The organism is Puerhibacterium sp. TATVAM-FAB25, assembly GCF_046535855.1.
Classification (GTDB): domain Bacteria; phylum Actinomycetota; class Actinomycetes; order Actinomycetales; family Cellulomonadaceae; genus Puerhibacterium; species Puerhibacterium variabilis_A.
The window spans coordinates 56,967-169,833 of record NZ_JAXUAK010000004.1; the positions used below are offsets into that span (position 1 = coordinate 56,967).

Genomic DNA, 112,867 nt, shown 5'->3' on the forward strand with positions numbered 1-112,867 from the left:
GCGTTCGCGCTGCCCACGACGATCATCATCCTGGTGCCCTTCCTGCGGGCCATCCCCAAGGAGCTCGAGGAGGCGGCCAGCATCGACGGCGCCAGCCGTCTGGGCTTCTTCTGGCGGATGGTCATCCCGCTGTCGCTGCCCGGCGTGATCACCACGGGCATCCTCGCGTTCATCGCGGCCTGGAACGGCTACATGCTGCCGCTGTTCATCCTCAGCGACCCGAACACGTTCACCCTGCCGCTGGGGGTGGCCAACTTCGCCTCCCAGTACTCGGTGGACACCGCGAAGGTCCTCGCCTTCACGTCGCTGTCGATGATCCCGGCGCTGATCTTCTTCTCGCTGTTCGAGAAGCGGATCGTCGGCGGCCTGACGGGCGCGATCAAGGGCTGACGCCCCTGCCCGGTCCGCTCGGCCGGGAGCGCGGAGCGACGGGCCGGCGACGGTGGTGACCCACCGCCGCCGCCGGCCCGCCGCCGTCGGGCCCCCGCGCTGCCGCGCCCGACCGGCGACGTGCCCCCGGGCACGAGCGCCGACCCTGACTCGTGGAGGTGAACTGCGCATGGCCCTCGTCCGCAACCCGGTCCTTCCCGGGTGCTACCCCGACCCCAGCGTCTGTCGCGTGGGGGACTGGTACTACCTGGTCTGCTCGACCTTCGAGTACCTGCCCGGGCTGCCCGTGATGCGCTCCCGGGACCTGGCCTCCTGGGAGACGGTCGGCCACGTGATCGACCGCGAGGGCATGCTCGACCTCGGCGGCATCCGCTCCTCCGGCGGCCTCTACGCCCCCACGATCCGCCACGACGGCGAGCGGTTCTGGGTCGTGTGCACGCTCGTCGACCAGAACGACGACGAGCGCGGCGGCAACTTCCTCTGCTTCGCCGACGACCCCGCCGGCCCGTGGTCGGACCCGGTCTGGCTCGACGAGCGCGGCATCGACCCGTCCCTCTTCTTCGACGACGACGGACGCGTCTGGGCGCACGGCACCCGCCTGGTCGAGAAGGAGCGTGCCGGCTGGCACGACCAGACCGAGGTGTGGATCCGCGAGCTCGACCGCGCGTCGCTGAAGCTCACGGGCCCGGAGCACGTGGTCTGGAACGGCGCCGTGACGAACGCCGTCTGGGCCGAGGGCCCGCACCTCTACAAGGTGGACGGCACCTACCACCTGCTCGCGGCCGAGGCCGGCACGGAGTTCCATCACGCGATCTCGGTCGCCCGCGCCGACACGGTGACCGGACCGTACGTCGGGAACAAGGGCAACCCGGTGCTCACGCACCGGCACCTGGGACGCGCGCACCCCGTGGTGGGCGTCGGCCACGCCGACCTCGTGCAGACACCGGGCGGCGAGTGGTTCGCGGTCCTGCTGGCGATGCGCACGTACGGCGGGTACCACTACCCGCTCGGCCGGGAGACGTTCCTCGTGCCCGTGGTGTGGGAGGACGGGTGGCCCGTCTTCGCGCCGGGCGCCGGGATGGTCCCGGACGCGGTCGAGGTGCCGGACGCGGTCGAGGTGCCGGGCGCCCCGGCCGCCCACGGCCCGGCCGACACCTGGAACCCGGCGGCCCGCGCCGGCGTCGTGCCTGCCGGGGACGCGCGGTGGACGGCGCTGCGTGCGCTGCCCGCCACCGTCGCCCAGGCCGACGGCGACGCCTGGCGCCTGCCGGTCCGGCCGGTCTCGCTCGCCGAGCCCGGTGTCCCGGCCTTCGTCGGGCTCCGCCAGCAGCACCGCGACGTCGACGTGCGCGTGCGCCTGGACGTCGACGACCTCCGGCCGGGCGAGCGCGCCGGCCTCGTGCTGCGGCAGTCGGAGAAGGACCACGTGACGCTCGACGTGACGCGGACCGCGGACGGCTGCACCGTGCGGGCCGTGCGGCGCTCCGGTGGCGAGGACGGCACCCGGTCGGCCGGCCGGGCCGACGGCGAGTCCCGCGCCGTCCCCGGCACGGAGCAGCTGCTGGGCGAGGCGACGCTGCCCGCCACGGACGGGACGGTCGTCCTGGGTCTCAGCGGCCGCGGGGTCGACTACGCGCTGTCCGCGGAGCCGGGCGGCGGGGGCCCCGAGGCCCGCCGGGACGGCACGCGCCGGGTCCCCGTGGCGTCGGCCGACGCGCGCTGGCTCGACACCGTGACGACGGGAGGCTTCCTCGGCCTCTGGATCGGGGTGTTCGCCACGAGCGACGGCGGCCCCGCGTCGGGCAGCGTGCGGGCTGAGCTGGAGTACCGGCCGGCCTGACGCACCACCAACAGACCCCGAGCCGTGGGACGTCCCAGGCACCACCCGCGGCCGCACGAGCGCCGCGGCCACCACCAAGAACAGTCTGATCCCGTAGCGTCAGGTCGCTGCGGGCAAGCACCGCAAAGTGTGTCCGTCGAAGGAGATGACCCGTGACCGTAGCCGCGAACCAGGCCGCCGTGCCGGCGATGCCCGAGGTGTCGGAGCGCGTGCGCGCGCTGCACGCCGAGATGACCCTCGAGGAGAAGCTCGCCCAGATCGTGGGCTACTGGCTGGACCAGGGCGGCAACGTCGTCGCCCCCATGCAGGGCGAGATGGCCCAGCAGGGCTCCGACTCCCTCGCGGACATCACGCGCCACGGCATCGGGCACTACACCCGCGTGTACGGCACCCGCCCGGTCGAGCCGACCGAGCGCGCCGCGTGGCTGTGGGCGGAGCAGCGCCGCCTCAAGCGCGAGACGCGCCTGGGCATCCCGGCGCTGGTGCACGAGGAGGTCCTCACGGGCGTCGCCGCCTGGAAGGCCGCGACGTTCCCGACGCCGCTGGCCTGGGGCGCGTCGTTCGACCCCGCCCTCGTCGCGGAGGTCGGCCGGGCGATCGGCGACTCGATGCGCGAGCTCGGCGCCCACCAGGGCCTCGCCCCCGTCCTCGACGTGGTCCGCGACCCGCGCTGGGGCCGCGTCGACGAGTGCATCGGCGAGGACCCGTACCTCGTCGGCACGGTCGGCACCGCGTTCGTGCGCGGCCTGCAGGACGCCGGCGTGCACGCCACGCTCAAGCACTTCCTCGGCTACTCCGGCTCGCGCGCCGGCCGCAACCACGCCCCGGTCTCCGCCGGCCCGCGCGAGGTGGCCGACGTCTTCCTCCCGCCGTTCGAGATGGCGATCCTCGACGGCGACGTGCGCTCGGTGATGAACTCCTACGCCGAGATCGACGGCGTGCCCATGGCCGCGAGCCCGGAGTACCTCACCGAGGTGCTGCGCGAGCGGCTCGGCTTCACCGGCACGGTGGTGGCCGACTACTTCGCCGTGGCGTTCCTCGAGGTGATGCACGGGATCGCCAAGGACCGCGGCGAGGCCGCGGCGCTGGCGCTCACCGCCGGCATCGACGTCGAGCTGCCGGGCGGCGACGCCTACCTCGAGCCGCTGGCCGCCAAGGTGCGCGCCGGCGAGCTGGACGAGGCCTACGTCGACCGCGCCGTGCTGCGCGCCCTGGCGCAGAAGGAGGAGCTCGGCCTGCTCGAGCCCGACGCCTTCGAGGACGAGCCGCCCGCCACGGTGGACCTCGACTCGCCGCGCCACCAGGACATCGCCCGCCGCCTGGCCACCGAGTCGGTGGTGCTGCTGTCGAACGACGACCTGCTGCCGCTGTCCCGGTGGACGGCGCCGCTGCGCCGCGTCGCCGTCGTCGGCCCGAACGCCGACCGCGCCGAGGCGCTGCAGGGCTGCTACTCCTTCGCCAACCACGTGCTGGCGCACTACCCGGACCACGAGCTCGGGTTCGCCATCCCCACCGTGCGCGAGGCGCTCGGCACCGTGCTCGGCGAGGTCGCGGCGGACGCCGGCACCCCGGCGCCCGAGCTGGTCTTCGCCGAGGGCTGCACGGTCGAGGGCGACGACACCTCCGGGTTCGCCGCGGCCGTGGAGGCGGCGGCCGGCGCCGACGTCGCCGTCGTCGTCGTGGGCGACCAGGCGGGCCTGTTCGGCCGCGGCACCGTGGGCGAGGGCAACGACTCCGAGTCGCTCGAGCTGCCCGGCGTGCAGCGCGCGCTGGTGGAGGCCGTGGTCGCCTCGGGCACGCCCGTGGTGATGGTGCTGCTCACCGGCCGTCCGTACGCGATCGACTGGGCGCTCGACGGCGAGGGCGCGCGCCCCGGCGCCGTGCTCCAGGCGTTCTTCCCGGGCGAGGGCGGCGGCCTGGCCGTCGCCGACCTGGTCGCCGGGCGGGCCAACCCGTCGGGCCGCCTGCCGGTGTCGCTGCCGCGCTCCAGCGGCGCGCAGCCGTACTCCTACCTGCACCCGATCCTCGGCGGCCCGTCCGACGTCACCTCGACGGACTCCACCCCGCTGCGGCCCTTCGGGTTCGGCCTGTCCTACTCGTCGTTCGAGTACGGCGACCTCGCGGTGGACGCCTCGGCGCCCACGGGCGGCGCCTTCACGGCCGCCGTCACGGTGACCAACACCGGCGACCTGGCGGGCACCGACGTCGTGCAGCTGTACGGCCACGACGTGCACGCCACGGTCACCCGCCCCGTCGTGCAGCTGCTGGGCTACGCCCGCGTCGAGCTGCAGCCGGGCGAGTCGCGCCGCGTCACCTTCGCGGTGCCCACCACGCGCTTCGCGTTCAGCGACCGCCGGATGGTCAAGGTCGTCGAGCCCGGCGACGTCGAGGTGTGGGTCGGCTCGCACGCGTCGGCCTCGAGCGCCGGCAACCTCGTCCAGGAGACCACCGGCGGCGTCATCACCAACGAGCGCCAGGCGGCGAAGCGCGAGATCGCCGGCACGGCCACGCCGCGCGCCGTCGTCGCCCTCACCGGCGACGTCCACGAGGTGACCGTGGCCGACGCCCGGGTCGTCGGGGTCACCGTCGACTGACCCGCGTTGTGGGTACAGAACACGCCGTGCGGACCGTCGTCCGCACGGCGTGTTCTGTACCCACAACGTCTGGGCCCACGACGTCCGGGCCCACGTCCGGGCCCGCGACGTCGGGGCGCGCGGCGGCCTAGGCTGGCAGGCGTGCGCGTGGACGTCTGGCTGTGGGCGGTGCGGCTGTTCAAGAGCCGCTCGGCCTCGGCGACCCTGCTGCGCAACGGGCGGGTGCGGGTCAACGGCGTCGTGGCCAAGCCCTCCACCGCGGTGAAGGTGGGCGACCGCGTCACCTGGCGCGACACGCTGCGCGAGCGCGACGTCGAGGTGCGCGAGCTGCTGCCCAAGCGCGTCGCCGCGCCGCTGGCCGTGCAGGCCTACGCCGACCACAGCCCGCCCGTGCCGCCGCGCGAGGAGCGCCTCGCCGTCGGCGTCCGCGACCGGGGCACCGGCCGGCCCACCAAGCGCGAGCGGCGCGAGATCGACCGCCTGCGCGGCCTGCGCCGGGACTGAGCCGGGACTGACCGCCGCCCCTCGCCGGGGCGGGACGCCGCCCGGCGGCGCCCTCCGGGGCGGCGTCTAGGCTCGCGGCATGACCGACGCCGCCCCCTCCGCCGACGCGCGCGCCCGCGTCGCCGCCGTCCTCGCCGAGCACCCCGTCTGGGACGGCCACAACGACCTGCCGTGGGAGGCGCGCGACCTGGTCGCGTCCGACTGGTCCGCGCTCGACGTCGGGGCCGGCACCGAGGGCCGCACGCACACGGACGTGCCCCGGCTGCGCGCCGGCGGCGTGGGGGCGCAGTTCTGGTCCGTGTACGTGCCCTCCAACCTGCCGGGCAGCAGCGCGGTCACCGCGACGCTCGAGCAGGTCGACGCGGTGCACCGGATGGTCGAGCGCTGGCCCGAGCACTTCCGGCTGGCGCTGACGGCCGACGACGTCGAGGCCGCGTGGCGCGAGGGCCGCATCGCCTCGCTGCTGGGCGCCGAGGGCGGGCAGTCGATCGACTCCTCGCTGGGCGCGCTGCGCGCCCTGCACGCGCTGGGCGTGCGGTACATGACCCTCACGCACAACCACAGCACCCCGTGGGCCGAGTCGGCCACGGACGCCCCGTCGCCGCACGGCGGGCTGTCGGCGTTCGGGCGCGAGGTGGTGCGGGAGATGAACCGCCTCGGCATGCTCGTGGACCTGTCGCACGTCTCGGCGGGCACGATGCGCGCGGCCCTCGACGTCGCCGAGGCGCCGGTGATCTTCTCCCACAGCTCCGCGCGCGCCGTCTGCGACGTGCCGCGCAACGTGCCCGACGACGTGCTGGCCCGGCTCGCCGGCAACGGCGGCGTGTGCATGGTGACGTTCGTGCCGAGCTTCGTCACGCCGGCGATCGGGCGGTGGCGCGCCGCGGCCGGCGAGGCCGCCCGGGCCGCCGGCATCGCGCCCAACGACTACGCCGACTTCGCCGCGTTCAGCGCGGAGTGGGCCAAGGAGCACCCGGTGCCGCCGACGACGCTCGACGACGTCGTCGCCCACGTCGAGCACGTGCGCGAGGTCGCCGGGATCGACCACGTCGGGCTGGGCGGCGACTACGACGGCTCGGCCGGCTTCGCGCCCGGCCTCGAGGACGTCTCCGGCTACCCGAACCTGCTCGTGGCGCTGGCCGAGCGCGGCTGGTCGGACGCCGACCTCGGCCGGCTCACCAGCGGCAACGTGATGCGGGTGCTGCGCGACGCCGAGGCGGTGGCGCGGCGGCTGCAGGCCGTCCGCGCGCCGGGCGTCGCGCGGGTCGCGGACCTCGACGGCTGACGCTCTCGGCGGGAGCTGCCGGCGAACGGGCGGGTCAGACGCCCAGGCGGCGGCGGGTCCAGTCCATGCCGAGCGTCTGCAGCACGTCCGAGCGGTCCCGCTTCGCCGCCTCGGTGAAGGCCCGCAGGGACACCACCGACGCCGTGAGCATGGTGGTGAGGACGGCGCGCGCGGTGTGCGGGTCGGCGGTCGCCTCGTCGAGCAGCTGCTGGACCACCTCGGACCGGATGCCGGGCCCGTCGGGGTCCGAGCACGCCGTCAGCAGGGCGATCGTCATCGATCCGGCGTCGACGTCGCTCATGGTGACCCCTCAGTTCCTCGGTGGACCCCCACTGTTACCCCAGGTGGCGGCGTCGCGCATGCGGGAGCGCGGGTGAGTCAGGGGTGAACTCGCCGGTCAGGCGGCCTCCTCGCGCGCCAGGCGGGGCTCGGTGCGCAGCGCCGGGTGGAACCCCGCCTTGTCCGCGTAGAACGCCCGGACGGTGTCCATGTCGGCGCGCACGTCGCCGGTCAGCTCGATCGTCGGCCCGAGTCCCACGGTCATCGTCGTGCGGTCGACGTAGCCGAGGGTGACCGGCAGGCCGGCCTCGCGGGCGATGCGGTAGAACCCCGACTTCCAGCCGCTGCCCGAGCGCGTGCCCTCAGGGGTGACGACCAGGTGCACCACCTCGCCCGAGCGGACCATCGCCAGCACGTCGTCGACGACGCCCGCCGGGTCGCGCCGGTCCACCGGGATGCCGCCGAGCCGGCGCATGAGGGGCCCGCGCCAGCCGCGGAACAGGGTGTGCTTGCCGAGCCAGCGGATCTTCGCGCCGGCCTCGCCGGCGATGGCGAGCATGAACACGAAGTCCCAGTTGGACGTGTGGGGCGCGCCGACCAGCAGGCCCGACCGGTCGGGGAACGGCTCGGTGCGCAGCTCCCAGCGGCTCAGGCGCCAGTAGGTGCGGGCGAGGGTGCGGCTGACGGACATGCGGTGACGGTAGCGGCCGCGGGCGGTGCTCGCGCCCGCCGTCCGGGTCACGCGGCGGGCCGCAGACCCTTGACCAGCAGCCACAGCCCCAGCGAGAGCTCCCAGCAGAAGATCGGTGCCACCGCGACGGCCGACCAGGCGGACAGCTGGTCGTTCACGCCGAACAGCGTGGCGATCCCGGAGGCCAGCAGCAGGGGAGCCCCGACGAGGCCGAGCAGCGGGATGACGCGCGGCACGCGCCGCGACCGGTACACCAGCGTGCCGAGCAGCAGGGCGTTGACCGCGGCCATGACGCCCGGGCCGAGCAGGAAGGTCCAGTCGCGCACGGCGACGAGCGCGCCGCCGACGGCGACGAGCGCGCCGGGGTCCGCCGCGCCCGCGCCCTGCTGCCGCAGCGTCACGACGGCGAGCAGGCTGACGACGCCGACGAGGATGACCGCCGCCTCGACCAGCCGGGAGGCCACGAAGCCCAGGGCCAGCGACTCGCCGTGCCGCCGCAGCAGCGGGAACAGCACGACGGCGGTGCCGACGCAGGCGAGCGCGTTGACGACGTCGAGCAGCGTCCCGGCGACGACCTGGGCGTCCGCGCCGGGCCCGAGCACGTACCCCGGGTCACCCAGCACCGGGCCGAGCAGCGCGACGGCGGGGATCGAGGCGAGGAACGTCAGGAGGTACAGCGCGCCGGCGAGGCGCGCGGCACGGCGCTCGCCGGACGCCCGTCCGCCGGCGCTCGCGGCCGGGGTGGCGGACGACGGGGCCGCGGCGGCCGGCGCGGCGGTGGCGGTGGCGGTGGCGGGGCGACTGGTGAACATGTCGACGACGCTACGGAGGCGCGGCCGCGGGCGGATCCCCAGGTGTGGGGATCCGGGTGGGGATCCTCGTGGGGGTCCTCGTGGGGATCCTCGTGGGGGTCCTCGTGGGAGCCGTTCGGTGGGCGCGGGGCGGTCTACCGGGCGTCGTCCGGGCCCAGGAGGCCCAGCTCGATGGCCCGCCGGACCGCCTCGCGGCGGCCATGGGCGCCGAGCTTGGCGTACAGGCTCTTGGTGTGGCTGCGCACGGTGTGCAGCGACACCACCAGCCGCGCGGCGATGCCCGGGCCGTCGAGGTCGGTGGCGAGCAGTCGCAGCACCTCCAGCTCGCGGGCGCTCAGCGGGTCGACGAGCGGGGCGGCGAGCGCGTCGACGACGGGATGGCCCGCCGCCGTCGTCCGGCCGCGCGCACCCTCGCCGCGCCCGCCCTCGCGGCCGGAGCCCGCGGCACCGCCGCCCGGGGCGAGCCGCGTCAGCAGGTGCCGGGCCGCCGACCGGTCGGCACCGCTGCGGGCGAGCGCCCGCAGCAGCGCGGCGACGGGCTCGCCCTCGTCCGCGAAGACCCCCACGACTCCCTGCGGCGCGGCCCGCCGCACCGCCTGCGCGAGCGCCGCCAGCGCCGCCTCGCCGTCCCCTGCGGCCTGGTGGGCGCGGGCCTGCAGGACGAGGACCTCGAGCAGCGTGCCGCCGCGCCCGCCGGCTCCGGCGGCACGCTCGAGCCGCGCCAGCAGCCGGGCGGCGTCGCGCAGCGCGCCGTCGTCGCCGTCGGCCGCGTGCCGGGCGAGCAGCACCCGCGCGAGCGTCACGAGCTCGTGCTCGCGCAGGAACGGCACCTCGGCGTCGCCGGCATCGACGGCCTCGGCGAGGTCGGCGTCCAGCCCGCGCCCCAGCACCCACGCCCACGCGCCGTCGACGTCGCCCGCCGCGACGAGCGCACGGGCCCGCTCGGACGCGACCGGCCGCACGTCGGGGAAGTAGTCGGCGACGTAGCGCCGCTCCGCCTCCTCGAGCAGGGCGACCGCGCCGACGGCGTCGCCCTCGGCGAGCCGCAGGCGGGCGGCGACGACGCGGGAGCGGTGGGCGTTCTGCGGCAGGCCGGCGTCGTCGCCGAGGCCCTCGGCGACCCGCAGGTGCTCGCGGGCGCCGGCGAGGTCGCCCGCCTCGCGCAGCGTGTCGGCGAGCCCGACGTGCATGTCCGCCAGCCCGCGCAGCGGCGGCCCGCCGGCGGCGGCGTGCGCCGCGGCGGCGTCGATCGCGTCGCGGTAGGCCCGTCGCGCGTCGCGCAGCCGGCCCTGGGCGAGCCGGATGTCGGCGAGCGCGATCACGGCGCCGAGCGCGTCGGCACGGTGCCCGGCGCGCCGGAGGTCGGCGTGGGCGCGCGACCAGCACTCGAGCGCCTCGTCGAGGTCGCCGGCCGACCAGCGCGCCAGGCCGAGCATCCCGGAAGCCGCCCCGCGCGCGAGGTGGTCGTCGTCGGCGGTCACGTGCAGCGCCCGCTCGGCGTGCGCCACCGTGCCGTCGAGGTCGCCGCGCGCCCGCGCCTCCGCGGCGCGGTACAGCGCGACCTGGGCGAGCGTCGCGCGCACCCCGGCGCCTGCGCCCCCGGTCGGGCCGCCGCCTGCGCCGTCGCCCGCGCCGCCGACCGCGCGCTCGGCGGCCGCGAGCAGCGCGTCGACCTCGTCCGTCCGCCCGGTCGCCAGCAGCGTGCCCGCGTACGCCACGGCCAGCTCTGGCCGGTCCGCCAGCACCGGCCGCGGCAGCGCCGCGAGCCAGCGTCCGAGCGTCGCCTCGCGGCGCTCGCGGCGCAGGGCGGGCGCGGCCGCCGCGACGAGGTCGGCTGCGCGGTCCCACGCCTCGGCGGCGAGCGCGTGCTCGACCGCCTCGGCGGAGTCTCCCCGCGCGGCGAACCAGTCGCTCGCCCGCAGGTGCAGTCCGCGAGCGGTCCCGGGCGCCTCGGCCGCGAGCCGCGCCCGCAGCACGTCGGCGAACAGGTGGTGGTAGCGGTACCAGGTGCGCCGGTCGTCCAGCGGCACCAGGAACAGGTCGGCGCGGTCCAGCGCCGCGAGCGTCGCGGCGCCGTCGGACCCACCGGTGACGGCGTCGCACAGGCCGCCCTCGAGGCGGTCCAGCACGCTCGTGCGCAGCAGGAAGTCGCGGACCGGCGCGGGCTGGGCGTCCAGGACCTCGGCGGCGAGGTAGTCGAGCACGAACCGGTCGGTGCCGCCGACCCGTGCCGCGGCGGCACCCGGGTCGGGCCGCCCGCGCAGCGAGAGGGCGGCCAGCTGCAGCGCGGCGGCCCAGCCCTCGGTGCGGCCGTGCAGCGCGGCCGCGGCGTCGGCGTCCAGCGGGACGCCCATGACGTCGCCGAGGAACGCGAGGGCCTCGGCGGCGGTGAAGCGCAGGTCGGCCGCGCGCAGCTCCACGAGCCGGCCGCGCGCCCGCAGCCGGGCCAGCGGCAGGTCCGGCTCCGTGCGCCCGGCGAGCACCAGGTGCAGCGTCGGCGGCGCGTGCTCCACGAGGAACGCCAGGCCGTCGCGGACCTCCGCCGAGGTGATCGCGTGGTGGTCGTCGATGACCAGGACCACGTCGTCGGGCGCGTCGGCGAGGTCGTTGACCAGCGTCGTGAGCACCTCCGTGGCGGGCGCGGCGGCGTCCGCCCGCTCGCGCGCCGACGCGGCGGCGTCCGGGGCGGCGGTGGCGAGGGCGGCCAGGACGTAGCGCCAGAAGACCGCCGGGTCGTCGTCGCGCGGGTCGGCGGCGAACCAGGCCACGGGCCCGGTCCCGGGCCGCGCCAGCCACTGCGCCAGGAGGGTGGTCTTGCCGAAGCCGGCGGGCGCGACGACGACCGTGAGCGTGGCGGTGGTCGCGTCGGCGAGACGGTCGACCAGGCGGTCGCGCGGCACCGCCGCGGCGCGGGGCCGCGGGGCGCGCAGCTTCGTGCGGACCAGCGTCATGCCGGCCTCCCTCCCTGGCGCACGGCCGCCGTCAGTCGTGCAGGATCCGCTGGAAGAGCACGTGGTCCTGCCAGCGCCCGGCGATCTTCAGGTACCGCGGCGCCGTCCCGATGCGCTCGAACCCGGTGCGCCCCAGCACCGCCTGGGACGCGGCGTTGTGCACGAGCGTGGCGGCCTGCAGGCGGTGCAGCGCCAGCGTGTCGCGGCAGTGCGCCGCGGCGGCCTCGACGGCGGCGGTCATCAGCCCGCGCCCCGTCATCGCGGCGTCGACCCAGTAGCCGAGGTGCGCGCTGCGGAACGCGCCGCGCACGACGTCGTCGACGTTGAGCCGGCCCACCACGCGCTCGCCCTGCACCAGCACCAGCGGCACGCTGCGGCCGGCCGCGTGCCCCGCCAGGGCGCCGGCGACCTGCTGCTCGTGCCAGCCCGCCGTCCAGAAGACGTCGGTGCGCTCCGGCTCCCACGGGGCCAGGTGCTCGCGGTTGCGCTCGTAGGCGGCGAGCAGGGGCTCGCCGTCGCCGGGCCGGAGCAGGCGCAGGACGACGTCGTCGGACAGCGGGACGGGGTGCACGCCGCACAGCGTAAGGGCCGGGACGTCGCACGGGACCCCCTGCAACCCGACGCCCCGGCGTCCTGGGCGGGCGGCGTCAGCCGACGATGCCGAGCGTGCTCGCCGCCCGGAGCGCCAGGACGGCTCCGACGATGCCGAGGATCCAGCCGGTCGTCTCCTCGCCGTTCTTCGCGAACCACGCGTCGATGCGCCGCAGCAGCGGGTCGACGAGGCGCGACGCGGTCAGGCGGCCGGCCAGCAGCAGCAGCGCCGGCAGCACCATGACCAGGCAGTACGCGGCCAGCACGGCGACGTTCGTGGCGGTCGGCAGCCCCGACGCCGACAGGATCCCGATGGCGCCCAGGTAGGGCAGCATCGAGGCGACCTCGACCGCCCCGGCGCCCAGCGCCAGGCCCACCAGCGGCAGCACCGACGGCCGGGCGCGCACCAGCACCGGGCGCCCCTCGGCGCCGGGTCGCGTGCCCGGCCCCGGGGCGGGAGCCCCGCCGGCCGCGGCCGCGTCGAGCCCCAGCGCCCGCTCCCGCCACCGCTGCAGCCGCCCCGGCCGCGGCGTGGTCCCCGCGGCCTCCTGCGCGGCCCGGCGGCGGGCGGCGCGCTTGCCGTCGAACCGGAAGCTGAGCGCGAACAGCGCCACGCCGAGCACCAGCTGCACCCAGGTGAACCCGCGCGTGGCGAGGACGTCCTGGTACCGCTCCAGCAGGGCCCCGGCGCCGAGCAGCACGGCGACGCCCACGGCGAGGTAGGAGCCCGCGATCGTGCCGAGGTAGACCAGGATCCGGCCCGCGCGCGGGCGGCCCGGCGCCAGGAGGAACCAGACGGGCACCGCGAGGGTGCCGAAGCTCGTGGAGTCCAGGAGGGCCAGCACCACGAGCGTCCCGGCCATCGCCGCGAGCCCCGCGCCCGCGGGGAGGTCCAGCGAGAAGATGTCCATGCCGGCGAGCCTGCCCGGGGCCGGGCGCACCTCGCGTCGGCCGGAGGAGCGATCCTCGCCGCCGCCGCGGGCGCCCCGTACACCTTTCGTCGGATCCCATCGCGCCGCCGGCGTGCTGGGATGGGTCCGTGGGCGGCGAGAGCAGGTGGCGCGGGCTGGTGGGCGAGCTGGCGCGCGCCGTCGTCGCGCCGTCGGGCGAGGACCGGCGCGGCCTGGTCGTCGATGCCGGCGGCGCGTTCGCGCTCGGCGCGCTGACGCTCGCCGTCGGGCTCGTGGGCCTCTACGGGCACGCGCCGACGGTGCCGGGGTGGTGGCACCTCGTGCTCCTCGTGCTCGGCTGCCTGCTGCTGCTCGCCAAGCGCGCCCACCCGGTCCGCGCCCTGCTCGGCGGCGCCGTGCTCGTGGCCGTCGACCTGTGGTGGGGCGGCAGCCTGGCGCTGCTCATCGTGCTGTGGGACCTGCTGTACGCCGCCGCCCTGTGGACGAGGCCGCGCGCGCGGCGGTGGCTGTGGATCACGACGACGACGCTCGCCGCCGGCGCGTCCGTGGCCGGGGCCGTCGCCGCCCGCGACCCGCGCGTGGCCGTGTCGGTGGCGCTGACGATGACGGCCGTGCTGCTCATGCCGCTGTGGTGGGCCACCAACGTGCGGCAGAAGACGGAGCTGGCCGAGCTCGAGCGCCAGCGCGCCGACCTCGCCGAGCGGCAGGTGGACCTGGAGCGCCGGCGCGCCGCCGACCTCGAGCGGATCGGCGAGCTCGACCGGCACGAGGCCGTGCGGGCCGAGCGCGCCGCCATGGCGCGCGACCTGCACGACGCCGTCGCCTCCCACCTGTCGGCCATCGCCATCCACTCCGGCGCGGCGCTCGCGGGCCCGCCCGACGCCGGGCGCGACCGGGCCGCCCTGGAGCAGGTGCGCACCAGCGCGGTGGCGTCCCTGGAGGAGATGCGCGCGATGATCCTGCTGCTGCGCTCGGACGTGCGGCGCGAGCCCGAGGTCGCGGCCCCGGCCCGGCTGACGGCGCCCGCCGCGGTCGAGGCGCTGCTCGACGGGGCGCGGGCGGCGGGGGCGGCCGTCGCGCTCGAGGACCCGGACGGCGTGCTCGGCCGCCCGGTGCCGGCCGCGGTGGACCAGGCGCTGCACCGCATCGCGCAGGAGGCGCTCACCAACGTGGTCAAGCACGCGCCGGGCAGCGCCGTCGTCGTGCGCGTGCGGCGCACGGCCGGCGCCCACGGCGCCGACGGCGCCCAGGTGGAGCTTCTGGTGGCCGACGACGGCGGGCCGGCGGCCGCCGGTCGCGACGCGCCGGGCCGCGACCACGCCGCGCTGAGCGGCGGCACCGGCCTGCTGACGATGCGCGAGCGCGCCGAGGGGCTCGGCGGCACCTTTGCCGCCGGCCCCGCGCCGGCGGGCGGCTGGCAGGTGCGCACCGCGATCCCGCTCGACCCGGGGACCGCCGCGGCCGGCGTGCCGCTGGCCGGGACACGGAGCGACGGATGACGGTACGGGTGCTGCTGGCCGACGACCACGCGGCGATCCGCGCCGGCATGCGTCTGCTGCTCGAGGCGGCGGGCGACGTCGTCGTCGTGGGCGAGGCCGCCGACGGGGCCGCGGCCGTGACGAACGCGCGGGCGCTGCGCCCGGACGTCGTGCTCATGGACGTGCGCATGCCGGGCACCGACGGCCTCGCCGCGACGCGCGCCGTCGTCGACGAGGGGCTGGCGGAGGTGCTGGTGCTCACCACCTTCGACCTCGACGAGTACGTGGACGAGGCGCTGCGCGCCGGGGCGGCCGGTTTCCTGCTCAAGTCCGCCGAGCCGGCCGCGCTGCTGGACGCCGTGCGGCGCGTGGCCGCCGGCGACGGCGTGCTGGCGCCCGAGGTGACCCGCCGGCTGCTGCGCCAGCTCGCCCGCCTGCCGGTGGGCGGCCCGGACGGCCGGCCGGCGGGCGCCCCCGACGGCGGGACGGCGGTCGGCGACCCGCGGCTCGCGGCGCTGACGCCGCGCGAGCGCGACGTGCTGGCGGCGCTCGGCCGCGGGATGGCCAACGCCGAGATCGCCACCGCGCTGGTGATCACCGAGGCGACGACCAAGACGCACGTCTCGCGCGTGCTCACGAAGCTCGGGGTCGCCTCGCGGCTGCAGGCGGCGATCGTGGCGCGGGAGGCCGGGCTGGTCTGACCCGCGCCCGCTCGCGCCGGCCCGGGACGCCCGCCGCTCGCTGCGAGCGGTCGGGCCCCGTGCCACCGTGACGCCATGCCGTCGTCGACTCTCGCCCGCCCCGCCGAGGTGGCCGCCCGCCCCGCCGGCGCGGCGGTCGCCGCGCTCTTCGGCGCCGTCGCGCGCCTCCTGCACGCCCGGCCGATCCACCTGCGCGGCGTGCTGCTCGACGCGGCGCTCGTCGTCGCCGAGGACGAGCCCGGCGCCGAGGTGCTGCCGCAGGGGCGGACCGACGCGCTCGTGCGGCTGTCCCTCGGGGCCGGGATGCCGCGCGGCTGGCCCGATGTCATCGGGCTGGCCGTGCGCTGGCACGTCGACGGCGAGCCGCAGGACCTGCTGTTCTCCTCCAGCCGCCCGGGCCGGCTCACGCGGTTCACCCCGCTGCCGCGGCGGCGGCTGAACGGCTGGTTCGGCACCCTGATGCCGCTGCGCACGGAGGCGGGCCCCGTGGTGCTCGGGGTGCGGCCCGACGTCGCGGCCACCCGCGCCACCGGCACGGTGACGTACGAGATCCTCGAGGCCACGCCGCTGGGCGCGTGGCACCGGTTCGGGGGCCTCGAGCTGCGCGGGCCGCTGCTGCCGGGCGCCGGGGTGCCGGCGCGCGACGGCGACGACCCGCAGGTGCGGTTCGACCCCACGGAGAACGCCCCGCGCGGCCTCGGCACCTACCGGTGGGAGGACCTGCTGCGGACGCAGTCGTACGCCGCCTCCCGGAGCGGCTCGCAGTCCTCGGTGCCCGCCCGCGGCCCGCGCAGCGGCCCGGCCTGAGCGCCGCCGCTCAGACCGCCGGGTCGTGGAGCCGGTCCCGCAGCCGCGGTGCCGCGTCGCGCAGCTCCGCCGGGGCGGGCGTCCGCGTGACCAGGGACAGCCGCATGGCGCCCGGCGCCGGCGCCGGCTCCGTGCGGTCGCCCGGTGCGGCGTACCACCGGGTCGCCAGCTCGGGCACGACGACGGCGCAGCGGCGCGCGCGGCCCATCCGTACCGCGGCCTCCACCGTGGCGCCTGGCCGCGGCGCGGCACCGAGGTCGGCCAGGCGGCGGGGCAGCGCGTCGCCCGCGCGGTCCACGGTGCAGTAGACGACCGTCCGCCCCGCGTACGGGCGCCGGCCCAGGCCGCGGCCCGGGGCGCCGTCGGGCAGCAGCGTCACGAGCGGCGAGCTGCCGAGGTCGGTGACGCTCACCCCGCGCGGCAGCACCGTCTGCTCGGCGATGGTCACGACGGCGGCGTCGAGCGCACCCTCGTCGAGGCGCTGCAGCAGGGTGGGGCCGTGCTCCACCTCGGGCTGCACGGTCACGCCGTCGAGCTCGAGGTCCAGCGCGGTGAAGACGACGGCCGCGAGGCTCGGGATGGTGCCTACGGCGAGGGTCCGCTCCCGTGCCGCCGCCAGCGCCCGCTCCGGCAGCGCCGCGAGGTGCGCGAGCACGTGCGTCGCCTGCTGCGCCACCTCGCGCCCGGCCGCGGTGGCGCGGGCCCCCGTGGTGTCCCGGTCGAAGAGGCGCGTGCCCAGCCGGCGCTCCAGGGCGCCGAGCCGCTGGCTCGCCGAGGGCTGGCTCACCAGCAGCTCGCGCGCCGCCGCCCCGAGCGAGCCGTGCCGCGCCACCGCCTCGACCAGGCGCAAGTCATCGACCGAGATGCGGGAGCCCATAGGCACACCCTAGGAGAGCCCGTCCGCCGCCGTCGTCTACCCGGGCCCCTGCGATGCCGCCACCATCGTCCCGTGCGCCGACACCTGCAGACCCTCACCGCCGTCACCTTCATCACCTGGGTGGGGCAGCGCGTCACGGCGGTCGCGCTGCCGCTCGTGGCGCTCGCGGAGACGGGCGACGCGTGGACGACCGGCCTCGTGGGCGGCATGGCCGGGCTCCCGCTGCTCACCTCGGCGTGGTGGGGGCGGCGGCTGCGCGGGCGGCTCGTCTCGGGCCGGGCGCTGGCGCTGGTGCTGCTGGTGCAGGCGGCGGGTCTGGCGCTGGTGCCGCTGGCCTCCGCGACGGTCGGCATGGGGGCCGTGGTGCTCAGCGCGTCAGGGCTCGTCACCGGGGCGACCGGTGCGCTGCTGGCGCCGGCGCAGCGGTCGCTCACGGCCGACCTGGCCGAGGCCGGGGACGCCGGCTCGGCCGCGCGCTGGCTCTCCTGGCAGGACCTGGCGCACCGGGTCTCGATGATCTTCGCGCCGCCGCTGGGCGCGTTCCTCGTCGGCACCTGGGGCGCCGAGCCGCTGCTGTGGTGCGAGACGGCGGCGGTGCTGCTCGGCGCGGCGGCGATGGCCGCGGTGCCCGGGGCGGCCGCGGCGGCAGGCCGTGCGCCGGGCGACGGGGCGGCTGCGGGCGGGTCCGGCGCGGGCGCGCCCGCACCGGACGACGCGGCGCACGACGTTCCCGTGCGTGCCGTGCTGCGCCGCCACCCCGACCTCGCGATCAGCATCGCGCTGGCCGGCGTCGGCGGGCTGGCGTGGTTCGCGTTCAGCCTCGGTCTGGCGTTGCTCGGCGCGGAGCTCGACCGCCCGGGGGAGCTCGTGGCGGCCGGCATGGCGGGCTACGGCACGGCGTCGGTGGCGATGTCGTTCGTGGTCCCGCTGGTCGTCGACCGCCTGCCGCGCGCCGCCACGATCGTCACCTCCTGGGCGGTCCTGGGCGGCGCCTTCGCGCTGCTGCCGCTCGCGGCGCCGGGCCTGGCCGCCATCGCCGTCGTCTCCGCCGTCGGCGGCGCGGCGATGCCGCTGGGCATCGCGGCGCTCAACGCGCTGATCAGCGAGCGCACCGCGGGCGCCGAGCGGCGCGCCGCGTTCACGGCGGAGACGGTGCTGCACAGCGGCGGCGCGTCGCTCGGGCTGCTCGCCGGCGGGGCCGTCATCGGCTGGTTCGGCGCCGGGCCGACGCTCGTCGTCGCCGGGGTGGTGCAGGCGCTGGCCGCCGTCATGGCCGGGGTGCTCCTGCGGTCGCTCACCGCCCCCCGGCGTCGTCCCCCGGCGCCGCCCACGGGTCGAGCTCGTCCGGCTGCGAGCCGTCCTGCTGTGCGCCGCCCAGCAGCGACCGGGTGATGCGCTCGGCGTCGTCCGTCATCTCGGCCACGGCCGCGCGCAGGTCGTCGTCGCCGACCGGGTGCCCGGCCTCGGCCGCGAGCAGCACCGCGCGGCGGATCACCTCCTTGACGAACGACGCGGTGACCCCCGCGGTGCGGTCGGCGGCCTCGTCGAGCGCGGCGGCGGTGAACGGCAGGTCCGCGGCGTACAGGTGGAAGAGCCGGCGGCGCGCCCCGTCGTCCGGCAGGGGGATCTCGACGGCGAGGTCCACGCGCCCGGGGCGCTGGGCGAGCGCGCGCTCGAGCAGGTCCGCGCGATTGGTGGTGAGCAGGAACGCGACGTCCGCGTCCGTGCCCAGCCCGTCCATGGCGTCGAGCACGTCGAAGAGCAGCGGCTGCGGGCCGTCGTGGAAGGAACGGTCCTCGGCGATGAGGTCGCAGTCCTCGAGCACGATCACAGCCGGCTGCATGGCGCGGGCGACGTCCGCCGCCATGCCGACGAGGCGCAGCGTGGTCCCCGCGAGCACGATGACGGTGGTGCCCTCCGCCGCGCCGACCAGGTGGCGCACGGTGTGGGTCTTGCCGGTGCCGGGCGGGCCGTAGAGCAGCACGCCGCGCTTGAGGTGCTGGCCGGCGGCAAGCAGCGCCTCGCGGTGCTGGGCCACGCCGAGCACCTGCCGGGTCACGCGGTCGAGGGTGCCCGGGGGCAGCACGACGTCGTCGGCGGGCACGGGGGTGCGCCGCAGGAACGTCACGCCGCCCGCGGCCGGCTCGTAAGGGTTGCCGGTGAACGCGACGACCTGGCCGCGCAGGACGCTGCGGTCGACCATGGCCCCGCGCAGCTCCGCGAGCAGCCGCAGCGTGACGTCCTCGTCCGCGCAGAGCACCTCCAGCACGCCCTGCATGTCGTACCGCGGCGACGGCCCGCGCTGGAGCACGGCCACAGGCACGCCGTCGACGGCGAACAGGTGCAGGCCGAACGTGACCACCCGGCGCTCGGAGTCCGGGCCGGTGGCGGTGCGGGCGTAGTCGACGGCACCGAGCGGGAACTGCCGCCACTGGCGCGACTGCTCGACGATCTCCGACAGCGAGCTGTGCATGCGCTGCTCGCCCCCGCCGACGCCGACCAGGCGGCCGCCGCCGTGCCGGGCGACGACCGCCTCGAGCGCCACGTCGGCGTCGACCAGCCGCATCGGCGAGACCTGCTCCGTCACCACCGCGAGCCCTCGCGGCTCCGTCCCGAGGTGGTCGGCGAGCACGCCGGCGACCGTGGGTCCGGGGGACGCCTCCTGCTGCTGGGCCCGCCCGGCGGCGTCGGCGAGGCGGTGGAACGCCGCCAGGAACGCCGTCAGGTCGAGGCCGGTGGGCTCGGCCGAGGGGTGAGGCTCGGTGTGGCCGGCGCGCGCGGCGCCGTCGCCGGCGGTGGCGTCGGGAAGCATGCCGGCGACGCTAGCGCCGCCGGCACGGCCCCGTACAGGACGAATGCGGCCGTCCGGCCGCACGACGGCGGTGCGGGCGTGTCCTGCGCCCGCACCGCCGTCCTCGTCAGGCGTTCGGGTCCTTGAGCGGGTCGTGACCCAGCGACATCAGCCGGTGGCGCCACGCGGCGTCGCCGGCCGTCGACTCCATGTCGGGGCCGCGCGCCGCCTGCACCTCCTCGACCACGGAGCGCATGACCACGGCGTCGTCCGGCGTGAGGTCGGTGCGCCGCTTGCCCAGGATCTCCAGCACCGCGCGGGACCGCTCGGTGCCGGCCTGGTCGGGCAGCGCGTCGGAGCCCACGGGAGAGGCGTCCGTGGCGAGCCACTCCTGCAGCTCGCGCGAGGTCATGTTGACCACGTCGTGGAAGTCCTGCCACAGCTCGTCGCTGATCTCGGCGCCCGTCATGGCCGCCTCCTCACCTACGCTCGTCACCTGCGTGCGCTCGTCACCTGCGTGCGTCGCGGCTGGCCTTGTCGTTGGCCTTCTGGATCGCGTCGACCAGCTCGTCCTTGGACATGCTCGACCGGCCGGAGACGTCGAGCTTCTTGGCGAGCTCGTACAGGTGCTCCTTCGAGGCGTTCGCGTCGACGCCGCCCGCGGTCTCGCGGTCCGTGCCCCGGCCGCCCTCGGCCTGCGCGTCCGACGGGCCCTTCTCGTCCTTGGGCTCCCAGTGGTCGCCCACCTTCTCGTGCGTGTGCTTGAGCGCGGAGTACCCCACCTGGTGCGCGCGGCGCTCGTCATCGTACGAGTCCATCGCCGAGTCGTGCGCCTTGGCGAACGTGCGCTGGGCCTTGGCGTCCGAGCGCTCGAGCGTCGAGGGCAGCTCGTCCTTGCGGGCGTCACCCTTCTTCGTGGTCTTCGGCATCGTCGGCCTCCCTTCCGCACACCACCGTGCGCCAGGCCCGCGGTGCTTGCAGGACGAGCCGCGCGGGCGCCGTCGGGGCGGGCCGCCGCACGGGGCTCGGCCCGCCTCGGCCGTGGCGTGCGCCACGACGCCGTCGCCCGCCGCTGACCGGCCCGTACGCTGGGTGGCGTGACAGACGTGGCGGCGGCCTACGGCATGGCGGGGTGGCCGTTCTGGGCCGTCGTGACCGGCCTGTTCGTCGTCGTGATGGCCCGGTCGCACCTCTTCTACTGGCTGGGGCGCGGCGTGCTGGGCGGCGCCCGGCGCATCGTCCACACCGGCGACGCCGGGAACCTGCCGCGGGCGACGGCGGAGCCCGCCGCCGGACCGACCGGCGTCGACCGCGGTCACGCGCCGCGCGCCGCGCGCCGCCGCGTCGACCGCGTCGACCGCGTCGACCGCCTGCTCGGCACGCCCCCGGCCCGGCGCGGCCTCGCCCTGGTGCACCGCTGGGGCCCGCTCGCCGTGACGGCCGCCTACCTCACCGTCGGCGTGCAGACCGCGGTGTTCGTCGCGTCCGGGCTGGTGCGCATGCCGTACGCGCGCTTCGTGGCCGCGTCCGTCCCGGGCAGCATCGCGTGGGCGTTCGTCTGGGGCACCGTGGGCCTCGGCGCCGTGTGGGCGGCGGTGCGCCTCGCGGCGGCGTCGCCGTGGGCCCTGGCCGGCGTGCTGGTGCTGGCCGTCGCGGTCGGCGTCGTGGTGGTCGCCCGACGCCGGCGCCGCGCCCGCGTCGCGGCCTGACCCGCCGGGACAGGTCGCTCAGGCGCGGTGCGCGGCAACCCGCTGCACGCCCTCGGCGACGCGCAGGACGGCGCCGACAAGGTCCTCCAGGCCGGGCTCCTCGACGGGGAAGTGCCCGCACCCGCGCAGCACCACCAGCTCGGCCGGCGCCGCGACGCGGCCGAGCCACCGGGCGCTGACCTCGAGCGGGGTCCACGCGTCCTGAGCCGGGTGCGCCAGGACGACCGGGGTGCGCATCCGCTCGGGCGGGGTGTGGGGGTAGGTCAGGTACGAGGCGAGGAAGCCGAGCGGGACCCTGGCGCCGCCGCCGCGCGGGTCGGTCGCGCAGAGCCGGGACAGGCGGGGGTCGCGGCTCATCCTCGACAGCGCGGCGACCCACGACACGGCGATGCCCCGCCGGGCGAGCCCGCGGGGGAGCAGCCGCGCCAGCGGCCCGCCCAGGACCCCCAGCGGCCCGAAGCGCGTCATCACCGCCCGGGCCCGCCGGTCGCGCGGGTCGAGCAGGCAGGTCGCGACGACGGCGGCGACGCGGTCGGTGGTCGCGGCCACCTCGTGGGCGAGCATCCCGCCGATGCTGGCCCCCAGCAGCACCAGCGGCCGGCCGTCGTCCTCCGCGGCGACGAGGTCCTGGAGCAGGGCGACCCAGTCCGCGTAGCGCACGGCTGCCGGGTCGGCGGAGGTGGTCCGGCCGTAGAGGGGCAGGTCCACGGCGGCGAGGTCGACCTGCTCCGCGGGGAGCAGGGAGGCGACCGGCCACAGCGCGGCGGCGTGCCCGCCCGCGCCGTGCACGAGCAGCACGCGCACCGGTGCCCGCCCGGCTGCCCGGCGCAGGACGTGGACCTCGTGCCCGCGCCACCGCCACCACGTGCTGGCCGGCTCCGCCTCGGCCCCGGCGCGCCGGGCCGGAGGGAGGAACGCCGCGTACTCGGCCACGCCGGGAGAGGTCACCCCGGCACGGTAGCGGCGGGCGGTCGGCCCGTGCCCGAGCTCCCGCTCGACGCGCGGGAATAGCCGCCCCCATCACAAGGTTGAGTCAGGCAGGCTCAACTTCGACGCCGCGCGCTTGCGCCTCGGGCCGCGGCGACCTAAGTTGAGCGAAGCAGACTCAACCCGATCGTCCGGAGGAACTCGCAATGGGACGTGCAGTCGGCATCGACCTCGGCACCACGAACTCGGTGGTCGCCGTCCTGGAGGGTGGGGACCCCACCGTCATCGCCAACGCGGAGGGCTCGCGCACCACGCCCTCGGTCGTGGCGTTCTTGAAGACCGGCGAGGTGCTCGTCGGTGAGGTCGCCAAGCGCCAGGCGGTCACGAACGTGGACCGCACCATCTCCTCGGTCAAGCGCCACATGGGCACCAGCTGGAGCCAGGAGATCGACGACAAGAAGTACACGCCGCAGGAGATCAGCGCCCGCATCCTGGGCAAGCTCAAGCGCGACGCCGAGGAGTACCTGGGCGAGCCCGTCACCGACGCGGTCGTCACGGTCCCGGCGTACTTCAACGACGCCGAGCGCCAGGCCACGAAGGACGCCGGCCAGATCGCCGGCCTCAACGTGCTGCGCATCGTCAACGAGCCCACCGCGGCGGCCCTGGCCTACGGCCTCGACCGCGGCAAGGAGGACGAGCTCATCCTCGTCTTCGACCTCGGTGGCGGCACGTTCGACGTCTCCCTGCTCGAGGTGGGCAAGGACGAGGACGACTTCTCGACCATCCAGGTGCGCGCCACCTCGGGCGACAACCGCCTCGGCGGCGACGACTGGGACAACCGGATCGTCGAGTGGCTGATCGACCGCGTGAAGAACACCGCGGGCGTCGACCTGTCCAAGGACAAGATCGCGCTGCAGCGTCTGCGCGAGGCCGCGGAGCAGGCCAAGAAGGAGCTGTCGTCGGCCACGTCGACGACCATCTCCATGCAGTACCTGTCGATGTCCGAGAACGGGCCCGTCCACCTGGACGAGAAGCTCACGCGCGCCCAGTTCCAGCAGATGACGCAGGACCTGCTCGACCGCACCAAGGAGCCGTTCCACAACGTCATCCGCGACGCCGGCATCTCCGTGGCCGACATCGACCACGTGGTCCTGGTCGGCGGCTCGACCCGCATGCCCGCCGTGGCCGACGTCGTGCGCGAGCTGACCGGCGGCAAGGAGCCCAACAAGGGCGTCAACCCGGACGAGGTCGTGGCCGTCGGCGCCGCGCTGCAGGCCGGCGTCATCAAGGGCGACCGCAAGGACGTCCTGCTCATCGACGTCACCCCGCTGTCGCTCGGCATCGAGACCAAGGGCGGCGTGATGACCAAGCTCATCGAGCGCAACACGGCCATCCCGACCAAGCGCTCGGAGATCTTCTCGACGGCCGAGGACAACCAGCCGTCCGTCGCGATCCAGGTGTTCCAGGGCGAGCGCGAGTTCACGCGCGACAACAAGCCGCTGGGCACCTTCGAGCTGACCGGCATCGCCCCGGCCCCCCGTGGCGTGCCGCAGATCGAGGTCACCTTCGACATCGACGCCAACGGCATCGTGCACGTGTCCGCCAAGGACCGCGGCACGGGCAAGGAGCAGTCGATGACGATCACCGGCGGCTCGGCGATCCCCAAGGACGACATCGAGCGGATGATCAAGGACGCCGAGGCGCACGCCGAGGAGGACAAGAAGCGCCGCGAGGACGCCGAGACGCGCAACCAGGCGGAGGCCTTCGCGTACTCGATGGAGAAGCAGATCGCGGACAACCGCGACAAGCTCCCCGCCGACGTCGTGTCCGAGGTCGAGGCCGACGTCGCCGCCGTGAAGTCCGCCCTGGAGGGCGAGGACGCCGCCGCGGTCAAGGCCGCGTACGAGAAGCTCGGCGCCTCCTCGCAGAAGATCGGCCAGGCGCTCTACGCCTCCGCCGACCAGCAGGCCCCGGCCGGCGACGCGGGCGCGTCGGCGGGCGGCACCTCCGCCGGTGCCGCCTCCGACGACGACGTCGTCGACGCCGAGATCGTGGACGACGAGGACGACAAGAAGTGACGGACCGCGACGTCACGGGCACCCCCGAGCCCGAGGAGGGCTCGGGGGCCACCCCGTTCCACTTCACGGACAAGCGCAAGGTCGACCCCACCTCCGGCGCGCCGCGCGTGCCGGCCGAGGGGGCGTCCGACGCCGCCGGGGCGCCGCAGGGCGACCAGGGCGGCCAGGGCGACCAGGGCGGCCAGGCGGCCGACCCGCTCGAGGCGCTCGACTTCGAGCCGTCCGCCGAGACGGCCGAGCTCGAGAAGGCCAAGGCGGACGCGGCCCAGCACCTCGACGCGCTCCAGCGCGAGCGGGCGGCCTTCACCAACTACCGCAACCGGGCGCTGCGCGACCAGGAGGCCGCACGCACCCAGGGCACGCAGGACGTGCTCGCCGCCCTGCTGCCGGTGCTCGACGACCTCGAGCGCGCCAAGCAGCACGCGGAGCTGTCCGGGCCCATGGCGGCGATCGCGGAGAAGATCGACGCGACGCTCGCCCGGTTCGGCGTCGAGCGGTTCGGCGCGGTCGGCGAGGAGTTCGACCCGACCGTGCACGAGGCGCTCATGCACCGGGCCGACGCCGAGGCCACCGCCACGACGGTGGAGCTCGTCGTCGAGCCGGGCTACCGGATCGGCGAGAAGATCGTGCGCGCGGCCCGCGTGGGAGTCGTCGGGCCCGAGTGACCACCGCGCCGAGATAGAGAGGCTGGAGGTCGCGGCGGCTGGTGCCGCCGCGGCGGACAGCCTCTCTATCTCGGCGTCATCAGCAGAAGGGAGGCGTCGTGACCGGTCAGGACTGGATCGAGAAGGACTTCTACGCCGCGCTCGGCGTCCCCAAGGATGCCGACGACGCCGCGATCAAGAAGGCGTACCGCAGGCTCGCGCGGCAGCACCACCCCGACCAGAACCCGGGGGACGCGGCCGCCGAGGCGCGGTTCAAGGAGATCGGCGAGGCGTACGCCGTGCTGTCCGACGCCGAGCAGCGCAAGCAGTACGACGCCATCCGCGCCATGGCGGGCGGAGGCGCGCGGTTCGCGGCCGGACCGGGCGGCGGCGGCGCCGGCGGCTTCGAGGACATCTTCGGGGCCATGTTCGGCGGCGGGGCCCCGGGCGCCGGCGCGGCGGGCGGCGGCCCGCGGGTGCGCTACTCCGGCGGCGGCGCCGGGTTCGAGGACATCCTCGGCTCGATGTTCGGCGGCGCGGGCGCGGGCGGGTTCGGCGGCGGCCGGCGCACCGGCTTCACCGCGCCCGAGAAGGGCGCCGACCTGGCGGCCGAGACCACGCTGCCGTTCCGCACGGCGGTCGAGGGCGCCACGGTGGAGCTCACCGTCGAGGGCCGCAAGGTCACCACGCGCATCCCCGCCGGCGTCAACGACGGCCAGAAGCTGCGCATCCGCGGCAAGGGCCGCCCGGGAACGGGCGGCGGCGACGCCGGCGACCTGGTGATCACCGTGCACGTGGAGCCGCACCCCGTCTTCACGCTGGCGGGGCAGGACTTGCGCGTCACCGTGCCGGTCACCTTCGCCGAGGCGACCCTCGGCGCGCAGATCGAGGTGCCCACCCTGACCGGGGACACCGTGCGGCTCAAGATCCCGGCGGGCACGCCGTCGGGCCGCGTGCTGCGCGCCAAGGGCCGCGGCGTCCCGACGCCGAAGGGCACCGGGGACCTGCTCGTCACGGTGCAGGTGGTGGTGCCGCAGAAGCTCAGCAGGAAGGCCAGGCAGGCGCTGGAGGCGTTCGCCGCCGAGAGCGACCACGAGGACGTGCGCGCCGACCTCGTCGCGCGCGCCGCCCGGCCCTGACCCTCGCCCGCCGCGCCGCCCCGGGGAGGCGTCGCGGCGGGCCGGCCGCGGCGTCACCGAGGACCGACCAACGGCACAGGAGGTGCGCGATGAACGACGACGCTCCGCTGCTCACCGTGTCCCAGGCCGCCCAGCTGGCGGGGATGCACCCGCAGACCCTGCGCCAGTACGACCGGCTGGGGCTCGTCACGCCGCGCCGCACCGTGGGGCGCGGGCGGCGGTACTCCTACAACGACGTCGAGCGGCTGCGCGAGGTGCAGCGGCTCGCCCAGGGCGAGGGCGTCAACCTCGCCGGCATCAAGCGGATCCTCGACCTCGAGCAGCACGTGGCGCTGCTGGAGCGCCGGCTCGCCGAGCTGCTCGCCTTCCAGGCCGAGACGGTCGAGGCCGAGCGCCGCGTCTTCGCCGCCGGCACGACCGGCGACGTCGTCGTGGTGCCCCGTGGCCAGCGCGTGCGGCGCACGGAGCTGCGGGTCGACGTCGACCGTGCCAGCAGCGGGGCGCTCGTGCTGTGGCGCCCGTCCCCGCGGCGCTGAGGCCGCCGGGCTTTTCGCAACACGATTCTTGCGTATCTCTTATTGCCTCGGTCGCGCATTCTTTCGTCGAGGAAAATGCATGAGAAGCGTGCGTGAATTGCCTTTTCCCTCTTATCGTGGGTAGCACGGCGACCCGGGGCCGGCGTCGTCGCAGCCACGAGGCGAGGAGCGAGCATGAGCACGCTGATGGAGATGCCCGAGGTCGCCGAGTGCTCGGTGGAGGGCTGCGGGTACAACCACGACCACGGCTGTCACGCCGGTGCCATCACGGTGGCCGGCCACACCGGTGACGCGGCCTGCGCCACGTTCATCCCGCTCAGCACCAAGGGCGGGCTGGAGAAGGTCATCGCCCACGTGGGGGCCTGCCAGCGCGGCGACTGCCGGTTCAACCACGACCTCGAGTGCGGCGCCTCGTCGATCCGGGTCGGTGCCGGGCCGGACGACCCGAGCCACGCCGACTGCCTCACCTACACGGCGACCCGCTGACCGGTCGGGCCGGGGCCGGGGCCGGGACCGCAGGAGCCGGGTCGGTGCCGACGCGCCGGCCGTGCTCAGCGGGCGAGCTGCTCCAGCAGCGAGACCGCCGCGGGGTGCGAGTCCGGCAGCGTCTCGACCCACACGCGGGTGGGGCGGCGCATCACCTCGGCCAGCCCGAGGATCGCCGCGTTCTTCTCCACGACGCGCCGCAGCGTCTGGGCGAGCTGCGCGGTGTGGTCCCGGCGCGGGCACAGCACGACGAAGACGCCGTCGCTGAGCGCGGCCATGGGGTGGCCCTCGCCGAAGACCTGGTCGAGCGTGCGGCCCACGGTGGCCGCCCGGGCGGACCGGCGCCACGCGTCGAGGTCCTCGAGCGCGACGTCGAGGACGACCAGGCAGTGGGTGTCGCCGGCGTGGGCGCCCTGGCGCACGGCGGCGCCGTACGTCTCACGCAGGCGCTCGCCGAGGTACTCGCCGCTGGGCAGGCCGCTCGCCGGGTCGCGCACCGTGGAGCGCATCGGGAGCGACTCGTAGCCCTGGGCCCAGCCGATCGCCAGGGAGCGCAGCACGACGGGGTCCGCCGGCCGCTCGAGCGCGCCGAAGAGGCACGCGACGTCGTCCATGGCCTCCGTCATGCCGACGCCCGCCTCGCCGCGCGCGCTGCCGAGGCGCTGGGCGGCGGCAGCGGGGCAGCGGTCCTCGCCTACCGCCTCGACGAGGGCGTCGACCGCGGGGTGGTACCAGTCGCCGGGCCGCAACCACACCCCGGCCAGGCTGGCGGCGCGCCACCGGTCGCGCAGGCCGGCGGCGTCGGACGCCCCGGTCTGCGGTCGCGCAGCCCTCGCATCGAACCCCATGGGCCACCATCTTTGCGCAGTCCTTGCAAGGGGTGCACCCGCTCCCGGGGTTCTCGGAAAGGTTTCACCCGGGTGGACTGCGCGCGATATGGTGACCCGAGCCTCATGGGGGGACTGGGGCGCTGGCGTGAGAGAACGGCGAACGTGTGACAGACGTCGAGATCGGCTGGGGCGATCCCGCGCCCAGCGACGCTGAGCTCATCCTTGGTGTGCGCGGGGGTGACCTCGACGCCTACGGGGCCCTGTACGAGCGCCATGCCGCGGCCGCCCGCCGGCTCGCCCGGCAGTTCCTGTCCTCGCCCAACGACGCCGAGGACGTCGTCGCCGACGCGTTCGCCCGCGTGCTGGCCGTCCTGCGCGGCGGCGGCGGCCCCGACTCCATGTTCCGCGCCTACCTGTTCACCGTGGTGCGCAACGTCGCCGCCGAGGTCGGGCGACGGGACCGGCGCCTGCAGGTGACCGACGACGACGCGTGCTTCGAGGCCGCGATGGTGGCCGCCGCGTCCCCCGAGGACCCGGCCCTCGACGGCTTCGAGCAGACGGTCGTGGCGCAGGCCTACCGGTCGCTGCCGGAGCGCTGGCAGGCCGTGCTCTGGTACACCGAGGTCGAGCGGATCCCGCCGGCCCAGGTGGCGCCCATCCTCGGCCTGACCGCGAACGGCGTCTCCGCCCTCGCCTACCGCGCCCGCGAGGCGCTGCGCGTGGGCTACCTGCAGCAGCACCTGTCGCACGCGCCCACGGACAGCTGCCGGGACGTCAACGCCCTGCTCGGCGGCTACGTGCGCGGCAGCCTCGCCAAGCGAGAGGTCGGCAAGGTCGAGGCGCACCTCGAGACGTGCGGTGACTGCCGGTCCCTGGTCCTGGAGCTGTCCGACGTCGCCCACGGCATGCGCGGCGTCATCGCCCCGCTGGTGCTCGGCGTCGCGGGGCTCGGCGTGCTCGGCGCGCTGCCGGTGGGCCTCCTCGCCGGCGCCGGGGCGGGTGCCGCCGCCGGTGCTGCGGGCGGCTCGGTCACCGTCGGCGCCGCCGCCGGGGCGGGCACGGCGGCCGCGAGCACGGCTACCGCGAGCACGGCCGCCGCGGGCACGGCGGCCGGGTCGGCCGCCGCCGCGAGCACCGCCGTGGCCGCCGTCGTCGGGGGCTCCAGCGTGGCCGCCGCCGGTGCGGTCGCCGTGGCCGCCGTGGGCGTCGGCGTCGCGCTCTCGATGGGCTCCGGCGCGGAGCTGCCGCACCCGGCGGTGCCGTCCGCCGTCGTCGTGGACCGCCTGGGCGACGGCGTCGAGGACGGCCGGCTCGGCACGGTGCCGGCCGGCCTCGAGCTCGACGCGACGTCGCCGGTCAACCTGCTGCCCGCCACGGACGACAACCCGTTCGTCGACCCGCCGGACCTCGAGGTCACGCCCGTCGCCACCGGCGTGATGGAGCCGCGCGAGCCCGAGCCGATGTCCTTCCACGTGCGCAACGTCGGCGGGTCCACGGCCCGCAGCACCACCGTGCGCCTGGAGCTGCCCGAGGGCCTGCGCCCCGTGCTCACCCAGTCCCCGAGCGGCAGCTCGGGCGCCCCGAACGACGGCACCCCCCTGAGCGTCGAGGCGCTGACGTGCACCGGCACGGACGCCGGCGACCAGGTCGTCGACTGCTTCGTGGGCGACGTCGAGCCCAGCGACACCGAGACGGTCACCGTCCAGGTCGAGGCCGAGGCCGGCGGCACCTACGACATCGACGCGGCCGTGTGGGCCGACGGGCTGGCGGCCGCCGAGGTGCCGCTGCCGCCCACGTCCGTCGACACGTTCGGCGCGGAGCTCACGGCCACCGTGGGCTCGGTCGAGCGGCTGACCAACCCCGGGGCCGCGTGGCTGCCCGTGACCGTCCGCAGCACGGGCGACGTCGCCGTGCCGGCCGGCTGGTCCGTGGTGGCACAGCTGCCCGAGGGCATCGTGCCGGTCGCCGTGGACGGCGGCCTCGCCTGCACCCCCGGCGCGGGAGGGCTCACCTGCGCCCCTGCCGGCGCGGGCGGTGCGCCGCTCGCGCCGGGCGACGTGGTCGAGGGGCGCCTGCAGGTCGCCGCGACCGGGACCGAGGAGGACGCCGGCGTGCAGGTCGTGTCCGTGCGGCCGGTGCTGCCCGGCTCCGACCACGTCCGGGCGGCCACCGGCACGGTCGCCGTCGCGCCCGCCTGGGCCGACGCCGCGAGCGGCGTCGGCGGCCTGCTGGCCCGCTGCGAGGCGACCGGCGGCGCGGGCACCGGGCGGGGCGCCGTCGTCGGCACCTGGACGAACACCACCGGCGGTCCGGTCGCGGTGCGCCTGGACGCGGCGGGCGCCACCAGCGCCTCGCAGCGCGTCGAGCCCGGCGAGCAGGTCACCGTGCCGGTCGACGGCGGCCTGCGGGTGCCGGCCGGCACCGGCACGTGGACCCTGGCCCGCGAGGTCGCCGGCACGACCTACACGACCACGCTGCCCGCCGGCAGCCACGAGGCGGCGGACTGCTACGCGCCCGCCTGGGACGTCGACGCCACGGTGGTGCCGCAGAACGTGGACGGCCAGGTGCGCCTGGTCGCGACCGTCAGCAACCGCACCGGCGAGGCGATGCAGGCCGGGATGGCCGCCGTCGGCCAGGTGGCGCCCGCGGTGACGCTGGACGCCGGCGAGACCGCGACGCTGGCGGTCGACACCGGGTCGGCCTCCGTGCCCGCCGGCGAGGCGGAGCTGCTGCTGACGCGGTGGACGGTCGACGCCGACGGCGACGAGCCTGCCCAGGCGGCGGCGCCCGCCGAGGTGCCGACGGTGGCGTACCGCGCCGCCGTCCTCGCGCCCGCCGCCGACGTCGCCGCGGCGGTGGCCGAGGAGTGCCGCTACGACCCGGCGAGCGAGACGTCCACCGCGGTGCTGCGCGTGCCGGTGGACAACAGCGGCTCGACGCTGCCGGTGACCTTCGCCGCGGGCGACGCGTCGCTGGTCGTGGCCGCCGGGGAGCGCGGCACGCTCGAGGTGCCGGTCGCGTGGGGCACGACGGGGGTGGACGTGCTCGCCGACGGCCGCCTGCTGGGCACCGTCCAGGCCGGGTTCACCAGCTGCGCCACCGTCGCGTGGCCGCAGGACGTGACCGTCACGGCGACGCCGCGCTGCACCCCGGGCGACAGCCCGGCGGGGCGCCCGGAGCTGGCCGTGACCCTCGCCAACGATGGCGGGTCGACGTGGAGCGCCCGCGTCGCCCGCGGCGGCACCCAGGCCTGGACCGAGGCGGTGACGCTCACGCCGGGCGAGACCCGCGAGGTCGTGGTGTCCCTCGGGCGGTGGCTGCGCGCGCCGGGCGGCTCGGTGGACGTGCAGCTCGCGCGGACCGTCGAGGGCACCGAGCACGTGGCGACCGGCAGCGCCCGGTTCGCGGGGACCTCGTGCGTGCTGGCCCGGCCGGGCGCGTCGCTCGAGGCGGGCGAGCCCGAGGCTGGCGAGGTCGACGGCGTGCCCACGTCGTCCCGGACCGTCGGCGTCGTGCTCGACAACACCGCCTCCAACGTGCCCGTGCTGTTCCGGGTGACGGACCGGGACGACGAGCCCGAGGCCGTCCGCATGGTCGCGCCCGGCGCCACCACCACGGTGGAGGTGCCCCGCGCGACCGGTGCCGAGGGCGCCGCGTACACCGTCCGGGCGGGGGAGTGGAGCACCACGCTGACGGTCGAGCCGTTCACCGCCGTCGGGTGGTGCGCGGCGCCGTGGGACGCGGCCACCGAGGCGACCGGCGGCTACGCGCCGGGTGACGTCGTCAGCCAGGACCACGAGAGCTACCGGTACCTCGGGGCCGACGGTGCCGACGGTGCCGCGACCGACGCACCGGCCGGACCCGCGACGCCCGGTGCGACGCCGGGCGGCGGGGCCAGCACGCCGGCGCCGTCGGCCACGACGCCCGCGCCGGAACCGACCGGCGGCACGACCGGCGGCACGCCGAGCAGCCCGGCCACGAGCACGACCGGCGGCACGCCGGCCGGGTCGGGGTCCGAGGCCGGGTCGCGCGCCGGCGAGCGCGCCTCGGACCGGGCCCGGGAGCGCGCCGCCGACCGGTCGCGGTTCGACCGGCCGGCCCGGGGCGGCGGTGGCGGCCGCGGCGGGCTCAGCCGCGCCGCGAGCGACCTGGCCGTGCCGGCGTTCGGCTGGTGGACGGCGAAGCCGACGGTCGGCGACGCCTGGGAGCCGCTCGGCCCGTGCGAGACGCGCTGACGCGGGTCTCTCGGCCGACGACGACTGCGGCGCCGCCCCCCGGTGGGGACGGCGCCGCAGCGTCGTTCAGGGCCGGCCCGGCCGGACCGACCGGTCAGACGATGCCGTAGAGGCGGTCCCCGGCGTCGCCGAGGCCCGGGACGATGTACTTCTTCTCGTTCAGGCGCTCGTCCACGCTGGCGACGACGACCTGCACGTCGACGCGGTCGGCCATCGCGTCCTCGACCACCTTGAGGCCCTCGGGGGCGGCGAGCAGGCAGACGCAGGTGACGTCGCGGGCGCCGCGCTGGGTGACGTAGTCGATCGCCGCGACCAGCGTGCCGCCCGTGGCGAGCATCGGGTCGAGCAGGAACACCTGGCGGCCGGTGAGGTCGTCGGGCAGGCGGTTGGCGTAGGTGACGGCCTCGTACGTCGTCTCGTCGCGCTGCAGGCCGAGGAAGCCGACCTCGGCGGTGGGCAGCAGGCGGGTCATGCCGTCGAGCATGCCCAGCCCGGCGCGCAGGATCGGGACGACGATCGGGCTCGGCGACGACAGCTTGACGCCCGTCGTCGTGGTCACCGGCGTCTCGATCTCGTGCGGCTCGGTGCGCACGTGCCGCGTGGCCTCGTAGGCGAGCAGCGTCACGAGCTCGTCCACGAGCTGTCGGAAGGTGGCGGACGGGGTGGTCCGGTCCCGCAGGACGGTGAGCTTGTGGGCGACGAGCGGGTGGTCGGCGACGTGCAGGCGCATGGGCTCACGGTACCCCGCGAGGTGTCGGGGCCCGGGAGCGCTATAGCCTTCCCTGCGTCCGGCACGTGGCCGGGCGGACGGCCTGGTGGGGGACCTCACAGGCGGGCGACGAGGAGGGCCGGGGTGCGCGACGACGGCGGGACGCGCGAGCCGCGGGGCCTGGCGCTGCCCGGGGTGAGCGGCACGTTCCCGCCGCCCACGCTCGGCGAGCGCCGGCGGGTGTGGGACGCGCTCATGGGCATGGCGCTGCACGAGGCCTCGCACGCGCCGGCCACGGGCGACGTCCCGGTCGGGGCCCTGGTGCTGGACGCGGACGGCCGGCTCCTGGGGCTCGGCCGCAACCGCCGCGAGGAGACCGGTGACCCGACGGCGCACGCCGAGGTGCTCGCCCTGCGGCAGGCCGCGGTCGGCCGCGGGGAGTGGCGGCTCGAGGGCTGCACGCTCGTGGTCACGCTCGAGCCCTGCGTCATGTGCGCCGGCGCGCTCGTCGCGGCACGGGTGCAGCGCCTCGTCCTCGGCGCGTGGGACCCCAAGGCCGGCGCGACCGGCTCCGTGTGGGACCTGGTGCGCGACCAGCGCGCCAACCACGCCGTCGAGGTGATCGGCGGCGTGCGCGAGCGGGAGTGCGCCGCCCAGCTGCGCGGGTTCTTCGAGGCGCAGCGCTGACGCCGTCCCCGGCGCGCCCCTGACGTGCGGCGTCGCGCGGGCCCGGGCGCGTGGCGTGCGGGGCGCGGTGCGCGCCGGTGCGGCACGATCGGTCCGAGCGGAGGAGGCGTGATGCGCACGAGCAACCGGATGGTGACGCGGGACGAGGTCCGGCGGGTCGTCCTCGACCCGGGGAACGTCTGGCGGATCGGCTTCGTGGTGCTCGGCATCATCGCCCTGGCCATGGTGCTGCGGTTCGTGCTCGGCCAGGGCAGCTCGCTGATCTTCATCGTGTTCGTGGCGTGGTTCGGTTCGCTGGCCATGGAGCCCGCCGTGGGCCGCCTCGCCCGGCACATGCCGCGGGGCGCGGCCACCGCGCTGGTCGCGCTGGGCGTCGTGCTGTTCCTCGCCGTCTTCTTCACGCTGTTCGGCCAGCTCATCGTCGACCAGGTCGCCAACCTCGTGCGCAGCATCCCCGACCTGGCCGAGGACCTGCTGCGGTGGGTCAACCGGCGGTTCGGCACCGACTACTCGATCGACGACCTGGTGGCGAACATCGACCTGTCGTCCGAGCGGGTCGCCGGCGTCGCCGGCCAGGTGGCGGGCGGGCTGCTGACCGTGCTCGGCTCGATCGCCGGCGGCGTGGCGAACTTCTTCATGTTCGCGCTGTTCCTGTTCTACCTGTCGGCCGACGGCCCGCGGCTGCGCCGCTGGATCGCCTCGCTGTTCCCGCCGCGCATCCAGCAGACGACGGTCGTCGTGTGGGACACCATGGCCGAGAAGACCGGCCGGTACGTCGGCGCCCGCGTGGTGCTGGCCACCGTCAACGCCACGGCGAGCGGCATCGTCTTCCTCGTCATCGGGCTGCCCTCGTGGCTGGCCCTGGCGCTGTGGACGGGCATCGTCGCGCAGTTCGTCCCCGCGATCGGCACGTACATCGCCATCGCGCTGCCCGTGCTCGTCGGGCTGCTCAGCGACAACGCCTGGCTGGGCATCATCGTGCTGGCCTGGGGCATCCTCTACCAGCAGGTGGAGAACCTCACGATCGAGCCGCGCATCAGCGCCCGCGCCGTCAACGTCCACCCCGCGGTGAGCTTCGCGTCCGTGATCCTCGGGACGTCGATGTTCGGCGTCGCGGGCGCGCTGCTCGCCATCCCGGTGGTGGCCATGCTGCTGACGCTGCTCGACCTGTACCGCACGCGCTACGACCTGCTGCCCGAGCTGGCCGCGGACGACGGCGGCCGGGGCCCGGGCGACGACGAGCCGGGCGAGGCGGGCGGCGACTCCCGTGACGCCAGGGGCGCGCCCGCCGGCAACGGCTCCGACGCCGGCTAGGCATACGGCTAGAGCGGCGCGACCCGCACGCCGAACACCTGCCGCAGCGCCCGGCGCGCGGCGTGCCAGCCGGCCATCCCGTGCACGCCCGGCCCGGGCGGCGTCGACGACGAGCAGAGGTAGGCGCCGCCGGCCCGGTACGGGTCGAGCGATGCCGTCGGGCGGGCGATCATCCGCCACATCGTCACGGAGCCGCCGGAGATGTCGCCGTCGAGGTAGGCCGGGTTGTGGTGCTCCATCTGCGCCGCCGGGGTGCACCGCGCGGCGACGACGACGTCCCGGAAGCCGGGCGCGAACCGCTCGATCTGCGCCACCACCGGCTCGGTGACGTCGACGTCGGAGCCGGCCGGCACGTGCGCGTACGTCCACAGCGGGCGCAGCCCGCCCACCTCGCGGCCCGCGTCGACGACCGTCGGGTCGCTCACCAGCACCACCGGCCGCTCCGCGTGCCGGCCGGACACCACCGCGGCGTCCGCGCGCACCATCTCGTCCCGCGTCCCGGCCACGTGCACCGTGCCGGCGCGGCGCACCTCGGGGTCGGCCCACGGCACGGGGCCGTCCAGCACGAGGTCCACCTTCGCAGCGGCGGCGCCCCGCGGGAAGCGGTCCAGCGCGCGGCGGGTGCGCTCAGGAACGGCGTCGCCGACCACCTGCAGCAGCGTGCTGGGCGGCGTGTCGAAGAGGTAGGCGCGGGCGGGCGGCAGGTCGGCGCGGCTGCGCACCGGGTGGTCGGTGACCACCGTGCCGCCGTGGGCCTCGAGGTCGGCCAGCAGCGCCGCGACGATCGCGCCGGACCCGCCGCGCGGGATCGGCCAGCCACCGTCGAACCCCCGCCCGGGCGCGCCGTCGGCACCCTCGGGGGCGGCGTGGGCGAGCGACGCCAGCAGCAGCGCGGTGCCCGCGCCCGCGAGCGACGGCAGCCGGGTGATGGTGTGCGCGGCGACGCCGGTGACGAGCGCGGCGGCCTCGTCGCCCCGGAACCGCAGGTTCCACGCCGCCGTGCCCTGCTCGAGCAGGCGCCGCCCGAACCGCACCGCCGCATCCGGCCGGAAGCCCGGCGGGAGCGATCGGTGGTCGCCGAGGGCGAGCGCGGTGGACTCGCGCCACTGCCGCGCGAGCGGGCCCAGCAGGCCGCGCCACGCGGTGGCGTCGGGGCCGAGGCGCTCCGCCGTCCGCTCCACCGAGCGGTAGGCGACGGCGGCGCGACCACCGGGCAGCGGCTGCGCGAACTGCACCTCGGGCGTCAGCAGCTCCACGCCGTGCGCCCGCAGGTCGAACGCGCCGAAGAACGGCGACGCCCAGCCCATGGGATGGACGGCGGAGCAGATGTCGTGCACCACGCCGCCGGCGAGGCCGAGGTCCAGCGTGCGGGCGCCGCCGCCCGGCGTCGGGCGCGCCTCCAGGACGGTGACGCGCAGCCCGGTCCGCGCGAGCGTGACGGCGGCGGCGAGCCCGTTGGGGCCGGAGCCGACGACGACGGCGTCGTCCACGTGCACCTCCTCGGGGGCCTCTGCGGCGGGCCGCCGCGCGCCCCTCATCCTGCCGGGGGCCGCGGGGCGTCGCGAGCGGGCCTCGCCGGTGGCCGGCGGGACCGCGCCGTCGGGCGAGCGCAGGTGGGCGAGCGCCGGTCGGCGCCGGCGGGTCGGCGCCGGCGGGTCAGCGCCGGCGGGTCAGAGGAGCTCGGCGAGGCGCGTGAGCGTCTCGGAGACGCCGGCGTCGACCTTCACGGTGGCCAGCGGGTCGCCGCGGGTCTCGCCGCGGTTGACGATGACGACCGGCTTGCCGGCCTTCGACGCGTGCCGCACGAACCGCAGCCCGCTCATCACGGTCAGCGACGTGCCGGCGACCAGCAGCGCGTCGGCCTCGTCGACCATCGCGTAGGCGCGGTCGACCCGCTCGCGCGGCACGGTCTCGCCGAAGTAGACGATCTCGGGCTTGAGGACGCCGCCGCAGAACTCGCAGGGTGCGGGCACGAAGTGGCTGGTGCGCTCGATGACGGCGTCGGCGTCGGGGGCGATCTCGACGTCCTCCACCGACAGCCCGCCGGCCAGGACCTCGTCGAGGAAGCGCGGGTTGAGCGCCTCGAGCCGCTGGGCCAGGTGCGCGCGCGAGACGACCCGGCCGCACTGCAGGCAGACGACCCGGTCGTAGCGGCCGTGCAGGTCGATGACGTGGCGGGAGCCGGCGTCCTCGTGCAGCAGGTCGACGTTCTGGGTGATGAGGCCGTGCACGACGCCGCGCTCCTCGAGCGCGGCCAGGGCGCGGTGGCCGGCGTTCGGGTAGGTGCGGTGCACGTGCTGCCAGCCGACGTGGTTGCGCGCCCAGTAGTGGCGGCGGAACGCCTCGTCGCCCACGAACTGCTGGTACGTCATGGGGTTGCGCGGCGGGGACTCGGGGGAGCGGTAGTCCGGGATGCCGGAGTCGGTGGAGACCCCTGCGCCGGTGAGGGCGGTGACCGTCAGCCCGCGCAGCACGCGGGCGGCGTCCTCGACCGTGCCGTGATGGACCACCGCGTCCTCCGGCAGCGTCCAGGTGCGCTGCTGGTAGGTGGGGGCGAGGGGCCGCGGGACGGGTTGCACGCTCTCGACCGTACTCGCGGGCCTGCGGGCTCGCCGTGAGGTGCCCCACCGTGCGCCGAGGGTGAAACGGCCCCGCGCGCTGCGGGTCCCTGGCGGTCCGAGACAGAGGGGTCTGTCTCGGACCGCCAGGGACCCGCACCGGGCTCAGGCCGACGTGCCGGCGGTGGTTCCGGTGTCCGTGTCCGTGTCCGTGCCCGTGCCCGGGGCCTGGCCCGGCCGTCCGCCGCCGCCCATGCCCCCGCCCATGCCGCCGGACAGGCCGTCCTCGGCGGCCGCCGAGGCCAGCGTCTGCCCGTCGGCCTGCACCGTGTACGTGGCGCCCGAGGTGACGTCCGGGCTGGTGAACGCGATCGAGGCGGCGTCCTGGGTGAGCGCGAAGGTCGCCAGCTCGGTGCCGTCGTCGGCCACCAGGGTCACCGACGAGCCGGCCGCGACCGTGCCGTCGAGCGTCGTGCCGACCCACGCGCTGCCGGTCACCTGCCCGGTGGCGGCGTTGCCGGTGGCCAGCACCGTGCCGCCGGAGACGGTCACCGTGCCGTTGGCGTCGATCGCGCCCTCGCCGCCGCCGGAGCCGGCGGGCACCTCCAGCAGGCTCGTGCCGCCGGAGACCTCGACGACGCCGTTGGAGTCGAGCGCGTCCGCCCCGGCCACGGCGTGCACGCTGCCGCCGGTGATCGTGAGCGACGCGCCCTCCTGGGCGGACATGTCGCCGCCGCCCCCGCCCGGGCCCTGGCCGGTATCGGCGGCGGCGTCGTCGGACGTGTCGGTCGAGGCGTCGGTCGTCGACCCGTCCGTCGACTCCTCGGCCTCCTTCACCGTGGCGTTGAAGGCGTCGTCGGTGGCGGTGACGTCCACGGTGCCGCCGGACACGGCGATGACCGCCGCCTCGACGCCCTCCTCGGACCCGGTCACGGTGAGCGTGCCGTCGACGACGGCGACGTCGGTGAACCCCTGCACGCCGTCCGACCCCGCCTGGACGGTGGCCTCTCCGCCGAGCAGCGCCACGTAGCCGGCGGTGGCGTCGTCGTCCGCGTCGGACCTCAGGCCGTCGCCGCCGGCCTCGAGCGACAGCGTGCCACCCGTGACCACCAGGTAGTCCTTGCCGCGCACGGCGTCGTCGGCGGCCGTGACGGTGATGTCGCCGGCCGCGACCACCAACCCGTCCTTGCCGGTGATGCCGTCGTCCGCGTTGCCGACCACCTCGAGCGCGCCGGTGCCGGAGATCGCCATGTCGGCGGTCGAGTACAGCGCGGCGTTCGCGGCGTTCTCCGAGGTGGTGTCGGCGTAGGTGGTGGCGTCCTCGAGCCGGTTGGTCGAGCCGTCGGCGAGGACGACGGCGACCTGGTCGGCGTCCTGCACGTCGATCGCGGCGCCGGTGGTGCTGGTGACGTCGGCGCCGTCGAGCACGAGCCGCACGACGCCGTCGGCGGTACTGGCCACGACGACCTGGCCGTCGTCGAGCGTGCCGGAGAGGCGGTAGGTGCCCGGCGCGGTGATCGTCACCGTGGAGCCGTCCACCGTGACGCCGTCACCGCCGGCGGTGGCGGAGTCGCCGGACAGCGTCACGGCCACCTCGTCGGCGGCGTCCCAGGTCTCGTCGGCGAGCGCGGCGGTCTCGGAGTAGGCGAGGTTGGCGTCGAGGACCTCCTGGGCGGTCTGGCCGACGGAGCTGGCCACGGAGGTGTTCTCGGTGCCGGTCCCAGTGCCGGTGCCGCTCGTGGCGGTGGAGCCCTGGGCGACGCTGCAGCCGGTCAGGGCGGCGACGGCGAGGGTGCCGGCGGTGGTGAGGGCGGCCATCCGGTGGGTGGTGCTGCGGGCGGTGCTGCGGGCGGTGCGGCGGGTGCGAGCGTTCATGGGACGTCCTTCGGGCTCAGGCGGGGCAGGGGACGACGTCGGCCAGGTGACGACGGCGCAGGCGGCGCCACGGGGCGTCGGGGAGGTCGGGGCGCAGCACGGCCAGGCCGGTCGCGTACTTGGAGATGCGGTCGGGGCGGTGGCCCGCGCGCCACAGCAGGCGGTCGGCGGCGGACGGGGCGGAGCCGGTCTTGGTCTCCACGACGACGAGGTCGCCGGCGGCGGCCTGCGCGGTGGGCGCGGCGTCGTCGAGCAGCGTCCACACCAGCCCGGTGTCGACGGTCATCCGCGCGTCGGGCAGCAGCAGCGTGGTGCGCCGGTAGCGGGTGCGTAGGGTCGGGACGAGCGGCGCGGCGGCGAGGTCGGGCAGGTCCGCCGCGGCGAGCCGGTCGGCGACGAAGCCGCGGCCGGCGCCGAGGGACGCGTCGTCGTCATGCGGCAGGCGCTCCTTGACGGTGACGCCGCGGGCCGCGCGGGTCTTGACCTCCACGAAGCACGCGCCGGTGTCCACGTACCGGCGGGTGCGCACCTTGAACCGGCGCCGACGGCGCGTGGCGGCCTGCCGGAAGGCCGCGAGGCTGACGGTGTCGAAGTAGGTCGACTCGTAGCCGAAGTCCCGCTCGTCGTCGATCTCCAGCACGCGGGCGGCCGGGGCGAGCGCGGCGAGCAGGCCGCGGGCCTCGTCGGCGGTGAGCACGTACTTGCGGTCGGTGCGGGTCATGAGCCCGGCGCGGGCGGTCAGCTCGTCGAGGCCGACGGCGGGCGCACCGGCGACCGGTGCGGTCACCGCGGCCGCGGGGCCGTGCGTCGGGCCTCCCGTCGGGCCGGTCACCGGGTCACCGCCCCGGCCGCGTGCTGCGGGGCCTGGACGGGCTGCGCCGCGCGGGCCTCGTAGCGGACCTCCACCCACGTGGAGTCGTTGACCAGGTCGAGGCGCTGCACGGAGAGGGAGCGCACCTGGCCGCCGAGCAGCTGCTCCAGATGGGCGACGAGCGCGGTGCGGTCGGCGATCGCGCGGTCCAGCACCACCAGCTCGGAGCGGTGCCGCGCCATCAGGCGGGGGTGGTCGGCCACCAGCATCACGGCGACCACCAGGGCGGACCCGGCGATGCCGAGCCAGCCGGCCGCCGAGCCGAGACCGCCGAGCAGGCCCAGGGCGAGCGCGGCGAAGTAGTAGGCGACCTCCGTCTGGGACAGCTCGGTGGAGCGCAGCCGGATGATCGACAGCACGCCGAACAGCCCGAGGCCGAGCCCGGCCGCGACGGCGCTCGCGGACAGCACCGAGGCCACCGCCAGCACGCCGACGTTGACGCCGAGGTAGGCGGCCACGAGGTCGCGGCGGTGGTGGCGGCGGAAGTAGACGACGGTGAGCAGGATGACGGCGACGAGGTCGACGGCGTACAGGAGGATCGGCGGCATGCGGTGCTCCGAGGGGGTCGGCCCGGGGCTCGCGCCCCGGGTGTTCATGCGGTGTTGACCCGGAGTTCATCCCACCGACCCGGTGCCGCCCTGGGGCGCGCCTCCACAGGGCCTGGGAAACCCGGTCGGGATCCGTGCAGGTCTCGGGCGCACGGCTTCGTGGAGCGCGCCGGGAAGCGCTGCTGGCCGGACCGTCCGGCGTCGCTTTTGGTTCAGAAGGGGTGACCGGGTATCCTCGGACGGCCGGTGTGACCGGCGAGGTAGCGTGTCCGAGCGGCCTAAGGAGCACGCCTCGAAAGCGTGTGTGGGTGAAAGTCCACCGTGGGTTCAAATCCCACCGCTACCGCCGATCGAAGGGTCCCGACCGCAGAATTCTGCGGATCCGGGACCCTTCGTCGTTCCCCGCACTACACATTCACTGCGCTTTGCCCTCTGCGCGAGTGTCCGTCGATGCCTGCGCAACGAGCATGTCGATGATGACGCGGAGGTCCGGAGCGATGTGGGTCCGCTTCACGTAGTGACGCACGGTGGTCGCCTCGCCGGCATGGCCGAGAAGTGCTGTCGCGTTGGCGACCGTGGTGCTGTTCGCTACCAGGGTCGCTACGGTGCGCCGGAAGTCGTGTGGCGTCACCTTGGTGCTGATTCCCGCCTGAGTCTCGCGGAGCTGATCTCGGACGCGGCCCGGAGATCGCGGCGTGCCCTTCGTGGAGGGAAGTATCAGGTCGTCCGGGCCGCCGTCGAGCCCGAGGTCGAGCGCCTCGTTGACCGCTGTCACGACGAAGTCCGGCAGCGTGATCGTGCGCCGGGAGGAGTCCGACTTGGGCTTGGGCTGGCGGATCAGCCGCCCGTTCGCCCTTACGACGGTTCCTGTCACCGTGAGTGTCGGGACCGCGGCGTCCAGATCGAGGTCTGATGCCCGCAGCGCCAGACACTCGCCAATTCGTACGCCTGTGCCGAGCATGGTGTCGGCGATCTGCGGCAGCAGCGTGATGTTGCGGCGGCCTCGACGGAGAGCTGGCCTGTTCTCCCACTGCCGCACGGCCTTGCGCAGCAGTCGATGTCCTCGAGCGCGATCGTCCGGACCTCGTCGCGCTTCGGTTTGCGGACCGTCACGGCGTCGCGGACGGGATTGGACGGCGCCGCGCCGTAACGGACGCACATCATCATGACCTGCGACATCACGTTGCGAGCCTGGCGAGCGGTATCAAACCTCTTCAGTCGGATGGTGCCTGCTCCGAGGACTTGTTCGCCGTGGTGCCCGTGTCCGGGACCATGTAGTGATGCCTGCGGCCCTGGCCGTCCCGGTGCTGCCGCAGCAGGTACCCGGGCGGTGCGGAGCTGGGCCGCCTGTTCTCGGGCAGGTTCGCCAGCCGAAAGCGCTCGCGCTCCTCAGGGGTCGCGTAAGGCGGCAACCCGGTCTGCGCCGGCCCGAACACCCGGTACATGAGGCGGTTGAACCGCTCCCAGCGCGTGTGCTTGAACGGGACGGGCGCCGAGGGCGCTGAGCTCTTGCCGCTGCTCACCCCTTGTCCTTCCTCGATTGCGGCCGAGTCCTCGCGCGGCTCGTTGACTTGGTCCGCCATGTCGGACGTCCTCTCCTCTGGTCTCTGGCTCAAGGCTCGGCCGAGTGACTGCGCCACGATCCCTGCTGCTCGCGTTACTCTTGCATCCTTGGTGCACCAAGAATTGGAGCGTATCCCATGCGGGGAAGGTCCTGACAATGAGCGACGTGAGTGACGAATCTGACCCCCTTGCGTTGGAGAGACAGGTTTGCTTCGCCTTGTCGATCGCGGCGCGCAGCGTGGTGGCGGTCTACCGCCCGGTCCTCGAGCCGCTCGGGCTGACGCACCCCCAGTACCTGGTCATGCTCGCCCTGTGGCAGCACGCCCCCCTGTCGTTGAAGGAGCTCAGCCGGCTGCTCCTGCTCGACCCCGGGACCCTGTCTCCGTTGCTCAAGCGTCTGGAGGCGATCGGCTACATCCGGCGCGAGCGGGACCGGACGGACGAACGCGCTCTCGCCGTCACCCTGACCCCCGACGGGCAGGCGCTTCGCCAGCAGGCCGAACTCGTCCCGGCCACGATCATCGACCGCCTGGGCATGAGCTTGCAGGAGTTGCAGACCCTGCACAGCGCTCTGACTGAGGTCATCGCTGCGGCCACCACACACGCAAAGGTCGAAGCAGCCGATTGATCTGGGCCACGTAGGGACCGGGAAGCGCACCAAGGGCGGCTCCGAACATCTCGGAACCGCCTCACGCTTGGTCGCCCATTACGGCATCGCCGGGAGCTCGCCCAACCACGCAGATTCGAGTTCCGCGCATCGTCTTGCCGTCCGGCCCAGCACCGATCGCCGAGCATCCGGTCGTCTCCACCCCCACGTCAAGGGCGCCTTCGGCGTCGCTACGCGATGGGCTGCGCCCACCCTGGGCCCCGGGGCTCCGACCGCCTCTCGTGCTCCGCTGTCGGTACAGCGCCTCGCAGTGTCCCCACCTCGTAGAGGTCTCCACTTACCCTCCGCTTTGGCGTCCAGACGGGTGCTTCCACAGGGAACGCCATCCAACCGATGCCACGGTTTCCCCGCAGGTCAGTGCCGAGCTCGCCCAGCCGAAGGGCCCCGCACCGCTGGTGCGGGGCCCTTCGTCGTTCACGAGTGCGCCGTCGGCTCGTTCGGCGCGTCCTCGGGGCGCCGTCGGCTCGTTCGGCGCGTCACGCCCTCGCCGGCCGCCACTCGCGACGGGTCGCGCCGATCCAGAAGACGAGGAAGAGCGCGAGCTCCCACACCTCGGTCCAGAAGACCGCGTAGGGCACGTCGCGCCAGATGCAGAGCCCGCCGACCACGAGCCCGATCCACATGGCGACGGTGATGCCGAGGAAGAACCGCCTGCCCGCGCGCGTGTCGGCAGGCCTGTCGGCGGCGGTCCGGAGCCTGCCGGGAAAGGCGTGGCTCGCCGCGGCGAACGAGAGGTTGAGCACGAGCAGCCCCGCGGCGGCGAAGTGGACGAGGTCGAAGATCGACCGGTCGAGCAGCACCTCCCTGCCCAGGACCATCGCGACGACCACGACGACGAGCAGGATCTCGGCCAGCCAGGAGATCCCGATGAGGACGTTCGCCAGGGTGGTCTGCTCGCTCAGCCGGAAGCGGGTCCACCTCATCAACGTCATGTCCATGACGACGAAGACGGCGGCGAGCAGCACGAACGTGCCCACGGCGATCCGGAGGTTCTGCAGCAGCTCCGCGCTGCTCACCGCCTGCTCCAGGCCTGCGGCCTCGGCGGCCCTGGCGGTCGCGAGCAGCTGGGGGAAGGAGTTGGGCACCAGGGCGACGAAGAAGGTGTTCGCCCCCGCGAAGTTCAGCGCGTAGTCCTCGAGCTTCGAGTCGCCCTTGTAGGCCACCATGCAGATCCCGGCGGCCATGAGCCCGCCGACGAACACGTCCCGCAGCGGACCGCCGTAGTAGTCGCTGATGGACTCGAGGACCTCGTGCCGGACGGCCCAGACGACGAAGATCGCCAGGAGGAGCCAGACGGCCGGGAGCAGGGCGATCAGCCGCACGTACCGGTAGACCGCGCTCGCACGGTCCTCGGCGGGCCCGACCGCGGTCGTCGACATGGGACCACGGTACTGAGCGGGCGTGGCCGGTGCCCCGCGCCCACGTCCGCACGAGGGCGGGGACGACGCCGAGCGTCGGAGTTTCCCGGCGAACCAGGCCCGGAAGCCGGGGAACTCCGACGCTCGAGCGGGGCGCGCCGGCCGCGGCCGCCGGCGCGGCGCCGTCAGGCGATGAGCGACTGCCCGCCGTCGACGAACACCTCGGTGCCGGTCACGTGGCTCGCCGCGTCCGACACCAGGTAGGCGATGGTGTCGGCGACCTGCGCCGCGACGCCCGGCTCCTGGCCCGTCAGCGGGATCTGCCCCTCCGGGAACTCGGCCGGCACGCCGAGGTCCTCGGTGTTCCGCTGCTCGGTGTTGTCGTCGATCTCGGTGTCGATCGCGCCGGGGCACACGGAGTTGACCCGCACGCCGCGCGGGCCGAGCTCGACGGCGGCCATGCGCGCGAACGCCACCTGGCCGGCCTTGCTCGTCGCGTAGGCGGACGCGCCGGAGTTGCTGAACGTGCGGGTGCCGTTGATCGACGCGACGACCACGACCGCGCCGCCCTGCCGCACGAGCAGCGGCAGGGCGTACCTCACGGTGAGGAACGTGCCGGTGAGGTTGGTGGAGATCGTGCTGTCCCACTCCTCCGGCTCCAGCTCCTCGAGCGGTGCCCAGACGCCGTTGACGCCGGCGTTCGCGACGACGGCGTCGAGCCGGCCGAGCTCCTGCTCGACGCGGTCGATCACGTCGCGCACCGCGGCGGCGTCCGCGACGTCCGCGGCCACCGGGAGCGCCTTGCCGCCGTCACGGCGGATCTCCTCCGCGACGTCGTCCGCGCTCTCCTGCCGGTGCCCGAGCGCGACCACCGTGGCGCCCTCGCGCGCGAGGCGCACCGCCGTGGCGCGCCCGATCCCCGACCCCGCGCCCGTGACCAGCGCGACCTTGCCCTCCATCGTCATGGTGCCCCCTCGTGCTCTCGGCGCTTCTCTCGGCGCCGTCGACGCTAACGACGGCGCCGGGGCCACGCGCGCGGAGCGGCGGTGCGGCGGTGCGAGGCGGGCGGTCTCTGGGCCGCCGACGCGTTGCCGACGCATCCCGACGCATGGTTCAATGAGTCAACACATTGATTCATTGGAGGCATGATGGCGGCACTCGCCCTGTTGGTCGTGGCACTGGTCGTCGCCCTGGTGGCGATCGTGGTGCTGCTGGTGCAGACCGCGCGCCACCGGCCGGCGGCCACGACCGACGCGGTGCTCGAGTCCGCGCGCCGACACGAGGCGCTGGTCTCGACGTGCGCGGCCGTGGCCGCCGTCGGCGTCGTGATGGTGGTCTGGCAGGTCGAGCTCGGCATCCCGCGGGACCTCGGCGAGGTGGCCCGCTTCACCTCGCCGTTCCTCGGCGCCGTCGTCCTCTGCGTCGCGCGCGGCGTCGGCGAGCGGTTCTGGCCGCGGCCCACCGGGTCGGTGCGGCGGGCTCCGCTCGCGCGGCGGACCGTGGTCGGCGTCGCCGGCCGGCGCCTGCCGGTGCTCGCCGCCACGGTCGCGCTCGGGATCGTCGCCGTCGTCGTCTACGGCGTCACCAGCACCGACGACGGCCGCGCCGTCGCCAAGGAGTCGGTGCTGGGTCCGGACGGCTCGGTCGTCGAGTGGGGGCAGTCGGGCCCGTACCCGGGCTGGGTCTTCGGCATCCCGGTCGGCCTCGCCCTGGCGGTCGTCCTCGCGGCGACCGTGGCCGCCCTCCGGGTCATCACCCGTCGCCCGGCCCTGGCGGTGGTGCCGGCCGAGCAGGACGACGCCGTGCGCCGCACGAGCGCCGCCCGGCTCCTGGCCGGCGTCCAGGCCTGGACCGGTGGCGCGCTGGCGCTGATGATGCTCACCGCCGCCGTCGCGCTGCTGAGCGCCGGGCACCCGGTGGCCGCGGCCTCCTCCGCCGTCGTCGGCCTGGCGACCGGCCTCGGGTCGGTGGTGGTGGCCGTGACGGCGCTCCCCGCCCGCCCCGTCGCCGGCCGGCCCCTGCCCGAGACGGTCGGGGGCGGGGCGTGACCACGGAGCTGCGGGTCGACCTCGACGCGGCGACGCCCGTCTACGAGCAGGTCCGCGCGCAGGTGGCGGCGCTCGTGGCGGTCGGCGCGCTGCGCCCCGGCGACCGCCTGCCCGCCTCCCGCGACCTCGCCCGCGACCTGGGCGTCGCCGTCGGCACGGTCCAGCGGGCGTACCGCGAGCTCGAGGCGCAGGGCGTCGTGCGGTCGCGCCGCCGCGCGGGGACCGTGATCACCGAGGACGTGTCCGCCGCCCGGCGCGCCGCCGAGGCGGTCGCGGCCACGCTGCTCGACGACGTGCGCAGCGTCGTCCGCAAGGCCCGCGAGCTGGGGGTCGACGACGCCGAGCTGCTGACGCTCGTGCGCGGGGCGCTGGCCGAGCGGCCCTGACGCCGTCGGTGCCTCCGCCGCCGGCGTCGGGTGCCGCTAGGCCGCCGGCCGCGGCGCGGACCCGTCGAGCGCCGGCGCGTCGACGACGGGCAGCCGCCCGCCACGGATCTCCACCGGGCGCGGGGCCGGCGCGCGGCGCCGGGCACGGGCGTCGTCGACGACGGCGCGCACCAGCCCCGGCACGAAGTCGCGGCCGCGCCGCACGCACCAGGGCAGCCCGGCGAGCGCGAGCCACGCGAGCTGCGCGCCGGTCGACGGCGCCGCCGGGCCGGGCGCCATCGCGCCGAGCAGCTCCCGCGCCTCGGCGATCGCCCGGGCCCGCGTGTCAGCACGAGCGCTGGCCATGCCCCGCGCTCGTGCTGACACCAGCCCGCGCCCCACGGGCGTGTCAGCACCAGCGCCGGCCATGCCCTGCGCTGGTGCTGACAACGGGGCCTCGGCAGCCGGAGCCGCAGCCGCCGCCGGCGCCGCAGCCGCCGGGAGCTCGGGCAGCACGATCACGCCGGCCCGGTCGAGCGCCACGGCCGCCACCGCCGCCAGCGCCCGGTGCCCGGCCGGGGAGGGGTGCACCCGGTCGGCGTGCCAGGCCGCGCGCCCGGCCAGCCGCGCGGCGTCGCCCACGTCGACGACCACCACGCCGCCGCGGCCCCGTCCGTCGTCGATGCCCGGGCCCCGGTCGGTCCCGGGGGCGGCGCGCGACGCCCGCAGCGCGCCCAGCTCCGAGACCGTGCCCGGCCGCGACGCCCGCGCCACGGCGTCGACCACCGCGTTGACCGCGGCCACCCGGTCCCGCATGACCCGGCGCACCACCGGCGGCATCACCTCGAACAGCCCGATCGCGGGCAGCCGCGCCAGCACCACCGTGGCCCCGACGTCGCGCAGGGCGGTGACGGCGGTGGACAGGTCGCGCGCCACGGCGTGGGCGGAGAAGTCGGAGCGCAGCACGTCGTTGCCGCCGACGACGACGGTCGCGACGTCGGGCAGCAGCGCCAGCGCCTGCGGCAGCTGCTCGGCGACGACGTCGCGGGCGCGGGCGCCGTCGCTCGCGAGGTTGACGAAGCGGGAGGCGCCGGCCAGCTCGGCGAGCCGCCCTGCCCAGCCGATGGACGGCGGCACGGCCCGGTCCACGCAGTCGCCCACCCCGCGGGTGATCGAGTCGCCGAGGGCGACGACGACGGGCCCGTCGCCACGATCGGCTGCCGGCGCGGAGGCGCGCACGGGCCGGCCCGCGGCGCTCGCGCTGCCGCGCTCGCGCGGCAGCGCGAGCGACTCGGCGACGATCGCGACCCTCACGCCGTCAGGACACCCGCGGCGGGTGACCGGCGGGCGGCGGCGCCGCGTCGTGTCGAGGAAGGGCCGACGAAGGTTGGCCGAACAACGGCGGAACGCCGGGCCAACCGGGCCGGCGGCGCGCGGCCGCGGGGCGTCGCCCGCCGGCCCGCCGGGCGTCGTCGCCGTCAGCCGCCCCGCCGGTCGCCGTCAGCCGTGCGCGGCGGCCACCTCCACGCGCGGGCGCCGGCTGGCGGCCAGCACCCCGAGCCGCCACAGCGCCCCGGCCAGCAGCACCACCAGCCCGGCGTTGCGCAGCGCCGCGGCGACGACCATCCACGGCTCGCCGGCGAGGAATTCCCCGTACGCGACGGGGTAGAGGACCTGGGTGCCGAGCGCCACGAGCAGCATCCCGGCCGCGGGCGGCGACCACACGTGCCGCGCGCCCGGCCCGGCGAGCACCAGTGCCGCCGCGACGGGCGGGCCGATCCAGGCGATGAACTGTGGCGAGCCGACCTTGTTGAACACGATGAGGGCCAGCAGCTCCGCCGCCGCGGCGAGCAGGAGCACGTCCGCGGCGAGGTCCGGCCGGCGTCGGGCGGCCATCCACGCCAGCGCGGCCACGGCCAGCACCGCCACGGGCAGCAGGCCGTCCAGCGCGGAGGCGACCTGCCGGGCGGCGTCGCCCTGCACCTCGTAGGTGTAGATGACGTCGTTGTAGGCGATCCGCACGGTCGGGTCCCACAGCCGCGCCACGCTGAACCAGGTGGCCGCCACGGACTCGGCCTGCAGCGTCCGTGCCTCCTGCTGGCCGAACACGCTCCACGCGCGCTCGCCGGCTCCGCCGAGCAGCGCCAGGCCCACCACCGCCACGCTGACCAGCGCGCCCGGGACGACGACCTCGCGCAGCAGGTCGCGCCCGCGCCGCGCGGTCGCGGCCAGGGCGACGACGACGGCGCCCGGCGCGATCTTGATCCACGCGCCGAGCGTGGCCACCGCCGCCGCGACCGCCGGGCGGGGGCCCGCCCACAGCAGCGCGAGCACGATGATCGGGGCGACGACGCCGTCGAGCCGGCCCAGGAAGATGGGTCCCAGCGCGACGAGGAACAGCAGCCACCACCACGCGGCCACCCGCCCGCGCGGCGCCGAGCGGGCCAGCCGCCACACGGCCACGGCGTCGAGCGCGACGACGAGCGCCGTCCACACCACCTCGTAGCCCAGCGTGGAGACCGTCACGAGCGCGGGCAGCGTCACGGGGACCAGCGCGGCGGCCGGGTAGACCCAGTCGTAGTCGAGCACCGGCCACTGGCCGGTCGACAGGCCGTTGCGGGCCCACCACTCGTAGAGCGTGACGTCCCCGTAGATCTGGCCGCGCCACGACACCGCGTCCAGCACCAGCCACAGGTGCGCCAGCACGAAGCCGGCGGCGAGCGCCGGGCCGGACAGGACGGCGCGCTCCAGCGCCGCGCGCGGGCCGGCGGGCCGGGCGGCGGCGCCGGGCGTCACGGTGCGCCGGACGGTGTCGCGCTCGGTGTCGCGCTCGGTGTCGCGCTCGGTGTCGCGCTCGGTGTCGCGCGGGGGCTCGGGGGGCACGGCCACATGGTGTCAGACGCCGCTGCGGCGCTGCCGTGAGCCCGCCGAGATAGAGAGCCATCTTGCCGAGATAGAGAGGTCCGGGGCCTCTCTATCTCGGCGCGCGGCCTCTCTATCTCGGCGGCTGGAGTGAGCAGGCCGGCACAGGTTTCGGATAACCGAAACCTGTGCCAGGATCGGTGTCCACGCAGGTGACGAGGGTGCCGCTGGAGGGGGTCGCAGGTGAGCCAGGCTGCCGCGCACGAGGGTGTCGAGGCCGCGCCGGGACGGGGCGCGCCGCGGCTGCCGAAGGGCGGCCCGACGTCGGTGGCGCGCATGCGGGTCGTCGCTCTGCTCGGCCCGGCGTTCGTCGCGGCCATCGCCTACGTCGACCCCGGCAACGTGGCGGCCAACCTCACCGCCGGCGCACGGTACGGCTACCTGCTCGTGTGGGTGCTCGTGGCGGCGAACGTCATGGCCGTGCTCGTGCAGTACCTGTCCGCCAAGCTCGGCGTGGTCACCGGCCGCTCGCTGCCCGAGGTGCTGGGGGAGCGGCTGCCGCGCCCGGCACGCCTGGCGTACTGGGGGCAGGCGGAGGTGGTCGCCGCGGCCACCGACCTGGCGGAGGTCATCGGCGGCGCGATCGCGCTGTACCTGCTGTTCGGCGTGCCGCTCGTGGTCGGCGGCCTCATCACCGGCGTCGTCTCCCTGGTGCTGCTGGCGCTGCAGGCGCGCCACGGGCAGCGGGCGTTCGAGCAGGTCGTCACCGCCATGCTCGCCGTGCTCGCGATCGGCTTCTGCGCCGGCCTGCTCTTCGCGCCGCCCGACGCCGGCAGCGTGCTCGGCGGGCTCGTGCCGCGCCTGGAGGGCGCGGACTCGCTGCTGCTCGCGGCCTCGATGCTCGGCGCCACGGTGATGCCGCACGCCATCTATCTGCACTCCTCGCTGGCCCGCGACCGCGTCGCGTACGACGTCGCGCAGCGCCGCCGGCAGGGCCTGCCACCCGAGCTCGCCCGCGGCGCGTCCACCCGGCGCCTGCTGACGGCCACCCGGTGGGACGTGGTGCTCGCCCTGGTGCTGGCCGGTGGCGTCAACATCGGGATGCTGCTGCTCGCGGCGTCGGCGCTGCACGGCACGGGCGTCGCCGGCACGGACACCATCGAGGGCGCGCACGCGGCGATCACCGCCGCGCTCGGCCCGGCCGTCGGCCTGCTGTTCGGGATCGGGCTGCTGTGCTCGGGCCTGGCCTCGACGTCGGTGGGCGCCTACGCCGGCGCCGAGATCATGGCGGGCCTGCTCAATGTGCGGGTGCCGCTGCTCGGCCGGCGGCTGGTGACGCTGGTCCCGGCGGTGCTGCTGCTGGCCACAGGGCTGTCGCCCACGTGGATGCTCGTGGTGAGCCAGGTGGTGCTGAGCTTCGGGATCCCGTTCGCGATGATCCCGCTGGTGGTCCTGACCCGGCGCCGCGACCTGCTCGGGGAGCACCGCAACGCGCTCGGCACCCAGGTGCTCGCGGGGCTGGTCGCGGGCGTCATCGTGGTGCTCAACGTGACGCTGCTCGTGCTGACGTTCGCGGGCGCCTGACGCGGCGCACCGCCCCGGCGGCCGGCGCGCCGCCGTTGATACGCGGTATCGCTTGACGTGAGACGCCGTTGCGGAGAAGCATGAGAGGGACGCAGCAGCCCCTCGACGAAGCGGAGCACCGATGACCGCCGCCCGGCCCCCGATCATGCCCGGGGTCACCGCCCCCGACTACGACGTCTCCCAGCCCCTCGACGTCGACTACCTCGGCGCGTTCGCCGACGTCACGCCCGAGGAGCAGGCCCACCGGCTCGCGGTGCGCCAGTTCGTGCAGGCGGAGGTGCTGCCGGTCATCGACGGCTACTGGGAGCGCGCCGAGGTGCCGTTCGACCTCGTCAAGCGGATGGCCGACCTCGACCTCCTGCGCGACGGCGTCGACGTGCCCGGCCGCCCGCGCATCTCGCTCATGGCCGAGGGCCTGGCCAGCATGGAGATGTCCCGGGGCGACGGCTCGGTCGCCACGATCTGCGGCGTGCAGGGCGGCCTGGCGCTGCGCTCGATCGTGCTGCACGGCTCGCCCGAGCAGGTGGAGCGGTACGCCGAGCCGATGGCGCGCGGGGAGGTGCTGGGCGCGTTCGCGCTCACCGAGCCCACCCACGGGTCGGACTCGGTGTCGCTCGAGACCACGGCACGGCGCACGGTGCGCGACGGCGTCGAGGGCTACGTCATCGACGGCGAGAAGAAGTGGATCGGGTTCGGATCGTGCGGCCACATCGCCGTGGTGTGGGCCCGGCTGGTCGGCGAGGGCGGCGACGGCCAGGTGCACGGCTTCGTCGTGCCGCAGGACGCGCCCGGTTACCGCGCCACCACCATCGAGGGCAAGGCGTCGCTGCGGGCGATCTGGCAGGCGCACATCGTGCTCGACGACGTCTTCGTGCCCGCCGAAGCGGCGCTGCCGGGCGCGACGTCGTTCAGGGCGACCTCGGAGGTGCTGTTCGCCACCCGCCTCGGCGTCGCCTGGTCCGCCGTCGGGCACGCCACGGCCTGCTACGAGGCGGCCGTGCAGTACGTGGGCCAGCGCATCCAGTTCGGCCGGCCGCTGGCCGCCAGCCAGCTCGTCCAGGAGCGGCTGGCGCGGATGCTGGCCACGCTCACCCAGATGCAGCTGCTCGTGGCGCAGACGACGCGGCTGGCCGAGCGCGGCGCGCTCAGCGGCCCGCAGGCCTCGCTCGCGAAGCTCACCTGCACCCGCGGTGCGCGCGAGGTGGCGTCGACCGCCCGGGACATGCTCGGCGGCAACGGCATCCTGCTGGGCAACCGGGTGGCGCGGCACTTCGCGGACATCGAGGCGCTGCACACCTACGAGGGCACCGAGTCGATGAACGCCCTCATCGTGGGCCGCGACATCACGGGCGTCTCGGCGTTCGTCTGACCGGCGCTCCCCGACGCTCCCTCGGCACCTCCTTCGCCGCCCCTTCCTCGCCGTTCCGGGTCCCTGACGGTCCGAGACAGACCCCTCTGTCTCGGACCGTCAGGGACCCGGAACGCGTCCGTCCGCGGCCGGGTCGACAACCGGACGGGCGGCCAGGTGGGCGGCCAGCCGGTCGACGAGCTCGGCCTGCGCGCTGACGATCACCCGCCGCGCGTCGTCGGGCGCGAACCACGCGGCGCGGTCGATCTCCGGCACCTGCAGCCGCCGCCCGGAGCGCGGCGGCCACTCGATCTCGACGAGGTTGCTCCGCACGTCCGTGAGGTCGACGCCGGGTGGCGCCTCGCGCGCCCACGCGAGCACGCGCTTGCCGCTGCGCTGGCGTACCGCGCCGAGCTCGACGTCGGGCACGGGCGGCTCGGGCAGCGCGACGCCCAGCTCCTCGGCGGCCTCCCGCAGCGCGGCGCCGTGCGGGGGCTCGCCGTCCTCGAGCTCGCCCTTGGGGATGGTCCACGCGCCGGCGTCCTTGCGCGCCCAGAACGGACCGCCCATGTGGGCGAGGAGCACCTCGAAGCCGGCGCCGCCGTCCGCCGTCCCGGTCCGGCGGTACAGCAGCAGGCCCGCGCTCGTCGTCGCCACGGCGCCTCAGCTCGTGGCCGGCACTGTCGTGGTCACCATGACGGCGGCGGCGAGCGCCGCCTGCATCGCCACCTGCGCGGCCACGGCCGCCGCGACGCCGTCGGCCACCCACGCCGACGCGGCGAGCTCGTCCACCCGCGCCTCGGCGCGCCTGCGGTCCGGCTTGGCCACGAGCCGCGACACGAACCCCGAGCCCTTGAGCAGCGCGGCCAGCGCCGCCGTGCGCGGGTCGGGGGTGAGCCCGTCCACCAGCACCGCGGTCAGCCGCCGCCGCAGCGCGGCCTCGTGCGCCTGCTCCTCCGCGGGCCAGCGCGTCGTCGGGAAGATCGCGAGCACCTTGCGCTCCTCGCGGCGCAGCACGCCGCGGTCCGCCAGCGCATGCAGCAGCCGCTCGCGCGCGCCGCGCGAGAGCGGCTCGACGAGGTCCTTGGCGCGCCGCGGCTTCTCGGCGACGACGGCGAGGGCCGCGTCCAGCGCCGGGTGGCCGGTGGGGGAGGGGTCGCGCACGACGACGGTCGCCCGGGCAGCCTCCTTGGCCGGGTCGGGGGCGCGGCCGCCCGGCAGCGTGCCGACCGGTGTCCCACCGGCACCCTCACCGGCACCCTCGCCGGCACCCTCGACGGCGACGTCGACGCGCCCGGCCATGGCCAGCTCCACCAGCAGGGCGCCCCCGAGCCGGTAGTCGAGGTTGGCGAGGCCGGACTCGGCGCCCGACTCGTCGTCGTACGCGAGCAGCAGCAGGTCCTCCGCGATGAGCATGGTTCGACACTGCGCCCGGCGGCCGTGTGCGGCAAGCCCGCCAGGCCGTCTCACGTGAGTCCATAGAGCGAGACGATTGCCTGACCGTATCGTGGACGCCCCCTTGTCCACCTCGTGGCGCGGCTGCGAGGGTCGTCGCCATGACCAGCACCCGACTGCAGACCGTGCCGTACGACGCCCCCGTCGTCGGCACGGTGATGTGCCTGTCGGCGTGCCGCGACATGTGTTGTCGCTGACCCGTCGCCGCTGACGGTCCGCCGCCCCGCGCCGCGCGCCACCCCGGACCCGCCCCGGACCAGTGCCGGACCAGTGCCGGACCAGTGCCGCCGGCCGTCGCCTGCGGTCGACCCGTCGTCGTCCCGCCCGCCGCGGCGCTGTGCCCGCCCACCTCCGCGTCCGTCCACGGCCGCGCCTGCCCGGGCCGCCCTGCCTGCCGCCGCACCGCCCTACCTCGTACCGCCCCGAAGGAGCACCCATGGCCTCCGTCCTCGTCCTCGCCGGCAGCCCGTCGGCCCGGTCCCGCACCACCTCGCTGGCCGCCCACGTCGGCGACGAGCTCGCCGCCGAGGGCCACGACGTCGCGCTGCTGCACCTGCGCTCGCTGCCGGCCGAGGCGCTGCTGCACGCCGACACCTCCGACCCGCTGATCGCCGACGCCGTCGAGCAGGTCCGCGCCGCCGACGCGCTCGTCGTGGCCACCCCCGTGTACAAGGCCGCCTACTCCGGGCTGCTCAAGGTGTTCCTCGACCTGCTGCCGCAGGGCGCGCTGCGCGACAAGGTGGTGCTCCCGCTGGCCACCGGCGGCACCGTGGCGCACGTCCTGGCGCTCGACTACGCGCTGCGCCCGGTGCTCGTGTCGCTCGGCGCCGCGCACGTGACGCCCGGCCGGTTCGTGCTGGACACCCACATCGACCACACCTCGGGCGGCCCGGTGCTGCCCGACACCGGGGCGCGCGACTGCGTCGCCCGCACCACGGCGGCGTTCCGCACGGCGCTCGACGCCGTCGTGCCGGCCTACGCCTGACGCGCGTCCGCCTCGTCGCGGCACGGTCCCGACGTCTCGACGCTGCGGACCGCTGCTCCGTCCGTTCGGTGATCCGTGGGCAGATCGGCGACCCGGATCACCGATCTGCCCACGAATCACCGAACAGACCGAGGGGCGAGGCGACCGCTGGGCGCGGCGACGTCGTCCGCGTCAGCGGCCGCGACAGCCCTTGCCGTCGGCCCACTCCTGGCGCACGGCGCGCACGGGCGCCCCGCCGGCGGCGGCCTCGCGCACGACCAGCTGCAGGTACTGGTCCTGCGCGGCCTCGGCCACCTCGTACGGCGACGGCCCGCCGGCGAGCACATGGGTCGCGGTGCGGGCCAGCAGGTGGGCGATGCCGAGGTCCTCGTCGGCGAGCCGCGCCGGCCGGAACGGGTTGCGGTACGCCCACCCGCCGTCGAGCAGGTAGCCGCGCAGGAACAGCCCCTCGTGGGAGCCCGCGCCGCCGGCCGCCACCCGCTCGAGCCGCGCCACGCGCGGCTGCCCGTCGTCGCCCACGTGGCGCACGACGTCGTCGCGCAGCTCGCCGCGCTCGCCCCGCAGCAGCACGGCGGGGGAGCGGACCCACGAGCGGTACTGCACGTCGTCGAAGTCGTAGACGCCGAGCCGGTCGCCGTAGTCGAGCCAGGCGAGCGCGTGCACGGTGTCCACGGGCGCGAGGTCGGCCGGGTCGGCGTACCGGGACGGGCTCGGCAGCACCCGCCGGGCGTCGCGGCGGGCCGTGACCAGCGGCTCGGCGAAGCCGACGCCGAGCGCCCGGCGCAGCACCGACAGCCCGTGGTAGTCGTGCGCCACGGCCACGTGGGCGTCGGTCACCGTGCCCAGCCGGCCGGAGGCGGCGACCCCGAGCTGCGCCGAGACGAGCGGCTCGAGGTGGTACTGCTCGGCCACGTGCACGCACGCGCCGTCCTCCACCCGCCGGTGCAGGGCGAGCAGCTCGGGCACCGTCCCGGCCGCGGGCGTCTCGAGGAGGGCAGGCACGCCGGCGTCGGCCAGCGCGGCCACCACCTGCTGCGCGGGGCCGGCCGGCACGGTCACGACGACGACGTCGGGCGCGGGCCGCTCGCGCGACCCGGCCAGCAGCCCGTCGAGGTCGGGGTGCGCCGCGAGGCCGTGGCCGGACAGGAGCTCGCGGTCGGCGGCGTTGCGCGCGGTCACGCCCACGACGTCGAACCACTCCGGCAGCGCCGCCATGACGCGCAGCATGGTCCGGGCGCGGAAGCCCGAGCCGACGACGCCGACGCGCGCCGGGCGCGGCAGCGCGGGGTCGCGCGGGGCGCGCTCGAGGAAGAGGTCGCTCACGGGCCCGACCCTACGGAGGGGCCGCCGCGCGCGCCCGGGAGGGCCGCGTCGAGCCGCCGCGCATCAGGCCGGGCTGACCGCCGCGGCGCCGGCACGCTCGCGGGCGTTGACCCGCCGCCACACGAAGAACCCGATGAGCGTGAACACGCCGTAGAACACGTACATCGCGGCGGAGGCCCAGTACCCGGCGCTCAGCAGCAGCGGCACGCCGACCAGGTCGACCGCCACCCAGATCAGCCAGAACTCGACCCAGCCCTTGGCCATGCCGTAGGTGGCCAGCAGCGAGCCCATGAAGATCCACGCGTCGGCCCACACCGGCTCGTACGAGCCGAGCGCCCGGAACAGCGGCGTCAGCGCGAGCGTGCCGCCGACCAGCGCGGCCACGAGGCCCCCGCGCGCCGGCCACGAGGCCCAGCGCGGGTGCACGGCGGCGCCGTCGTCGGCGGGCACGGTGCCGTCCGCGCGCACCTCGAGGTTCTGCCGGCGCGTGTTCCGCCACTGCACCCAGCCGTACACGCTCACCACGATGAACATCACCTGGCGGCCGGCCTGGCCGAGCATGTCGGGCAGCGGGGAGCCGCCGAACCACGAGCCCAGGAACACCGTGAACAGCAGCACGTTGCCCACGATCCCCACGGGCCAGGCCCACACCTTGCGGCGCATGCCGCCCAGCGCGGAGGCCAGGCCGAACACGTTGCCGATCACCTCGCGCCACAGCAGCGTCTGACCGCCGACCTTGAAGGTGGCGTCGAACAGCCAGTCGATGACGTTCATCTCGATCCTCTCCTCGGGCACCGGTGCCCGGGGAGCGACGAGGGGAGGGGTCGACGGCGCCGCCACGGCCGCCTGCGGGCGGCCCGGCACGCCACGACCGGCGGCGGCGTCACCGCGCAGGCCGACGGCCGCGGGCGCGCCGCACGTGCTTCCTCCCATCCGGACTTTGACCGTCGGCCCTGGAGTTCCACCAGGTCAACCGCTCTCCCGAGGGAGGAGCGGGTCGCGGGCTGTCACCGCCGGTTCGGAGTTTCACCGACCCCGGAGCACGTCGTGCGTGTCTTGCTCAGGAACAAGGATGCCACGCCCCGCGGCTATTCCCGCGAGGCGTCTCGGCCACCGGCGTCGGGCGCCGCGCCGCTCAGGACAGCGCGTCGCGCACGGCGCGGGCGACGTCGTCGGGCCGCGTGCCCGACTCCAGCACCGCGACGACGACGCGCGCCCCGGACCCACCGGACACCGTCACCGGCAGCGGCGCCGCGGCGGCGCGCCCGTCCCGGCCGGACAGGTCCGCCGTGGCGGTGGCGCGCAGGTCGGCGAACGCCTCGTCGAGCTCGGGCCCCAGGTCCTGGTCGGGGTTGCGCAGCCAGCGGCGCAGGAACGCGTTGTGCACGGCGACGACGCCGGCGGAGAAGGCGATCGACTGGGTGGTCGAGGAGCGGTCGGGCCGCAGCGTGTCGCGTAGGTACCGCGTGAAGGCCCGCTCGTAGCGGTGGGTGGTGACCAGCTCCCGGTCGCGCAGCGCGGGCACCTGCCGCAGCAGGCGGTAGCGCGCCAGCGACGTCTCGCGCTGGCCCACGTGGTGGTCGAACACCAGCCGGGCGGCGCGGCACACCTCGATGTACGGGTCCACGGCGGAGTCCCAGGTCACGCGGCCGGTCGGCGCGTCGCCGTCCTCGCGGGCGTCCGGACCGGTCTCGGCGAGCATCAGCACCACCTGCTCGAGCAGCAGCTCGTGGTCGGCGAAGACCACGTCCTCCTTGGAGCCGTAGCGGCGGAAGAAGGTGGCGCGGCTCACCTGGGCCGCGTCGGCGATCTCCTCGACCGTGGTCTGCTCGTAGCCCTTGCGAGAGAACAGCTCGATCGCGACGTCGACGGCCTGCGCGTGCGTGTGCGACGTCCGGGCCATGCGCCCGAGGCTAGCGCGTGCGGCCCGCGGCCGGGACAGCGGGAGCCGGCTCAGCGGCGCGGCTGGTCGAACCCGGCCTCGCGGCCGCGCCGGCGGTCGCGCTGCAGCCAGCGCAGCTCGCGCACGGCGACGCCCACGGCCAGCACGCACGGCAGCCACGCCCACACGCGGCCGCGCAGGGCGGCGAAGAGGAAGACGAGGGCGACGACGGCGGCGCCGACCACGGTCGCCACGCTCTTCCAGCGGATCCCCACGGCCGCGAGCCTACGGGAGAGGAGGCCCGAGCGCGGGGGCCGGAGCACGATGGCTGGACGAGGTGGCCCGAGCGATGCGGGCCAGCGGGAGAACGGGGCGCGGGGCGCGAGTAGGGTCGCGCCGTGACCACCGAGACCGCGACCACGACCGCCCCCGTCCGGCCCGACGACGTCGTCCCCGTCGTCGACGTCTACGTCGACCCGCTGTGCCCGTTCGCCTGGATCACCTCCCGGTGGGCCCTCGAGGTGGCCGCCCAGCGGCCCGTCGAGCTGACGTTCCGGCTGATGAGCCTGTACCTGCTCAACGAGGGCCGCGACCTGCCCGCCGACTACCGCGAGCGGATCGACGGCTCGCGCGGCATCGGCCGCGTCGCCGCCGCCGTGCAGACGGACCACGGGCCCGAGGCGTTCTCCGCCTTCTACACCGCCGCCGGCACGCGCATCCACGCCGGCGGCCGCACCGACCTCGACGCCGTCGCGCGCGAGGCGCTCGCCGAGGCCGGCCTGCCCGCCGAGCTCGCGGACGCCGCGACGTCGGACGCCTACGACGCCGCCCTCGCCGCCTCCCACGAGGCCGGCATGAAGCCGGTCGGCGAGGACGTCGGCACCCCGACCCTCCACGTCGACGGCGTCGCCTTCTTCGGGCCGGTGCTGACCCGCGTCCCGCGCGGCGAGGACGCGCTGCGCGTGTTCGACGGCGCGCTGGCGCTCGCGTCGTTCCCGCACTTCTTCGAGCTGAAGCGCAGCCGCACCGAGTCGCCCGCGTTCGACTGACGCCCGCCCGGCCTGCACCGGTCCCGCCGGATCGCCACCGGGCCCGCCCGCCGCCGGGCGGGCCCGGCGCGGCCGCCGGGGCAAGATGGGCGCATGACCCTCGATCTGCGCATCTTCACGGAGCCCCAGCAGGGCGCCACGTACGACGACCTGCTCAAGGTCGCCCAGGCCACCGAGGAGCTCGGCTTCTCGGCGTTCTTCCGCTCCGACCACTACCTGACCATGGGCGGCGACGGCCTGCCCGGCCCCACCGACGCGTGGACCACGCTCGCCGGCCTCGCCCGCGAGACGAAGACCCTGCGCCTCGGCACGCTGGTCACCTCCGCGACGTTCCGCCACCCGGGCGTGCTGGCCATCCAGGTGGCGCAGGTCGACCAGATGTCCGGCGGCCGCGTCGAGCTCGGCCTCGGCGCCGGCTGGTTCGCCGAGGAGCACGCCGCCTACGGCATCCCGTTCCCCGCCAAGCGCTTCGGCCTGCTCGAGGAGCAGCTCGAGGTCGTCACCGGCCTGTGGGGCACCCCGCTGGGGGAGCGCTACTCCTTCTCCGGCGAGCACTACACGCTCACCGACTCCCCGGCCCTGCCCAAGCCGACCCAGGACCGGGTCCCGGTCATCGTGGGCGGCTCCGGCCCGAAGCGCACCCCGGCGCTCGCGGCCCGGTTCGCCACCGAGTACAACCAGGCGTTCCCGGCGTTCGGCGACATCGCGCCGCGCATCGACGTCGTCAACCAGTCGCTCAAGGAGGCCGGCCGCGACCCGGAGACGCTCACGCACTCCGCGGCGCTCGTGCTGGCCGTCGGCCGGGACGAGGCCGAGTTCGAGCGCCGCGCCGCCGCGATCGGCCGCGAGCCGGCGGAGCTGCGCGAGCACGGTGTCGCCGGCACCGTCGCCGAGGCCGTCGACCGGCTGGCCCAGGTCCGGGCGGACGGCATCGAGCGCGTCTACCTGCAGGTGCTCGACCTGCACGACCTCGACCACCTCGAGCTGGTCGCTCGCGAGGTCGCGCCCCGGCTCTGACGGGCGCACCCTCGCGAACCGCCGACGACGGCGCGGTCCTGCGGTGCGGGACCGCGCCGTCGTCGTGCCCGGGCCGGCGCGCTCGTCGGCACCGGCGCGTCACAGCGGTGTGCCTCGCGACCGCTACCCTCCCCCTGATCACCACCACCTTCCACGGACGGAGCGCGCGCACCATGGCCGCCACCCCCTCCTCGTCGACGCTGGGCTGGACGCTCCACGGCGACGGAAAGACCCTCACCCCCGGCGCCGTCGTCGCCCCCGACGAGCGGCTCAGCTGGCCGCGCACCGTCGGCATCGGCCTGCAGCACGTGGTCGCCATGTTCGGCGCGACCTTCCTCGTGCCGCTGCTCACCGGCTTCCCGCCGTCGACCACGCTGTTCTTCTCGGCCATCGGCACCGCGGCGTTCCTGCTCATCACCGGCAACAAGCTGCCCAGCTACCTCGGCTCGAGCTTCGCGTTCATCGCCCCGATCGCCGCGGCCACGGGCGCCGACGGCGACCTCGGCGTCGCGGTGGGCGGCATCCTCGCCACCGGCCTGCTGCTCGCCGTGGTCGGCGCCGTTGTCCACCTCACCGGCGGCCGCTGGATCGACGCCGTGATGCCGCCGATCGTCACGGGCACGATCGTGGCGCTCATCGGCCTCAACCTGGCCCCGAGCGCGTACGCGAACTTCCAGAGCGCGCCGGCCACCGCACTGATCACGCTGGTCGCGATCATCCTCGTGTCCGTGCTGTTCAAGGGCATGCTCGGGCGCCTGTCGATCCTGGTCGGCGTGGTCGTGGGCTACGTCGCCGCGGTGCTCCAGGGCCAGGTCGACTTCAGCGGCGTCCGCGAGGCGGCCTGGCTGGGCCTGCCCACCTTCCACGCCCCGACGTTCGACCCTGCCGTGCTGGGCCTGTTCCTGCCCGTCGTGCTGGTGCTCATCGCCGAGAACGTCGGCCACGTGAAGTCCGTCGCCGCGATGACCGGCCGCAGCTACGACCGCCTCACCGGCCGCGCGCTCCTGGCCGACGGCGTCGCCACGACCTTCGCCGGCCTCGGCGGCGGCTCGGGCACCACCACCTACGCCGAGAACATCGGCGTCATGGCGGCCACCCGCGTGTACTCGACGGCGGCCTACTGGGTGGCCGCCGGGGCGGCGCTCCTGCTGTCGCTCTCGCCCAAGGTCGGCGAGCTCATCGCCACCATCCCCGCGGGCGTGCTCGGCGGCGCCGCCACCATGCTCTACGGCATGATCGGCATCCTCGGCGCGCGCATCTGGGTGCAGAACAAGGTGGACTTCTCCAACCCCGTGAACCTCACCACCGCGGCCGTGCCGCTCATCATCGGCATCGCCAACTACACCTGGGTGGCCGGCGAGCTGCGCTTCGAGGGCATCGCGCTCGGCACCGCCGCGGCGCTGCTCATCTTCCACGGCATGACCGTGATCTCCCGCCTGACCGGCGCCCACCAGGAGCCGGCCACCCCGGCCTCGGCGCCGAACGGCAGCGAGCTCAAGGGCTGAGCCGCCGGCCCGGCCGCCCGCCGGGCCGCGGACGACGGAGCGCCCCGTGACCCTCCCGGTCACGGGGCGCTCCGTCATCTCGAGTCCTGCTGCCCGTCAGCGGCCTTCGGGCCGGTCGCTCAGAACCGGCTCACTCCTCCTCGGCCGGCGTCGGCGCCGGCACGGGCTCGACCTCGTCGACCGGCGCGCAGCCCTCGACGTTGATCAGCGGCTGGTCGGCCGCGAGGGGCACGTCCGCCTCGTCCAGCGGTCGCTCGTACGCCTCGCCGACGAGCAGGTCCACCGTGGCGCCCTCGCGGTCGTCGAGCACCATCTCTATGGCGGGGAACTGCGCGGCCAGCGTGTAGGCGGCCACCACGCCGTCCCGGCCGAAGCGCAGCTCGTTGGTGGCGAGCGTGGAGCCCGCGGCGAGCTCGGCGTCGTACGTCGAGTCGTAGTTGCCGGTGCCGAGCACCTCGAAGCCGCGCTGGGCGAGCACCTTCTGGTTGGCGCCCGCGAGGCCGGACATCCCCGAGGCGTTGAAGATGCGCACCTGCACCTGGTCGTACGACAGCGGCAGCGCGCCGTCGGGCTGGTCCTCCACGGCGGGCAGGCACGGCGGCGGCTCCGACGTCGTCTCCTGCTCGTTCGAGGTGAACGGGCGGGCGAACGGCGCCGAGATCGCGCCGGTGTAGACGGCGAGGGCGCCGAGCGCGGCGACGAGGAGGAACGCGACGAGCACCCCGAAGACGACGGCCTGGCGCTCGTGCTCGCGGCGGCGACGGGCGACGCGCGCGGGGTCCTGGACGGGGGTGCTCACCGGGCGAACCTACCGGAGAAACGCCGACCGCGGCGGGCCCCCGCGACGCCCCGGCGGGTCGACCCCGTCACGCCCGCACGCTCCGTCCGCCGCACCTCAGCGCCTCACTTCACGGTGAGGACGCGGGCGTGCAGCACCGGGCGCTGCTGGAGCGCGGCGCGCACCGCGCGGTGCAGGCCGTCCTCCAGGTAGAGGACCCCCCGGTACTCGATGACGTGGGCGAACAGGTCGCCGAAGAAGGTCGAGTCCTCGGCCAGCAGGCGGTCCAGGTCGAGCGTGCGCTTCGTCGTCACGAGCTCGTCGAGCCGGACCTGCCGCGGCGGCACGTCGGACCAGTCCCTGGCGCTCACGCGCCCGTGGTCGGGGTAGGGGCGGCCGTCCCCCACGGCCTTGAAGATCATGCGGCCCATCGTAGGGTCGCCCCGCCCGCGGGCCGGTGACGGCTCCGCGCGCCCGCATGACCTCGCCACAGTCCGTGCACAGCGACGTCCCAGGCGCGGCACGCACCGGCGCCCGTCCGGCCCGCGGACCCGCCGCTGCGGCGACGTCGGCGCCTGCGCTCCCGACGCCGGTTCACGACCACGGCGCCGGGTCCGGTATCCTTCTGGGGCTGGCCGTGCCCGGAGCACCGGCCGAGCAGCCAGGAGGATTCGCCTAGCGGCCTATGGCGCACGCTTGGAAAGCGTGTTGGGTTCACGCCCTCGGGGGTTCGAATCCCCCATCCTCCGCCGCCCGACGGGCCCGCACCGCACGGTGCGGGCCCGTCGTCGTCTGCCGGCCCGTCGCGCCCCTGCGGCCTCCCGGTTTCCGGCTCGCGGCCCCTCTCGGCTAGGCTGGGGGCAGACCCCTCGTGCGGCGTCATCGTGCCGAACTCCCCCAGGGCCGGAAGGCAGCAAGGGTAGGTGCGCTCTGGCGGGTGCGCGAGGGGTCCTTTGCTGTCTCCGGGGCCCTCGCGGGGGCCCCGTGAGGCGCCTGCGGACGCGGGCAGGGCCTGCGTGGGCCGCCGCCACGGTCCGCCACCCGGACAGGCCAAACCGTCTCTGACCTGCGGGTTCTCAGAAAGTGGACGTCGAACGTCCCGCATCGCGGGATTCTGGCCGCTCCGGTTGGCCCCGGCCCCGCGCTGCTGCCCATGATGGGGCCATGGCCCGCACGACCACGCCCGTCACGCTGACCTCGCGCACCACGCTGCGCGAGGTCATGTGCTGTCGTGCGGCCACCTGCCGAATGCGCGTCGGCCGCTGAGCCGCCCGACCCGCCGGCCAGCGCGGGCTCCGCAGCCCGCGCCCGGCACCTGACGCGTCCCGACGCGCCTCCCGCTCCGCACAGCCCCACCAGCCCCGGCCGCCGCCACCGCGCGGCCGTCGCGTCTCGGGCACGGCCACCGCCGTCGCCCGTCACCGGAAGGAACCACCACCATGGCCCGCAGCCTCTCCATCGCCGCCCGCGCGCTGGCAGCCGTCGCCGCGACGACGCTCGCCCTGTCCGCCTGCGCGGGCTCCGACGAGTCCGAGCCCGCCGCCGGCACCTCCGAGGACCCGATCCGCATCGGCGTCGTCTCCTCCGGCGAGAAGTACTGGGACACCTTCAAGCAGGCCGCCAGCGACGAGGGCATCGAGGTGGAGATCGTCAACTTCTCCGACTACCAGCTGCCGAACCAGGGCCTGACCGACGGCGACCTGGACCTCAACCAGTTCCAGCACCTGCAGTTCCTCGCCGGCTACAACGTCGCCTCCGGCAGCGACCTGGCCCCGATCGGCGCCACGGCCGTCTACCCGCTGAGCCTGTACTCGACCAAGCACGCCAGCGTCGAGGAGATCCCGGACGGCGGCGAGATCGCCATCCCCAACGACGAGACGAACCAGGCCCGCGCGCTGCTCGTGCTGCAGGAGGCCGGCCTGCTCAAGCTCCAGGACGGCGGCTCCGCGTTCTCCACGCCGAACGACATCCTGGCCGACGAGTCCAAGGTGACGGTCACGCCCGTCGACGCCGCCCAGACGGCGATCGCGCTGCAGGACGTCGACGCCTCGATCATCAACAACGACTTCGTCGGGGACGCCGGCCTCACCGCGGACGACGCCATCTTCGCCGACGACCCCGACTCCTCGGCGGCCGAGCCCTACATCAACGTGTGGGTCGCCCGCGCGGAGGACAAGGACAACGAGACGTACGCCCAGCTCATCGACATCTTCCACACCCCGGAGATCGAGGAGGGCGTGCTCGAGGCGTCGGGCGGCACCGGCGTCATCAAGGACAACAGCGCCGAGGAGCTCCAGGGCATCCTCGACGGCATCCAGGAGGACCTGCAGGCGCAGGGCTGACCGACCACACTTGTCAGAACCTCAGTGGGGACGCCCCCACTGAGGTTCTGACACGTCCGGCGCCGGAGCACCCCCCGGCGGCCAGAAGGAGGACCGTGAGCGCCACCCCCGCGCCTACGACAGGGCCCATCATCAGCTTCCGCGACGCCAGCAAGGTGTTCCCCGCCCGGGGCCGGCGCCCCGAGGTCCGCGCCGTCGACGAGGTCACCCTCGACATCCGCGCGGGGGAGATCTTCGGCGTCATCGGCTACTCCGGCGCCGGCAAGTCCACGCTGGTGCGGCTGATCAACGCGCTCGAGACGACGACGGGCGGGTCCGTCGTCGTCGACGGCACGGACCTCAGCGGGCTGGGCGAGGCGCGGCTGCGCGGCGTGCGCGCCGGCATCGGCATGATCTTCCAGCAGTTCAACCTGCTGGCCTCGCGCACCGTCGCGGGCAACGTCGCCTACCCGCTCGAGGTCGCGGGCTGGTCGAAGGAGCGGCGCCGTGCCCGCGTGGCCGAGCTGCTCGACTTCGTCGGCATCGCCGACAAGGCCGACGTGCACCCGGCCCAGCTGTCCGGCGGGCAGAAGCAGCGGGTGGGCATCGCCCGCGCGCTGGCCACCAGCCCCCGAATCCTGCTGGCCGACGAGGCCACCAGCGCCCTGGACCCCGAGACGACGCAGGACGTGCTCGCCCTGCTGCGCCGGGTCAACCGCGAGCTCGGCATCACGGTCGTGGTCATCACCCACGAGATGGACGTCGTGCGCTCGATCTGCGACCGCGTCGCCGTCATGGAGCACGGCAAGGTCGTCGAGGTGGGCGACGCCTACCAGGTCTTCAGCAGCCCGCAGCAGCCGATCACCCGCCGGTTCGTGGCCACCGCGCTCAAGGACCGTCCGTCGGCCGAGGTGCTGGAGCGCCTGCGGGCCCGGCACGCGGGCCGCATCGTCACCGTGGGCGTCGACGAGGTCGCCGGCTCGTCGGCGGTCATCACGCGGGTGCTGCGCGAGCGCGGCGTCGACGGCACCGTCGTGTTCGGCGGCATCACCGAGGTGGCCGAGCGGCCGTACGGGTCGCTGACGCTGGAGCTCGTGGGCGACGGCGCCGCCGTCGAGGGCGCGATCGCCGCCCTGCGCACGGTGACCGACGTCGTCGACCTCGGTACCGCGGCCCACCCTCTCGAGGACCCGTCCGTGGTCCGCCGCGGGACGCTCACCGCCGACGACGGCCCGGGCGGCGAGCAACGGCGCGGCGCCCGCGTCGTCGGGACCGGCCCGGTGCGGCCGGTGGGCGGCGGGGCGTTCGGCGGCCAGACCGGCCTCACCGGCGGCAACGACCTGACCACCGGGATCGTGGAGGACAACGACCGATGAACTGGGACACCCTCGGCCCGCAGCTGCTGGACGCCGCCGGCCAGACCGCCTACATGGTCCTCATCACCCTGGTCGTCGGCGGGTTCTTCGGCCTGCTCATCGGCCTGGGCCTGTACGTGACGCGGCCGGGCAACCTCATGGCCAACCGGGCCGTGTTCTCGGTCCTCAACGTGCTGATCAACATCATCCGGCCGATTCCGTTCATCATCTTCCTGGTGGCGCTCGGCCCGCTGACGCGGCTCGCGGTCGGCAGCGTCATCGGCATCGAGGCCTTCACGTTCGCGATGTGCGTCATGGCCTCGTTCGTCTTCGCCCGCCTGGTGGAGCAGAACCTCGTGTCGATCGACCCGGGCGTGGTCGAGGCGGCGCGCGCCATGGGCGCCTCGCCCTGGCGGATCGTGCGCACCGTGCTGGTGCCCGAGGCGCTGGCGCCGCTGGTGCTGGGCTACACGTTCCTGTTCATCGGCGTGCTCGACATGTCGGCCATCGGCGGCTACCTCGGCGCCGGCGGCCTGGGCGACTTCGCCATCGTGTACGGCTACCGGCAGTACGACTGGGCGGTGACGTTCGTCGTCGTCGTGATCATCGTGGCCATCGCGCAGCTCGCCCAGCTGCTGGGCAACGTGCTGGCGCGCCGGGCGCTGCGGCGCTGAGCCGCACCGCGCCGCGCACGCCCCGCGCACGCCCCGCGCACACCCCGCGCCGAGGCCCCCGGGACCGCGTCCCGGGGGCCTCGGCGCGTCGCCGCGGGTGGCGCGGACGGCCTCGTCCGGTGTGGGCGGGGCCGTCTATCGTTGCGGGGGTGACCACCGCGCTGTACCGCCGCTACCGGCCCGAGACGTTCTCCGAGGTGATCGGCCAGGAGCACGTCACGGGACCGCTGATGCAGGCGCTGCGCAGCGGCCGCGTCAACCACGCCTACCTCTTCTCCGGCCCGCGCGGCTGCGGCAAGACGACGAGCGCGCGCATCCTCGCGCGCACGCTCAACTGCGCGCGCAACACGCCCGAGACGCCGATCGACATCCCGTGCGGCGAGTGCCCCTCGTGCGTCGAGCTCGCCCGCGGCGGCCCCGGCTCGCTCGACGTGGTGGAGATCGACGCGGCCAGCCACAACGGCGTCGACGACGCCCGCGACCTGCGCGAGCGGGCCACGTTCGCCCCGGCGCGCGACCGGTACAAGATCTTCATCCTCGACGAGGCCCACATGGTCACGCCGCAGGGATTCAACGCCCTGCTGAAGATCGTCGAGGAACCGCCGGCGCACGTGATCTTCGTCTTCGCGACGACGGAGCCGGACAAGGTCATCGGCACCATCCGCTCGCGCACCCACCACTACCCGTTCCGGCTCGTGCCGCCGGACGTGCTGGGCCCGTACCTCGAGCAGCTCTGCGTGGCGGAGGGCATCACGCTCGGCGGGGGCGTGGTGCCGCTGGTCACGCGGGCGGGCGGCGGCTCCGTCCGCGACTCGCTGTCCGTGCTGGACCAGCTCATCGCGGGCGCCACCGAGGGCGTCGTCGACTACGACCTCGCGGTGGGCCTGCTCGGGTTCACGCACGCCACGCTGCTCGACGACGTCGTCGACGCGCTCGCCGCGCGCGACGGCGGGTCGATCTTCCGCGTCGTCGACCACGTCGTCGCCTCCGGCCACGAGCCGCGCCGGTTCGTGGAGGACCTGCTCGAGCGCCTGCGCGACCTCATCGTCATCGCGGTCTCCGGCGAGGCCGCCGACGCCGTGCTGCGCGAGCTGCCCGCCGACCAGCTCGAGCGGATGCGCGCCCAGGCGCAGCACCTCGGGCTCGCCGAGCTGTCCCGCGCCGCCGACCTCGCGAACGCGGCGCTCACCGAGATGACCGGCGCCACCTCGCCGCGCCTGCACCTGGAGCTGCTGTGCGCCCGGCTGCTGCTGCCGGGCGCCGACGACGGCGCGGCGGGCCTCGCCGCCCGCGTGGAGCGGCTGGAGCGCGGCGGGCTCGCCGCCGGCGGCCCTACCGCGGCCGGTGGAAGTGTCGCGGTGGCCGCGGCACGGCGCGTCCCGGTGGACGACGACGAGGGCGGCGCCGCGGTGCCCGTGGCGGGCGGCCTGAGCGGCGCCGCGGCCGCGCGTGCCGCGCTGCAGGCGATCCGGCGGCCGGCCGCCGGCGAGGCGCCGGCCGCAGGGGGTGCGTCCGCGGCCGCTCCCGCCGCACCGGCGACGCCCGCCGAGCCGCCGCAGCCCGCGAGCGCGCCCGAGCCGGCCGCGCCGCAGGACCGGCCACAGCCGATGGAGCCGCAGGCGGCGACGTCGCGCCCCGCCGCGCCCACGGCGGCCGTGCCCGCAGCGGACGAGCCGTTCGCGGACGAGTCGGCCGCGGACGAGCCGGCCGCGGGCGTGCCGGCCGCGCAGGACGCCTCCGACGGCGTCGCCGAGCACGAGGCCGAGAACGCAGCCGACGTCGCCGCCTCGGACGCCGTCGAGCCGGAGGGTGGTCCGCGGGCCGGTGCCGCGGCGGACGAGCCCGAGCAGGCGCCCGCCGCCGCCCCGCCGACAGCCGCTGCCGAGCCCGCGCCGGCGGCCGCCGCCGCTCCAGCCACCGAGGCGCCGGCCGCCGGCGCCCCCGGCGGCGTGACGGCCGAGGTGGTGCGCCGCCGCTGGGACGAGGTGGTCGCCAACCTCTCCAGCCCCGTGACGCGGGCGCTCGTCGGACCCAACGCCCAGGTCGTCGCGCTGGAGGCGGGGGTGCTGCGCCTCGGGTTCGCGTCGTCGGCGCTCGCGCAGAACTTCGGGCAGCCGCGGCACCTGCAGGCGTTCGAGGACGCGGTCTACCAGACCCTCGGCATCCAGGCGCGCATCGAGTCCGTGGTCGACGACGGGCCGCGCGCCCGCGAGCCGCAGGCGGAGACCGCCCCGCAGCCGGCCGACGCGGCGGGCGCCGACGACCCCGACGATCCCGACGACGGCTGGCCCGACGTCCCGCCGCCCGGGGCGGGTCGCGCGCCGCAGGACGAGCGGCCCGAGCCGGCCCCAGCCGCGCCCGCCGCGCCCTCACCCGCCGGCCCGGTACGCGCTGGGTCCGCGCCCGCTGGGTCCGCGCCCGCCGCGCCCGCTGCACCGCGCACGTCGGACGGACCGGCGCGCGACGCCCGCCCGCCGGCGCCCGTGCCCGCCGGCGGGGCGTCCGCCCAAGCCCCGCAGGCCCACGGCACGTCCGCGGTCGCGGTCGTCGAGCGGCCCGTCGACGTCGCGGTGCCGCCGCAGGAGATCCCGGTGTCCCGGATCACCGCCCCTGACGCCTGGCCGGGCGACGGCGGGCCGGGGCACGCTCCGGACCTCCCGGTGACCGTGCAGTCGGTGGCGGTCAACGAGGCCGACGCGGCGTGGCTCGCCGGCGTCCCGCTCACGGAGCGCGTGCCCGCCGGCGACCCGGCCATCGACCGGGGTGCCCCTGCGCCGGCCGAGCCGGCGCCCGCGCCCCCGGTACCCGCGCGCCCGGCGGCCACCACCGCGGCCGCGTCCGCCCCGGCCGCTGCTGCGCCGTCGGCCCCGCCCGCGGCCGGTGCCCCCACCGCTCCCGGGGCGCTGCGGCGCGAGTCCCCGCTCGAGGCCGCGCAGCGCCACGCGCTGCAGGCCCGTGGCACGGCACCTGCGCGTCCCGCGCCGGGCGGTGCACGCCCGGCGGACTCGTACTACGACGACGCCTCGGCCGACGACCCGGACATCACGTCCACCGGGCTGGTCGGCGTGCCGCTCGTCGTGCGGATGCTCGACGGCACGGTGATCGAGGAGAAGCTCGACAACGAGTGACGCCCGGCCGGCACCGGGCCGGGCCTACCCTGGCCGGGCCTACCCTGGCCGGGTGCCTGCCGAGTCGCCCACCGTGCTCCACATCGTCGCCGCCGTGATCGTCCGCGACGGGCGCTTCCTGCTCGTCCGCAAGCGTGGGACGACGGCGTTCATGCAGGTGGGCGGCAAGATCGAGCAGGGGGAGGAGCCGCTCGCGGCGCTCCTGCGCGAGGTGGCCGAGGAGATCGGCGTCGACGTCGCCCCAGAGGCCGTGCGCCCGCTCGGGCGCCGCAAGGCCGTCGCCGCCAACGAGCCGGACCATGTGGTCGACGCCCACGCGTTCACCGTCGAGCTGCCCGCCGGGTTCGAGCCGCGCCCGCAGGCCGAGCTCGAGGACCTCGTCTGGGTGGACCCCGCCGACCCCGCGACCCCGTACCCTGTCGCGCCGCTGTCCCTGGAGCTCATGGCCGCCGTCGTGGCCGACCGCGGCTGACGCCCGGCGGGCGCCGCCCCAGGCCCGCGGCGCGCCCGGGGGGCACCTGCGGCACAATGCGGGCCATGACGACGACGTCGGCGCGGCGCCTGCCGCGCACCGCACCGGAGAGCGCGGGGGTCGACCCCGCGGCCCTGGCCGACCTGGTCCACCGCCTCGACGCGCTGGGCGGCGCGCACAGCCTCATGGTGCTGCGGCACGGCAGCGTGGTCGCCGAATCGTGGTGGGCGCCCCACGCCCCCGAGCACCGCCACCTGATGTTCTCGGTGTCGAAGGCGTTCACCGCCGTCGCGGTCGGCCTCGCCGTCGCGGAGGGCCGGCTCTCCCTGGACGACCGGGTGGTGGACCTGCTCCCGGACGACGTCCCGGCCGACCCGGGCCCGCCCCTGCGCGCGATGCGCGTGCGCCACCTGCTGACCATGACCAGCGGCCACGTCGCGGACAGCCTGCGGGCGGCGGAGCGTCGCCGGGACCGGCCGACGGGCCGGTGGGTCCAGGCGGTGCTGGCCGACCCGGTCGAGCACGAGCCCGGCACCCTGTTCGTCTACGACACGGGGGCGACGTACCTGCTGTCGGCGATCCTGCACCGGCTCACCGGCGAGCGGCTGCTGGACTACCTGCGGCCGCGGCTCCTCGAGCCCCTGGGCATCCACGGCGCCACGTGGGAGCAGGACCCGGACGGCATCGACCTCGGCGGCACCGGCCTGGCCGTCACCACCGAGGACCTGGCCGCGTTCGGCGAGCTCCTGCTGCGCCGGGGCCGCTGGGGCGACCGGCAGCTGGTGCCCGAGGCGTGGGTCGACGCCGCGGCCGCGTGGCAGGTGGACAGCGCCCCGCAGCAGTGGGACGCCGACTGGCAGCTGGGGTACGGCTACCAGCTCTGGCGCTGCACGCCGTCGGGCGCCTACCGCGCCGACGGCGCCTTCGGCCAGCTCGCGGTCGTGTGGCCGGAGCACGACGCCGTCGTGGTGCTCACCTCCGGCAGCGCCCACGTCCAGGGTCAGCTCGGCGCCGTGTGGGCGAGCCTGCGCGGCGCGTTCGCGCCCGCACCCGGCGCCGGCGGCGGGGCCGGTGGTGAGCCGCTGACCTTCCCCGACCTCGCCGCGCCGGTGCCGACCGGGCAGGCGCGCTCGCCCCGGGAGGCCGACCTGCTCGACGCGTCCTGGCGCCTCGCGGGCGAGGGACCGGCGAGCGCGGAGCTGCCGGACCTGCGGGTGCGCCGGGAGGCCGACGACGTCCTGGTCGTCGACGCCGGCGGGCGCACCGTGCGCTGCGGGCACGGCCGCTGGCTCACCGGCGGGCTCGACGCCGGCTCCGAGGAGGCCGCCGGCGGCGACGCCGTCGCGGCGGCCTACGCCTGGACGGCGCCGGACGAGCTCGAGGTCCGCGTCGCGCGGCTCGGCTCGCCCTACACCTGGACGACCCGGGTCGCCGTGGGGCACGGCGACGTCGAGGTGACCGTCGACCAGAACGTGGCGTTCGGCGCGACGCGGCTGCTCAAGGCCGTCGGCACGCCGTCCTGAGGCAGCGGGTCAGACGGCGACCAGGTGCAGCACCAGCGCCTGGACCGGCCAGAGGGTGGGCGGCTGCAGCCCGACCTCGGTGAGCACCCGCCCGGGCAGCACCACCGGCTCCTTGCCGAGCCACGCGGGCGTGATCCAACCCCAGCGCGCCGCTCCGATCTCCTCGCGGGCCCGCACGGCGTAGCGGCGCTGCGGGTCCAGCCCCTCGAGGCGGACCCGCTCGGGCAGCGCCTCCTCGAGCGAGGCCACGGTGGCCACCGTGAACACCGCCTCGGCGCGGTCCGCGGCGACGACGCCGCGCACCCGCAGCGCGGGGTCCACCACGTCCGGGTGCACCACGGTGCCGGAGTGCAGCAGGCCGCGCAGCTCCTTGTACAGCGCGGCGAACGCGCCGATCGTGGCGGTCTCCTCCTCGGTGCACTGCAGGATGTCCCACTCGAAGCCCGCCGAGCCCTGCAGCGCCGTGGCCATGCGGTACGACAGCGCGGTGGCGCGGCCCGAGGAGTGCGCGGGGGAGGGGCCGACGTGGGCGCCGACGAGCTCGGGCGGCAGCACGAGCTCCGTCCAGCGCTGGATGTCCTGCCGCTCGACCGGGTCGTTGGAGTCGGAGGCCCAGACCCGGTCGGTGCGAGCGAGGATGCCGAGGTCGGTGCGCGCGCCGCCCGAGGAGCACGACTCGATCTCCAGGCCCGGGTGGTCCGCCTTGAGGCGCTCGATCAGCCGGTAGGCGGCGAGCGTCTGCGCGTGCGTGCCCGGGGCGCCGTCGTGCACCGGCTCGGCGAGGTCGCGGTTGTGGTCCCACTTGACGAAGTCGACGCCGAGCCGGCCGATCACGGCCGACATCTGCGCCCGGACGTGCTCCCAGGCCTCGGGCCGGGCGAGGTCGAGCACGTACTGGCCGCGGAACGACAGCCCGTCCGGGGACGGCACGGACGCCGGGTTCGCGAGCAGCCAGTCGGGGTGGGCCCGCGCCAGGTCCGAGTCGAGGTTGACCATCTCCGGCTCGAACCACAGGCCGAGCTGCATGCCGAGCGAGTGCACCAGGTCGGCCAGCGGCTCGAGGCCCTCGGGCCAGACCGCGGTGTCGACCTCCCAGTCGCCGAGGCCGGCGCTGTCGTCGCGGCGGCCCAGGAACCACCCGTCGTCGAGCACGAACCGCTCCACCCCGACGGCGGCGGCGCGGCGCGCGAGCGCCTCGAGCCGGGCCGGGTCGTGGTCGAAGTAGACCGCCTCCCAGGTGTTGAGCACGAGCGGGCGCGGCGTGCTCGGGTGCTGGGGCCGGGCCCGCAGCCAGGTGTGGAACCGGTCGGCGACGCCGTCGAGGCCCGCCGCCGACCACGCGAAGTACGCCGTCGGGGTGCGGTACGACTCCCCGGGCGCCAGCCGGACCTCCGCGGGACGCAGCAGCTCGCCTGCGCCCAGCAGCGTCGCGTGCTCGGTCACCCGGTCGGCGCGGTGGCGCACGTCGGCGCTCCACCCGAGGTGCACCGCCCACACGTCGCCGGCGCGGTTGCGCGGCGTCCCGGCCGTCGCGAGCGTCACCCACGGCGCGTCGTGCCCGCCGCGGCCGCGGCGCGACTCGCGCGTCGTCGTCCCGCGCGGCATCGGCGTGGTCAGCGGCGACTTCTCGCGGGTCCAGCGGCCGCCGAAGGTGGTCAGGTGGTCGGCGGTCCTGGGCACCGGCAGGGTGGCCTCGAGCCAGGCGACCTCGACGTCGCCGGGGGCGTCGTTGGCCAGCTCGTGCTCGAGCTGCACGAGGCCGCCGGCGCCGATCTCGAGGCGGGTGCGCAGCGTCAGGCCGGCGTCGGCGTCGGTGGCGACGACGTCGGCGCGTCCCGCGTCGTGCTGCTCCACCCGCGCCGTCCACCGCGGGAACAGGGGGCGCCCGTCGCGCGTGGCGAGCAGGCCGGGGCGGCCGGACCACCCGTCCGCCTCCTGGGGGAGCAGGGACAGGCGCCACGCGGCGTCGAGCGTGCCGGGCGGGGTCTGCCGGCTCGTGGCGCGGTCCAGCGCCGCGAGGTCGTCCGGGGCGAGCGGCCCCAGGTCCGCGCCCCAGTGCAGGACGGCGGGCAGGCCGGCCTCCGGGCAGGCCAGGACGACGGCGACGCCGTCGCGGCGCAGGGTCAGGTGCGTGGGGCCGGCGGTGCGGGCGGGAGCGTCGTCGCTCACCGTTCTCCTCTCGACGAGGCGGCGCCATGCCCGTACACCTTGGCCGGGCCTGGTGGCCCGGCGGGCCGCGCCGCCGAGCCCACGATAACGAGGCGGTCACGATCCGGAAGCACCGTTGCACTTTCTTTCGTAACCGAAATAATGAAGTCGGTGGGTCCGCCCACCTCCGGCAGCGACGCCGACCAGCGCACAGACGCGCTCAGAGAGGATCGACGATGTTCCTTGCACGAACCCGAGGGCGGGTGGCCGCGGTCGCGGCAGCTGCCTCCTTGACCCTTCTCGTGGCCGGGTGCACCGGCTCCGCCGCCCAGAACGAGCAGCAGCCCGCCGAGGGGCCCGCCGTCGAGGGCCTGGGCGAGGCCGAGGGCCTCGTGGGCGAGTACCCCCGCAACGAGACCGTCTTCACCTCCGGCAACCAGTGGGGGCCGCCGTCGACCTGGAACCCCATCCCGGGCTCCGGCGACGCCACCGGCACGCGCGGGCTGCTCTACGAGCCGCTGTTCTTCTTCGACCCCGAGTCGCTGGAGCTGACGCCGTGGCTCGCGGAGTCGGGGGAGTGGACGGACGACGACACCTACACCCTGACCCTGCGCGACGGGCTGACCTGGAGCGACGGCGAGGCGCTCGACGCCGACGACGTCGTCTTCACCGTCGAGCTCGGCAAGACGCCGGCCGTGCCGTGGTCGAACCTGTGGAACTGGCTCGGCTCGGTGACGAAGGTCGACGCGCGCACCGTCACGTTCGACTTCACCGACCCTCGCCCGCAGGAGTGGGACAACTTCCTGTACGCCACGATGATGCTGCCGGAGCACGTCGTCTCGACGTGGTCGGAGGAGGAGTACATCTCCAACCCGAACGAGAACCCGGTGGGCTCCGGCGCCTTCAAGTACTCGGCCCACGGCCAGGACCGCATGGTCTGGGAGCGCAACGACGACTGGTGGGCGATCGACGCGCTCGGCATGGAGATGCCGATGAGGTACGTCGTCGACATCGTCAACCCGTCGAACGAGGTGGCGCTCGGCCTGCTCATGCAGGGCTCGCTCGACCTGTCGAACAACTTCCTGCCGGGCATCAAGCAGCTCGCCGACTCCGGCCAGGTCGAGACCTACTACGAGGGCGAGCCGTACATGCTCTCGGCCAACACGGCGATGCTGGTGCCCAACGCCACCCGGGCCCCGGGCAACGACCCCGAGTTCCGCAAGGCGCTCGCCAACGCGATCGACGTCGACACCATCGTCTCGACGGCGTACGGCGACATCGTCAAGAAGGCCAGCCCCGTCGGGCTGCTGCCGGCGTACGAGAAGTACTACGACGAGGACGTCATCGACGAGCTCGGCTTCTCGTTCGACCCGGAGAGGGCCAAGCAGATCCTCGCGGACGCGGGCTACGAGGACACCGACGGCGACGGCTTCGTCGAGAACCCCGACGGCTCGCCCATCGACCTGGAGCTCATCGTCCCGGCGGGCTGGACCGACTGGATGGACGCCGCCAAGATCATCGCCGAGTCGGCGGGCGAGGCGGGCATCAAGGTCACCGACGCGACGCCCGACTCCGGCGCCGTGGACGACGCCCGGGCCACCGGCGAGTTCGACCTGCTGCTGAACAACTGGGCCGCGATCTCGAACACGCCGTGGACCTACTACAACTACCTGTTCCGCATGCCCGTCCAGGAGCAGATGCTGTCCGGCAACTTCGGCCGGGTCGACTCCTCCGCCGCCTTCGAGAAGGTCGAGGAGCTGGCCCGCACGCAGTCCGACGACCCCCACTTCCAGGAGGTCATGAGCGAGCTGCAGCGCACCTCCCTGGAGGAGATGCCGATGATCCCGCTCTGGTACAACGGCATGTGGGCGCAGTACACCACGTCGGCGTGGACGAACTGGCCCCAGGCGGACAGCGACAACACCGCGTACCCGAGCACGTGGGGCGGGTACTGGCAGCTCGGTGGTCTGGAGACGCTCGCCAACCTCGAGCCGGCGTCCTGACTCCATCCCTGCGCGCGGCGGGCCCGGCGTCACCACGCCGGGCCCGCCCGCCGGACCTCCGTCGCCGCCGCCAGGAAGGGCCGCCGTGCGTACCTATCTCCTTCGCAAGCTGCTCGTCTACGGCCTGACCTTCGTGGTCGCCGTGACGCTGAACTGGATCCTGCCGCGCCTCATGCCGGGCGACCCGATCCAGACGATGCTCAACCGCGCCGCCACCGCGCACCCCGAGTCGATCGCCGCGATGCGCGAGTACTACGAGAACGTCTTCGGGCTCGACCTGCCGATGTGGCAGCAGTACCTCAACTACTGGGCCGCGCTGCTCGGGGGCGACCTCGGCACGTCGGTGTGGCTGTTCCCCACGCCGGTCGCGGACATCATCCTCACGGCCGTCCCGTACACGCTCGGCATGATGCTGCCGGCGATCCTGCTGTCGTGGGTCGTGGGCAACCGCATCGGCGCGCTCGCGGCCCGCAGCCGCTGGCTCGACAACACCGTGCTGCCGGTCGGCTACATCCTCACCGCCATGCCGTACATGTGGCTGGCCATCTGCCTGGCGTGGTCCCTCGGCATCGTCGCCGGCTGGTTCCCCGTGGCCGGCGGGTACGACTTCTCCCTGCGTCCCACGCTCTCCTGGACCTTCGTGCTCGACCTGCTCGAGCACTGGTTCCTGCCGTTCCTGTCGCTGTTCCTCGTGCAGCTGGGCGGCTGGGCCATCGGCATGCGCAACCTGATCATCTACGAGCTGGAGTCCGACTACGCCAACTACCTCGACGCGCTCGGGGCGCCGCGCGGCATGATCCGCGGCTACGCGTTCCGCAACGCGATGCTGCCGCAGGTCACCGGCCTGGCGCTGCAGCTCGGCACCGTGATCGGCGGCGCCCTGGTCACCGAGGTCGTCTTCGCCTACCCGGGCCTCGGCAAGCTCATCCTCTCGGCGATCCAGAACCAGGACTACTTCCTGCTGCAGGGTTCCCTGCTGTTCATCGTCATCGGCGTCCTGATCGCCAACTTCGTCATCGACATCGTCTACGTCCTGGTCGACCCGCGGACGCGGGCGGGCATGCAGGGAGCGACGGCATGACCACCAACGACTTCGCCCGCACCGACGTCGTCGCCGAGCTGCCGGGCGACGACCCGACCTCGGCCAGCACGGCCGTGGCCGTGCGGCGGCGCAACGAGACCCTCTACTTCGCCCTGCGCAACGCCAAGGTGGTCGGCGCCCTCGTGGTGGTCGGCGGGATGCTGCTGGTCGGGCTGGTCGGCCCGCACCTGGTGGCGTACTCGCCCACCGAGCGCATCCCGGGCGCCACCATGCTGCCGCCCAGCGGCGAGCACTGGTTCGGCACCACCATGCAGGGGCAGGACGTGCTGTCCCAGTTCGTCGTGGGCCTGCGCTCCACCTTCCTGGTCGGCGTGCTGGGCGGCGGCATCGCCGGCGTCGTCGGCATGGCGATCGGCTTCGTCGCGGGCTACCGCGGCGGGCTGTTGGACGAGTTGCTCAACATGCTGACCAACATCGTGCTGGTCATCCCCGGCTTCGTCGTCCTCATCATCATCAACGCCTACCTGGGCGTGCGGTCGCTGCCGATGCAGGCGCTGTTCATCGGGCTGTCGTCGTGGCCGTGGGTGGCCCGCGCGGTGCGCTCGCAGACGCTGTCCCTGCGCTCGCGCGACTTCATCGACCTGGCCCGGATGTCCGGCCTGCGCACCGGCGCGATCATCCGGCGCGAGATCGCGCCCAACATGTACTCCTACCTCTTCATGACGTTCGTGCTGCTGTTCGGTGGCGCGGTGCTCACCGCGGCGGCGCTCGACTTCATCGGCCTCGGCCCCACGGGCCCGGGCGCGATGTCGCTCGGCCTGATGATGAACCAGGCGGTCCAGTGGAGCGCCCTCAACCTCCAGCTGTGGTGGTGGTTCGTCGTGCCCGGGGCCGGGATCACGATCATCGTCGGCGCGCTCTACATCATGAACGTCGGGCTCGACGAGGTCTTCAACCCCAAGCTGAGGGAGATGTGACGTGAGCCTCAAGGTGGAGGACCTCAAGGTCTACTACGCGTCGCTGCGCGGCGACGTCAAGGCGCTCGACGGCGTCAGCTTCGAGGTGGCCGACGGCGAGATCATGGGCGTCGCGGGCGAGTCCGGCTGCGGCAAGACCACGCTCGGCAAGTCGCTCATCCGGCTGGACAGCCGCATGCGGCACGTGGGCGGCAGCGTCCAGGTCGACGGCAAGGACCTGCCGATCGGCGACGACGCCGCGATGCGCTCGCGCCGCTACCAGGACGTCTCGCTCATCCCGCAGTACGCGATGAGCGCGATGAACCCGACCCGCAAGATCGGCCGGATGATCGCCGACCTGCTGCGCGCGCACGGCCGCCGGTACGCCGAGACCCTGCCCGAGCTCGAGCGCCGGCTGCGCCTCGTGGGGCTCGACCCGCAGGTGCTCGAGCGCTACCCGATCGAGCTGTCGGGAGGGATGAAGCAGCGGGTGGTGCTCGTGCTGTCCACGCTGCTGAACCCGTCCCTGCTCATCGGCGACGAGGTCACCAGCGCCCTCGACGTGACCAGCCAGAAGGCGGTGGCGCGGGCGCTGGTCGAGTTCCGCGACGCCGGCTTCGTCACCTCGATGATCGTCATCACGCACGACATCTCCGTGCTGTTCCAGGTGGCCGACACGATCCTGGTCATGTACGCCGGGCACCTGGCGGAGAAGGCGTCGGCGAGCGCCATCATCGAGAAGCCGCTGCACCCGTACACCCAGATGCTCATCGGGGCGCTGCCCAAGGTGGGTGACCGCTACGGCGAGCAGGAGCTGTCGGGGATCGAGGGCCGGCCGCCGTCGCTGCTCGACCCCCCGACGGGGTGCCGGTTCCGCGACCGCTGCCCGCTGGCGTTCGACAAGTGCGTCGAGCGGCCGCCGTTCGAGGAGGTGGCCCCGGGCCACCAGGTCGCGTGCTGGGCGGTGACGGCATGAGCGGCGCACCCGTGCTGGCGCTGGAGGCGGTGGACAAGGTCTACAAGGTCGGCACGTTCGGGACCCAGGACCTCAAGGCGGTGCGCAGCGCGACGTTCGAGGTGCACGCGGGGGAGGTGGTCTCCCTCATCGGGGAGTCCGGCTCGGGCAAGTCGACGATCGGCAAGATGGTGCTGCACCTCGTCGGCTCGGACGGCGGCACCCTGCGGGTGGACGGCGAGGACGTCACCCGGCTGCGCCGCGGGGCGCGCAGGGACTTCTACCGCCGGGTGCAGGGCGTGTTCCAGGACCCGTTCAGCTCCTTCAACCCGATCTACAAGGTCGACCGGGCGTTCGACACGGTGCGCCGGTCGTACTTCCCGCGCGTGCGCGGGGCCGAGTGGGACGAGCGGGTCCGCGAGGCCCTGCGTTCCGTGACGCTGCGGCCGGAGGAGATCCTCGGCAAGTACCCGCACCAGCTCTCGGGCGGCCAGCTCCAGCGGCTGCTCATCGCGCGGGCGCTGCTGCTCGAGCCGCGCCTGCTGGTGGCCGACGAGATCATCTCGATGCTCGACGCCTCCACCCGCATCGACGTGCTCAACCTGCTGGTCGAGCTCAAGCACAGGGGCCTCGGTATCCTGTTCGTCACGCACGACCTGTCCTTGGGCAACTACGTCTCGGACCGCGTCGTGATCCTCTACAAGGGCCGGATCGTGGAGGCGGGCGAGACCCACGCCGTCTTCGACGACCCGCAGCACCCGTACACCCGCGACCTGCTCGCCTCCGTGCCGCAGCTCGACGCGACGTGGGATGAGGTCGAGGCGCGCGAGGCCGAGCGGTCGGCGCGCCTGGCCGGCCGGTGCGCCTTCCACGAGCACGAGCCGGACGCCCCCGCCGACGCCGACGGGCTCACCCTGGTGGCCCCCGGGCACCAGGTGGGCTGCTTCCGGCTCGGGGCCGACGACCCGTGCCCGGCCGCGGCGCCCTGACCGGCGCCCGCCCGCACCGCACGGGTGCGGGCGGGCCGGGCGCGGGCGCCGGGGCAGGCAGGACGGGACATGGCAGGAGGAGGAGCACGTGCACGGGATCGGTCCCGGCCACGCCAACGCGCGGTCGACCATCATCGACGCCATCCGCGCGGCCGGCGTCGTCAGCCGCACCGGGCTCGTGGCGGCCACGGGGCTGACGGGCGCCACGGTGTCCAAGGAGGTGCGGGCCCTGCTCGACGAGGGGCTCCTCGTCGAGACCGGCAACGCGCCGTCGACCGGCGGGCGGTCGCAGGTGCTGCTGCAGCTGCAGCGCTCCAGCCGGTTCGCCGCCGGGCTGCACGTCGACCACGACGGCGTCTCGCTCGTGCTGCTCGACCTCGGCGGCGCCGTCGTCGCGGAGCAGCGCGTGCAGCACTCCGGCGCGGTCGACCCCCAGACGGTGGTCGACGCGATGGTCGTGCGGGTGCACGACATGCTCGCCGGCGTCGGCGCGCCCCGTGCCGCGCTGCTCGGCATCGGCGTCGTCTCGCCCGGGCCGGTGACGCCGGAGGAGGGCATCGTGCTGTCCCGGCCGGCGCTGCGCGACTGGCTGGGGTTCCCGATGGCGGAGCGGTTCCGCCAGGCGTCCGGGCTGCCCGTCGTCGTCGACAACGACGCGACGGCGTCGGCGGTGGGCGAGCTCTGGACCGGTGGCGCCCGCGGCTCGGCGGCCTTCTCGGCGCTCTACATGGCCACCGGCATCGGCTCGGGCACCGTCGTCGACGGCGTGCCGTACCACGGCGTCAGCATGAGCGTCGGGGAGATCGGGCACGTGTGCCTCGACATCGACGGGCCGGAGTGCTGGTGCGGCAACGCCGGCTGCGTCGAGGCGATCGCCGGGCCCGGCGCCGTGGTGGCCGAGGCGCGCTCGGCCGGCCTGCGGATCCCGGCCGGCGAGGTCGACGTGGTGCAGGCGTTCGGGCAGGTGGTGGCCGAGGCCCGGGAGCACGACGGCGCGGCCCGGCGCATCGTGCGCCGCTCCGCCGAGCACCTCGCCGCGGCCGCCCAGACCCTCTGCACCATGATGTCGGTCGACCTGGTCGTGCTGACGGGGGCCGCCTTCGACGTCGCCGGCGACCTGTACCTGCCGGTCGTCCGGGAGCGGGTGGCCCGGTCGTTCCTGGCGCACGATGCGGGCGCCGTGCGCGTCGAGGTCTCCGCGCACGCGCGCTCCGCCGCCGCCGTCGGCGCCGCCGCGCTCGTCATGCAGCACACCCTCGTGCCCCGGCAGTTCAGCACCCGCATCACGCTCGAGGCCGCCCCCGGCGCCGACGGGCCGCCGCCGGCGCCGCACGCCGCCCTCGCCCCCTCGCCGTAGGCCGCCCCGGCCTGCCCGACCCGACCGAAGGACCCACGATGACGTTCGTCCCCTCGACCTTCCGCGCCCTCCACGAGGGCTGGACCCTCACCGCCGCCGCGCTGCCCGACGGCGCGCCCGCCGGCGTCGCCGCGGCGCTCGCCGACGGCGTGCCCGCCGTCGTGCCGGGCGAGGCGCACCTGGACCTGCGGCGCGCCGGCGTCGTCGACGACCCGTTCGACGGCGACAACGAGGCCGCCCAGCAGTGGATCGGCGACACCGCGTGGCGGTTCGCCACCACGTTCACCTGGTCCGGCGCCGACGCCGTGCGCCACGACCTCGTGGCCCACGGCCTGGACACCGTGGCCACCGTCGAGCTCAACGGCGTGGAGGTGGGGCGCACCCAGAACATGCACCGCTCCTACCGGTGGGACGTGCGCGAGGCGCTGCGCGAGGGGGAGAACACCCTGACGGTGACGTTCGCCGCGCCCGTGCCCGAGGCGGAGGCCCGCGCCGCGCGCGACGGCGCCCTGCCGCGGACCAACCACCACGAGTACAACCAGCTGCGCAAGATGGCCTGCTCGTTCGGCTGGGACTGGGGCATCGACGTCGCCGGGGCGGGCATCTGGAAGCCGATCGGGCTGGACGCGTGGTCCGGCGTGCGGATCGCGGCGGTGCGCCCGCTGGTGGACGTCGTCCCGGGCGCCGACGGCGGCCACGACGGCCTGCTCACCGTGCACGTGGAGGTCGAGCGCGACGGCGTGCGGCCGGACGCCGACGTGCCGCTGGTCGTCACCGTCACCGACCCCGACGGCGAGAGCCTGCACGCGACCGGCACCGTGCCCGCGGGCGCGACGACCGCCGTCGTCCTCGTGACCGTGACCGACGTGCGCCGGTGGTGGCCGGTCGGGCACGGCGACCAGCCGCTGTACGGGGTGGAGGTCACCGCCGCCGGTGGCGCGGACGTCGCGCAGTGGGCCGGCCGCGTCGGGTTCCGCACCGTCGAGGTCGACACCACCCCCGACGAGGCCGGCGCGCCGTTCGACCTGCGGGTCAACGGCGAGCGGGTGCTGGTGCGGGGCGCCAACTGGATCCCGGACCACGCGTTCCTCACCGCGATCGACCGCGACCGGTACGCCCGCCGCGTGGCCGACGCCCTGGAGGCCAACGTCAACCTGCTGCGGGTGTGGGGCGGCGGCATCTACGAGTCCGACGACCTCTACGACCTCGCCGACTCCCACGGCCTGCTGATGTGGCAGGACTTCCTGTTCGCCTGCGCCGCCTACGACGAGGGCCCGGCGATGCGGGCGGAGGTCGAGGCGGAGGCCCGCGAGAACGTCACCCGGCTGAGCCCGCACCCGTCCCTCGTCATCTGGAACGGCAACAACGAGAACACGTGGGGCTCCGTGGACTGGGGCTGGGCCGGTCGCCTGGGCGGCCGCGGCTGGGGGGACGCGTACTACAGCGAGCTGCTGCCGGGCGTGCTCGCCGAGCTCGACCCCACCCGGCCCTACTCGCCGGCCAGCCCGTACTCGTTCGGCGACTACCGGCACCCCAACGACGAGCGCTACGGCACCATGCACGTCTGGGACGTGTGGAACCGCGCCGACTACACCGTCTACGCGCAGTACAGGCCGCGCTTCGTCTCCGAGTTCGGGTTCCAGGCGCCGCCCGCCTGGTCCACGCTCACCGCCGTCGTGCACGACGAGCCGCTCGACCCGTTCGGCCCGCAGATGCTCGTGCACCAGAAGGCCAACCTCGGCAACGCCAAGCTCGCGCGCGGCTGGCAGGGCCACCTGCCCGACCCCGCCACGATCACCGGCTGGCACTGGACCACCCAGCTCAACCAGGCGCACGCCATCCGGTTCGGCGTCGAGCACTTCCGCTCCCTGACGCCGCACAACACCGGCACGATCCTGTGGCAGCTCAACGACAGCTGGCCGGTGGTGTCGTGGGCCGCGGTCGACTTCGCCGAGCGCCGCAAGCCGCTCTGGTACGCCCTGCGAGACGCGTACGCCCCCCGCCTGGCCACGCTGCAGCCGCGGGCGTCCGCGGAGGCCCGGGCGGCCGCGTGGGAGGGGCTCGAGCCCGAGCCCGACACCCTCGCGCTGGTGCTCGTCAACGACACGGGCGAGCCGTTCGCGGGCACCTTCACCGTCACGCGCGAGGCGTTCGACGGCACGGTGCTGGCCAAGGCGACGCTCGAGGCGGCGGTCCCGGCCCGGGGCGCGGCGACCCTGACGGTGCCCGCGGACGTCGCCGCGTTCGGCGACCCGGCCGCCGAGGTGGTCGTGGCCGAGCCCGACGACGCGGCGACGGGGTTCGCCACGGCGTACCGGCACGGGGCCGAGGTGGTGGACCAGCGGCTCGACGCGGCGCCGCTGCGCGTCCGCGCCGAGCCGGCCGACGGCGGGTGCCTGCTGCACGTCGCCGCCGACTCGTACGCCCGGGACGTGTTCTGCCCCGTCGACGTGGTGGACCCGGCCGCTACGGTCGACGATGGCATGGTGACCGTGCGGGCCGGCCGGACCGTCACGCTGCGGGTTTCGTCCGCCGCGGGCGACCCGGACGCCTTCGCGGCCGCGGTCCGCTGTGCCAACGACCTCCTCGCCCCCGCCGAAGGGACCCGTCCGTGACCGTTCCCCCCGCCGTCCCCGTCGACTGGGTCACCGCGCCGACCCACCGGGCGTGGCTCGACGCCGAGTGCCGGCGCCTGCTGGCGTTCGGCACCCGCGCCGGGCTGCCGGACGGTGGGGCGGCGTACCTCGACGGCACCGGCGCGCCGGACCCCGCCCAGGGCGTCCAGACGTGGATCACGGCGCGCACCGCGCACGTGTACTCCCTCGGCGTGCTGCTCGGCGTCCCCGGCAGCGCCCCGGTCGCCGACGCCGCCCTGGCCGGCCTGGCCGGGCGGCTGCGCGACGCCGACCACGGCGGCTGGTTCCACGCGCTCGACGCCGACGGCGCACCCGACCGGGAGTCCGGCAAGTCCTGCTACGACCACGCCTTCGTGCTGCTCGCGGCGTCGTCCGCGGCCCTCGCCGGCCGCCCGGGCGCCACCACGCTGCTCGCCGACGCGGCCGACGTCTACCTCGGGCGCTTCTGGGACGACGCCGCGGGCCGCCCCGTGGACGCCTGGGACGTCGCGTTCGCCCGCGCCGACGACTACCGCGGCCTCAACGCGACGATGCACTCGGTCGAGGCGCTGCTGTCGGTGGCCGACGCCGTGGAGGCGCTCGAGGGCACCCAGGCGACGAGCGGCGCGACGGCGATCGGCGGGGGCGCGGCGGCGTGGCGCGAGCGCGCCGCGCGCGCGGCCCGGTTCGTCGTCGAGCTCGCCGACGCCCACCACGACCGCCTGCCCGAGCACTTCGGGCCGGACTGGGCGCCGGACCTGGACCTCAACCGCGACCGGCCCGACGACCCGTTCAAGCCGTACGGCGCCACGCCCGGCCACGGGCTGGAGTGGGCCCGCCTGCTGCTGCACGTGGAGGCCGCGACCGGCGACGACGACGCGCTGGCGGCCACGGCGGTGCGCCTGTTCGACCGCGCGGTCGCCGACGGCTGGGCCGCCGACGGCGCCGAGGGCTTCGTCTACACGACCGACTGGGACGGCACGCCCGTGGTGCGCCAGCGGATGCACTGGGTGCTGGCCGAGGCGATCGGCACGGCCGCCGCGCTGCACCGGCGCACGGGGGAGCGGCGGTTCGCCGACCGCTACGCCGCCTGGTGGGACTACGCCGAGCGGTACCTGCTCGACCGGGCCGCCGGGTCGTGGCACCACGAGCTGGACCCGCGGAACGCGCCCGCCGCGACGGTGTGGCCCGGCAAGCCGGACCTCTACCACGCGCTGCAGACGACGTTGCTGCCCCGCCTGCCGCTGGCGCCGATGCTCGCGCGCTCGCTCCGCGAGGGGAGGCTGGGCGCATGACCGAGCACGTGGACGTGACCCCCGCCGCCGTCCCCGAGGGGCCGCTCGTGGTGATCGGCGAGACCCTCATCGACGTCGTGCCGGCCGGCGACGGTGACGGCGACGGCGGCGGCGGCGCGCGCGAGCTGCCCGGCGGCAGCCCGGCGAACGTGGCCGTGACGCTCGGGCGGCTCGGCCGCGGGCCCGTGCTGGTGACGTCGCTGGCCGACGACGAGCGCGGCGCCGCCGCGTGGGACTGGCTCGAGGCGTCCGACGTGCGGGTGGTCGCGCAGCCGCCGGCCACCGGCCGCACGTCCACGGCCGCCGTGCGGCTGGCGGCCGACGGCTCGGCGTCCTACGACTTCGACCTCACGTGGGACCTGGCGCCGGAGACCGTCGCCCGCGCGACGGCGGGCGCCCGGGCCGCCGTCGTGCACGCCGGCTCGATCGCCACCGTGCTGGAGCCGGGGGCCGACGCCGTCGAGGAGGCGCTGCGCGCGGCCCGGGGCCGGGCGCTCGTGACGTTCGACCCGAACGCCCGGCCGGCCGTCACGCCGGACGTCGCCCGGGTGCTGCCGCGGGTCGAGCGGCTCGTGGGGCTGAGCGACGTGGTCAAGGTGTCCGAGGAGGACCTCGCCTGGTACCACCCCGGCGCCGACCCGGTGGAGACGGCGCGGGCCTGGGCCGCGTCCGGGCCCGTGCTCGTGGTCGTCACCCGCGGCGGGGACGGCAGCGTGCTGGTCCGGGGCGACGCCGTCGTCACCGTGCCCGGCGTCCCCGTGACCGTCGCGGACACGATCGGGGCCGGCGACACGTACATGGGCGCGCTGGTCGACGCGCTCGTCAGCCTCGGCGTGCACGGCCCGGAGGCCCGCTCGGTGCTGGCCGTGCTCAGCCTCGCGGAGCTGCGCCGGGCGGCGTCGTGGGCGGCGAGCGCCGCGGCGATCACCGTGTCGCGGCCCGGGGCCGACCCGCCCACGCACGCCGAGCTGCACGCCGTCGCGCAGGCGCCCGCCGGCTAGGGCTGCTGGGGCTGCTCGGGCCGCTCGGGCTGCTCGGGCTGCGGCGCCGGCCCGGGCAGGAGCCCGGCGAGCCAGCCGCGCAGGACGGTGGTCGAGTCGGGCACGAACGGCAGCTCGTCGAGCATCCGCAGCAGCGCGGCCGGCTCGACCCACGCGCCCCACGCGACCTCCTCGGGCTGCCACGTGACCGGCCCGTCGTAGGTGCACTCGTAGAGGTAGGCGTGGTAGCGGGTGCGGTCGTCGGCGTAGTCCGCCTCGCCGAGCGGCCGCAGCGGCACCCCGGTGACGCCGAGCTCCTCCGCGAGCTCGCGCTCGGCCGCCGCGGCCGGCTCCTCGCCGGCCTGCAGCACGCCGCCGGCGCAGAAGTCGTGCAGGCCGGGGTAGACGTCCTTGGTGCCGGTGCGCCGGTGCACGTACACGCGCCCGGCGCTGTCGCGCACGACGACGGCGGTGGCCGCGTGCCGCAGGTTCTGCGCCCGCACCCGTGCCCGGGCCGCGGCCTCGCCCGTGGGGCGCCCCGCGTCGTCGTACAGCGCGACCAGCTCGACCATGCCGCCCATCCTGCCCCGGACGCCCGCCGCGCTCGTCGTGGGGCGGAGGCGAGCGTCCCGCCCTGTCGCGATCCCGGGCCACGACGACGGGGGAGGACGCTCGCGAGCAGCGGCGCGGGCCGGCCGCGTGGCCGGGCTCACCCCCGGCCGCGCCACGCGCGCCGTGGCAGGCCGGATCGGGGCGGGCATAGGATCGCCGAGGCCCGCAGGATTCCGCGGCGGGCCCGATCGCGCGTCCGGACGGACGCCCCGGGGACGGAGGGAGGTGGCACGCGATGCAGCGCAGCGAGCCCCCCAGTAGTCCCCGCCGCGGCTGACGCCCGGCGGCCCCGCCGACCGACGCGCCAGCCGTGGCGCCGCAACCCGCGCACACCCGTCCCGGCCGCACCGCCGCGCCGCGGCGCGCTCCCCGTCCCGAGCAGCGTCCTCGCAGGAGAGCACCGCGCCGTGCGCGCCCGTGCGCCTGCGCCCTGCGGAGGTCTCCCATGGTCGTGTCCCAGCCCACCCGTCCGTCGTCGCGTCCGTCGTCCCTGGCGTCGCCGCCCGCCTCGCCGCCCGCCTCGCCGCCCGCCTCGCCGCCCTCCTCGCTGCCCTCCTCGCTGCCCTCGTCGCTGCGGGGCATGCTGCGCGCCCGCCGCCGCCCCGGCGACCCCGCCCCGCACGCCCGCACCGCGCCGGCGGAGCGTCACGACGCGGTCGCCGCGGCGGCCATCTACGAGGAGGGCCGGCGCGTCTCGAGCCACGCCCGCGTCCCGGAGACGCTGCACGCGCTGCGCGCCCGGCCCGAGGGCGCGGACAGCCTCGCGTGGATCGGCCTGGAGCGGCCCGACGCTGCGGAGCTGACCTCGCTCGCCGCGGCCTTCGACCTGCACCCGCTCGCCGTCGAGGACGCCATCCAGGCGCACCAGCGGCCCAAGCTCGAGCGCTACGGCGACACGCTGTTCGTGGTGCTGCGGGCCGCGCGGTACGACGACGCCACCGAGAGCGTCGAGTTCGGCGAGCTGCACGTGTTCGTGGGCGCCGACTTCGTGGTCACCGTGCGCCACGGCGCCTCGCCCGACCTGGCGGCGGTGCGCGCGCGGCTCGAGCGCGACCCGCAGATGCTGGCCCGCGGCGCGCAGGCCGTGCTCTACGCGATCCTCGACGCCGTCGTCGACGGCTACGCGCCCGTCGTCGCCGGGCTGGAGAACGACATCGACGAGATCGAGGCGGACGTGCTCGGCGGCGGCACCGAGGCCTCCCGGCGCATCTACGAGCTCTCGCGCGAGGTCGCCGACTTCCTGCGCGCCGTGCGCCCGCTGCGGCAGGTGTGCACCGCGCTCGCGCAGGGCTCGGCCAAGTACGGCGTCGACGACGAGCTGCAGGCGTCGCTGCGCGACGTCGCCGACCACCTCACCGAGGTCGCCGAGCGGGTGGAGACCTTCCGCTCCGCCCTGCGCGACATCCTCACCGTGAACGCCACGCTCGTGGCCCAGCGGCAGAACGAGGAGGCCAAGGCCCAGAACGAGGAGATCAAGAAGATCTCCTCGTGGGCGGCCATCCTGTTCGCCCCCACGCTCGTGGGCACGGTGTACGGCATGAACTTCGACACGATCCCCGAGCTGCACTGGGCCTACGGCTACCCGTTCGCCCTGGTGGCGATGGTCGCGGTGAGCGCCACGCTGTACGGGGTGTTCCGGTTCCGGCGCTGGATCTGACCCCGGAGCGCGACCGCGGGCCGCGGGCGGGCCCGGGCATGACATCCGTCATGCCCGGGCCGTGCACCCCCCACGTGGACCGGTGACGGGGCGCACTACCGGCGGGCCCGCTCCGCCGGGAGGCTCGGAGGCATGAGCCAATCCACCGAACCGATGATCTCGGTCCGCGGGGCCCGGCGCCGCTACGGCGGCTTCGAGGCCGTCCGCGGCGTCGACCTCGAGGTCCACCGCGGCGAGCTCGTCGCCCTGCTCGGCACCAACGGCGCCGGCAAGACGTCGCTCGTCGAGATGATCGAGGGCCTCGCCCCGGCCGACGGCGGCGAGGTCCGCGTGCTCGGCCACGACCCGTACCGTGAGCGCCGCCGGGTGATCGACCGGGTCGGCGTGATGCTGCAGGAGGCGGGGTTCTCCTCCGACCTCACCGTGGCGGAGACGGTGCGCATGTGGGCCTCCACGATGACCAGCCCGCGCCCGCAGGCCGAGGCGCTCGACGCCGTCGCGCTGACCCACCGCGCCGACGTGCGCGTCGCCAGCCTCTCCGGCGGCGAGCGCCGCCGCCTGGACCTGGCGCTGGCCGTCCTGGGCGACCCTGAGGTGCTGTTCCTCGACGAGCCGACCACGGGCCTGGACCCGGAGAGCCGGCAGGCCACCTGGCGGCTGGTGCGCAGCCTCCAGGCGGCGGGCACCACGGTGCTGCTGACCACGCACTACCTCGACGAGGCCGAGGCGCTCGCCGACCGCGTGGCGATCATGAGCGGCGGGCGCATCGTGCGCGAGGGCACGGTGTCCGACGTCGTCGCGGCCGAGCCGGCGACGATCGAGCTCGAGGCGCGCGACGCCGAGGGCCGCACCGTCGTCGTCGGCCCGGAGGACCTGCCGCCGCTGGCCGGCCTGCTCGAGGCGTCCGTGGACCGCGCGCGGGTGCGCCTGCGCACCCAGCGGCTGCAGGAGGACCTCGAGGCCGTGCTGGCCTGGGCCCGCGGCCTCGACCTGCGGCTGCACCACCTCGACGCCCGCTCGGCGTCGCTGGAGCAGGCGTTCCTGGCGCTGGCGCAGCGCACCTCCGAGGCGGCGGCCGACGCCGCACCCCCCGCCGCCGGCGGGGCCGGCGGCCCGACCCGACCGGAGGTGGCCGCATGAGCGCCGCACCCGTGACCCCGCACCCGACCCCGCCCGCGACGCCGGCCGCCGCGCACCGTGGCGCCGCCCCGGCGCGCCGCGCGACGTCGTTCTCCCTGCGCCGCGTGGCGGCGCTGGCACGGGCCGAGACGCTGCTGCTGCTGCGCAACGGCACGGCCCTGTTCAACGCGATCGCGATCAGCCCGCTGTTCGTGCTGTTCTTCTCGACGGTGTCGGGCACCCTCGGGCCGGACGCCGACCCGGACGTCGCCGGCCCGCTGATCCTCCAGCAGCTCGTCTCGATGAGCCTGCTGTTCGTCGTCTACTACAACCTCACCACCACGTACGTGGCGCGCCGCCAGGAGCTGGTGCTCAAGCGGCTGCTGACCGGCGAGTGCTCGCGGCCCGAGCTGCTGGCCGCGGCGGCCGTGCCGGCGCTGCTCATCACGGCGGTGCAGCTCCTGCTCGGGTACGCGGCCGTGGCGCTGCTGCTGGCCCCGCCGCCGCTGGCCAACCCCGTGCTGCCGCTGCTGGCCCTCGTGCTGGTGACCCCGACGCTCGTGCTGCTCGCGGCCGCCACCTCGGGCGTCTCCCGCACGGTGGAGTCGGCGCAGCTGACCACGCTGCCCGCCCTGGCGGTGCTCATGGTGTTCTCGGGCGTCGTGACGCCGGGCGGCGGCGAGGGCGGGTTCGACGACGTCGCGCGGTTCACGCCGATGCACGCGGTGGCGGCGCTGTTCCGGCTCGGCCTGACGGGCACCGGCACCGACGGTGCCCCGCTGGCCCTCGGCGAGACCTTCGCGCAGGCCGCGCTGCCCGTGGCGGTGCTGCTCGCCTGGGCCGGCGTCGCCTGGTACGCCGCCCGGCGGTGGATGCGGTGGGAGCCGCAGCGCTGACGGGCCGCGGCCCGCGCGCGATGCGTGGGGACGACGGCGGCGCGCACGGTCCGTGGCAGGCTGGCGCCATGGACCGTGCGCACCGCCCAGCCGCGCGAGGCGCCCGGGGCATGACCGGCGTCCGCGGCGTCGAGGTGTACACCCGCTCCACCCTGTACGTGGTCTGCCTGCTCGAGCCGTTCCTGCTCCTGGTCGCGGCGGCGGGCATGGCGGAGGACCCGCCCGCCCCGCTCGTCGCGGGCGCGCTGCTGGTGCTCGCCGTCCTCCACACCGCGCTCAGCATCGCGACGCTGCACCTGGGGATGGCGCCGCCGCCCGAGCGCGGCCGGCCCTTCCGCGTCACCGTCGCGCTCCTGGGCGGGGTCGCGGCGGCGTTCGTCGTGCTCGCCCTGGCCGCCGTGCCGTCGCTGCCCCCGCCCTACGACGGCTTCTGGTACACCGAGGACCCCCGGTCGGTGGTGCTGCTCACGGTGGGCATGTTCACGCTCGGCGCCCTGACCCCCGTGCTGCGCTCGCGCCCGCTCGTGGTCGGGTCGCTGGCCGTGGCCGCGCTGACCGCGCTCGGCCGGGTGCTGGCCGGCACCCCCGGCGCGGTGGGGATCGCGGTCCTGACGCTCTTCATCACCGCCGGGTCCGCGTTCAGCTTCCGCCTGTCCGTGTGGATCCTCGAGGTGGTCCGCGAGCTCGAGGCCGCCCGCGACGCCACCGCCCGGCTCGCCGTGGCCGAGGAGCGGCTGCGGATCGCCCGCGACGTGCACGACGTCGTCGGGCGCGCGCTGGCCACGGTGGCCGTCAAGAGCGAGCTCGCCGCCGAGCTCGCCCGGCGCGGCGACGCCCGCGCCGTCGACGAGATCCTCGCCGTGCGCGCGCTCGCGCAGGAGTCGTCCCGCGAGGTGCGCGGCGTCGTCGCCGGCTACCGGTCGGTCGACCTCGCCACCGAGCTGGCCGGGGCCCGCGCGGTGCTCACCGCCGCCGGCATCGCCGTGCGCGTGCTGGGCACGGTGCCCCCGCTCGACCCGCCGCGCCAGGAGGCGCTGGCCTGGGTGGTGCGCGAGGCCGTCACCAACGTGGTGCGCCACTCCGCCGCCGGCGAGTGCGTGCTGCGGCTCGAGCAGGCCGACGGGGCCACGGTGCTCACCGTGGGCAACGACGGCGTGCGCGCCGGCACGCCGGGCCCCGCCGGCCCGGGCGGCAACGGCCTGGCCGGGCTGCGCGAGCGGCTCGCCGCCGTGGGCGGTGGCATCACGACGCGGTACGACGGCGACCGGTTCGTGCTCGTCGCGCGCGTGCCCGCCGTCGTCGTGCCGGACCGCCCGGGCGTCCCCGGCCCCGAACCTCACCCGAAGGAGCGTGCATGATCCGCGTGGTGCTCGCGGACGACGAGACCCTCATCCGCGACGCCGTCGCCGCCCTGCTGGCGCTCGAGGAGGACATCGAGGTCGTGGCCGTCGCCGGCTCCGGCACCGAGGCGCTCGCGGTGATCGAGCGGCTGCGGCCCGACGTGGCCGTCCTCGACCTGCAGATGCCCGGCCTGGACGGCATCGAGGTCGCCGAGCGGGTCGCGCGCAGCGTGCCGGGCTGCGGCATCGCCGTCGTCACGAGCCACGGCCGGCCCGGGTACCTCAAGCGGGCGCTCGCCGTGGGGGCGCGGGCGTTCCTGCCCAAGACCGTCCCGGCCGGCGTGCTCGCCACCGCCGTCCGGCAGGTGGCGGCCGGCGGGCGCTACGTCGACTCCGAGCTGGCCGCCGAGGCGATCGCCGCCGGCGACTCCCCGCTCACCGCGCGGGAGGCCGACGTGCTCGAGCTCGCCGCCGACGGCGCGCCCGTGGAGGAGATCGCCCACCGTGCCGCCCTGGCGCCGGGCACCGTGCGCAACTATCTGTCGTCCGCCGTCGCCAAGCTCGGGGCGAGCAACCGGCACGAGGCGGTGCGGCTGGCCCGCGCGCAGGGGTGGCTCTGAGGGCCGACGCTGAGAGCGGCTCCGGGGCGCCGGGCGGCCGCCCGGGGTGTCCCCGGCGGACCGTAGGCTGGTCCCCGTGTACGAGGGCGCTGTCCAGGACCTGATCGACGAGCTCGGCCGCCTGCCCGGGGTCGGCCCCAAGAGCGCCCAGCGCATCGCGTTCCACCTGCTCGCGGCCGACGCCGCGGACGTGCGCCGCCTGGTCGACGCGCTGACCGAGGTCAAGGCGCGGGTGCGGTTCTGCGAGGTGTGCGGCAACGTGGCCGAGTCCGAGCGCTGCCGCATCTGCCTGGACCCGCGCCGCAGCGACGAGGTCATCTGCGTGGTCGAGGAGCCCAAGGACGTGGTGGCCATCGAGCGCACCCGCGAGTTCCGCGGGCGGTACCACGTGCTCGGCGGCGCCATCAACCCGATCGAGGGCGTGGGCCCGGACGACCTGCGGACCGCGGAGCTCATGGCCCGCCTCGCGGACGGCGTGGTGCAGGAGGTCATCCTGGCCACCGACCCGAACGTCGAGGGCGAGGCCACGGCCACCTACCTGGCCCGTCTCATCGGGCCGATGGGGCTGACCGTCTCGCGCCTGGCAAGCGGGCTGCCGGTCGGCGGAGACTTGGAGTACGCCGACGAGGTCACCCTCGGCCGGGCGTTCGAGGGACGGCGCGTGGTCGGCCGCTGAGGCCGGCCCGACGAGACGTGAGGGGGGCCCACGTGGGCGAGATCGAGGTGGCGGGTGACCTGCGCGAGGTCGCCGAGAGGACCCAGGGCCACGTGCGCGCGTTCCTGTCGACGACCACGCAGGTCGCCTCGGGCGCGTACCCGGGCGCCGAGCTGAGCCTGCTGCTGCTGGCCACGAGCGACCTGCTGGCCGCCGGGGCGCAGCTCGCGGCCATCACCGACGTCGTGCCCGTGGAGCGGTTCGAGCCCGACGCCGGCCCGGACACCGACGTGGACCCGCTGCGCGCCGCGCTGGCGCGGATGTTCGACGGCTTCGACGACTACGTCGAGGTGGTCGACCCGGTGCTCGGCGCCGAGGCGGGGCCCGCGACGCTCTCCGGTGACCTCGCGGCCGTGGTGGAGGAGCTCGCCAAGGGGCTGCAGCACTACGACGAGGGGCACGAGCTCGAGGCCCTGTGGTGGTGGCAGTTCTCCTACCTGTCCTCCTGGGGCGAGCGCGCGGCGAGCGCCGTGCGCGTGCTGCACGGCGTGCTCGCGCACCTGCGCCTCGACGTCGCCGACGACGTCGCGCAGGAGGCGGAGTACGACGCCCTGCACTCCTGAGCGCGTCCCGCTGCGGGCCGGGCTCCTTGAGCGGCGGTTCACCCGCCCGCGTCCGCCCGGCGCGGCCGCGTGGCCGGTAGCGTCCGGGCCATGGAGTCCAGCAGGGGGATCCACGCCGTCGGCGTGCGCAGGGCGTTCGGCGAGGTGCAGGCGCTGGCCGACGTGGGGCTGGAGGCCCGCCCGGGCCGGGTGACGGCGCTCGTGGGGCCGAACGGGTCGGGCAAGACCACGCTGCTGCTCGTGCTGGCCGGGCTGCTCGTGCCCGACGCCGGGCAGGTCACCGTGGCCGGCTTCGACCCCGTCACCGAAGGCCCGCAGGCCCGCGCCCGCACCGGGTGGATGCCCGACGTGTTCGGCACCTGGGACTCCCTGACCGCGCGTGAGGTGCTCACCACCGTGGCGGCGGCCTACCGCCTGCCGCGCGACGCCGGCGCCGCCCGCGCCACCGAGCTGCTGGAGCTGGTGCACCTCACCGAGCTGGCCGACGCCCCGGCCCACGTCCTCTCGCGCGGGCAGAAGCAGCGGCTCGGCCTGGCCCGCGCGCTCGTGCACGACCCCGACGTGCTGCTGCTCGACGAGCCCGCCTCCGGGCTCGACCCACGCTCGCGGGTGGACCTGCGCGTGCTGGTGCGCGAGCTCGCCGCCCGGGGCACCACCGTGCTGGTCAGCTCGCACGTGCTCACCGAGCTCGACGAGATGGCCGACGACGCCGTGTTCCTGTCCGGCGGCCGCACCGTGGCCACGCAGTCGGTGACCGCGGCGCAGGCGCAGCGGCGGCGGTGGCGCCTGGCGGCGCTCGACCCCGCCGCGCTGGGCGCGTGGCTCGCCGCGGCGGGCGTGCCCGCCACCGCGGCCGACGACGGCGCCGTGCACGTGGAGCTGGCCGGCGACGCCGCGGCCGCCGCGCTGCTGCGCGACGCCGTCGCCGCGGGCGTGCCGGTGACGAGCCTGGCCCCCGCGGGCGGCGTGCTGGAGCAGGCGTACCTGGCCCTGGAGGAGGAGCGGCGATGACCACCGAGACCGTCGACCCCACCGTCCGCCCGCCGGCGTCGGGTCGGCCGCGCCGCCGCGGCGGCTGGGGCCCCACCTGGCGGCTGACCTGGCAGGGCGTGCGCACCGTCGCCCAGCTCGAGCTGCGCCAGCGGCTGCGCTCCACGCGCTGGAAGGTGGCGCTGGTGGTGTGGTTCGTCGTGGTCGGCGCGATCACCGCGCTGGCCGTGGGCGCCGTCGGCGACGCCACGTCGGCCGAGACCGGCGTGGGCTCCACGATCTTCGGCATCGTCGTGTTCTTCGTGCTGTTCCTGGGCCTGGTCGTCGCGCCGACCCTGTCCTCCGCCGCGGTCAACGGCGACCGCAACGCCGGCACCCTCGCCACACTCCAGGCCACCCTGCTGACGCCCGCCGAGATCGTCGTCGGCAAGCTGCTCGCCGCGTGGGCGGCCGCGCTGGCCTTCCTCGCCGCCAGCGTGCCGTTCATCGTCTGGGCGATCGCCGCGGGCGGGCTGAACCCGCTGACGCTGCTCGCCACGCTCGTCGTGCTCGCGCTCGAGCTCGGCGTCCTGTGCGCGATCGGGCTGGGCTTCTCCGCGCTGGTCGCGAAGACGTCCGGCTCGGGCGTGCTCACCTACCTGGTCGCGGGCGGGCTGAGCGTGGGCACCCTGCTCGTCTTCGGGCTCACCGTGCCCGCGGTGACCGTGGACGAGGAGGTGCGGGTCTGGGACGTGGCGGCCGACCACGACTGGGAGTCCGGCGAGCGGCCGGCCTGCGAGTGGCAGGTGCAGGAGATCCCGCAGATCCACACCGAGCGCACGTGGTGGCTGCTGGCCGCCAACCCGTTCGTCGTGGTCGCGGACGTGCAGCCCGTCGGGTGGCGCGACGAGGGCGGGTTCCTCGCGTCGAGCGACCCGCTCGCGGCCATCCAGGAGGCGGTCCGGGCGGCCCGCACCGGCCCCGCCGACGAGGTGGACTGGTGCAGCGGCGCGTGGGCCGCCGTCGACGCCGACGGCGGCGGGATGGTCGACCCCGACTCGCCCGTCGAGGCGCCGGAGCCGTCGACGGCGCCCGTGTGGCCGTGGGGCCTGGGCCTGCACCTGCTGCTCGGCCTGGGCGCGGTGGTGCTGGCGGTGCGGCGCCTGCGCATCCCGGCGTACACCCTGCCGCGCGGCACGCGCGTCGCCTGACCCCAGACCTGACCCCAGACCTGCCCTCGGACCTGACCTCGGACCTGACCTCGGACCTGCCCTCGGACCTGGCCTCAGACCAGGTCGCAGACCACCCGGTCGCGCCCCGCGCGCTTGGCGCGGTACAGGCAGGCGTCCGCGCGGCTGAGCAGCTGCGCCGGGTCCGGCACCGGCACCGTGGGCGCGCTCGCCGCGCCGATGCTGGTGGTCACCGGCACGTCGGCCGTCAGGGCGGACCACGGGTGCGCCCGGATCGTGGCGCACAGCTCCTCCAGCAGCGTGGCGGTCGCGGCGTGGTCGCCGCCGGCCAGCACGAGCAGGAACTCCTCGCCGCCCATCCGGGCGGCGAACGACCCGTCGGGCGCCTGCGCCACGGCGTCCTCGAGCAGCTCCGCCACGGTCCGGAGCACCTGGTCGCCGACGTCGTGGGAGTGCTGGTCGTTGACGCACTTGAAGTGGTCCAGGTCGAGCAGCGCGACGGTGACGGGCTCGCCGCGGCCCGCGGCGGCGGTGAGCAGCAGGGGCAGCTCCTCGTCGACGAAGCGGCGGTTGTACAGGTGGGTGAGGGGGTCGCGCAGGGACAGCTCCCGGTAGCGCCGGCTCTGCCGCCGCGCCTCGGAGGTCTCGTACACCGCCTGGATGGCGCGGGCGCGGGCGTCGCGCTCGTCCGACTGCAGCTGCAGCGCCTCGCGGGCGTAGGCCTGGTGCTCGTGGAAGGCGGCCTCGAAGTCCCCGGCGGCGGCGTGCAGCTCCGCCTGCTCCTCGCGGGCCTCCACCCGCAGGGTGCCCAGGCTGAGCTTGTCGCAGATCTCGACGCACACGTCGAGGTTCTGCTGGGCCTCGTCGAGCTTGCCGAGGGCACGCTGGACCCGGACGAGGGCGAGCAGGCCCTCGGCGCCCGCGTCGCCGTCGGCGTCGAACCGCCGGAACTCGGGGTCGGTGGCGGGTTGCAGCACCTCCTCGGCCTCGGCCAGGCGGTCGAGCCGGATGAGGACGCGCGCGACGGTGTCCAGCCGGCCGAGGGTGAGCACGCGCCCCTGGGCGGCGGAGAGCTCCTGCAGCCGCGTGGACAGCCCGAGCGCCGTCTCGGCGTCCCCGTGCTGCGCCTCGATGTAGGCCCAGTTGTTGACGACCGTGAGCTCGCGGTCCACGTCCCCCAGGGCGACGGCCATGGCGAGCGACTGGCGGTAGCGCCGCCGGGCGCCCTCGACGTCGCGGTTGAGACCGAGCGCGTCCCCGAGCCGGCACAGGTGGTCCAGGCGCATCGTCGCCGACGCCCGCTCGTCCAGCAGCTCGACGGCGCGCAGCGAGTGCTCCAGCCCGCGCGACAGGTCGCCGAGGTCGAGGAAGATCCGCTGCAGCACGTAGTGGGCCCGGGCCTGCACCAGCGTGGCGCCGTTCTCGGTGCCCCAGCGCAACGCCTGCTGCGCCAGCACGCCGGCCTGGCCGAGCTCGCCGTCGCGCTGCAGCACCTCCGCCTGCGCCAGCTCCGCCCGCATCTCCAGCTCGGTCAGCCCGTGGGCGCGCACCACGCGCAGCAGGCGCTCCGCGCGGGCGGCAGCGGCGGCGCTGTCGACCCGGGGGAGCAGCTCGACCTCGGCGACCTCCGCCTCGAGGGCGGTGAGCTCCTCGGCGGAGAGGGGGGCGGGGGCGGCGCCGTGCTCCTCGATGTGGGTCACCGCCGTCACCTCGGATCGGGTCATGGTTGAAGGAGAAACCTGTTGCTCGCGTCATCGGCAGTCCGACACGCGGGTTGAAGGCCTTGTCGTGACTTCACCCGGGGCACCGGGCCCGGTCGCGCCCGCGGACGCCGGCGCGCGCGGACCGCGTGGCAGGATCGCCCGGTGCCCGACATCGACTCGCTCACCCTCGTCCTGCTGCTCCTCGCCGGCCTCACCGCCGGGTGGGTCGACGCGGTGGTCGGCGGCGGCGGGCTGATCCAGCTGCCCGCCCTGCTGCTGGTGCCGGGGCTGAGCCCGGTGCAGGCGCTGGCCACCAACAAGGTGGGGTCGATCATGGGCACCTCGACCAGCGCGATCACCTACGCCCGGCGCGTGAAGCCGGACTTCACCACGGCGGGCCCGCTGGCGCTCGCGGCGCTGGCCGGCGCCGTCGGGGGAGCGGCGCTCGCCTCGCGCATCCCGGCGTCGGCGTTCAAGCCGATCATCCTCGTCGTCCTCGTGGGCGTCGCGGTCTACACCATCGTCAAGCCGTCGCTCGGGGAGCACACGCGGCTGCGCTGGGAGGGCAACGGGCACCGGTGGGCCGCCGCCGCCATCGGCCTGGTCATCGGGTTCTACGACGGCGTGCTCGGCCCCGGCACCGGCACGTTCCTGGTGATCGCGCTCGTCAGCGCGCTCGGCTACGCGTTCCTGCCGGCCTCGGCCCTGGCCAAGATCGCGAACTTCGCCACGAACCTCGGCGCGCTGATCTTCTTCGTCCCCGCCGGCCACGTCGTGTGGCCGCTGGGCCTCGCGATGGGCGCCGCCAACCTCGTCGGCGGGTACGTCGGCGCGCGCATGGCGGTGGCCAAGGGCTCCCGGTTCGTGCGGGTCGTGTTCGTCGTCGTGGTGGGCGCGCTCGTCTGCCGCCTGGGGTACGACGTCGTCACCGGCGGCTGACGGCGCGGCGCCGTCCCCGCGCGGACCCACCGCGACGGCGGTCGGGACGAGCGCGGGTCACCAGTCGGCCGGCCGCGTGGCCGCGCCGTCGAGCCACAGCCGGTCGCCGGAGTCGCGGTGCGAGCCGGTGGTGCCGACGTGCTTGGTGCTGATGCGGTCGCCCTTGCGGATCACCTGGGCCATCGCCTGGGCGTGCCCGTGGCCGAGGCCGTGCTCGGTCTTGAGCCACCCCACGACGGGCCGGGCCTTCGAGTCCGGGCCGAAGCCCTGGGCCGCGGCGAGCTCCACGAGCTGGCGCGGGGTCAGCCCCGTCTGCTTCTCCACGCTGTCGAGATACGCCTGGAACGACATCGTCCACCCCTCGTCGGTCGGCGGGCCGAGCCCGCGCTGCGCCGGGCGTCGCGCCCGTCGGTCCCTACCGTGGCGCACGTGGCGCCCGGCCCGCCAGGGCTTTGCGCCGGTAGCGTCGCCGGCATGACGCACTCCTATGCGACGCGGCTGACCTGGCAGGGCTCCACCGGGGCGGGCTACCGCGCCTACCCGCGCGACCACGCCGTGACCGCGGCGCCGGCGGAGCAGGAGCTGGCGCTCAGCGCCGACCCGGCGTTCCGCGGCGCGCCCGAGCGGCTCAACCCCGAGCAGCTCGTGGTCGCCGCGGCGAGCTCGTGCCAGCTGCTGTCCTTCCTCGCGGCGGCCGCCCGCGCCGGCGTGGACGTGCGCGGGTACGCCGACGACGCGACCAGCACGCTCGACCTGTCGCTCGAGCGCCCGCGCCTGACCGCGATCCGGCTCGCCGCCGTCGTCGAGGTGGCGCCCGGCACCGACCACGCCACCGTGGAGCGCCTGGCCCACGAGGCGCACGAGCAGTGCTACATCGCGAACACGCTCGTGGTGCCGGTGGAGCTCGAGGTCAAGGTCGTCGACGCGGCCTGAAGGCGCGCCGGGCCGTCGAGCACCGGCCGGGCCCCACGGGCCGGGTCCGGTGAGACGGGTTCGACCGGGCGGCGGCCCGGCGCCTACCATCGAGCGTTCCTGCAAGCACCCGGCGGACCGTTGAGAGAGACGGAGGCCGGCGACAGAAAGTAGCGAGCATGGCACTTGTCGTGCAGAAGTACGGCGGGTCCTCCGTCGCCGACGCGTCCAGCATCAAGCGCGTGGCCAAGAGGATCGCCGAGGCCAAGCGGGCGGGGAACGACGTCGTCGTCGTGGTGAGCGCGATGGGCGACACCACCGACGAGCTCCTCGACCTGGCCGCCCAGATCACCCCCCTCCCGCCGCAGCGGGAGCTCGACATCCTCCTGACCGCCGGCGAGCGCATCTCGATGTCGCTGCTCGCCATGGCGATCACCAACCTCGGGGTCAAGGCCAAGTCCTTCACCGGCCAGCAGGCCGGCCTCATCACCGACGCGGTGCACGGCCGGGCGCGGATCGTCGACGTCGTGCCGTCGCGCATCCGCGAGACGATCGAGCGGGGCCAGGTGGCGATCGTCGCCGGGTTCCAGGGCGTCACCACCGAGACGAACGACGTCACGACGCTCGGCCGCGGCGGCTCGGACACCACCGCCGTCGCGCTGGCGGCCGGCCTGGACGCCGACGTCTGCGAGATCTACACCGACGTCGACGGCGTGTTCACCGCCGACCCGCGCATCGTGCCCGCCGCCCGCAAGATCGACCGCCTCACCTACGAGGAGATGCTCGAGCTCGCGGCGTCCGGCGCCAAGGTGCTGGCCCTGCGCAGCGTCGAGTACGCGCGCCGCTACGGCGTGCCCGTGCACGTGCGCAGCTCGTTCTCGCACGCCGCCGGCACCCTCGTCATCGGCACCCACGGTGACCGCATCGACCCCAACGCCCCCGCCCCCGCCGCGGCCCGTGCCGCCGGCGACCCGGCCGCCCAGGAGGAAGCAGAGATGGAAGCCCCGATCATCTCCGGCGTCGCGCACGACCGCAGCGAGGCCAAGATCACCGTCGTCGGCGTGCCGGACGTGCCGGGCATGGCCGCGCGCATCTTCGAGGTCGTCGCCGCGGCCGGCGCGAACATCGACATGATCGTGCAGAACGTGTCCGCGGCCCAGACCGGCCTGACGGACATCTCCTTCACGCTGCCCGAGGGCGACGGGCCGCAGACGATGTCCGCGCTCAAGTCGGTGCAGGAGGAGCTGGGCTTCGCCTCGCTGCAGTTCGACGACCAGATCGGCAAGCTGTCGCTGGTCGGCGCGGGCATGAAGTCGCACCCGGGCGTCTCCGCCGCGCTGTTCGGCGCGCTGCGCGACGCCGGCATCAACATCGAGATGATCTCCACCTCGGAGATCCGCATCTCCGTGGTGACCCGCGCCGACTCGCTCGACGAGGCCGTGCGCGCCGTGCATCACGCGTTCGGGCTGGACTCCTCCGAGGGCGAGGCCGTGGTCTACGCCGGGACGGGGCGGTGAGCCGGGATGGCTGAGATCAGCGAGAACGGCGTCAACCTCGCCGTCGTCGGCGCCACCGGCCAGGTCGGCGGCGTCGTGCGCCGCCTGCTGGTGGAGCGCGACTTCCCCGTCAAGGAGATCCGCTTCTTCGCCTCGGCCCGCTCGGCCGGGCAGACGATCGAGTTCGCGGGCGTGCCGGTCACCGTGGAGGACGTCGCCGCGACGCCCACCGAGGGCCTGGCCGACGTCGACGTGGCGATCTTCTCCGCCGGTGGCGGCACGTCGCGCGAGCACGCGCCGCGGTTCGCCGAGGCGGGCGCCGTCGTCGTGGACAACTCCTCGGCCTGGCGGCTCGACCCCGAGGTGCCGCTGGTGGTCTCGGAGGTCAACCCCGAGGCGATCGGCGAGGCGGCCAAGGGCATCATCGCCAACCCGAACTGCACCACCATGGCCGCGATGCCGGTGCTCAAGCCGCTGTCCGACGAGGCGGGGCTCGAACGCCTGCGGGTGGCCACCTACCAGGCGGTCTCCGGCTCCGGCCTGGCGGGCGTCGAGGAGCTCGCCTCCCAGGTACGCTCCGCCGTCGGGCAGGACTTCGAGGCGCTCGCGCACGACGGGTCCGCGATCGACCTGCCGGCGCCGGTGAAGTACGTCGCGCCGATCGCGTTCGACGTCGTGGCCCTGGCCGGGTCGCTCGTCGACGACGGGTCCGGCGAGACCGACGAGGAGCAGAAGCTGCGCAACGAGTCGCGCAAGATCCTCGGCCTGCCCGGCCTCGCCGTGGCCGGCACGTGCGTGCGCGTGCCGGTGTTCACCGGGCACTCGCTGGCGATCCACGCCGAGTTCGCGGAGCCGATCACGCCGGAGCGGGCGCGCGAGCTGCTGGCCGTCGCGCCGGGCGTGCAGCTGGCCGACGTGCCGACGCCGCTCGCCGCGGCGGGCGTGGACCCGTCGCTCGTGGGGCGCATCCGCACCGACCAGTCGGTGCCCGACGGGCGCGGCCTGGTGCTGTTCGTGTCCAACGACAACCTGCGCAAGGGCGCCGCGCTCAACGCGATCCAGATCGCCGAGCTGGTGGCGGCCGACCTGGCCGAGCTCGCGGCGCTCGACGCCGCCGAGGCGGGCGTGCCGGGGCAGCTCGCCGAGGACTGAGCCTGGCCCGGGTGGCGCCGGTCCCGCGGGCCGGCTCGGGTGGCGCCGGTCCCGTCGGGCCGGCGCCGTCCGCGTCTGTGAAACGCTGCGTCCCATGACGACGATCCGCGCCGCATCGCTGCCCGGCCCGGACGCCACGGCCGTCGGCCGCCTCGTCGGGGCCTACCTGCGCGCCACCGAGCAGGAGAAGGCGGCCCGCGGCCTGGCGTCCGACCCGGGCGACGGGCCGCTCCCGCCGCGCTACCAGGCCGAGGTCGACGACCCGGCGGCCGCGTTCGCCGGTGCCACCGCGCTCCTGGCCGCCCGGGGCGGGGCGGACGTCGGCGTCGTCGTGGTCACCCGCGACGCCGCGGGCGACGGCGAGCTCAAGCGGCTCTGGGTCGACCCGGCGGCCCGCGGGGCCGGCGTCGCACGCGCGCTCCTCGACCACGCGATCGGGCTGGTCGCCGGCGCGGTGCGGCTGACCGTCTGGGACTGGCGCGAGGACGCGATCCGGGCGTACCGGCGCCACGGGTTCACGCCCGCGGCCGCATGGGACGGGCGCGAGCGCCTGGTGTGCCTGGAACGACGCGGATTGAAAGGCCCGTCGTGACGACGGCGACCGCGGCCGCCCGCGAGGGCGCGCTCGGCGCCCCGAGGGAGTGGAGCGGCGGGTGTTCGTCTCGCCGATGATCGGGCTGTGCCTGGTGCTGACGGTGGCCGTCGTGCTGCTGCGGCAGCAGCGCGGCGGCGGGCTGCCTCGCAACGGCACGATCGGCGTGCGAACCCGGCGCACGCTGCGCTCGGACGCCGCCTGGTCCGCCGGGCAGGCGGCCGCGACGCCGTACCTCGTGGCCATGGCAGCGGTCAGCGCGTTCGGTGCCGTCGGGCTGGGGGTGGTGCAGCTCGCGGGCGGCGCCGAGGCGCTCGGCCATGTGCTCGCGCTCGGCAGCTACGGCCTCGTGGTCGTCACGGCGCTCCTGGCCTGGCGCGCCGCCGACCGCGCGGCCGACGCGGCGGCCGACTGACCGGACCCGTGCTCAGCAGGTGGCGGCGCCCGTGAGGTCGTCGCAGACCAGCCGCGTGCGGGCCTCGGTGACGGTGGCCGGCGCGGCCTCGCTGGTGGTGGTGATCGTCCCGGCGATCGCGGTCCAGTCGGTGCTGCCGGCGACGCGGAAGCTGCCCTCCCACGTGGTGGCGAGGCTGACGGTGACGCCGGACCGGTAGGTGTTCCCGTCGTCGTCGACGGCGGAGCCCGCGTCGCTGCCCGGCTCGCCGAGCCGCGTGTACGTGTGGCCCACCCAGGACTCGTCCGGCGCGGGGTCGCCCGCCTGCCACGGGCGGCCGGGGTCCGACGTGACGAGGGTGCCGCCGCCGGGGGAGTGCGGGTCGTCGAAGTCCCAGGCGAACTCGACCGGCTCGGCCCGGATCGTGACCGGGACGCCGAGCAGGGTGACGTCCTGCTCCTGCACCGCCGCGGTCGTGTAGGCCGGGTAGCGCACGTTGACCAGCAACGGCTCGCCGCCCTGGAGGGTGACCGGAGGCGCGTCGACCCGCATCGAGCGAAAGGCGCGCTCGGCCTCCGCCCGGAGGTCGGCGGGCGTCACGCACTGGTCGTCGCCCAGCTGCTCGGCCTGGCCGTAGGAGCCGTCGTCCTGGACGCGCTGCACCCACAGGGCGTCGAGCTGGTACGTGCCCTCCTCGCACGGCGCGGGGACGACGTTCTCGGTGTACCCCTCGGCGCAGGCGCCGGCCTGGTTGACGATCTCGACCAGCATGTCGAGGTCCGAGAGCGCGCAGATCTTGGCGTCGGCGCGGAAGTACTTGTCTTTCGGGGGGTCGGTTCCTTGGCGGCCGCCCGTCCCCGTCTTCTTCGCATCAATACTTTGGTTCGCCGACACGTTGAAGCGATCGCGGGAAGCGGATGCATCGGTCTCGTAGTCACGCAAGTCTGGACCGCCCGAAGACGAGAATGCAGGCCCTTGCCCGAGGAGACTCAGCGCAACGGAAAGGACGATCGCTGCTGGCATCTGAGAACTTCGCATGACTTCACCGCTCAAGGAGTCCAACGCCGACAATGACCCACTGATCGTTTCGGCGCCCAATCTCCATTCGTCGCTGTGTCACTTCGGAGTCTGCAGTGAAAACCTGCTTCCCTGAAGCATCGACAATCGACGTGGCGCTTTTCGCGACCTCAACGTCGACAGGCCAGATACCTGTCATGTCGTCCTGGTCGTATACGCGAACTATTCGGACGTCTGTTACGCCGCCCTGGAAGACGTCTCGCCGTTCAGCGATCTCTCGCGCCTGCTCGAGTCGATTGGTGCAGTACTCGCACTCCTGGTGCGACATCGCCTCCCACTCGGCGGTGTCGTTGGTCGCCTGGATGTAGCTGTCGAGCTCCAGGAAGTACTGCGCCGCCGCCTCCGCGCCCGCCGCGCCGTCGTCGTCCATCTGCGCCGGCCGCTCCGGCTTCACGACCACGCTCGCCGCGCTCGGCGAGGGCGTCGGCGTGGTCGACGACTGGATGCCGGCGCTCGAGGAGGGCGGCGGGGAGTCGGGGTCGCCGGCCGTGCAGCCGGCCGCGGCCAGCGCCGTCACGAGACCTGCGCCGGCGATCGCGGCCCACCGGCGGGCTCGGCTCTGAGTCCAGGTGCGCGTCATGTCGTTGCTTCCCCCTGCCGTCAGCGACAACGTCACGACGATAGAGGATCGCTCTCCAGCGCGTCTCGGCGCCTGTGGACGCCTGCGCCGCCTTGGGCAGGTCGTGGGCGTCCGGCACGTCGAGCGGGGCGTAGGTCACCGCCTGCTCGAGGGTGGAGCAGCCCAGCACCGCGGCGGCGGCGGCGGAGTGGTGCCCGACGCGCAGCTCGCCGCGTCACTCGCCGTCGGGCGCCCGCGCCCCGATCGGCGCGCTGCCCACAGCGCGGTCGTGCCGCCGCACGGCGAGGCGCAGCCGCCGACGGCGGTCGTCCGGCAGGTCGAGGACCGCGCGGACCGCGTCGTCCCGGCGCCCGGCGCCCGGCGCGCAGCGCCGCCCACAGGCGTTCCTCAGCCGCGTCGGTCACGGGTAAGCCTGCCGCACGGACGGGCAGGGGCCCGCCGCAGCAGAAGGTGAAGAGACACGGGATCGAGCCGAGACCCTTGTGCTCGTCGTACCTCTGTGGTTCATTAGTCGAGTAATGAACCACAGAGCCACCGCCGCACCCGCGGCAGCACCCACGACATCCGCGAGGCGAGCCCATGTTCGACGGACCTGAGCCGATCTACCTGCAGATCGCGCAGATGATCCGCGCGCAGGTGCTCGCCGGCGAGCTCGGTGAGGAGGAGCAGGTCATGTCGACCACGCAGTTCGCCACCACGTTCCGCATCAACCCGGCGACGGCGGCCAAGGCGTTCGCCGAGCTCGTCGACGAGGGCGTGCTGTACAAGCGCCGCGGCCTGGGGATGTTCGTGTCCCCGGGCGCCCGCGAGAAGCTCCTCGGCGAGCACCGCCGCCGCTACTTCGACGAGGTCCTCGACCCGGCCCTGCTCCAGGCCGACATCCTCGGCATCCCGACCGCCGACGTCGTCGCGTACGTCCTCGGCCGCTCCGGCTCCGCCATCGACGGCTCCGCCACCGACGGCTCCGCCACCGACGGCTCCACCTCTGACCGCCTCGAACCGAAGGGCCCGTGACCATGCCACCGACCCTGCCCCCGCTGCCGCCCTTCGGCGCGCAGCTGGACGACGTCGTCGTCCGCTTCGGGCGCCGCCGCGACGTCGACGTCGCCGCGGGAACCACCCGCGTGAGCGACTCCTCCACCGCCCTCGACGGTGCGACCCTCACCATCCGCCCCGGCGTCATCACGGGGATCCTCGGACGCAACGGCGCCGGCAAGACCACCCTGCTGTCCCTCCTCGCCGGGTTCACGCAGCCCACCGGCGGGTCCGTCCTCGTCGGGCCGGAGGGGCGGATGGAACGCCCGTGGGAGAACCCGTGGGTCACCTCCGGCACGCTGCTGGTGCGGGAGAGCGGCGACGTCGTCGAGGACGAGAAGGTCTCCTGGGCGCTCAAGTACTACGCCGGCATGCGACCCGGCTGGGACGCCGACCTGGCCGGGCGGCTGCTCGACCGCTTCGAGGTCGACACCCGCAAGAAGCCCAGCGCCCTCTCGCGCGGCAAGCGTTCCGCCGTCGGCGCCACCATCGGCCTGGCGTCCCGGGCGCCGCTGACCATCTTCGACGAGGTCTACCTCGGCATGGACGCCCCCACGCGGTACGCGTTCTACGAGGAGCTGCTCGCCGACTACGCCGAGCACCCCCGCACGATCCTGCTGTCGAGCCACCTCGTCGAGGAGGTGGAGCGCCTCTTCGAGGACGTCGTCGTCCTCGACCGCGGCCGCGTCCTCATCGCCGAGACGGCCGACGAGATGCGCGCCCGCGGCGTCTCGCTGACCGGGCCTGCCGCCGCCGTCGAGCGGCTCGGCGCGGGGCGCGAGGTGCTCCACCGCCAGCAGCTCGGCGGCACCGTGCAGGTCACGCTGGCCGGGTCGCTGCCCGACGACGTCGCCGCCGCCGCGCAGGCGGCGGGCGTGGCCGTCGGCGCGGTGCCGCTGCAGGACCTCTTCGTGCGCCTCACCGACCACGCGGCCCCCGCCCGCCCCGGCGCGGCGGAGGCCGAGCCCACCGCCCCGAAGGGAGCGCTGCGATGAGTGCCGCCGCCCGCACCGCCGCGGACACCACCGCCCTCGCCCCGGACCGCCCCGCGGACCGCCCCGCCGTCGTGCGCGACGCCGGCCGGCGCGCCTTCCGAGCCGCGTGGAACTACCTCGCCGGGGGCCAGACCCTCTTCGCCGCCGGCTTCTGGCTCCTCTTCGGCCTCGTCATGGTGGTCGTGCCGCTGCTGGTGCGCGCCAACGACGGCGTCATGGGCGGCGGCGTGCTGACGGGCGCCAGCTACAGCGCCCGCTGGTTCGCCTTCTCCCTGGGCATCGCGACCACCTCGTCGCTGCTCACCATGCACCTTGCGGCGGGCGGCACCCGTCGCTCGTTCCTCCGGGCCACGATCGCCACCGCGGCCGTCGTCGGCCTCGTCTACGGGCTGTTCTACGGCGTCGCCACGGTCGGCGAGCAGGCCCTGTTCGGCGCGCTCGGCTGGGACTGGGTGCGACCCGAGGGTCTGCCCGCGGCCGGCGCGGCGGCCACCGTGGCCGACGCCGCGGCCGAGGGGCTGGCCTGCGCGGTGTACTCGCTGGTCGGCACCGCGATCGGCATGGGGTACCAGGGCTACGGCTCCTGGCTCGGCACCGCCCTGATCCTCCCCGGGCTCGCGCTCCTCGCGCTCGTCGGCGTCACCACACGCACCGGGGCGGCCGGGGACGCGCTCGGCCGGGTCCTGCCGTTCGACGGCTCGGCCGGCGTGCTCGTCGGGCTCCTCGGCGCGCTCGTCACGTGCGCCCTCGCGGCCGGCTGGCTGCGCGTGCACCTGCTGCGCGTGCAGCTGCGGCCGCCGTCCTGATCCGCCTCCACCACCACCGGGAGACGACCATGAGTGCCACACCCGTCGTGGAGGTCTCGCACCTCCGCAAGACCTATGGCGAGAAGGTGGCGGTCGACGACGTGTCGTTCGCCGTCCAGCCGGGGGAGATCTTCGGCATCCTCGGCCCCAACGGGGCCGGCAAGACCACGACCGTCGAGTGCCTCGCCGGGCTGCGGCACGCCGACGGCGGCGCGACCCGCGTGCTCGGCGTCGACACCCAGGCCGACCCCGGCGCCGTGCGCGGACTGCTGGGGGTCCAGCTCCAGGAGTCGGCGCTGCACGACAAGATCACGGTCGGCGAGGCGGTGCGGCTGTTCGCGTCGTTCTACCCGCACCCGGCCGACGTCGGCGAGCTGCTCGACCTGCTCGACCTCGCGCCGCACCAGGGCGTGCAGTACGCCAAGCTCTCGGGTGGCCAGAAGCAGCGGCTGTCCATCGCGCTGGCGCTCGTGGGCAGCCCGCGGGTGGCGATCCTCGACGAGCTGACCACGGGCCTGGACCCGCAGGCCCGGCGCAGCACGTGGGACCTGGTGGAGCGCGTCCGCTCGACGGGCGTGACGATCCTGCTGGTCACCCACTTCATGGAGGAGGCCGAGCGGCTCTGCGACCGGCTCGTGGTCATCGACGCCGGCCGCGTGGTCGCCGCCGGCACGCCGCTGGAGCTCGTGGACGGCCTCGACGACACGCGCACCGTGCAGCTGCGGCTGCCCGAGGTCGACGCCGCCCGTGGCCGGGAGGCGCTCGCCCGGCTGGCGGCGTCGCACCCGGACGTGCAGTCCGTGGACGACGCCGGCAGCGGCGTCGTGGCCGTCACCGGCACGCGGCGCGTGCTGTTCGCCGTCGTGCCCGCCCTGGCCCAGGTCGACGTCCTGCCCGACGACGTGCGGACCGTCACCCGCTCGCTCGAGGACGTCTTCGTGGCCGTCACCGGCCGCTCCTACGACCCGGACGCGGCGCCCGCCGCCGTCGGCAGCGGCGCCCCCGCCGCCGACGGCGCCGAGGGCGTCGGCCGGCGTCGGGACCTCACCCCCACCGCAGACCGAGGAGACCGGTCATGACCACCACCTCCCCGTCCCCCCTCGTCGTCGCCCGCCCGCGCGCCGCCGCCGGCTGGCGCGGGCTCGGCCGCCTGCTGCGCACCGAGACCGTCGTGTGGCTGCGTGACGCCGGCGCCGTGTTCTTCGGCCTCGCGTTCCCCACCGTGGTGCTGCTCGGGGTGGGCTTCGTCGTCCCGGGCATGCGCGACGTCATCACCGACGCGCCGCCGCCGTGGGGCGGCCTCACGCCCGTGGCGCTCTACGTGCCGGTCGTGCTGGCCGCGGCCGTGGCCACCTCGGCGCTCACGGTCATGCCCGTGACGCTCGCGACGTTCCGCGAGAAGGGCGTGCTGCGTCGCCTGGCCACCACGCCGATGCGGCCGCAGGCCCTCATCGTGTCGCACCTCGGCATCAACCTCGGCTCCACGCTGGTGGCCTCGCTCGTGGCGGTGGTGGTGGGCGTCCTGGTGTTCGACGCCGTCGCCCCGCAGCAGCTGGGGGTGGTGCTGCTGGCGTTCGTGCTCGCCGTCGCGGCGATGTTCGCGCTCGGCACCCTCGTCGCCGCGCGGGCCACCAAGGGCACCACGGCGTCGGCGATCGGGATGACGATCTACTTCCCCTTCCTCATGCTCGCCGGCCTGTGGACGCCCGGCCCGGTGATGCCCGACGTGCTGCGCGAGGTCGGCCGGTTCACGCCGCTCGGCGCGGCCTCGCAGGCGATGACCGAGGGCTGGTTCGGCGACGGGTTCCCGGCCTTCCAGATGGTCGTCATGCTCGTGTGGACGGCGGTGCTGCTGCCCCTGGGGGTGAAGCTGTTCCGCTGGTCGTGACGGCCGGCCCGGGGCCCGGCGAGCCGACGACGGCCTCGCCGGGCCTCACCGCACCCGCAGGCGGGAGCGTCAATAGGCTGGCGCCATGAAGCCGTTCCTGCTGCTCGGCACCCGTGCCGAGGACGTCGCCGCCGACGGCGAGCTCGAGGCCGTGCTGCGGTACGGCGGCCTGGCGCGGGAGCAGGTGCACCGCGTGCGGCTCGAGCGCGAGCCGATGCCCGCGGTCGACCTGGCCGACTACTCGGGCATCATCGTCGGCGGCAGCCCGTTCAGCTCCTCGGACCCCGAGGAGAGCAAGTCGCAGGTGCAGCGCAGGGTCGAGCGGGAGATCGGCGCCCTGCTCGACGACGTCGTGGCGCAGGACTTCCCGTTCCTCGGCGCCTGCTACGGCGTCGGCACGCTGGGGCGCCACCAGGGCGCCGTCGTCGACACCACCTTCGCCGAGCCCATCGGCCCCGTCACCGTGGAGCTCACGCCCGAGGGCGTGGCCGACCCGCTGCTCAAGACGTTGCCGCGGCGGTTCACGGCCTTCGTGGGGCACAAGGAGGCGGTGCGCGAGCTGCCGCCGGGCGCGGTGCTCCTGGCCACGTCCCAGGCGGCGCCGGTGCAGATGTTCCGGCTCCAGGAGAACCTCTACGCCACCCAGTTCCACCCGGAGCTGGACCTCGACGGCCTGCTGCAGCGCATCGAGGTGTACGCCGGCTACGGGTACTTCCGGCCGGACGAGCAGGACGAGGTCGTCGCCCGCGCCCGGTCGCGCGCCGTCACCGAGCCGTCGCGGATCCTGCGGGCGTTCGTGGAACGCTACGCCCGCGGCCGAGGCTGAGGGCGGGTCCTCGCACGACGACGGCGGCCGGCCACCCGCGCGGGGTGACCGGCCGCCGTCGTGCTCGGGGCGCGCGGGAGGTCAGTTGACCCGGACCCGCATGGTGCCCTGCTTCTCGTTCTGCTTGAGCACCTCGATGGTGGTGCCGGTGCCGCCCACGATGACGGAGCCCTGCGGGTTCGCGGCGTCGTAGTAGGCGTAGGGGTCGGTGTCGTCGAACGTCGACACGGCCGGCCGGCTCTTCACCGACAGGGTGGTCATGCCCGCCGCGGTCTCGCGGTGCAGCGAGATCGCGTCGGTGCGCTGCAGGCCGAACGTGGCGTCGAACGACTGGATCCGGTTGCGGGCGAGCGTGCCGTCCGACCACCGCAGCGCCGCGGCGCGGGCGTCGACGGGCAGGGCCTCGCCGCCGCCCGGGTGCGCCGACGTGTTGTTGTCGCCGTAGAGCGAGTTCACGTACCAGACCAGCAGGCCGTCCTGGTACGGGAAGTGCTCGACCTTGTCCGGCGCCGAGCTCGCCCAGCCGAAGTTGTACGGGCCGGTGCGCAGCGTGGCGTCGTAGCCGCCGTAGACCCGGTTCTCGGCCAGGTAGTAGTGCTCGTACGGCTGCTCGTACGTCCCCTCGGGGCCGACGGCGGTGAAGCCGTCGTTCGTCCAGCCCGCGACGCCGTCGGAGAAGTCCTCGGCGAGCGCGTCACCCACGGTGACCTCGTCCACGAGGAAGCCGAGCTCGTTCACGCCGCCGTCGCTGGCGTAGCGGAAGCGCACCTGGGCCTGCTGGCCCGCGAAGGCGGACAGGTCGGCGGTGAGGTCGACCCAGCCGTCGCTGCTGCCGGTGATGCCGCCACCGGTGTTGCCGCTGCCCTCCTCGGCGGTGGAGCGGTTGGTCGGCACGGCCGCCCAGCTCGCCCCGCCGTCCGTCGAGACCTCCACGTACGCGTAGTCGTAGTCCGCCTCGATCTCGTAGAGCGTCTTGGCCGCGAGCGTCGCCCCGGCCGGGACGGTGAACGCCGGCGAGGCGAGCGAGACGTCCAGGTTGTTCCCGGTGCCGGAGTAGGCGTACGCGCCGGCGACGGGGTCGGCGACCTCGACGGTCTCCTCGCCCGGAGGCAGGTTCACGAGCACGGCCTGCGCCTGGTTCTTCGTGGCGTGGAACGCCGGGCCCAGGTCGACCGTCTCGGTCTGGCCGGCCTCGACGGTCTCGTAGTCGAGCCAGCCGAGGAACAGCTTCTCGTGGGGGCCCATCTGGTTCGGCGTGGTGCCGATGGAGCCCTCGCCGTGGCTGAGCCACGAGCCGGAGCTCATGAGCGTCCAGTACGCGGTGCCGTTCTCGCCGCCCTGGGTGTCGTAGTAGTCCGGCAGGCCGAGGTCGTGGCCGAACTCGTGCGCGAACACGCCCAGGCCGCCGTTCTCCGGCTCGGTGGTGTAGTCGCGGATCCACAGGTCGGTGTCGCCGATCTGGATGCCGCCCACCTTGGCGTAGTCCGCGGGGCCGGTGGTGCCGACGCCGGCCTGGTTCACGGCCCAGCGGTGCGACCAGATCGCCCACTCGGGAGCACCGGCCTCCTCGCCCTCGCCGGCGTGGACCGCCTGGAAGTGGTCGATGTAGCCGTCGGGCTCGTTGGTGATGCCGTCACCGTCGAGGTCGTAGCGGTCCCAGATGTCGAAGGACCTCAGGTAGGCGACGATCTCGTCCTTGGTCCTGCCCTGGGCGAGCTGGTCGGCGTACCACGCGTTCGCGGTGTCCTGGATGAACCGCGTCATGTCGGCCTGGGACTCGGTCTGCCCGTAGGAGGCCTCGTTGTAGGGCACCGTCACCCAGTCGGCCACGTCGCCCTGCAGGTCGAAGCGGCCCGAGGACATCTCGTCGTAGACCCCGGCGAAGGACTCGCCGCCCTGGTCCTCCAGGCCGGTGAAGAACATCTGCTCGTAGTGCTCGCGCGAGAAGTCCGGCTCCCAGTACGTGGAGTTGTCGTCCGCCTCGGGCTCGGGGATCTGGTTGTGCACCGGGCCGGCGGGGGCGTCCGGGAAGCGGGTGTCCTTGGTGTCGCTGAAGTCGACGAGGAAGGTCAGGAGCTGGGCGGTCTCGTTCACGCCGTACTCGACGTACTTGCCGGGGCGGATCTCGACCACGTCGGACTTCTGGGCGCCCTTGCCCCGCGTCTCGACCTGGGCCTTGCCCGTGGCGACGAGGTCGACCGCCGCCTGCTTCTCGGCCCGCTGCTTCGCGGCGAGGGCGTCGGGGCGGTCGTCCTTCTTGGTGGCGTGCGCAGCCCCGTGGGCGGGTGGGCTGTCGGGCGCCGGCGCGCCCACGGCGGTGGCCGGGGCGACGGCGGCCGCGGCGATCAGTGCCGCGGTGAGGCCGAACGCGCTGGTCATGCGTCGGTTCACATGGTCCTCCGAACGAAGGGTGGACCTCGGGTCGAGGGGCCCGAGGAGACAGTGTCCGACGTCACAGGCGGACAGTGTCCTCGGGCACAGTACATCCCGGGACTTTTCCGACGTGTTACGCGCTCACGGACCGCTGTCGTCCAGGCGGTC

General features: G+C 75.5%; 102 protein-coding genes, 2 tRNA genes, 1 other RNA gene and 1 riboswitch (1 of these 106 running past the window's edge). Of the genes, 66 read left to right on the forward strand and 39 right to left on the reverse strand.

Annotated elements, in window-relative coordinates; all coding sequences use genetic code 11:
• The 5 genes from U5M74_RS05640 to U5M74_RS05660 form a co-directional block, all read left to right on the forward strand.
• Positions 1–390: the 3' portion of a carbohydrate ABC transporter permease gene (locus U5M74_RS05640; protein WP_410907283.1), read on the forward strand. 444 nt of this gene lie to the left of the window's left edge; only the last 390 of its 834 coding nucleotides appear in the window; its start codon lies beyond the left edge, outside the window; its stop codon occupies positions 388–390.
• Positions 391–559: 169 nt separating this feature from the next.
• Positions 560–2,230: a family 43 glycosylhydrolase gene (locus U5M74_RS05645; RefSeq protein WP_410906961.1), complete on the forward strand. Its 1,671-nt coding sequence runs from the start codon at positions 560–562 to the stop codon at positions 2,228–2,230.
• Positions 2,231–2,418: 188 nt separating this feature from the next.
• Entirely contained in the window at positions 2,419–4,824 is a 2,406-nt protein-coding gene (locus U5M74_RS05650) for a beta-glucosidase family protein (RefSeq protein WP_410907285.1), read from the forward strand.
• 141 nt (positions 4,825–4,965) lie between these two features.
• Positions 4,966–5,328: an RNA-binding S4 domain-containing protein gene (locus U5M74_RS05655; protein ID WP_069983419.1), complete on the forward strand. Its 363-nt coding sequence runs from the start codon at positions 4,966–4,968 to the stop codon at positions 5,326–5,328.
• A gap of 79 nt (positions 5,329–5,407) precedes the next feature.
• A complete protein-coding gene (locus U5M74_RS05660) occupies positions 5,408–6,613 on the forward strand; it encodes a dipeptidase (protein WP_410906963.1) in 1,206 nt (401 codons plus the stop codon).
• 34 nt (positions 6,614–6,647) lie between these two features.
• On the opposite strand, the gene U5M74_RS05665 is transcribed toward U5M74_RS05660, so the two are convergent.
• The 6 genes from U5M74_RS05665 to U5M74_RS05690 form a co-directional block, all read right to left on the reverse strand.
• The gene (locus U5M74_RS05665) at positions 6,648–6,914 is read right to left on the reverse strand and encodes a hypothetical protein (protein ID WP_410906965.1); all 267 of its coding nucleotides are present in this window, start codon (positions 6,912–6,914) and stop codon (positions 6,648–6,650) included.
• A 96-nt stretch (positions 6,915–7,010) separates the two neighbouring features.
• Complete coding sequence (locus tag U5M74_RS05670; protein WP_410906966.1) at positions 7,011–7,583, reverse strand: 1-acyl-sn-glycerol-3-phosphate acyltransferase; 573 nt, start codon at positions 7,581–7,583, stop codon at positions 7,011–7,013.
• A 47-nt stretch (positions 7,584–7,630) separates the two neighbouring features.
• A complete protein-coding gene (locus U5M74_RS05675) occupies positions 7,631–8,395 on the reverse strand; it encodes a DUF4386 domain-containing protein (RefSeq protein WP_410906968.1) in 765 nt (254 codons plus the stop codon).
• Positions 8,396–8,529: 134 nt separating this feature from the next.
• Entirely contained in the window at positions 8,530–11,346 is a 2,817-nt protein-coding gene (locus tag U5M74_RS05680; RefSeq protein ID WP_410906970.1) for a LuxR C-terminal-related transcriptional regulator, read from the reverse strand.
• A gap of 31 nt (positions 11,347–11,377) precedes the next feature.
• Positions 11,378–11,917, reverse strand: a complete 540-nt coding sequence (locus U5M74_RS05685) for a GNAT family N-acetyltransferase (RefSeq protein ID WP_410906972.1) — start codon at positions 11,915–11,917, stop codon at positions 11,378–11,380.
• Between the two features lie 76 nt (positions 11,918–11,993).
• A complete protein-coding gene (locus U5M74_RS05690) occupies positions 11,994–12,848 on the reverse strand; it encodes a GAP family protein (RefSeq protein ID WP_410906974.1) in 855 nt (284 codons plus the stop codon).
• Positions 12,849–12,976: 128 nt separating this feature from the next.
• Here U5M74_RS05690 and U5M74_RS05695 point away from each other — a divergent pair, with 128 nt between their 5' ends.
• From U5M74_RS05695 to U5M74_RS05705, 3 genes are all read left to right on the forward strand, one after another.
• Entirely contained in the window at positions 12,977–14,347 is a 1,371-nt protein-coding gene (locus tag U5M74_RS05695) for a sensor histidine kinase (RefSeq protein ID WP_410906975.1), read from the forward strand.
• Positions 14,344–15,027, forward strand: a complete 684-nt coding sequence (locus tag U5M74_RS05700) for a response regulator (protein ID WP_410906977.1) — start codon at positions 14,344–14,346, stop codon at positions 15,025–15,027. Before U5M74_RS05695 ends, U5M74_RS05700 begins: the two co-directional genes overlap by 4 nt.
• 75 nt (positions 15,028–15,102) lie before the next feature.
• The gene (locus U5M74_RS05705) at positions 15,103–15,834 is read left to right on the forward strand and encodes a hypothetical protein (protein ID WP_410906979.1); all 732 of its coding nucleotides are present in this window, start codon (positions 15,103–15,105) and stop codon (positions 15,832–15,834) included.
• 10 nt (positions 15,835–15,844) lie between these two features.
• On the opposite strand, the gene U5M74_RS05710 is transcribed toward U5M74_RS05705, so the two are convergent.
• Positions 15,845–16,711, reverse strand: a complete 867-nt coding sequence (locus tag U5M74_RS05710) for a LysR family transcriptional regulator (protein WP_410906980.1) — start codon at positions 16,709–16,711, stop codon at positions 15,845–15,847.
• Between the two features lie 72 nt (positions 16,712–16,783).
• Between U5M74_RS05710 and U5M74_RS05715 the strand changes: the two genes are divergently transcribed.
• On the forward strand, positions 16,784–18,103 hold the full coding sequence (locus tag U5M74_RS05715) for an MFS transporter (RefSeq protein WP_410906982.1): 1,320 nt from the start codon (positions 16,784–16,786) through the stop codon (positions 18,101–18,103).
• Here U5M74_RS05715 and U5M74_RS05720 read toward each other — a convergent pair.
• The 3 genes from U5M74_RS05720 to U5M74_RS05730 form a co-directional block, all read right to left on the reverse strand.
• Positions 18,006–19,523, reverse strand: coding sequence for an AAA family ATPase (locus U5M74_RS05720; RefSeq protein ID WP_410906984.1), 1,518 nt, complete (start codon positions 19,521–19,523; stop codon positions 18,006–18,008). The two genes, U5M74_RS05715 and U5M74_RS05720, sit on opposite strands and share 98 nt — an antisense overlap.
• A gap of 106 nt (positions 19,524–19,629) precedes the next feature.
• A complete protein-coding gene (locus U5M74_RS05725; RefSeq protein ID WP_069984510.1) occupies positions 19,630–19,971 on the reverse strand; it encodes a DUF3140 domain-containing protein in 342 nt (113 codons plus the stop codon).
• Positions 19,972–20,011: 40 nt separating this feature from the next.
• Positions 20,012–20,431, reverse strand: coding sequence for a ChaB family protein (locus tag U5M74_RS05730; RefSeq protein ID WP_410906986.1), 420 nt, complete (start codon positions 20,429–20,431; stop codon positions 20,012–20,014).
• Positions 20,432–20,599: 168 nt separating this feature from the next.
• On the opposite strand from U5M74_RS05730, the gene U5M74_RS05735 reads away from it, so the two are divergent.
• Positions 20,600–21,211, forward strand: coding sequence for a DedA family protein (locus U5M74_RS05735; RefSeq protein WP_410906988.1), 612 nt, complete (start codon positions 20,600–20,602; stop codon positions 21,209–21,211).
• An 18-nt stretch (positions 21,212–21,229) separates the two neighbouring features.
• On the opposite strand, the gene U5M74_RS05740 is transcribed toward U5M74_RS05735, so the two are convergent.
• On the reverse strand, positions 21,230–22,159 hold the full coding sequence (locus tag U5M74_RS05740) for an alpha/beta fold hydrolase (protein ID WP_410906990.1): 930 nt from the start codon (positions 22,157–22,159) through the stop codon (positions 21,230–21,232).
• A 185-nt stretch (positions 22,160–22,344) separates the two neighbouring features.
• On the opposite strand from U5M74_RS05740, the gene dnaK reads away from it, so the two are divergent.
• From dnaK to U5M74_RS05765, 5 genes are all read left to right on the forward strand, one after another.
• The gene (dnaK, locus tag U5M74_RS05745) at positions 22,345–24,216 is read left to right on the forward strand and encodes a molecular chaperone DnaK (protein ID WP_410906992.1); all 1,872 of its coding nucleotides are present in this window, start codon (positions 22,345–22,347) and stop codon (positions 24,214–24,216) included.
• Positions 24,213–24,881: a nucleotide exchange factor GrpE gene (gene grpE, locus U5M74_RS05750; protein WP_410906994.1), complete on the forward strand. Its 669-nt coding sequence runs from the start codon at positions 24,213–24,215 to the stop codon at positions 24,879–24,881. The genes dnaK and grpE overlap by 4 nt, the downstream gene beginning before the upstream one ends.
• A gap of 98 nt (positions 24,882–24,979) precedes the next feature.
• On the forward strand, positions 24,980–25,999 hold the full coding sequence (locus U5M74_RS05755; protein ID WP_410906996.1) for a DnaJ C-terminal domain-containing protein: 1,020 nt from the start codon (positions 24,980–24,982) through the stop codon (positions 25,997–25,999).
• A gap of 89 nt (positions 26,000–26,088) precedes the next feature.
• Entirely contained in the window at positions 26,089–26,535 is a 447-nt protein-coding gene (locus U5M74_RS05760) for a heat shock protein transcriptional repressor HspR (RefSeq protein ID WP_069984649.1), read from the forward strand.
• A 174-nt stretch (positions 26,536–26,709) separates the two neighbouring features.
• The gene (locus tag U5M74_RS05765; RefSeq protein WP_410906998.1) at positions 26,710–27,021 is read left to right on the forward strand and encodes a DUF1540 domain-containing protein; all 312 of its coding nucleotides are present in this window, start codon (positions 26,710–26,712) and stop codon (positions 27,019–27,021) included.
• Between the two features lie 65 nt (positions 27,022–27,086).
• Here U5M74_RS05765 and U5M74_RS05770 read toward each other — a convergent pair whose 3' ends face one another.
• The gene (locus tag U5M74_RS05770; RefSeq protein ID WP_410907000.1) at positions 27,087–27,869 is read right to left on the reverse strand and encodes a hypothetical protein; all 783 of its coding nucleotides are present in this window, start codon (positions 27,867–27,869) and stop codon (positions 27,087–27,089) included.
• A gap of 146 nt (positions 27,870–28,015) precedes the next feature.
• On the opposite strand from U5M74_RS05770, the gene U5M74_RS05775 reads away from it, so the two are divergent.
• Complete coding sequence (locus tag U5M74_RS05775) at positions 28,016–32,086, forward strand: sigma-70 family RNA polymerase sigma factor (protein ID WP_410907002.1); 4,071 nt, start codon at positions 28,016–28,018, stop codon at positions 32,084–32,086.
• A gap of 94 nt (positions 32,087–32,180) precedes the next feature.
• Here U5M74_RS05775 and upp read toward each other — a convergent pair whose 3' ends face one another.
• Positions 32,181–32,816, reverse strand: a complete 636-nt coding sequence (upp, locus tag U5M74_RS05780) for a uracil phosphoribosyltransferase (RefSeq protein ID WP_410907004.1) — start codon at positions 32,814–32,816, stop codon at positions 32,181–32,183.
• 234 nt (positions 32,817–33,050) lie between these two features.
• Here upp and U5M74_RS05785 point away from each other — a divergent pair, with 234 nt between their 5' ends.
• Both U5M74_RS05785 and U5M74_RS05790 read left to right on the forward strand, forming a co-directional pair.
• Entirely contained in the window at positions 33,051–33,482 is a 432-nt protein-coding gene (locus U5M74_RS05785) for a nucleoside deaminase (protein ID WP_410907287.1), read from the forward strand.
• 111 nt (positions 33,483–33,593) lie between these two features.
• On the forward strand, positions 33,594–34,796 hold the full coding sequence (locus tag U5M74_RS05790; protein WP_410907006.1) for an AI-2E family transporter: 1,203 nt from the start codon (positions 33,594–33,596) through the stop codon (positions 34,794–34,796).
• An 8-nt stretch (positions 34,797–34,804) separates the two neighbouring features.
• Here the strand turns inward: U5M74_RS05790 and U5M74_RS05795 are convergent, their stop codons facing one another.
• From U5M74_RS05795 to U5M74_RS05815, 5 genes are all read right to left on the reverse strand, one after another.
• On the reverse strand, positions 34,805–36,334 hold the full coding sequence (locus U5M74_RS05795) for a phytoene desaturase family protein (protein ID WP_410907008.1): 1,530 nt from the start codon (positions 36,332–36,334) through the stop codon (positions 34,805–34,807).
• Between the two features lie 132 nt (positions 36,335–36,466).
• Positions 36,467–37,375 (reverse strand): NAD-dependent protein deacetylase, encoded by a 909-nt coding sequence (locus tag U5M74_RS05800; protein ID WP_410907010.1) that lies wholly within the window; start codon positions 37,373–37,375, stop codon positions 36,467–36,469.
• 144 nt (positions 37,376–37,519) lie between these two features.
• A complete protein-coding gene (locus U5M74_RS05805; RefSeq protein ID WP_410907012.1) occupies positions 37,520–39,229 on the reverse strand; it encodes a carbohydrate-binding domain-containing protein in 1,710 nt (569 codons plus the stop codon).
• Between the two features lie 16 nt (positions 39,230–39,245).
• Positions 39,246–40,061 (reverse strand): VTC domain-containing protein, encoded by an 816-nt coding sequence (locus U5M74_RS05810; RefSeq protein ID WP_410907014.1) that lies wholly within the window; start codon positions 40,059–40,061, stop codon positions 39,246–39,248.
• A complete protein-coding gene (locus U5M74_RS05815; RefSeq protein WP_410907016.1) occupies positions 40,058–40,648 on the reverse strand; it encodes a DUF4956 domain-containing protein in 591 nt (196 codons plus the stop codon). The genes U5M74_RS05810 and U5M74_RS05815 overlap by 4 nt, the downstream gene beginning before the upstream one ends.
• A 259-nt stretch (positions 40,649–40,907) precedes the next feature.
• Here U5M74_RS05815 and U5M74_RS05820 point away from each other — a divergent pair.
• Positions 40,908–40,994, forward strand: a tRNA-Ser gene (locus U5M74_RS05820).
• Between the two features lie 69 nt (positions 40,995–41,063).
• Here the strand turns inward: U5M74_RS05820 and U5M74_RS05825 are convergent.
• Both U5M74_RS05825 and U5M74_RS05830 read right to left on the reverse strand, forming a co-directional pair.
• Positions 41,064–41,687 carry a site-specific integrase gene (locus U5M74_RS05825; RefSeq protein ID WP_410907018.1) on the reverse strand — a complete coding sequence of 208 codons (624 nt, stop codon included), beginning with the start codon at positions 41,685–41,687 and terminating at the stop codon, positions 41,064–41,066.
• A gap of 175 nt (positions 41,688–41,862) precedes the next feature.
• Positions 41,863–42,231: a hypothetical protein gene (locus U5M74_RS05830; RefSeq protein ID WP_410907020.1), complete on the reverse strand. Its 369-nt coding sequence runs from the start codon at positions 42,229–42,231 to the stop codon at positions 41,863–41,865.
• A gap of 137 nt (positions 42,232–42,368) precedes the next feature.
• Between U5M74_RS05830 and U5M74_RS05835 the strand changes: the two genes are divergently transcribed.
• Complete coding sequence (locus tag U5M74_RS05835; protein ID WP_410907022.1) at positions 42,369–42,839, forward strand: MarR family winged helix-turn-helix transcriptional regulator; 471 nt, start codon at positions 42,369–42,371, stop codon at positions 42,837–42,839.
• Between the two features lie 515 nt (positions 42,840–43,354).
• On the opposite strand, the gene U5M74_RS05840 is transcribed toward U5M74_RS05835, so the two are convergent.
• Together U5M74_RS05840 and U5M74_RS05845 are read right to left on the reverse strand one after the other, a co-directional pair.
• A complete protein-coding gene (locus U5M74_RS05840; protein WP_410907024.1) occupies positions 43,355–44,257 on the reverse strand; it encodes a hypothetical protein in 903 nt (300 codons plus the stop codon).
• Between the two features lie 164 nt (positions 44,258–44,421).
• Positions 44,422–45,201 (reverse strand): SDR family oxidoreductase, encoded by a 780-nt coding sequence (locus U5M74_RS05845; protein WP_410907026.1) that lies wholly within the window; start codon positions 45,199–45,201, stop codon positions 44,422–44,424.
• A gap of 183 nt (positions 45,202–45,384) precedes the next feature.
• Between U5M74_RS05845 and U5M74_RS05850 the strand changes: the two genes are divergently transcribed.
• Both U5M74_RS05850 and U5M74_RS05855 read left to right on the forward strand, forming a co-directional pair.
• Positions 45,385–46,284 carry a hypothetical protein gene (locus U5M74_RS05850; RefSeq protein WP_410907028.1) on the forward strand — a complete coding sequence of 300 codons (900 nt, stop codon included), beginning with the start codon at positions 45,385–45,387 and terminating at the stop codon, positions 46,282–46,284.
• The gene (locus tag U5M74_RS05855) at positions 46,281–46,670 is read left to right on the forward strand and encodes a GntR family transcriptional regulator (RefSeq protein WP_410907030.1); all 390 of its coding nucleotides are present in this window, start codon (positions 46,281–46,283) and stop codon (positions 46,668–46,670) included. The genes U5M74_RS05850 and U5M74_RS05855 overlap by 4 nt, the downstream gene beginning before the upstream one ends.
• Positions 46,671–46,706: 36 nt before the next feature.
• Here U5M74_RS05855 and U5M74_RS05860 read toward each other — a convergent pair whose 3' ends face one another.
• Positions 46,707–47,963 (reverse strand): GDSL-type esterase/lipase family protein, encoded by a 1,257-nt coding sequence (locus U5M74_RS05860; RefSeq protein WP_410907032.1) that lies wholly within the window; start codon positions 47,961–47,963, stop codon positions 46,707–46,709.
• A gap of 186 nt (positions 47,964–48,149) precedes the next feature.
• The gene (locus U5M74_RS05865; protein WP_410907034.1) at positions 48,150–49,532 is read right to left on the reverse strand and encodes a glycosyltransferase 87 family protein; all 1,383 of its coding nucleotides are present in this window, start codon (positions 49,530–49,532) and stop codon (positions 48,150–48,152) included.
• Between the two features lie 315 nt (positions 49,533–49,847).
• Here U5M74_RS05865 and U5M74_RS05870 point away from each other — a divergent pair, with 315 nt between their 5' ends.
• Both U5M74_RS05870 and U5M74_RS05875 read left to right on the forward strand, forming a co-directional pair.
• Positions 49,848–51,095 carry an Nramp family divalent metal transporter gene (locus tag U5M74_RS05870; RefSeq protein WP_410907289.1) on the forward strand — a complete coding sequence of 416 codons (1,248 nt, stop codon included), beginning with the start codon at positions 49,848–49,850 and terminating at the stop codon, positions 51,093–51,095.
• A gap of 121 nt (positions 51,096–51,216) precedes the next feature.
• Entirely contained in the window at positions 51,217–52,464 is a 1,248-nt protein-coding gene (locus U5M74_RS05875; RefSeq protein WP_410907036.1) for an acyl-CoA dehydrogenase family protein, read from the forward strand.
• A gap of 99 nt (positions 52,465–52,563) precedes the next feature.
• Here the strand turns inward: U5M74_RS05875 and U5M74_RS05880 are convergent, their stop codons facing one another.
• Complete coding sequence (locus tag U5M74_RS05880; protein WP_410907038.1) at positions 52,564–53,100, reverse strand: NUDIX domain-containing protein; 537 nt, start codon at positions 53,098–53,100, stop codon at positions 52,564–52,566.
• A 6-nt stretch (positions 53,101–53,106) separates the two neighbouring features.
• A complete protein-coding gene (locus U5M74_RS05885; RefSeq protein ID WP_410907040.1) occupies positions 53,107–53,859 on the reverse strand; it encodes a GOLPH3/VPS74 family protein in 753 nt (250 codons plus the stop codon).
• A 475-nt stretch (positions 53,860–54,334) separates the two neighbouring features.
• Between U5M74_RS05885 and ssuE the strand changes: the two genes are divergently transcribed.
• Complete coding sequence (gene ssuE, locus U5M74_RS05890) at positions 54,335–54,883, forward strand: NADPH-dependent FMN reductase (RefSeq protein WP_410907042.1); 549 nt, start codon at positions 54,335–54,337, stop codon at positions 54,881–54,883.
• Between the two features lie 171 nt (positions 54,884–55,054).
• On the opposite strand, the gene U5M74_RS05895 is transcribed toward ssuE, so the two are convergent.
• The 4 genes from U5M74_RS05895 to U5M74_RS05910 form a co-directional block, all read right to left on the reverse strand.
• Positions 55,055–56,206, reverse strand: coding sequence for a Gfo/Idh/MocA family oxidoreductase (locus tag U5M74_RS05895; RefSeq protein ID WP_410907044.1), 1,152 nt, complete (start codon positions 56,204–56,206; stop codon positions 55,055–55,057).
• 63 nt (positions 56,207–56,269) lie between these two features.
• A complete protein-coding gene (gene pnuC / locus U5M74_RS05900; protein WP_410907045.1) occupies positions 56,270–56,980 on the reverse strand; it encodes a nicotinamide riboside transporter PnuC in 711 nt (236 codons plus the stop codon).
• Between the two features lie 141 nt (positions 56,981–57,121).
• Positions 57,122–57,254: riboswitch (FMN riboswitch) on the reverse strand.
• 87 nt (positions 57,255–57,341) lie between these two features.
• Positions 57,342–58,109, reverse strand: coding sequence for a TetR/AcrR family transcriptional regulator (locus U5M74_RS05905; RefSeq protein ID WP_410907047.1), 768 nt, complete (start codon positions 58,107–58,109; stop codon positions 57,342–57,344).
• 50 nt (positions 58,110–58,159) lie between these two features.
• The gene (locus U5M74_RS05910; protein ID WP_410907049.1) at positions 58,160–58,363 is read right to left on the reverse strand and encodes a hypothetical protein; all 204 of its coding nucleotides are present in this window, start codon (positions 58,361–58,363) and stop codon (positions 58,160–58,162) included.
• A gap of 123 nt (positions 58,364–58,486) precedes the next feature.
• On the opposite strand from U5M74_RS05910, the gene U5M74_RS05915 reads away from it, so the two are divergent.
• The 3 genes from U5M74_RS05915 to U5M74_RS05925 all read left to right on the forward strand — a co-directional run bounded on the left by U5M74_RS05915 (position 58,487) and on the right by U5M74_RS05925 (position 61,659).
• The gene (locus U5M74_RS05915) at positions 58,487–59,137 is read left to right on the forward strand and encodes a disulfide bond formation protein DsbA (RefSeq protein ID WP_410907051.1); all 651 of its coding nucleotides are present in this window, start codon (positions 58,487–58,489) and stop codon (positions 59,135–59,137) included.
• 93 nt (positions 59,138–59,230) lie between these two features.
• On the forward strand, positions 59,231–60,154 hold the full coding sequence (locus U5M74_RS05920; protein ID WP_410907052.1) for an LLM class F420-dependent oxidoreductase: 924 nt from the start codon (positions 59,231–59,233) through the stop codon (positions 60,152–60,154).
• Between the two features lie 173 nt (positions 60,155–60,327).
• A complete protein-coding gene (locus U5M74_RS05925; RefSeq protein WP_410907054.1) occupies positions 60,328–61,659 on the forward strand; it encodes a uracil-xanthine permease family protein in 1,332 nt (443 codons plus the stop codon).
• A 130-nt stretch (positions 61,660–61,789) separates the two neighbouring features.
• On the opposite strand, the gene U5M74_RS05930 is transcribed toward U5M74_RS05925, so the two are convergent.
• Positions 61,790–62,458, reverse strand: coding sequence for a LytR C-terminal domain-containing protein (locus U5M74_RS05930; RefSeq protein ID WP_410907056.1), 669 nt, complete (start codon positions 62,456–62,458; stop codon positions 61,790–61,792).
• 104 nt (positions 62,459–62,562) lie between these two features.
• Positions 62,563–62,859: a type II toxin-antitoxin system VapB family antitoxin gene (locus U5M74_RS05935; RefSeq protein WP_410907058.1), complete on the reverse strand. Its 297-nt coding sequence runs from the start codon at positions 62,857–62,859 to the stop codon at positions 62,563–62,565.
• 242 nt (positions 62,860–63,101) lie between these two features.
• Between U5M74_RS05935 and U5M74_RS05940 the strand changes: the two genes are divergently transcribed.
• The 8 genes from U5M74_RS05940 (at position 63,102) to U5M74_RS05975 (ending at position 71,910) form a co-directional block, all read left to right on the forward strand.
• Positions 63,102–63,186 (forward strand) — tRNA-Ser (locus U5M74_RS05940).
• Positions 63,187–63,297: 111 nt separating this feature from the next.
• An RNA gene (gene ffs / locus U5M74_RS05945) (signal recognition particle sRNA small type) lies at positions 63,298–63,394 on the forward strand.
• Positions 63,395–63,876: 482 nt separating this feature from the next.
• Positions 63,877–64,779, forward strand: coding sequence for a MetQ/NlpA family ABC transporter substrate-binding protein (locus U5M74_RS05950; protein WP_410907060.1), 903 nt, complete (start codon positions 63,877–63,879; stop codon positions 64,777–64,779).
• A gap of 95 nt (positions 64,780–64,874) precedes the next feature.
• Positions 64,875–66,134, forward strand: a complete 1,260-nt coding sequence (locus U5M74_RS05955) for a methionine ABC transporter ATP-binding protein (RefSeq protein WP_410907062.1) — start codon at positions 64,875–64,877, stop codon at positions 66,132–66,134.
• On the forward strand, positions 66,131–66,787 hold the full coding sequence (locus U5M74_RS05960) for an ABC transporter permease subunit (protein WP_069982969.1): 657 nt from the start codon (positions 66,131–66,133) through the stop codon (positions 66,785–66,787). Before U5M74_RS05955 ends, U5M74_RS05960 begins: the two co-directional genes overlap by 4 nt.
• 149 nt (positions 66,788–66,936) lie before the next feature.
• A complete protein-coding gene (locus tag U5M74_RS05965; protein WP_410907065.1) occupies positions 66,937–69,915 on the forward strand; it encodes a DNA polymerase III subunit gamma and tau in 2,979 nt (992 codons plus the stop codon).
• Between the two features lie 52 nt (positions 69,916–69,967).
• Positions 69,968–70,387, forward strand: coding sequence for an NUDIX hydrolase (locus U5M74_RS05970; RefSeq protein ID WP_410907067.1), 420 nt, complete (start codon positions 69,968–69,970; stop codon positions 70,385–70,387).
• Positions 70,388–70,452: 65 nt separating this feature from the next.
• Positions 70,453–71,910 carry a serine hydrolase domain-containing protein gene (locus U5M74_RS05975; protein ID WP_410907069.1) on the forward strand — a complete coding sequence of 486 codons (1,458 nt, stop codon included), beginning with the start codon at positions 70,453–70,455 and terminating at the stop codon, positions 71,908–71,910.
• Between the two features lie 9 nt (positions 71,911–71,919).
• On the opposite strand, the gene U5M74_RS05980 is transcribed toward U5M74_RS05975, so the two are convergent.
• Positions 71,920–74,079 carry an alpha-galactosidase gene (locus U5M74_RS05980; RefSeq protein ID WP_410907071.1) on the reverse strand — a complete coding sequence of 720 codons (2,160 nt, stop codon included), beginning with the start codon at positions 74,077–74,079 and terminating at the stop codon, positions 71,920–71,922.
• Between the two features lie 269 nt (positions 74,080–74,348).
• On the opposite strand from U5M74_RS05980, the gene U5M74_RS05985 reads away from it, so the two are divergent.
• The 9 genes from U5M74_RS05985 to U5M74_RS06025 all read left to right on the forward strand — a co-directional run bounded on the left by U5M74_RS05985 (position 74,349) and on the right by U5M74_RS06025 (position 86,271).
• Positions 74,349–76,061 carry an ABC transporter substrate-binding protein gene (locus U5M74_RS05985; RefSeq protein WP_410907073.1) on the forward strand — a complete coding sequence of 571 codons (1,713 nt, stop codon included), beginning with the start codon at positions 74,349–74,351 and terminating at the stop codon, positions 76,059–76,061.
• Between the two features lie 85 nt (positions 76,062–76,146).
• Complete coding sequence (locus U5M74_RS05990; RefSeq protein ID WP_410907075.1) at positions 76,147–77,142, forward strand: ABC transporter permease; 996 nt, start codon at positions 76,147–76,149, stop codon at positions 77,140–77,142.
• Complete coding sequence (locus U5M74_RS05995) at positions 77,139–78,080, forward strand: ABC transporter permease (protein WP_410907077.1); 942 nt, start codon at positions 77,139–77,141, stop codon at positions 78,078–78,080. Before U5M74_RS05990 ends, U5M74_RS05995 begins: the two co-directional genes overlap by 4 nt.
• Before the next feature lies 1 nt (position 78,081).
• On the forward strand, positions 78,082–79,035 hold the full coding sequence (locus U5M74_RS06000) for an ABC transporter ATP-binding protein (RefSeq protein ID WP_410907079.1): 954 nt from the start codon (positions 78,082–78,084) through the stop codon (positions 79,033–79,035).
• Positions 79,032–80,003, forward strand: a complete 972-nt coding sequence (locus U5M74_RS06005; protein WP_410907081.1) for an ABC transporter ATP-binding protein — start codon at positions 79,032–79,034, stop codon at positions 80,001–80,003. The genes U5M74_RS06000 and U5M74_RS06005 overlap by 4 nt, the downstream gene beginning before the upstream one ends.
• 88 nt (positions 80,004–80,091) lie before the next feature.
• The gene (locus U5M74_RS06010; RefSeq protein WP_410907083.1) at positions 80,092–81,360 is read left to right on the forward strand and encodes an ROK family protein; all 1,269 of its coding nucleotides are present in this window, start codon (positions 80,092–80,094) and stop codon (positions 81,358–81,360) included.
• A gap of 38 nt (positions 81,361–81,398) precedes the next feature.
• Positions 81,399–83,975: a glycoside hydrolase family 2 protein gene (locus U5M74_RS06015; RefSeq protein ID WP_410907085.1), complete on the forward strand. Its 2,577-nt coding sequence runs from the start codon at positions 81,399–81,401 to the stop codon at positions 83,973–83,975.
• Entirely contained in the window at positions 83,972–85,270 is a 1,299-nt protein-coding gene (locus U5M74_RS06020) for an AGE family epimerase/isomerase (RefSeq protein ID WP_410907087.1), read from the forward strand. Before U5M74_RS06015 ends, U5M74_RS06020 begins: the two co-directional genes overlap by 4 nt.
• Entirely contained in the window at positions 85,267–86,271 is a 1,005-nt protein-coding gene (locus tag U5M74_RS06025; protein ID WP_410907090.1) for a PfkB family carbohydrate kinase, read from the forward strand. The genes U5M74_RS06020 and U5M74_RS06025 overlap by 4 nt, the downstream gene beginning before the upstream one ends.
• On the opposite strand, the gene U5M74_RS06030 is transcribed toward U5M74_RS06025, so the two are convergent.
• Complete coding sequence (locus tag U5M74_RS06030) at positions 86,268–86,822, reverse strand: NUDIX domain-containing protein (protein ID WP_410907092.1); 555 nt, start codon at positions 86,820–86,822, stop codon at positions 86,268–86,270. The two genes, U5M74_RS06025 and U5M74_RS06030, sit on opposite strands and share 4 nt — an antisense overlap.
• 620 nt (positions 86,823–87,442) lie before the next feature.
• Here U5M74_RS06030 and U5M74_RS06035 point away from each other — a divergent pair.
• The 9 genes from U5M74_RS06035 to U5M74_RS06075 all read left to right on the forward strand — a co-directional run bounded on the left by U5M74_RS06035 (position 87,443) and on the right by U5M74_RS06075 (position 95,952).
• On the forward strand, positions 87,443–88,519 hold the full coding sequence (locus tag U5M74_RS06035) for a magnesium and cobalt transport protein CorA (RefSeq protein WP_410907291.1): 1,077 nt from the start codon (positions 87,443–87,445) through the stop codon (positions 88,517–88,519).
• A 132-nt stretch (positions 88,520–88,651) separates the two neighbouring features.
• Entirely contained in the window at positions 88,652–89,659 is a 1,008-nt protein-coding gene (locus tag U5M74_RS06040; protein ID WP_410907094.1) for an ABC transporter ATP-binding protein, read from the forward strand.
• Positions 89,656–90,534, forward strand: a complete 879-nt coding sequence (locus U5M74_RS06045; protein WP_410907096.1) for an ABC transporter permease — start codon at positions 89,656–89,658, stop codon at positions 90,532–90,534. Before U5M74_RS06040 ends, U5M74_RS06045 begins: the two co-directional genes overlap by 4 nt.
• A gap of 110 nt (positions 90,535–90,644) precedes the next feature.
• A complete protein-coding gene (locus U5M74_RS06050) occupies positions 90,645–91,892 on the forward strand; it encodes a sensor histidine kinase (RefSeq protein WP_410907098.1) in 1,248 nt (415 codons plus the stop codon).
• The gene (locus U5M74_RS06055; protein WP_410907100.1) at positions 91,889–92,494 is read left to right on the forward strand and encodes a response regulator; all 606 of its coding nucleotides are present in this window, start codon (positions 91,889–91,891) and stop codon (positions 92,492–92,494) included. Before U5M74_RS06050 ends, U5M74_RS06055 begins: the two co-directional genes overlap by 4 nt.
• A 76-nt stretch (positions 92,495–92,570) precedes the next feature.
• Positions 92,571–93,170: a recombination mediator RecR gene (recR, locus tag U5M74_RS06060; protein ID WP_410907102.1), complete on the forward strand. Its 600-nt coding sequence runs from the start codon at positions 92,571–92,573 to the stop codon at positions 93,168–93,170.
• A 32-nt stretch (positions 93,171–93,202) separates the two neighbouring features.
• Positions 93,203–93,772 (forward strand): DUF5063 domain-containing protein, encoded by a 570-nt coding sequence (locus U5M74_RS06065; RefSeq protein WP_069984714.1) that lies wholly within the window; start codon positions 93,203–93,205, stop codon positions 93,770–93,772.
• 90 nt (positions 93,773–93,862) lie between these two features.
• The gene (locus U5M74_RS06070; RefSeq protein WP_410907104.1) at positions 93,863–94,783 is read left to right on the forward strand and encodes an ABC transporter ATP-binding protein; all 921 of its coding nucleotides are present in this window, start codon (positions 93,863–93,865) and stop codon (positions 94,781–94,783) included.
• Positions 94,780–95,952, forward strand: coding sequence for an ABC transporter permease (locus U5M74_RS06075; protein ID WP_410907106.1), 1,173 nt, complete (start codon positions 94,780–94,782; stop codon positions 95,950–95,952). Before U5M74_RS06070 ends, U5M74_RS06075 begins: the two co-directional genes overlap by 4 nt.
• Before the next feature lie 74 nt (positions 95,953–96,026).
• On the opposite strand, the gene U5M74_RS06080 is transcribed toward U5M74_RS06075, so the two are convergent.
• Positions 96,027–97,655 carry a diguanylate cyclase gene (locus U5M74_RS06080; RefSeq protein ID WP_410907108.1) on the reverse strand — a complete coding sequence of 543 codons (1,629 nt, stop codon included), beginning with the start codon at positions 97,653–97,655 and terminating at the stop codon, positions 96,027–96,029.
• 141 nt (positions 97,656–97,796) lie between these two features.
• On the opposite strand from U5M74_RS06080, the gene U5M74_RS06085 reads away from it, so the two are divergent.
• The gene (locus U5M74_RS06085) at positions 97,797–98,573 is read left to right on the forward strand and encodes a TSUP family transporter (protein WP_410907110.1); all 777 of its coding nucleotides are present in this window, start codon (positions 97,797–97,799) and stop codon (positions 98,571–98,573) included.
• 57 nt (positions 98,574–98,630) lie between these two features.
• On the opposite strand, the gene U5M74_RS06090 is transcribed toward U5M74_RS06085, so the two are convergent.
• A complete protein-coding gene (locus tag U5M74_RS06090) occupies positions 98,631–98,924 on the reverse strand; it encodes a DUF4287 domain-containing protein (protein WP_410907112.1) in 294 nt (97 codons plus the stop codon).
• A 123-nt stretch (positions 98,925–99,047) separates the two neighbouring features.
• Between U5M74_RS06090 and U5M74_RS06095 the strand changes: the two genes are divergently transcribed.
• From U5M74_RS06095 to U5M74_RS06115, 5 genes are all read left to right on the forward strand, one after another.
• Positions 99,048–99,506: an OsmC family protein gene (locus tag U5M74_RS06095; RefSeq protein ID WP_410907114.1), complete on the forward strand. Its 459-nt coding sequence runs from the start codon at positions 99,048–99,050 to the stop codon at positions 99,504–99,506.
• A 158-nt stretch (positions 99,507–99,664) separates the two neighbouring features.
• Positions 99,665–101,002 carry an aspartate kinase gene (locus tag U5M74_RS06100; protein ID WP_410907116.1) on the forward strand — a complete coding sequence of 446 codons (1,338 nt, stop codon included), beginning with the start codon at positions 99,665–99,667 and terminating at the stop codon, positions 101,000–101,002.
• A gap of 6 nt (positions 101,003–101,008) precedes the next feature.
• A complete protein-coding gene (locus U5M74_RS06105; RefSeq protein ID WP_410907118.1) occupies positions 101,009–102,133 on the forward strand; it encodes an aspartate-semialdehyde dehydrogenase in 1,125 nt (374 codons plus the stop codon).
• A gap of 94 nt (positions 102,134–102,227) precedes the next feature.
• Positions 102,228–102,725, forward strand: a complete 498-nt coding sequence (locus U5M74_RS06110; protein ID WP_410907120.1) for a GNAT family N-acetyltransferase — start codon at positions 102,228–102,230, stop codon at positions 102,723–102,725.
• A 61-nt stretch (positions 102,726–102,786) separates the two neighbouring features.
• Positions 102,787–103,140 (forward strand): SdpI family protein, encoded by a 354-nt coding sequence (locus U5M74_RS06115; RefSeq protein WP_410907122.1) that lies wholly within the window; start codon positions 102,787–102,789, stop codon positions 103,138–103,140.
• 12 nt (positions 103,141–103,152) lie between these two features.
• Here the strand turns inward: U5M74_RS06115 and U5M74_RS06120 are convergent, their stop codons facing one another.
• Complete coding sequence (locus U5M74_RS06120; RefSeq protein WP_410907124.1) at positions 103,153–104,061, reverse strand: hypothetical protein; 909 nt, start codon at positions 104,059–104,061, stop codon at positions 103,153–103,155.
• A 100-nt stretch (positions 104,062–104,161) separates the two neighbouring features.
• Positions 104,162–104,812 carry a DUF6318 family protein gene (locus tag U5M74_RS06125; protein WP_410907126.1) on the reverse strand — a complete coding sequence of 217 codons (651 nt, stop codon included), beginning with the start codon at positions 104,810–104,812 and terminating at the stop codon, positions 104,162–104,164.
• Positions 104,813–105,355: 543 nt separating this feature from the next.
• On the opposite strand from U5M74_RS06125, the gene U5M74_RS06130 reads away from it, so the two are divergent.
• From U5M74_RS06130 to U5M74_RS06155, 6 genes are all read left to right on the forward strand, one after another.
• Positions 105,356–105,790, forward strand: a complete 435-nt coding sequence (locus U5M74_RS06130) for a GntR family transcriptional regulator (protein WP_410907128.1) — start codon at positions 105,356–105,358, stop codon at positions 105,788–105,790.
• A 2-nt stretch (positions 105,791–105,792) separates the two neighbouring features.
• A complete protein-coding gene (locus tag U5M74_RS06135) occupies positions 105,793–106,806 on the forward strand; it encodes an ATP-binding cassette domain-containing protein (RefSeq protein WP_410907130.1) in 1,014 nt (337 codons plus the stop codon).
• On the forward strand, positions 106,803–107,612 hold the full coding sequence (locus U5M74_RS06140; RefSeq protein ID WP_410907132.1) for a hypothetical protein: 810 nt from the start codon (positions 106,803–106,805) through the stop codon (positions 107,610–107,612). The genes U5M74_RS06135 and U5M74_RS06140 overlap by 4 nt, the downstream gene beginning before the upstream one ends.
• A gap of 29 nt (positions 107,613–107,641) precedes the next feature.
• Positions 107,642–108,691 carry an ABC transporter ATP-binding protein gene (locus U5M74_RS06145; RefSeq protein ID WP_410907134.1) on the forward strand — a complete coding sequence of 350 codons (1,050 nt, stop codon included), beginning with the start codon at positions 107,642–107,644 and terminating at the stop codon, positions 108,689–108,691.
• Entirely contained in the window at positions 108,688–109,500 is an 813-nt protein-coding gene (locus tag U5M74_RS06150; RefSeq protein WP_410907136.1) for an ABC transporter permease, read from the forward strand. Before U5M74_RS06145 ends, U5M74_RS06150 begins: the two co-directional genes overlap by 4 nt.
• A gap of 85 nt (positions 109,501–109,585) precedes the next feature.
• The gene (locus tag U5M74_RS06155) at positions 109,586–110,326 is read left to right on the forward strand and encodes a glutamine amidotransferase (RefSeq protein ID WP_410907138.1); all 741 of its coding nucleotides are present in this window, start codon (positions 109,586–109,588) and stop codon (positions 110,324–110,326) included.
• A gap of 81 nt (positions 110,327–110,407) precedes the next feature.
• Here the strand turns inward: U5M74_RS06155 and U5M74_RS06160 are convergent, their stop codons facing one another.
• Positions 110,408–112,705, reverse strand: a complete 2,298-nt coding sequence (locus tag U5M74_RS06160; protein ID WP_410907140.1) for an immune inhibitor A domain-containing protein — start codon at positions 112,703–112,705, stop codon at positions 110,408–110,410.
• Positions 112,706–112,867: the final 162 nt, after the last annotated feature.

Bases quoted from the DNA above. Each gene is read 5' to 3' on its own strand.
- U5M74_RS05645 (WP_410906961.1), top strand. From the start codon at position 560: ATGGCCCTCGTCCGCAACCCGGTCCTTCCCGGGTGCTACCCCGACCCC.
- U5M74_RS05650 (WP_410907285.1), top strand. From the start codon at position 2,419: ATGCCCGAGGTGTCGGAGCGCGTGCGCGCGCTGCACGCCGAGATGACC.
- U5M74_RS05660 (WP_410906963.1), top strand. From the start codon at position 5,408: ATGACCGACGCCGCCCCCTCCGCCGACGCGCGCGCCCGCGTCGCCGCC.
- U5M74_RS05665 (WP_410906965.1), bottom strand. From the start codon at position 6,914: ATGAGCGACGTCGACGCCGGATCGATGACGATCGCCCTGCTGACGGCG.
- U5M74_RS05670 (WP_410906966.1), bottom strand. From the start codon at position 7,583: ATGTCCGTCAGCCGCACCCTCGCCCGCACCTACTGGCGCCTGAGCCGC.
- U5M74_RS05675 (WP_410906968.1), bottom strand. From the start codon at position 8,395: ATGTTCACCAGTCGCCCCGCCACCGCCACCGCCACCGCCGCGCCGGCC.
- U5M74_RS05680 (WP_410906970.1), bottom strand. From the start codon at position 11,346: ATGACGCTGGTCCGCACGAAGCTGCGCGCCCCGCGGCCCCGCGCCGCG.
- U5M74_RS05690 (WP_410906974.1), bottom strand. From the start codon at position 12,848: ATGGACATCTTCTCGCTGGACCTCCCCGCGGGCGCGGGGCTCGCGGCG.
- U5M74_RS05700 (WP_410906977.1), top strand. From the start codon at position 14,344: ATGACGGTACGGGTGCTGCTGGCCGACGACCACGCGGCGATCCGCGCC.
- U5M74_RS05705 (WP_410906979.1), top strand. From the start codon at position 15,103: ATGCCGTCGTCGACTCTCGCCCGCCCCGCCGAGGTGGCCGCCCGCCCC.
- U5M74_RS05710 (WP_410906980.1), bottom strand. From the start codon at position 16,711: ATGGGCTCCCGCATCTCGGTCGATGACTTGCGCCTGGTCGAGGCGGTG.
- U5M74_RS05720 (WP_410906984.1), bottom strand. From the start codon at position 19,523: ATGCTTCCCGACGCCACCGCCGGCGACGGCGCCGCGCGCGCCGGCCAC.
- U5M74_RS05725 (WP_069984510.1), bottom strand. From the start codon at position 19,971: ATGACGGGCGCCGAGATCAGCGACGAGCTGTGGCAGGACTTCCACGAC.
- U5M74_RS05730 (WP_410906986.1), bottom strand. From the start codon at position 20,431: ATGCCGAAGACCACGAAGAAGGGTGACGCCCGCAAGGACGAGCTGCCC.
- dnaK (WP_410906992.1), top strand. From the start codon at position 22,345: ATGGGACGTGCAGTCGGCATCGACCTCGGCACCACGAACTCGGTGGTC.
- U5M74_RS05760 (WP_069984649.1), top strand. From the start codon at position 26,089: ATGAACGACGACGCTCCGCTGCTCACCGTGTCCCAGGCCGCCCAGCTG.
- U5M74_RS05765 (WP_410906998.1), top strand. From the start codon at position 26,710: ATGAGCACGCTGATGGAGATGCCCGAGGTCGCCGAGTGCTCGGTGGAG.
- U5M74_RS05770 (WP_410907000.1), bottom strand. From the start codon at position 27,869: ATGGGGTTCGATGCGAGGGCTGCGCGACCGCAGACCGGGGCGTCCGAC.
- upp (WP_410907004.1), bottom strand. From the start codon at position 32,816: ATGCGCCTGCACGTCGCCGACCACCCGCTCGTCGCCCACAAGCTCACC.
- U5M74_RS05785 (WP_410907287.1), top strand. From the start codon at position 33,051: ATGGGCATGGCGCTGCACGAGGCCTCGCACGCGCCGGCCACGGGCGAC.
- U5M74_RS05790 (WP_410907006.1), top strand. From the start codon at position 33,594: ATGCGCACGAGCAACCGGATGGTGACGCGGGACGAGGTCCGGCGGGTC.
- U5M74_RS05795 (WP_410907008.1), bottom strand. From the start codon at position 36,334: ATGAGGGGCGCGCGGCGGCCCGCCGCAGAGGCCCCCGAGGAGGTGCAC.
- U5M74_RS05805 (WP_410907012.1), bottom strand. From the start codon at position 39,229: ATGAACGCTCGCACCCGCCGCACCGCCCGCAGCACCGCCCGCAGCACC.
- U5M74_RS05815 (WP_410907016.1), bottom strand. From the start codon at position 40,648: ATGCCGCCGATCCTCCTGTACGCCGTCGACCTCGTCGCCGTCATCCTG.
- U5M74_RS05830 (WP_410907020.1), bottom strand. From the start codon at position 42,231: ATGGCGGACCAAGTCAACGAGCCGCGCGAGGACTCGGCCGCAATCGAG.
- U5M74_RS05835 (WP_410907022.1), top strand. From the start codon at position 42,369: ATGAGCGACGTGAGTGACGAATCTGACCCCCTTGCGTTGGAGAGACAG.
- U5M74_RS05840 (WP_410907024.1), bottom strand. From the start codon at position 44,257: ATGTCGACGACCGCGGTCGGGCCCGCCGAGGACCGTGCGAGCGCGGTC.
- U5M74_RS05845 (WP_410907026.1), bottom strand. From the start codon at position 45,201: ATGACGATGGAGGGCAAGGTCGCGCTGGTCACGGGCGCGGGGTCGGGG.
- U5M74_RS05850 (WP_410907028.1), top strand. From the start codon at position 45,385: ATGGCGGCACTCGCCCTGTTGGTCGTGGCACTGGTCGTCGCCCTGGTG.
- U5M74_RS05870 (WP_410907289.1), top strand. From the start codon at position 49,848: ATGCGGGTCGTCGCTCTGCTCGGCCCGGCGTTCGTCGCGGCCATCGCC.
- U5M74_RS05875 (WP_410907036.1), top strand. From the start codon at position 51,217: ATGACCGCCGCCCGGCCCCCGATCATGCCCGGGGTCACCGCCCCCGAC.
- U5M74_RS05885 (WP_410907040.1), bottom strand. From the start codon at position 53,859: ATGCTCATCGCGGAGGACCTGCTGCTGCTCGCGTACGACGACGAGTCG.
- ssuE (WP_410907042.1), top strand. From the start codon at position 54,335: ATGGCCTCCGTCCTCGTCCTCGCCGGCAGCCCGTCGGCCCGGTCCCGC.
- pnuC (WP_410907045.1), bottom strand. From the start codon at position 56,980: ATGAACGTCATCGACTGGCTGTTCGACGCCACCTTCAAGGTCGGCGGT.
- U5M74_RS05905 (WP_410907047.1), bottom strand. From the start codon at position 58,109: ATGGCCCGGACGTCGCACACGCACGCGCAGGCCGTCGACGTCGCGATC.
- U5M74_RS05920 (WP_410907052.1), top strand. From the start codon at position 59,231: ATGACCCTCGATCTGCGCATCTTCACGGAGCCCCAGCAGGGCGCCACG.
- U5M74_RS05925 (WP_410907054.1), top strand. From the start codon at position 60,328: ATGGCCGCCACCCCCTCCTCGTCGACGCTGGGCTGGACGCTCCACGGC.
- U5M74_RS05935 (WP_410907058.1), bottom strand. From the start codon at position 62,859: ATGATCTTCAAGGCCGTGGGGGACGGCCGCCCCTACCCCGACCACGGG.
- U5M74_RS05950 (WP_410907060.1), top strand. From the start codon at position 63,877: ATGGCCCGCAGCCTCTCCATCGCCGCCCGCGCGCTGGCAGCCGTCGCC.
- U5M74_RS05960 (WP_069982969.1), top strand. From the start codon at position 66,131: ATGAACTGGGACACCCTCGGCCCGCAGCTGCTGGACGCCGCCGGCCAG.
- U5M74_RS05975 (WP_410907069.1), top strand. From the start codon at position 70,453: ATGACGACGACGTCGGCGCGGCGCCTGCCGCGCACCGCACCGGAGAGC.
- U5M74_RS05995 (WP_410907077.1), top strand. From the start codon at position 77,139: ATGACCACCAACGACTTCGCCCGCACCGACGTCGTCGCCGAGCTGCCG.
- U5M74_RS06005 (WP_410907081.1), top strand. From the start codon at position 79,032: ATGAGCGGCGCACCCGTGCTGGCGCTGGAGGCGGTGGACAAGGTCTAC.
- U5M74_RS06015 (WP_410907085.1), top strand. From the start codon at position 81,399: ATGACGTTCGTCCCCTCGACCTTCCGCGCCCTCCACGAGGGCTGGACC.
- U5M74_RS06025 (WP_410907090.1), top strand. From the start codon at position 85,267: ATGACCGAGCACGTGGACGTGACCCCCGCCGCCGTCCCCGAGGGGCCG.
- U5M74_RS06030 (WP_410907092.1), bottom strand. From the start codon at position 86,822: ATGGTCGAGCTGGTCGCGCTGTACGACGACGCGGGGCGCCCCACGGGC.
- U5M74_RS06035 (WP_410907291.1), top strand. From the start codon at position 87,443: ATGCTGCGCGCCCGCCGCCGCCCCGGCGACCCCGCCCCGCACGCCCGC.
- U5M74_RS06040 (WP_410907094.1), top strand. From the start codon at position 88,652: ATGAGCCAATCCACCGAACCGATGATCTCGGTCCGCGGGGCCCGGCGC.
- U5M74_RS06045 (WP_410907096.1), top strand. From the start codon at position 89,656: ATGAGCGCCGCACCCGTGACCCCGCACCCGACCCCGCCCGCGACGCCG.
- U5M74_RS06050 (WP_410907098.1), top strand. From the start codon at position 90,645: ATGACCGGCGTCCGCGGCGTCGAGGTGTACACCCGCTCCACCCTGTAC.
- U5M74_RS06055 (WP_410907100.1), top strand. From the start codon at position 91,889: ATGATCCGCGTGGTGCTCGCGGACGACGAGACCCTCATCCGCGACGCC.
- U5M74_RS06070 (WP_410907104.1), top strand. From the start codon at position 93,863: ATGGAGTCCAGCAGGGGGATCCACGCCGTCGGCGTGCGCAGGGCGTTC.
- U5M74_RS06075 (WP_410907106.1), top strand. From the start codon at position 94,780: ATGACCACCGAGACCGTCGACCCCACCGTCCGCCCGCCGGCGTCGGGT.
- U5M74_RS06080 (WP_410907108.1), bottom strand. From the start codon at position 97,655: ATGACCCGATCCGAGGTGACGGCGGTGACCCACATCGAGGAGCACGGC.
- U5M74_RS06090 (WP_410907112.1), bottom strand. From the start codon at position 98,924: ATGTCGTTCCAGGCGTATCTCGACAGCGTGGAGAAGCAGACGGGGCTG.
- U5M74_RS06095 (WP_410907114.1), top strand. From the start codon at position 99,048: ATGACGCACTCCTATGCGACGCGGCTGACCTGGCAGGGCTCCACCGGG.
- U5M74_RS06100 (WP_410907116.1), top strand. From the start codon at position 99,665: ATGGCACTTGTCGTGCAGAAGTACGGCGGGTCCTCCGTCGCCGACGCG.
- U5M74_RS06105 (WP_410907118.1), top strand. From the start codon at position 101,009: ATGGCTGAGATCAGCGAGAACGGCGTCAACCTCGCCGTCGTCGGCGCC.
- U5M74_RS06110 (WP_410907120.1), top strand. From the start codon at position 102,228: ATGACGACGATCCGCGCCGCATCGCTGCCCGGCCCGGACGCCACGGCC.
- U5M74_RS06130 (WP_410907128.1), top strand. From the start codon at position 105,356: ATGTTCGACGGACCTGAGCCGATCTACCTGCAGATCGCGCAGATGATC.
- U5M74_RS06135 (WP_410907130.1), top strand. From the start codon at position 105,793: ATGCCACCGACCCTGCCCCCGCTGCCGCCCTTCGGCGCGCAGCTGGAC.
- U5M74_RS06140 (WP_410907132.1), top strand. From the start codon at position 106,803: ATGAGTGCCGCCGCCCGCACCGCCGCGGACACCACCGCCCTCGCCCCG.
- U5M74_RS06145 (WP_410907134.1), top strand. From the start codon at position 107,642: ATGAGTGCCACACCCGTCGTGGAGGTCTCGCACCTCCGCAAGACCTAT.
- U5M74_RS06150 (WP_410907136.1), top strand. From the start codon at position 108,688: ATGACCACCACCTCCCCGTCCCCCCTCGTCGTCGCCCGCCCGCGCGCC.
- U5M74_RS06155 (WP_410907138.1), top strand. From the start codon at position 109,586: ATGAAGCCGTTCCTGCTGCTCGGCACCCGTGCCGAGGACGTCGCCGCC.
- U5M74_RS06160 (WP_410907140.1), bottom strand. From the start codon at position 112,705: ATGACCAGCGCGTTCGGCCTCACCGCGGCACTGATCGCCGCGGCCGCC.